Annotated in this window: 111 protein-coding genes (1 of these 111 running past the window's edge); 56 read left to right on the forward strand and 55 right to left on the reverse strand. The window is 62.9% G+C overall.

The window, feature by feature from the left end; genetic code table 11:
* Window positions 1-382 precede the first annotated feature (382 nt).
* Window positions 383-1,555 carry a tyrosine-type recombinase/integrase gene (locus tag ABIE62_RS10685; RefSeq protein WP_354325907.1) on the forward strand — a complete coding sequence of 391 codons (1,173 nt, stop codon included), beginning with the start codon at window positions 383-385 and terminating at the stop codon, window positions 1,553-1,555.
* Window positions 1,556-2,157: 602 nt separating this feature from the next.
* Here ABIE62_RS10685 and ABIE62_RS10690 read toward each other — a convergent pair.
* Window positions 2,158-2,850 carry a hypothetical protein gene (locus ABIE62_RS10690; protein ID WP_354325909.1) on the reverse strand — a complete coding sequence of 231 codons (693 nt, stop codon included), beginning with the start codon at window positions 2,848-2,850 and terminating at the stop codon, window positions 2,158-2,160.
* Between the two features lie 546 nt (window positions 2,851-3,396).
* Here ABIE62_RS10690 and ABIE62_RS10695 point away from each other — a divergent pair.
* Window positions 3,397-4,872 carry a Fic family protein gene (locus ABIE62_RS10695; RefSeq protein ID WP_354325910.1) on the forward strand — a complete coding sequence of 492 codons (1,476 nt, stop codon included), beginning with the start codon at window positions 3,397-3,399 and terminating at the stop codon, window positions 4,870-4,872.
* Between the two features lie 183 nt (window positions 4,873-5,055).
* Here the strand turns inward: ABIE62_RS10695 and ABIE62_RS10700 are convergent, their stop codons facing one another.
* Window positions 5,056-5,268 carry a hypothetical protein gene (locus ABIE62_RS10700; RefSeq protein WP_354325911.1) on the reverse strand — a complete coding sequence of 71 codons (213 nt, stop codon included), beginning with the start codon at window positions 5,266-5,268 and terminating at the stop codon, window positions 5,056-5,058.
* 459 nt (window positions 5,269-5,727) lie between these two features.
* Between ABIE62_RS10700 and ABIE62_RS10705 the strand changes: the two genes are divergently transcribed.
* From ABIE62_RS10705 to ABIE62_RS10720, 4 genes are all read left to right on the forward strand, one after another.
* Complete coding sequence (locus tag ABIE62_RS10705; RefSeq protein WP_354325912.1) at window positions 5,728-7,911, forward strand: type IV secretory system conjugative DNA transfer family protein; 2,184 nt, start codon at window positions 5,728-5,730, stop codon at window positions 7,909-7,911.
* Window positions 7,884-8,882, forward strand: coding sequence for a type I restriction-modification enzyme R subunit C-terminal domain-containing protein (locus ABIE62_RS10710; protein WP_354325913.1), 999 nt, complete (start codon window positions 7,884-7,886; stop codon window positions 8,880-8,882). The genes ABIE62_RS10705 and ABIE62_RS10710 overlap by 28 nt, the downstream gene beginning before the upstream one ends.
* Window positions 8,879-9,529, forward strand: coding sequence for a hypothetical protein (locus tag ABIE62_RS10715; RefSeq protein ID WP_354325915.1), 651 nt, complete (start codon window positions 8,879-8,881; stop codon window positions 9,527-9,529). Before ABIE62_RS10710 ends, ABIE62_RS10715 begins: the two co-directional genes overlap by 4 nt.
* 786 nt (window positions 9,530-10,315) lie before the next feature.
* A complete protein-coding gene (locus ABIE62_RS10720; RefSeq protein ID WP_354325917.1) occupies window positions 10,316-10,957 on the forward strand; it encodes a PilZ domain-containing protein in 642 nt (213 codons plus the stop codon).
* 45 nt (window positions 10,958-11,002) lie between these two features.
* Here the strand turns inward: ABIE62_RS10720 and msrB are convergent, their stop codons facing one another.
* The 4 genes from msrB to ABIE62_RS10740 form a co-directional block, all read right to left on the reverse strand.
* Window positions 11,003-11,500 carry a peptide-methionine (R)-S-oxide reductase MsrB gene (gene msrB, locus ABIE62_RS10725; protein WP_354325918.1) on the reverse strand — a complete coding sequence of 166 codons (498 nt, stop codon included), beginning with the start codon at window positions 11,498-11,500 and terminating at the stop codon, window positions 11,003-11,005.
* A gap of 100 nt (window positions 11,501-11,600) precedes the next feature.
* Window positions 11,601-12,941 carry a cytochrome P450 gene (locus ABIE62_RS10730; protein ID WP_354325920.1) on the reverse strand — a complete coding sequence of 447 codons (1,341 nt, stop codon included), beginning with the start codon at window positions 12,939-12,941 and terminating at the stop codon, window positions 11,601-11,603.
* A 103-nt stretch (window positions 12,942-13,044) separates the two neighbouring features.
* Window positions 13,045-14,328: an ABC transporter permease gene (locus ABIE62_RS10735; RefSeq protein WP_354325922.1), complete on the reverse strand. Its 1,284-nt coding sequence runs from the start codon at window positions 14,326-14,328 to the stop codon at window positions 13,045-13,047.
* Window positions 14,325-15,335, reverse strand: a complete 1,011-nt coding sequence (locus ABIE62_RS10740) for an ABC transporter ATP-binding protein (protein ID WP_354325924.1) — start codon at window positions 15,333-15,335, stop codon at window positions 14,325-14,327. Before ABIE62_RS10740 ends, ABIE62_RS10735 begins: the two co-directional genes overlap by 4 nt.
* A 46-nt stretch (window positions 15,336-15,381) precedes the next feature.
* Between ABIE62_RS10740 and queG the strand changes: the two genes are divergently transcribed.
* The gene (gene queG, locus ABIE62_RS10745; protein WP_354325926.1) at window positions 15,382-16,488 is read left to right on the forward strand and encodes a tRNA epoxyqueuosine(34) reductase QueG; all 1,107 of its coding nucleotides are present in this window, start codon (window positions 15,382-15,384) and stop codon (window positions 16,486-16,488) included.
* A 43-nt stretch (window positions 16,489-16,531) separates the two neighbouring features.
* Here the strand turns inward: queG and ABIE62_RS10750 are convergent, their stop codons facing one another.
* The 5 genes from ABIE62_RS10750 to ABIE62_RS10770 all read right to left on the reverse strand — a co-directional run bounded on the left by ABIE62_RS10750 (window position 16,532) and on the right by ABIE62_RS10770 (window position 25,360).
* Window positions 16,532-17,779 carry an NAD(P)/FAD-dependent oxidoreductase gene (locus tag ABIE62_RS10750; RefSeq protein ID WP_354325927.1) on the reverse strand — a complete coding sequence of 416 codons (1,248 nt, stop codon included), beginning with the start codon at window positions 17,777-17,779 and terminating at the stop codon, window positions 16,532-16,534.
* Window positions 17,780-17,878: 99 nt separating this feature from the next.
* Window positions 17,879-22,603, reverse strand: a complete 4,725-nt coding sequence (locus ABIE62_RS10755; protein ID WP_354326099.1) for an NAD-glutamate dehydrogenase — start codon at window positions 22,601-22,603, stop codon at window positions 17,879-17,881.
* A gap of 127 nt (window positions 22,604-22,730) precedes the next feature.
* Entirely contained in the window at window positions 22,731-23,726 is a 996-nt protein-coding gene (locus ABIE62_RS10760; RefSeq protein ID WP_354325929.1) for an LLM class flavin-dependent oxidoreductase, read from the reverse strand.
* The gene (locus ABIE62_RS10765; RefSeq protein WP_354325931.1) at window positions 23,723-24,601 is read right to left on the reverse strand and encodes a tetratricopeptide repeat protein; all 879 of its coding nucleotides are present in this window, start codon (window positions 24,599-24,601) and stop codon (window positions 23,723-23,725) included. The genes ABIE62_RS10760 and ABIE62_RS10765 overlap by 4 nt, the downstream gene beginning before the upstream one ends.
* Before the next feature lie 9 nt (window positions 24,602-24,610).
* Window positions 24,611-25,360, reverse strand: a complete 750-nt coding sequence (locus ABIE62_RS10770; RefSeq protein ID WP_354325932.1) for an alpha/beta fold hydrolase — start codon at window positions 25,358-25,360, stop codon at window positions 24,611-24,613.
* 50 nt (window positions 25,361-25,410) lie between these two features.
* Between ABIE62_RS10770 and ABIE62_RS10775 the strand changes: the two genes are divergently transcribed.
* Complete coding sequence (locus tag ABIE62_RS10775) at window positions 25,411-27,105, forward strand: alkaline phosphatase D family protein (RefSeq protein ID WP_354325934.1); 1,695 nt, start codon at window positions 25,411-25,413, stop codon at window positions 27,103-27,105.
* Between the two features lie 9 nt (window positions 27,106-27,114).
* On the opposite strand, the gene ABIE62_RS10780 is transcribed toward ABIE62_RS10775, so the two are convergent.
* Genes ABIE62_RS10780 through ABIE62_RS10790 form a run of 3 tightly spaced genes read right to left on the reverse strand, consistent with a single transcriptional unit; the run spans window position 27,115 to window position 27,874 of the window.
* Window positions 27,115-27,306 carry a helix-turn-helix transcriptional regulator gene (locus ABIE62_RS10780; RefSeq protein WP_354325935.1) on the reverse strand — a complete coding sequence of 64 codons (192 nt, stop codon included), beginning with the start codon at window positions 27,304-27,306 and terminating at the stop codon, window positions 27,115-27,117.
* Window positions 27,303-27,701: a hypothetical protein gene (locus tag ABIE62_RS10785; RefSeq protein WP_354325937.1), complete on the reverse strand. Its 399-nt coding sequence runs from the start codon at window positions 27,699-27,701 to the stop codon at window positions 27,303-27,305. The genes ABIE62_RS10780 and ABIE62_RS10785 overlap by 4 nt, the downstream gene beginning before the upstream one ends.
* Window positions 27,698-27,874, reverse strand: a complete 177-nt coding sequence (locus ABIE62_RS10790) for a hypothetical protein (protein WP_354325939.1) — start codon at window positions 27,872-27,874, stop codon at window positions 27,698-27,700. The genes ABIE62_RS10785 and ABIE62_RS10790 overlap by 4 nt, the downstream gene beginning before the upstream one ends.
* Window positions 27,875-28,226: 352 nt before the next feature.
* On the opposite strand from ABIE62_RS10790, the gene thrS reads away from it, so the two are divergent.
* Window positions 28,227-30,212, forward strand: coding sequence for a threonine--tRNA ligase (gene thrS, locus ABIE62_RS10795; RefSeq protein WP_354325941.1), 1,986 nt, complete (start codon window positions 28,227-28,229; stop codon window positions 30,210-30,212).
* A 33-nt stretch (window positions 30,213-30,245) separates the two neighbouring features.
* On the opposite strand, the gene ABIE62_RS10800 is transcribed toward thrS, so the two are convergent.
* From ABIE62_RS10800 to ABIE62_RS10810, 3 genes are read right to left on the reverse strand one after another with little or no spacing between them, the layout of a single operon-like run.
* Window positions 30,246-30,368, reverse strand: a complete 123-nt coding sequence (locus tag ABIE62_RS10800; RefSeq protein ID WP_354325942.1) for a hypothetical protein — start codon at window positions 30,366-30,368, stop codon at window positions 30,246-30,248.
* Window positions 30,369-30,403: 35 nt separating this feature from the next.
* Window positions 30,404-31,405 carry an agmatine deiminase family protein gene (locus ABIE62_RS10805; protein WP_354325943.1) on the reverse strand — a complete coding sequence of 334 codons (1,002 nt, stop codon included), beginning with the start codon at window positions 31,403-31,405 and terminating at the stop codon, window positions 30,404-30,406.
* Window positions 31,406-31,412: 7 nt separating this feature from the next.
* Window positions 31,413-33,113 (reverse strand): M28 family metallopeptidase, encoded by a 1,701-nt coding sequence (locus ABIE62_RS10810; protein ID WP_354326100.1) that lies wholly within the window; start codon window positions 33,111-33,113, stop codon window positions 31,413-31,415.
* A gap of 115 nt (window positions 33,114-33,228) precedes the next feature.
* Here ABIE62_RS10810 and glnE point away from each other — a divergent pair, with 115 nt between their 5' ends.
* The 8 genes from glnE to ABIE62_RS10850 all read left to right on the forward strand — a co-directional run bounded on the left by glnE (window position 33,229) and on the right by ABIE62_RS10850 (window position 43,714).
* Window positions 33,229-35,991, forward strand: a complete 2,763-nt coding sequence (gene glnE, locus ABIE62_RS10815; RefSeq protein ID WP_354325945.1) for a bifunctional [glutamate--ammonia ligase]-adenylyl-L-tyrosine phosphorylase/[glutamate--ammonia-ligase] adenylyltransferase — start codon at window positions 33,229-33,231, stop codon at window positions 35,989-35,991.
* Window positions 35,988-36,461 (forward strand): peroxiredoxin, encoded by a 474-nt coding sequence (locus tag ABIE62_RS10820; protein WP_354325946.1) that lies wholly within the window; start codon window positions 35,988-35,990, stop codon window positions 36,459-36,461. Before glnE ends, ABIE62_RS10820 begins: the two co-directional genes overlap by 4 nt.
* 8 nt (window positions 36,462-36,469) lie before the next feature.
* Window positions 36,470-37,261: a ferritin-like domain-containing protein gene (locus ABIE62_RS10825; protein ID WP_354325947.1), complete on the forward strand. Its 792-nt coding sequence runs from the start codon at window positions 36,470-36,472 to the stop codon at window positions 37,259-37,261.
* Between the two features lie 96 nt (window positions 37,262-37,357).
* Window positions 37,358-38,089 carry a M23 family metallopeptidase gene (locus tag ABIE62_RS10830; protein WP_354325949.1) on the forward strand — a complete coding sequence of 244 codons (732 nt, stop codon included), beginning with the start codon at window positions 37,358-37,360 and terminating at the stop codon, window positions 38,087-38,089.
* A 238-nt stretch (window positions 38,090-38,327) separates the two neighbouring features.
* On the forward strand, window positions 38,328-39,881 hold the full coding sequence (locus ABIE62_RS10835) for an acyl-CoA synthetase (RefSeq protein ID WP_354326102.1): 1,554 nt from the start codon (window positions 38,328-38,330) through the stop codon (window positions 39,879-39,881).
* A complete protein-coding gene (locus ABIE62_RS10840; RefSeq protein ID WP_354325951.1) occupies window positions 39,878-41,170 on the forward strand; it encodes a cytochrome P450 in 1,293 nt (430 codons plus the stop codon). Before ABIE62_RS10835 ends, ABIE62_RS10840 begins: the two co-directional genes overlap by 4 nt.
* 129 nt (window positions 41,171-41,299) lie before the next feature.
* Window positions 41,300-41,929: an OB-fold-containig protein gene (locus ABIE62_RS10845; RefSeq protein ID WP_354325953.1), complete on the forward strand. Its 630-nt coding sequence runs from the start codon at window positions 41,300-41,302 to the stop codon at window positions 41,927-41,929.
* A 12-nt stretch (window positions 41,930-41,941) separates the two neighbouring features.
* A complete protein-coding gene (locus tag ABIE62_RS10850) occupies window positions 41,942-43,714 on the forward strand; it encodes a flotillin family protein (RefSeq protein WP_454184736.1) in 1,773 nt (590 codons plus the stop codon).
* A gap of 209 nt (window positions 43,715-43,923) precedes the next feature.
* On the opposite strand, the gene ABIE62_RS10855 is transcribed toward ABIE62_RS10850, so the two are convergent.
* Window positions 43,924-44,814: a UTP--glucose-1-phosphate uridylyltransferase gene (locus tag ABIE62_RS10855; RefSeq protein ID WP_354325955.1), complete on the reverse strand. Its 891-nt coding sequence runs from the start codon at window positions 44,812-44,814 to the stop codon at window positions 43,924-43,926.
* Window positions 44,815-44,943: 129 nt separating this feature from the next.
* Here ABIE62_RS10855 and murA point away from each other — a divergent pair, with 129 nt between their 5' ends.
* Window positions 44,944-46,224 carry a UDP-N-acetylglucosamine 1-carboxyvinyltransferase gene (gene murA / locus ABIE62_RS10860; RefSeq protein ID WP_354325957.1) on the forward strand — a complete coding sequence of 427 codons (1,281 nt, stop codon included), beginning with the start codon at window positions 44,944-44,946 and terminating at the stop codon, window positions 46,222-46,224.
* Between the two features lie 120 nt (window positions 46,225-46,344).
* Here the strand turns inward: murA and ABIE62_RS10865 are convergent, their stop codons facing one another.
* The 4 genes from ABIE62_RS10865 to ABIE62_RS10880 form a co-directional block, all read right to left on the reverse strand.
* Window positions 46,345-46,578, reverse strand: a complete 234-nt coding sequence (locus tag ABIE62_RS10865; RefSeq protein ID WP_354325958.1) for a ribbon-helix-helix domain-containing protein — start codon at window positions 46,576-46,578, stop codon at window positions 46,345-46,347.
* A gap of 17 nt (window positions 46,579-46,595) precedes the next feature.
* Window positions 46,596-47,108, reverse strand: a complete 513-nt coding sequence (locus ABIE62_RS10870; protein ID WP_354325960.1) for a hypothetical protein — start codon at window positions 47,106-47,108, stop codon at window positions 46,596-46,598.
* Between the two features lie 298 nt (window positions 47,109-47,406).
* On the reverse strand, window positions 47,407-48,390 hold the full coding sequence (gene thiS, locus ABIE62_RS10875; protein WP_354325962.1) for a sulfur carrier protein ThiS: 984 nt from the start codon (window positions 48,388-48,390) through the stop codon (window positions 47,407-47,409).
* 55 nt (window positions 48,391-48,445) lie between these two features.
* On the reverse strand, window positions 48,446-48,835 hold the full coding sequence (locus tag ABIE62_RS10880; protein ID WP_354325963.1) for a MerC domain-containing protein: 390 nt from the start codon (window positions 48,833-48,835) through the stop codon (window positions 48,446-48,448).
* Between the two features lie 136 nt (window positions 48,836-48,971).
* On the opposite strand from ABIE62_RS10880, the gene ABIE62_RS10885 reads away from it, so the two are divergent.
* The 4 genes from ABIE62_RS10885 to ABIE62_RS10900 all read left to right on the forward strand — a co-directional run bounded on the left by ABIE62_RS10885 (window position 48,972) and on the right by ABIE62_RS10900 (window position 51,933).
* Window positions 48,972-50,054, forward strand: coding sequence for a COX15/CtaA family protein (locus ABIE62_RS10885; RefSeq protein ID WP_354325965.1), 1,083 nt, complete (start codon window positions 48,972-48,974; stop codon window positions 50,052-50,054).
* 211 nt (window positions 50,055-50,265) lie between these two features.
* Complete coding sequence (gene rplM, locus ABIE62_RS10890; protein ID WP_354325966.1) at window positions 50,266-50,745, forward strand: 50S ribosomal protein L13; 480 nt, start codon at window positions 50,266-50,268, stop codon at window positions 50,743-50,745.
* Window positions 50,745-51,272: a 30S ribosomal protein S9 gene (gene rpsI / locus ABIE62_RS10895; protein ID WP_354325968.1), complete on the forward strand. Its 528-nt coding sequence runs from the start codon at window positions 50,745-50,747 to the stop codon at window positions 51,270-51,272. Before rplM ends, rpsI begins: the two co-directional genes overlap by 1 nt.
* A gap of 160 nt (window positions 51,273-51,432) precedes the next feature.
* A complete protein-coding gene (locus tag ABIE62_RS10900) occupies window positions 51,433-51,933 on the forward strand; it encodes a PDDEXK-like family protein (RefSeq protein WP_354325970.1) in 501 nt (166 codons plus the stop codon).
* A gap of 404 nt (window positions 51,934-52,337) precedes the next feature.
* On the opposite strand, the gene ABIE62_RS10905 is transcribed toward ABIE62_RS10900, so the two are convergent.
* The 3 genes from ABIE62_RS10905 to ABIE62_RS10915 form a co-directional block, all read right to left on the reverse strand.
* Complete coding sequence (locus tag ABIE62_RS10905) at window positions 52,338-52,535, reverse strand: hypothetical protein (RefSeq protein ID WP_354325972.1); 198 nt, start codon at window positions 52,533-52,535, stop codon at window positions 52,338-52,340.
* A gap of 138 nt (window positions 52,536-52,673) precedes the next feature.
* Complete coding sequence (locus tag ABIE62_RS10910; protein ID WP_354325973.1) at window positions 52,674-53,450, reverse strand: metallophosphoesterase family protein; 777 nt, start codon at window positions 53,448-53,450, stop codon at window positions 52,674-52,676.
* Window positions 53,451-53,460: 10 nt separating this feature from the next.
* On the reverse strand, window positions 53,461-53,733 hold the full coding sequence (locus tag ABIE62_RS10915) for a hypothetical protein (RefSeq protein ID WP_354325975.1): 273 nt from the start codon (window positions 53,731-53,733) through the stop codon (window positions 53,461-53,463).
* Window positions 53,734-53,959: 226 nt separating this feature from the next.
* Between ABIE62_RS10915 and ABIE62_RS10920 the strand changes: the two genes are divergently transcribed.
* Window positions 53,960-54,274, forward strand: coding sequence for a UrcA family protein (locus ABIE62_RS10920; RefSeq protein ID WP_354325976.1), 315 nt, complete (start codon window positions 53,960-53,962; stop codon window positions 54,272-54,274).
* 93 nt (window positions 54,275-54,367) lie between these two features.
* On the opposite strand, the gene ABIE62_RS10925 is transcribed toward ABIE62_RS10920, so the two are convergent.
* The 3 genes from ABIE62_RS10925 to fumC form a co-directional block, all read right to left on the reverse strand.
* The gene (locus ABIE62_RS10925) at window positions 54,368-55,123 is read right to left on the reverse strand and encodes a LytR/AlgR family response regulator transcription factor (RefSeq protein WP_354325977.1); all 756 of its coding nucleotides are present in this window, start codon (window positions 55,121-55,123) and stop codon (window positions 54,368-54,370) included.
* Entirely contained in the window at window positions 55,116-56,396 is a 1,281-nt protein-coding gene (locus ABIE62_RS10930) for a sensor histidine kinase (RefSeq protein ID WP_354325979.1), read from the reverse strand. Before ABIE62_RS10930 ends, ABIE62_RS10925 begins: the two co-directional genes overlap by 8 nt.
* 105 nt (window positions 56,397-56,501) lie before the next feature.
* A complete protein-coding gene (gene fumC, locus ABIE62_RS10935) occupies window positions 56,502-57,917 on the reverse strand; it encodes a class II fumarate hydratase (RefSeq protein WP_354325980.1) in 1,416 nt (471 codons plus the stop codon).
* Between the two features lie 198 nt (window positions 57,918-58,115).
* Between fumC and ABIE62_RS10940 the strand changes: the two genes are divergently transcribed.
* Genes ABIE62_RS10940 through ABIE62_RS10960 form a run of 5 tightly spaced genes read left to right on the forward strand, consistent with a single transcriptional unit; the run spans window position 58,116 to window position 63,332 of the window.
* Window positions 58,116-58,727 carry a protein-L-isoaspartate O-methyltransferase family protein gene (locus ABIE62_RS10940; protein WP_354325981.1) on the forward strand — a complete coding sequence of 204 codons (612 nt, stop codon included), beginning with the start codon at window positions 58,116-58,118 and terminating at the stop codon, window positions 58,725-58,727.
* A gap of 5 nt (window positions 58,728-58,732) precedes the next feature.
* Entirely contained in the window at window positions 58,733-60,202 is a 1,470-nt protein-coding gene (locus ABIE62_RS10945) for a TolC family outer membrane protein (RefSeq protein ID WP_354325983.1), read from the forward strand.
* A gap of 46 nt (window positions 60,203-60,248) precedes the next feature.
* Window positions 60,249-60,740, forward strand: a complete 492-nt coding sequence (locus tag ABIE62_RS10950; RefSeq protein WP_502930314.1) for a DUF2497 domain-containing protein — start codon at window positions 60,249-60,251, stop codon at window positions 60,738-60,740.
* Window positions 60,741-60,780: 40 nt separating this feature from the next.
* Window positions 60,781-62,922, forward strand: coding sequence for a S9 family peptidase (locus ABIE62_RS10955; RefSeq protein WP_354325985.1), 2,142 nt, complete (start codon window positions 60,781-60,783; stop codon window positions 62,920-62,922).
* Window positions 62,919-63,332 carry a (2Fe-2S) ferredoxin domain-containing protein gene (locus ABIE62_RS10960; protein WP_354325986.1) on the forward strand — a complete coding sequence of 138 codons (414 nt, stop codon included), beginning with the start codon at window positions 62,919-62,921 and terminating at the stop codon, window positions 63,330-63,332. The genes ABIE62_RS10955 and ABIE62_RS10960 overlap by 4 nt, the downstream gene beginning before the upstream one ends.
* On the opposite strand, the gene ABIE62_RS10965 is transcribed toward ABIE62_RS10960, so the two are convergent.
* A complete protein-coding gene (locus ABIE62_RS10965) occupies window positions 63,329-63,640 on the reverse strand; it encodes a hypothetical protein (RefSeq protein ID WP_354325988.1) in 312 nt (103 codons plus the stop codon). The two genes, ABIE62_RS10960 and ABIE62_RS10965, sit on opposite strands and share 4 nt — an antisense overlap.
* 146 nt (window positions 63,641-63,786) lie before the next feature.
* On the opposite strand from ABIE62_RS10965, the gene ABIE62_RS10970 reads away from it, so the two are divergent.
* The 3 genes from ABIE62_RS10970 to xth are packed head-to-tail and all read left to right on the forward strand — an operon-like array spanning window position 63,787 to window position 65,426.
* A complete protein-coding gene (locus tag ABIE62_RS10970; protein WP_354325990.1) occupies window positions 63,787-64,218 on the forward strand; it encodes a CBS domain-containing protein in 432 nt (143 codons plus the stop codon).
* A gap of 39 nt (window positions 64,219-64,257) precedes the next feature.
* Window positions 64,258-64,590 carry an iron-sulfur cluster insertion protein ErpA gene (gene erpA, locus ABIE62_RS10975; RefSeq protein ID WP_354325992.1) on the forward strand — a complete coding sequence of 111 codons (333 nt, stop codon included), beginning with the start codon at window positions 64,258-64,260 and terminating at the stop codon, window positions 64,588-64,590.
* A gap of 38 nt (window positions 64,591-64,628) precedes the next feature.
* Window positions 64,629-65,426: an exodeoxyribonuclease III gene (gene xth, locus ABIE62_RS10980; protein ID WP_354325994.1), complete on the forward strand. Its 798-nt coding sequence runs from the start codon at window positions 64,629-64,631 to the stop codon at window positions 65,424-65,426.
* Between the two features lie 18 nt (window positions 65,427-65,444).
* Here xth and ABIE62_RS10985 read toward each other — a convergent pair whose 3' ends face one another.
* The 10 genes from ABIE62_RS10985 to ABIE62_RS11030 form a co-directional block, all read right to left on the reverse strand.
* On the reverse strand, window positions 65,445-66,095 hold the full coding sequence (locus ABIE62_RS10985; RefSeq protein ID WP_354325996.1) for a cell wall hydrolase: 651 nt from the start codon (window positions 66,093-66,095) through the stop codon (window positions 65,445-65,447).
* Window positions 66,096-66,291: 196 nt separating this feature from the next.
* Complete coding sequence (locus tag ABIE62_RS10990) at window positions 66,292-66,627, reverse strand: DUF1491 family protein (RefSeq protein WP_354325997.1); 336 nt, start codon at window positions 66,625-66,627, stop codon at window positions 66,292-66,294.
* Complete coding sequence (locus ABIE62_RS10995) at window positions 66,624-67,130, reverse strand: PaaI family thioesterase (protein WP_354325998.1); 507 nt, start codon at window positions 67,128-67,130, stop codon at window positions 66,624-66,626. Before ABIE62_RS10995 ends, ABIE62_RS10990 begins: the two co-directional genes overlap by 4 nt.
* A gap of 16 nt (window positions 67,131-67,146) precedes the next feature.
* A complete protein-coding gene (locus ABIE62_RS11000; RefSeq protein ID WP_354326000.1) occupies window positions 67,147-67,608 on the reverse strand; it encodes a PTS sugar transporter subunit IIA in 462 nt (153 codons plus the stop codon).
* 129 nt (window positions 67,609-67,737) lie between these two features.
* Window positions 67,738-68,304, reverse strand: a complete 567-nt coding sequence (gene hpf / locus ABIE62_RS11005; RefSeq protein WP_354326002.1) for a ribosome hibernation-promoting factor, HPF/YfiA family — start codon at window positions 68,302-68,304, stop codon at window positions 67,738-67,740.
* Between the two features lie 63 nt (window positions 68,305-68,367).
* On the reverse strand, window positions 68,368-69,084 hold the full coding sequence (dnaQ, locus tag ABIE62_RS11010) for a DNA polymerase III subunit epsilon (RefSeq protein ID WP_354326003.1): 717 nt from the start codon (window positions 69,082-69,084) through the stop codon (window positions 68,368-68,370).
* A 49-nt stretch (window positions 69,085-69,133) separates the two neighbouring features.
* Window positions 69,134-69,718 carry a dephospho-CoA kinase gene (coaE, locus tag ABIE62_RS11015; RefSeq protein WP_354326004.1) on the reverse strand — a complete coding sequence of 195 codons (585 nt, stop codon included), beginning with the start codon at window positions 69,716-69,718 and terminating at the stop codon, window positions 69,134-69,136.
* The gene (locus ABIE62_RS11020; RefSeq protein ID WP_354326005.1) at window positions 69,715-70,572 is read right to left on the reverse strand and encodes a shikimate dehydrogenase family protein; all 858 of its coding nucleotides are present in this window, start codon (window positions 70,570-70,572) and stop codon (window positions 69,715-69,717) included. The genes coaE and ABIE62_RS11020 overlap by 4 nt, the downstream gene beginning before the upstream one ends.
* Entirely contained in the window at window positions 70,569-71,168 is a 600-nt protein-coding gene (locus ABIE62_RS11025) for a Maf family protein (RefSeq protein ID WP_354326006.1), read from the reverse strand. Before ABIE62_RS11025 ends, ABIE62_RS11020 begins: the two co-directional genes overlap by 4 nt.
* Window positions 71,165-72,010 carry a pyruvate, water dikinase regulatory protein gene (locus ABIE62_RS11030; protein WP_354326007.1) on the reverse strand — a complete coding sequence of 282 codons (846 nt, stop codon included), beginning with the start codon at window positions 72,008-72,010 and terminating at the stop codon, window positions 71,165-71,167. Before ABIE62_RS11030 ends, ABIE62_RS11025 begins: the two co-directional genes overlap by 4 nt.
* Before the next feature lie 333 nt (window positions 72,011-72,343).
* Between ABIE62_RS11030 and hemE the strand changes: the two genes are divergently transcribed.
* From hemE to ABIE62_RS11050, 4 genes are all read left to right on the forward strand, one after another.
* Window positions 72,344-73,372: a uroporphyrinogen decarboxylase gene (gene hemE, locus ABIE62_RS11035; RefSeq protein ID WP_354326009.1), complete on the forward strand. Its 1,029-nt coding sequence runs from the start codon at window positions 72,344-72,346 to the stop codon at window positions 73,370-73,372.
* A gap of 3 nt (window positions 73,373-73,375) precedes the next feature.
* Window positions 73,376-73,819 (forward strand): CopD family protein, encoded by a 444-nt coding sequence (locus ABIE62_RS11040; RefSeq protein WP_354326011.1) that lies wholly within the window; start codon window positions 73,376-73,378, stop codon window positions 73,817-73,819.
* Window positions 73,820-74,026: 207 nt separating this feature from the next.
* Entirely contained in the window at window positions 74,027-75,292 is a 1,266-nt protein-coding gene (rho, locus tag ABIE62_RS11045; protein ID WP_354326012.1) for a transcription termination factor Rho, read from the forward strand.
* Window positions 75,293-75,312: 20 nt separating this feature from the next.
* On the forward strand, window positions 75,313-75,834 hold the full coding sequence (locus ABIE62_RS11050) for an AAA family ATPase (protein WP_354326013.1): 522 nt from the start codon (window positions 75,313-75,315) through the stop codon (window positions 75,832-75,834).
* Here the strand turns inward: ABIE62_RS11050 and ABIE62_RS11055 are convergent.
* Both ABIE62_RS11055 and ABIE62_RS11060 read right to left on the reverse strand, forming a co-directional pair.
* On the reverse strand, window positions 75,831-76,226 hold the full coding sequence (locus tag ABIE62_RS11055) for a nuclear transport factor 2 family protein (protein ID WP_354326015.1): 396 nt from the start codon (window positions 76,224-76,226) through the stop codon (window positions 75,831-75,833). The genes ABIE62_RS11050 and ABIE62_RS11055 overlap by 4 nt on opposite strands.
* Window positions 76,223-76,921: a dienelactone hydrolase family protein gene (locus ABIE62_RS11060; RefSeq protein WP_354326017.1), complete on the reverse strand. Its 699-nt coding sequence runs from the start codon at window positions 76,919-76,921 to the stop codon at window positions 76,223-76,225. Before ABIE62_RS11060 ends, ABIE62_RS11055 begins: the two co-directional genes overlap by 4 nt.
* 106 nt (window positions 76,922-77,027) lie before the next feature.
* Here ABIE62_RS11060 and ABIE62_RS11065 point away from each other — a divergent pair, with 106 nt between their 5' ends.
* Window positions 77,028-77,303 carry a DUF6489 family protein gene (locus tag ABIE62_RS11065; RefSeq protein WP_354326018.1) on the forward strand — a complete coding sequence of 92 codons (276 nt, stop codon included), beginning with the start codon at window positions 77,028-77,030 and terminating at the stop codon, window positions 77,301-77,303.
* Window positions 77,304-77,313: 10 nt separating this feature from the next.
* Complete coding sequence (gene mnmE, locus ABIE62_RS11070; protein WP_354326019.1) at window positions 77,314-78,609, forward strand: tRNA uridine-5-carboxymethylaminomethyl(34) synthesis GTPase MnmE; 1,296 nt, start codon at window positions 77,314-77,316, stop codon at window positions 78,607-78,609.
* Between the two features lie 87 nt (window positions 78,610-78,696).
* Here the strand turns inward: mnmE and ABIE62_RS11075 are convergent, their stop codons facing one another.
* A complete protein-coding gene (locus ABIE62_RS11075; protein WP_354326021.1) occupies window positions 78,697-79,671 on the reverse strand; it encodes a hypothetical protein in 975 nt (324 codons plus the stop codon).
* Window positions 79,672-79,884: 213 nt separating this feature from the next.
* Here ABIE62_RS11075 and mnmG point away from each other — a divergent pair, with 213 nt between their 5' ends.
* The 4 genes from mnmG (at window position 79,885) to ABIE62_RS11095 (ending at window position 84,189) form a co-directional block, all read left to right on the forward strand.
* The gene (gene mnmG / locus ABIE62_RS11080; protein ID WP_354326023.1) at window positions 79,885-81,747 is read left to right on the forward strand and encodes a tRNA uridine-5-carboxymethylaminomethyl(34) synthesis enzyme MnmG; all 1,863 of its coding nucleotides are present in this window, start codon (window positions 79,885-79,887) and stop codon (window positions 81,745-81,747) included.
* Complete coding sequence (rsmG, locus tag ABIE62_RS11085) at window positions 81,744-82,370, forward strand: 16S rRNA (guanine(527)-N(7))-methyltransferase RsmG (RefSeq protein WP_354326024.1); 627 nt, start codon at window positions 81,744-81,746, stop codon at window positions 82,368-82,370. Before mnmG ends, rsmG begins: the two co-directional genes overlap by 4 nt.
* 71 nt (window positions 82,371-82,441) lie before the next feature.
* Window positions 82,442-83,218, forward strand: coding sequence for a ParA family protein (locus ABIE62_RS11090; RefSeq protein WP_354326026.1), 777 nt, complete (start codon window positions 82,442-82,444; stop codon window positions 83,216-83,218).
* Window positions 83,215-84,189, forward strand: a complete 975-nt coding sequence (locus ABIE62_RS11095) for a ParB/RepB/Spo0J family partition protein (RefSeq protein WP_354326028.1) — start codon at window positions 83,215-83,217, stop codon at window positions 84,187-84,189. The genes ABIE62_RS11090 and ABIE62_RS11095 overlap by 4 nt, the downstream gene beginning before the upstream one ends.
* A 46-nt stretch (window positions 84,190-84,235) precedes the next feature.
* Here the strand turns inward: ABIE62_RS11095 and ABIE62_RS11100 are convergent, their stop codons facing one another.
* Together ABIE62_RS11100 and msrC are read right to left on the reverse strand one after the other, a co-directional pair.
* Window positions 84,236-85,129: a glycine zipper 2TM domain-containing protein gene (locus tag ABIE62_RS11100; protein ID WP_354326030.1), complete on the reverse strand. Its 894-nt coding sequence runs from the start codon at window positions 85,127-85,129 to the stop codon at window positions 84,236-84,238.
* Window positions 85,130-85,257: 128 nt separating this feature from the next.
* Window positions 85,258-85,758 carry a free L-methionine (R)-S-oxide reductase MsrC gene (msrC, locus tag ABIE62_RS11105; protein ID WP_354326107.1) on the reverse strand — a complete coding sequence of 167 codons (501 nt, stop codon included), beginning with the start codon at window positions 85,756-85,758 and terminating at the stop codon, window positions 85,258-85,260.
* A 63-nt stretch (window positions 85,759-85,821) separates the two neighbouring features.
* On the opposite strand from msrC, the gene ABIE62_RS11110 reads away from it, so the two are divergent.
* Window positions 85,822-87,300, forward strand: coding sequence for a PQQ-dependent sugar dehydrogenase (locus tag ABIE62_RS11110; RefSeq protein ID WP_354326031.1), 1,479 nt, complete (start codon window positions 85,822-85,824; stop codon window positions 87,298-87,300).
* 83 nt (window positions 87,301-87,383) lie between these two features.
* On the opposite strand, the gene ABIE62_RS11115 is transcribed toward ABIE62_RS11110, so the two are convergent.
* Window positions 87,384-88,217, reverse strand: coding sequence for a DUF815 domain-containing protein (locus ABIE62_RS11115; RefSeq protein WP_354326033.1), 834 nt, complete (start codon window positions 88,215-88,217; stop codon window positions 87,384-87,386).
* A 1-nt stretch (window position 88,218) separates the two neighbouring features.
* Window positions 88,219-89,964 carry an acyl-CoA dehydrogenase family protein gene (locus ABIE62_RS11120; protein WP_354326035.1) on the reverse strand — a complete coding sequence of 582 codons (1,746 nt, stop codon included), beginning with the start codon at window positions 89,962-89,964 and terminating at the stop codon, window positions 88,219-88,221.
* A 75-nt stretch (window positions 89,965-90,039) separates the two neighbouring features.
* Here ABIE62_RS11120 and ABIE62_RS11125 point away from each other — a divergent pair, with 75 nt between their 5' ends.
* Window positions 90,040-90,972 (forward strand): L-threonylcarbamoyladenylate synthase, encoded by a 933-nt coding sequence (locus ABIE62_RS11125; RefSeq protein WP_354326037.1) that lies wholly within the window; start codon window positions 90,040-90,042, stop codon window positions 90,970-90,972.
* Here ABIE62_RS11125 and ABIE62_RS11130 read toward each other — a convergent pair.
* From ABIE62_RS11130 to ABIE62_RS11155, 6 genes are all read right to left on the reverse strand, one after another.
* Window positions 90,969-91,298: a hypothetical protein gene (locus ABIE62_RS11130; protein ID WP_354326039.1), complete on the reverse strand. Its 330-nt coding sequence runs from the start codon at window positions 91,296-91,298 to the stop codon at window positions 90,969-90,971. The genes ABIE62_RS11125 and ABIE62_RS11130 overlap by 4 nt on opposite strands.
* A gap of 39 nt (window positions 91,299-91,337) precedes the next feature.
* On the reverse strand, window positions 91,338-92,156 hold the full coding sequence (locus ABIE62_RS11135; protein ID WP_354326040.1) for a head GIN domain-containing protein: 819 nt from the start codon (window positions 92,154-92,156) through the stop codon (window positions 91,338-91,340).
* 139 nt (window positions 92,157-92,295) lie between these two features.
* Window positions 92,296-92,829, reverse strand: a complete 534-nt coding sequence (locus ABIE62_RS11140; protein WP_354326042.1) for a CarD family transcriptional regulator — start codon at window positions 92,827-92,829, stop codon at window positions 92,296-92,298.
* A 282-nt stretch (window positions 92,830-93,111) separates the two neighbouring features.
* Complete coding sequence (gene fdxA, locus ABIE62_RS11145; protein ID WP_354326044.1) at window positions 93,112-93,450, reverse strand: ferredoxin FdxA; 339 nt, start codon at window positions 93,448-93,450, stop codon at window positions 93,112-93,114.
* A gap of 10 nt (window positions 93,451-93,460) precedes the next feature.
* A complete protein-coding gene (locus ABIE62_RS11150; RefSeq protein WP_354326046.1) occupies window positions 93,461-93,844 on the reverse strand; it encodes a S4 domain-containing protein in 384 nt (127 codons plus the stop codon).
* Window positions 93,845-93,855: 11 nt separating this feature from the next.
* Window positions 93,856-96,519, reverse strand: coding sequence for a helicase-related protein (locus ABIE62_RS11155; RefSeq protein WP_354326109.1), 2,664 nt, complete (start codon window positions 96,517-96,519; stop codon window positions 93,856-93,858).
* A 329-nt stretch (window positions 96,520-96,848) separates the two neighbouring features.
* Between ABIE62_RS11155 and ABIE62_RS11160 the strand changes: the two genes are divergently transcribed.
* The 6 genes from ABIE62_RS11160 to ABIE62_RS11185 are packed head-to-tail and all read left to right on the forward strand — an operon-like array spanning window position 96,849 to window position 101,593.
* On the forward strand, window positions 96,849-98,588 hold the full coding sequence (locus ABIE62_RS11160) for a peptidoglycan DD-metalloendopeptidase family protein (protein WP_354326047.1): 1,740 nt from the start codon (window positions 96,849-96,851) through the stop codon (window positions 98,586-98,588).
* A gap of 42 nt (window positions 98,589-98,630) precedes the next feature.
* Window positions 98,631-99,626: a porphobilinogen synthase gene (hemB, locus tag ABIE62_RS11165; RefSeq protein ID WP_354326049.1), complete on the forward strand. Its 996-nt coding sequence runs from the start codon at window positions 98,631-98,633 to the stop codon at window positions 99,624-99,626.
* 1 nt (window position 99,627) lies between these two features.
* The gene (locus ABIE62_RS11170) at window positions 99,628-100,179 is read left to right on the forward strand and encodes a GNAT family N-acetyltransferase (protein ID WP_354326110.1); all 552 of its coding nucleotides are present in this window, start codon (window positions 99,628-99,630) and stop codon (window positions 100,177-100,179) included.
* Window positions 100,176-100,727: a GNAT family N-acetyltransferase gene (locus ABIE62_RS11175; RefSeq protein ID WP_354326051.1), complete on the forward strand. Its 552-nt coding sequence runs from the start codon at window positions 100,176-100,178 to the stop codon at window positions 100,725-100,727. The genes ABIE62_RS11170 and ABIE62_RS11175 overlap by 4 nt, the downstream gene beginning before the upstream one ends.
* A complete protein-coding gene (locus ABIE62_RS11180) occupies window positions 100,724-101,302 on the forward strand; it encodes a gamma carbonic anhydrase family protein (RefSeq protein WP_354326053.1) in 579 nt (192 codons plus the stop codon). The genes ABIE62_RS11175 and ABIE62_RS11180 overlap by 4 nt, the downstream gene beginning before the upstream one ends.
* A 9-nt stretch (window positions 101,303-101,311) precedes the next feature.
* A complete protein-coding gene (locus ABIE62_RS11185) occupies window positions 101,312-101,593 on the forward strand; it encodes a DUF167 domain-containing protein (RefSeq protein WP_354326054.1) in 282 nt (93 codons plus the stop codon).
* A 16-nt stretch (window positions 101,594-101,609) separates the two neighbouring features.
* Here the strand turns inward: ABIE62_RS11185 and ABIE62_RS11190 are convergent, their stop codons facing one another.
* Window positions 101,610-102,872 (reverse strand): SulP family inorganic anion transporter, encoded by a 1,263-nt coding sequence (locus ABIE62_RS11190; RefSeq protein ID WP_354326056.1) that lies wholly within the window; start codon window positions 102,870-102,872, stop codon window positions 101,610-101,612.
* Between the two features lie 196 nt (window positions 102,873-103,068).
* Between ABIE62_RS11190 and ABIE62_RS11195 the strand changes: the two genes are divergently transcribed.
* Window positions 103,069-103,383 carry a hypothetical protein gene (locus tag ABIE62_RS11195; RefSeq protein ID WP_354326057.1) on the forward strand — a complete coding sequence of 105 codons (315 nt, stop codon included), beginning with the start codon at window positions 103,069-103,071 and terminating at the stop codon, window positions 103,381-103,383.
* A gap of 60 nt (window positions 103,384-103,443) precedes the next feature.
* On the opposite strand, the gene clpA is transcribed toward ABIE62_RS11195, so the two are convergent.
* Window positions 103,444-105,798, reverse strand: a complete 2,355-nt coding sequence (clpA, locus tag ABIE62_RS11200; RefSeq protein ID WP_354326059.1) for an ATP-dependent Clp protease ATP-binding subunit ClpA — start codon at window positions 105,796-105,798, stop codon at window positions 103,444-103,446.
* Between the two features lie 133 nt (window positions 105,799-105,931).
* Complete coding sequence (locus tag ABIE62_RS11205) at window positions 105,932-106,135, reverse strand: DUF1192 family protein (protein ID WP_354326061.1); 204 nt, start codon at window positions 106,133-106,135, stop codon at window positions 105,932-105,934.
* A 102-nt stretch (window positions 106,136-106,237) separates the two neighbouring features.
* Here ABIE62_RS11205 and ABIE62_RS11210 point away from each other — a divergent pair, with 102 nt between their 5' ends.
* From ABIE62_RS11210 to ABIE62_RS11235, 6 genes are all read left to right on the forward strand, one after another.
* Window positions 106,238-107,272, forward strand: coding sequence for an NAD(P)H-quinone oxidoreductase (locus ABIE62_RS11210; protein WP_454184735.1), 1,035 nt, complete (start codon window positions 106,238-106,240; stop codon window positions 107,270-107,272).
* Window positions 107,265-107,894: a glutathione S-transferase family protein gene (locus ABIE62_RS11215; protein ID WP_354326062.1), complete on the forward strand. Its 630-nt coding sequence runs from the start codon at window positions 107,265-107,267 to the stop codon at window positions 107,892-107,894. Before ABIE62_RS11210 ends, ABIE62_RS11215 begins: the two co-directional genes overlap by 8 nt.
* A 99-nt stretch (window positions 107,895-107,993) precedes the next feature.
* A complete protein-coding gene (locus ABIE62_RS11220) occupies window positions 107,994-108,905 on the forward strand; it encodes a UDP-2,3-diacylglucosamine diphosphatase (RefSeq protein ID WP_354326064.1) in 912 nt (303 codons plus the stop codon).
* A gap of 5 nt (window positions 108,906-108,910) precedes the next feature.
* Window positions 108,911-110,008, forward strand: coding sequence for a glycosyltransferase family 4 protein (locus ABIE62_RS11225; RefSeq protein WP_354326065.1), 1,098 nt, complete (start codon window positions 108,911-108,913; stop codon window positions 110,006-110,008).
* 101 nt (window positions 110,009-110,109) lie between these two features.
* The gene (locus tag ABIE62_RS11230; RefSeq protein WP_354326066.1) at window positions 110,110-110,853 is read left to right on the forward strand and encodes a DUF1013 domain-containing protein; all 744 of its coding nucleotides are present in this window, start codon (window positions 110,110-110,112) and stop codon (window positions 110,851-110,853) included.
* 122 nt (window positions 110,854-110,975) lie between these two features.
* A protein-coding gene (locus tag ABIE62_RS11235) for an AMP-binding protein (protein ID WP_354326068.1) crosses the window boundary here: on the forward strand, window positions 110,976-111,359 show its start. The gene runs 1,281 nt beyond the window's last position; 384 of the gene's 1,665 nt are visible here — the first part of the coding sequence; it begins with the start codon at window positions 110,976-110,978; its stop codon lies off the right edge, out of view.

A 111,359-nucleotide genomic window follows, 5' to 3' on the forward strand; every position in this document is an offset into this window, starting at 1 on the left:
TGTCACGGGCCGCACATAAAGGCGGGGCGGGTATTAACTACGCTTCGGCGCGCCCCGCACGGGGTAACGGGGGGGGGGGGGCCCATTTTTTCCCCGAAAAACTGGGCCCCCCCGCACACCGCAACTGTGCATCCCATTGTTCAAATTACCCGCCACCGCGCAGCCACGCGCCGGCAGGCTCTGGCATTGCGCAGGCAAGATGTGCCATGAGCCGTCGCGCATCTTGCGGGTGTGGCGGAATGGTAGACGCCGGGGACTTAAAAGCACATAATATCCAACGACTTACAAAATATATGTAGCAAAATCAGTTAGATAGAGGCACAATAGAAGGATGAGCGCCTAGCACATTGCTAGCACAAAACGCTCATATATGGTGCCCACCATGACGACCGCTGATATTACCGCTCGCCACAAGATGCTCGATGGCAAAGTCCAACTCTATATCCGGGCTGGCAGTCCGCATTGGCAATGCTCCTGCACGATCGCAGGACGACAGAAGCGAACGACGACCAAGGAAGAGAGTCTTGCCCGCGCCAAGGACGTTGCGCGGGACTGGTATCTCGGCCTCCTTGGCAAATACCGCCAAGGCGAAATCAGGGAAGGCACACCCTTCACGAAAGCCGCCGACCATTTCCTCGCCGAATACGGTGCGATCATGGAAGGCGAGCGAAACGCCCAATATATCAAGAGTCATGGCATCCGACTCAGAGTCCATCTGATCCCCTTCTTTGGGGACAAGATGGTGGAGGAAATCACCCCCGGACTCGTGCAGGAGTATCGTGCCCACCGGATGAAGACCGGAGTCGCAAGGGATAAGAAGACACCCCAGCGACCGGCGCGAAACACCCTGCATCAAGAAATCATCACGCTACGGCACGTCCTCAAGACAGCCGAGCGGCACGGTTGGCTGGCTTACCTCCCCAACATATCTGCACCCTACAAGGCGTCAGGGAAAATCAGCCACCGCGCATGGTTTTCGCCGGAGGAGTATAAGCAGCTCTATAAGGCGACCGGCGACCGGGCGAAGAACCCTAAGAAGGAGCGGTGGCGGTCGGCTTGCGAAGATCTCCACGACTACATCCTGTTCATGGTGAACAGCGGGCTTCGCCCAGACGAAGCCCGGCGCATCGAGGTGCGCGACGTGGAGATCGCAATCGACGGCCCAGATAAGCAAAAGATTCTTCATATCGCCGTGCGCGGCAAGCGCGGCGTCGGCTATTGCAAGACGATGCCCGGCGCGGTGTTACCGTTCCAGCGCGTCGTGAAGCGGCATGGTCGAAAGGCGACCGATTTGCTTTTCCCGACTATCCAGCGCGAGCTGTTCAACACTATCCTCGACGAACTCGATATGAAGAAGGACCGTGAGGGCAACGCCCGCACGACTTACAGCCTTCGCCATACCTACATCAGCTTCCGGCTCATGGAAGGGGCCGACATCTATCAGGTGGCCAAAAACTGCCGCACCAGCGTCGAAATGATCGAGAAATACTACGCCTCTCACATCAAGGACATGATCGACGCCGGGGCCATCAACACCCGGCGACCGAAAAAATGAGGACAGGAGCCTCCGCGACGGACGCCCCTAAGATTATGGAAGCAGCTTTCCTCTTCCGTCCTTGGCAGCCCGCCACGTTCCGCCTAGACTAAGATGTGGCTTTGCGGGCGTGGCGGAATCGGTAGACGCAACGGACTTAAGCTAAGGAAATGAGTGCCTGGGGGGAAACCCCCAGTGCAGAACTGCTCAAATTCGGGGAAACCTTTCAAATGGCAATCCCGAGCCAAGCCCTCGCAAGAGGGAAGGTGTAGAGACTAGACGGGCAGCGCCTAACCCCCGATCTTCGGGGCAGGGTGAAGGGATAGTCCAGACCACAAACGTCCTTTGGGGCGGCGACGAAAGTCGTAGCTGGTAAGAAAATCCGTCGGGCTTTGCCCGTGCCGGTTCAAGTCCGGCCGCCCGCACCACCTTCGTTTCCGATCAGTCCGCCGAACGGCGGATCGTCTGCCAGTCAAGCCGGAACCGGCGACCTGGCTTCTTATTCGCGAAGGCGCGCCTGAACAGGCGGGCCGTTGGCCCTTCGGTCTTCCGAACGGGAGACGGCCATCGCTTACGCCCCTAGATTGGTCGTGTGTGATCTTGACTGACGACTATACGCCTGATCAAGCGCGCTCAATCAGTACCGCAAAGTAGAAATACATTCCGCTAGGATTTTTGAAGCAACCTTCTCGTCTTCCTCTCATATTAGCGGACGTAATATGATTACCTGTAACATACACTCCGATAAATTTCTGGGTAAAGAAGTCGGGGTCGGGTTCCTGTGGAGCATCGCCAGCAGAAAGTGGGACTCCTACAGCTTTGTTTATTTCTAAGCAAACATCTCGATTTATGTCGCGGAGCGCCAAAAGTAGCTCTGCCGTATTAGGCGGGGTGGGTGTCGGTACATCAATCACTGGGTGCCCGCCATTGTAAGAAAAGTCGTCGCTCAATCTGGCTAAGGCCGGAGCACTCTGTGGAGCTACGCCTCCGCCTACAGGATGAAAAACATGACAGCTAAAATCTGTCGGCGCAGTTGGGTTGTAATAGGTATCGGCAGCAGTTGCTGCGCCATCTCCATTTGTATCTGTCCAGAAGCTAATGGTAGTGTCAGCACAGCCATTTACCAACCGCATTCGTGTAATTGCGGATTGAAGCGCGCCCGCATATTGCGTGATCTCTGCTGCGCTAATGAGGATGTTTTCGCGGTTAGAGTTTGAGCCACCCCGACTTGAAGTGGTGATGGCATAGGACAGCGCCGCAAAGAGTGCGACTGCGATCAATATCAGAAATAAAGCATTGCCTTTTTGTGCATACATGACACGCCATAAGTTATTCAAACTTCATGAAATCTAGCACGTCTTTGCCCCCGTGACCAACAGAAGATTTCAGGTGTCGTCCTCATGAGGTGCGCTGTCGGCCTTCCCATCTCGCGCGAGCTCCGGGATCAAGCTGTTAAGAGCTGCCACCAGATCGCGTGGCAGATGCGACCGGCCTGTCAGCCAGCTCCGCACCGTCAAGACCGCCGAATGACGGTGGCCCCTTTCTCGGTCGCCGGGGTCTGTGCCCTTCAAAAAATGCATCTGGCCTCCCATGAGAACATTAGAGGAACAATCTGCCAGATTCGGTATAGCTGCTACAATCGCCGCGAGACCCATATCCACCCAGCACCGTCGCCTTTTGGATAAGCTTCAGTTTTTCGGATTTTTGCGCTCTTATCTTGATAAAATTCGGATTTGAGCCTGTTAGATGAATGCTTATCCGAGATTCCGCTTCGCCCTCGGCGATCTTAACGTGGTATTTTTCGGAACCCGGCTTCCTTAAGGTAAGAAAATTCGGTATGATGAGGGAGAAAGGCACCCTTAATGTCCGAATTTTCCGCCGCCACCTACCCAGAAGTCTTCGTTTCAAACACGGCCATATCCAAGGCCGTGTATGAGGCTGTCGAGCGAGGCGAGCTGCGCAAGATCGGCTCGCGCCTCTACACCCGCAATCTGACCGAAGATCCGGAACGACTGGTACGTCGCAACTGGTATCACCTGATCACCAGCTATTACCCCGACGCGCTGATCACAGATCGCACCGCGCTTGAAAACAAGCCCGCCGAGGATGGCTCGGTCTTTCTTGTCTCCACCAAGACGACCGAGACACAGCTTCCCGGCCTGACCCTGCGTCCCCGTCAGGGCAAGGGTGCGATCGACACCGATAAGCCCTTTATCGGTGGCGCACGGCTCGCATCAACGCCGCGCGCCTATCTTGAAAACATGAAATCGTCGCGCGCGCGCGGTGGACGTGTGCCGCGCACACTGACGCGCGAAGAACTGGAACAGCGCCTTGATGCGCTTTTGCGCGGTCAGGGTGAAGGTGCCCTCAACAAGCTGCGCGATGACGCGCGCGCTATTGCGCCAAACCTTGAGCTTGAGGCTGAATGCGAAGCACTGAACGACTTGATCGGTGCCTTCCTCGGCACGCGGGAAGCCAAGACCGAAAGCGCCGTCGGCAAAGCACGGGCCGCAGGACATCCCTATGATCCCGACCGGGTTGCGCTGTTTGAGACGCTGTTTGGGGCGCTGCGTGAAGCTATTCCCACCCCGCGCATCGCGTCGGCAGCGGCAGGCGAAGCCGCCACCAATCTGGCCTTCTTCGAGGCCTACTTCTCGAATTTCATTGAGGGCACCGAGTTCAGCGTCGGGGAGGCGCGCGAAATCGTCTTTGAAGGCGCGATCCCCACGGAACGGCCAGAGGATGCCCATGACGTGCTCGGCACGTTCCGCATCGTTTCCGATGCGCAGGACATGAGCACCCTGCCAACGAGCAGCGAGGAATTTGAAGCGCTCCTGCGCCGTCGTCACGCCACGATCATGCAAGCGCGGCCAGACAAGAACCCCGGTGGTTATAAGACCAAGGTCAACCAGGCGGGCAATACCGTTTTTGTCACACCCGAGCTTGTGAACGGGACACTAGAGCGTGGCTTCGAGTTCTATCGTGCCTTGGAAGAACCCTTCCAGCGCGCGGTGTTCATGATGATCATCGTCAGCGAAGTGCATCCTTTCGCAGACGGCAACGGGCGCACCGCCCGGATCATGATGAACGCCGAACTGGTAGCGGCAGGGCAGGAACGCATCATCATCCCCACGGCCTACCGCACCGATTACCTCGGCGCGCTCAAGGCCTTTTCCAAGAACGGCCTCACCACGCCGCTCATCCGTATGCTCGATATCGCACAGAACTACACAGGCATGATTGACTGGAGCACCTTCGAGGGTGCCCGTGCCATGCTGGAGGATACCAATGCCTTTGCGGAAGGCGAAGACGCTAAGCTCAAGTACAATAGAAAATAGATCAGCCTGTTGGGCGTCCCCCTCTCACCGTCGCCAAGGCTTCGGCGGTTCGGGTCGGGCTCTATGGCCTCACGGCCACCAAACCCCCGCGCACCGCGCAAGCCCTTAACGGGCGGGGTTTCGGCCCATCCGGGTGACGATCCCTGACGCGACCGGCGGCAACGCCGCCGACCTTGAGAGCCGTCAGAACTTCGGCCCTGCGGGCGGGCGAAAAACGCTGCGCTGCTTGAGGCGCAGGATTGCAGCTTCGATGTTGCGCAAGGTAGCACCAATATGAGGGCAGCTTTCAGCCGTCTGGCCCATACGGGCAAGGTCTTGCATGATCCGGGCGTAGAGGGTGCGCAGTTCCTGTTCGCTGAGGTGGCTGAGATCAGCTGGGGCGATAAACTGAGACATGGATTTTCTCCCTGTGGCTTGGGCCGCGACCATCGCGGAACCTTCATGCGCAGACAGGGAGCAGCGCGTTCGTTAGGCCGCACCTTGGGCGAAACGCAGTGGAGAAGCCGACAGGCTTGCGGCAGGAAGACGAACCGATGCGAGGATGCTCATAAGAAGGGCCGCTGGACTCGCGGTTGCTTGGGGAGAAATCTGTAGTCCCCATCGCGCCTGATTGAGGTCCGACCGGGCAAACGAAGACTACCCGCTGACAAAATCAACCGTTGCCGGTAAAGACTCGCTTGGGGGCAGCACGAATGCGCTGACAGTGGCGACTTCCTGGCCAGTCCCTTCCGTGAAGCAGGAGGGTCTATTCGTTCTCTGCTGGCCTTTGTCGCTGCGCTTGCAATTGCGCTTGCCGTTCCGGCGGGTGCGACCTTCACGCCGCCAGATGTACCCCAGCGGGAGGCCACTGCTCTGGTGCTCGGGAAGGACGCTGCTCAGATCGGTTACATCGAACGCGAGCGAAGGCGCGCCGATGTACCGGACAATTTCGCGGCTTCGACGCTGAATTTTGCCCGGCAGCGACTGGCCGCTGCCGATCCCGGTATCCGCCAAGAAGCCGAAAGGTATGGCCGCCGCATCCTCCAAGCGGGCACCAGCACCGGCTGGCTGCGGTCATGGCCGGACCCCATGAAGATAAAGGCCGATATTGCCGCACGAAGCCGGGGGGAGAGCGACCTTGTGATCGCCGCTCGACAGGCAGGACACCTGTTGATGTTCAATGCCGCGCTGCCAGATTTTGCGGACACCATCTACGACGCCCGAATGCCGCTTGACGTTCAGGCACGACGCGTCGCCTATCTGACCCACTATCTCGACACCAGAGACCGCCAGACTCCCCGCTTTGAGGACACTTGTCCTGAGCGCGGGCCTTGCAGACGCCGAGAGTTCTTTCAGATTTCGAGTGACTACCGATACGGCCCTGAGGCCGCCACGGAAGCAGCAAATCTCTATCTGCCCGAGAGCCAGCGCGCGCGCTTTATCGACGTGACCGATTCCAGAGGGACACGGAGTCCGGCTCCGGCAGCAAGCCAGCCAACAGTGCCCTCGGCCCCTAGCTCCCTGCCATCCATCATCGTCTCTGCCTTGTTCTTGGCGGGTGCATTGATCGTTGGAAACATCCTGTTTCGGATGATCAGGAACAGGGCCGGTTCGGGTCCATCTACGCGGCACGGCAGCGCGCAATTCGCATCAATGCAGTTCGGGATGCCGGATGACCCAAGAAGCCTCCATCACGGAGTATTCCTCGGGTTCAGCCACCGGCTTGGTGACGCGCGCGCCGTGGTGGGCCGCCCGATCCTAACCACCCAAGAAGCGCATACGTTGATTGTAGCGCCATCAGGCTCAGGCAAAGGCACGCGCGTCATCGTGCCCACGCTCATGCTCTACAAGCCATCGCTTATCGTCTTTGACCCCAAGGGCGAAAACGCGGCGATAACGGCCCGCTATCGCCGCGACGAAATGGGCCACAAGGTGCATATCCTGAACCCGTGGGGAGAACTGGCCGACCTGTTCAAGAGCTACGGTTTCAGTCCTGCTACCCTCAATCCACTCGATGCACTGGACCGCAACGACCCAAACGTCGTCGCCACGGCGCGGGCCATCGCCATCGCAATCTGTATCAGGCCCGATGATAAGAACCCCATCTGGCAGAACTATGCCGCAGGGCTATTGGCCTCGATTCTGCTGTGGGTGACAGACCAACCCGGCGAGAGCAAAACCTTGGGCCGTGTCGCCGATCTTGTCAGCGGCGGTGAAACAGGTGGCGACTTGCGCACCACGCTGCTGCCGCAAATGATTGCCAGTTCTTCATTCAAGGGCGCGATGCGCAAATCTATCGGCCAGCTCCCGCACCTTGCCAACGAAACCTACACCGGCATCATCTTCAATTTGACGGAGGCGCTCCAGTTCCTGGTCGACGACCTGTTGGTAGCGGCGACAGACCACTCCACTTTTGACATTGCCGATCTGACCCGTGCGGACACGACGGTATTCCTCGTCATCCCTACCGAGCAGCTTAAGACACAGTCGGTTTGGGTCCGGCTCCTGTTGGCATCCGTCACCAGCACGTTCAGGCGCCACTCTCCCGCCTCGAAAGGGCGTCGGGGTATGTTCCTGCTCGACGAGTTTCTCGTGCTGGGCCGTGTCGACCAGATCGTAGAAGACCTCACCTTCATGCGCGGATACGGGCTCGACCTTACGATAGTCATTCAGGATCTCGGACGGCTTAGGAAGTTCTATGGCGAGGAAGCCGACACCATCCTGAGCAACTGCGGCTGGAAGTGGTTTTGTAACGTCCAAGACCTCAAGACGGCCCAATACGTCAGCTCGGCCTTGGGCACGACAACGGTCGAAAGCTTTAGCCAGACGACCGGGAGCGGGGGCGGAGGCAGCACCACGATGGGCGAAATGGCTCGTCCCCTCCTGATGCCGGAAGAAGTCATGCAGCTAGGGAAAGGGGTCTACGACATGCAGGCCGATGGCTATTCGCTGGACGACAAGCGCAATGCGCTTTTGTCCGAGGACAAGCTGGGCGTGCTGACGCAAGCACCCTTGGCTACCTCAACCGCGATGTGCGCGCACGCCTGCTCGACGAAGTGAACGGCATGAGCCTCGACAACTTCCTTGTCCGTGCCAAGCGAAAGTCGGTCGAACATTTCCAGCAGCCCGCAGCATGGCAAACCCTTTCAGGCGACGACCGCGAGGCGTTGATTGCCGATGTTGCGGGGCTGCCCTCGGCGCTGGAAGACAATGACACCGCAGCCAAGCAGTTCGATTATATCGTCCTGTCCGGCCAGCTTGCCTTGCTGCGCAACGAGGCAGCGTTCAGCCGTTGCAGGGAGAAAGTGACCGCGCTTGCCGCCAAGCTGGAAACGCTTGGCAACGTGCCAATGGTCGCTGCCGAGATGGCTTTGATCCTTGAGTTGCAGACTGATGAATACTGGCAGGACATTGACGCGTGGTCGCTGGAACAGATGCGTCGCCGCCTGCGCGGCTTGATAAAGCTGATCGAAAGTGACGAACGCCACATCGTCTATACAGACTTCGAAGACGAGATCGGTGCAGGATCGAAAATCGACCTTCCCGACGTTAGCGTGGGAACCGATAAGGCGCGCTTCCAGATGAAAGTGCGCCATTTCCTGAAGCAGCACCTCGATCACATAACCGTTCAGAAGTTGCGCCGCAACGAACAGCTCACCCCGCAGGATTTGTTAGAGCTGGAGCGGATCTTACGCGAAGAAACAGAGGCGAGCGACGCGGACCTAGCAGTTATAACGAGCGAAGGCGGACTAGGATTGTTTGTCCGTTCGCTGATTGGCCTTGATCGTGATGCGGCAAAGGATGCCTTTGCAGAGGTTCTCGCAGGACAGAACCTCAATGCGAACCAGATTGAGTTCATCAACCTGATCATCGACTACCTGACCGAGCGCGGTGCAATGGATCCACGACGTCTTTACGAAAGTCCGTTTACCGACTTCGACGATCAGGGTGTCAGCGGCGTCTTCCCGCAAGCCGACGTGCGGCGGATCGTGCAAGTTCTCAATGACGTTAGCGGGAGGGCGGCTGCGTGAGGAACCCAAATAAAAACTTCTCTGGATCAATATGGCGCAGGTGGGATTTGCATCTTCATGCACCAGGCACCAAACTGTCCAGTGGTTTTGGATCCCCCGACGAAGCGGGCCTTAAAAGATATGTAGACACTCTCGAAAAATCTGACGTCCACGGTTTCGGCATCACAGACTATTTTTCATTCGACAGCTACTTCCTTGTACGAAATGCATATATAACTGCATATCCTGATAGCCAAAAACTTCTAATCCCAAACATAGAATTTCGCCTACTGGAAGCAATTAGTAAGGATGTAAGGCACATCCACGCCCACGTACTTATTGACCCGAACGCCGCCTCTGAGAGCAAGCTCAATACCCTATTGAGCGATTTGCTTACGCACATCACGCGTGATGGTGGCAGAGTAAGGTGCAACGAGCTTTCGACAAAAGCTGACTACGAGCAGGCCACTGTAGGCATCGTTGATTTACGAGACGCTCTAAAAGCTGTCTTTCCAGATCGATCCACTTACATGATTATCCTCGCAGCGAACAACGATGGCTTGAAAGGCGTCGATACAAAATCTCCGAGAAGCCTCTCAATCTCCGATGAGCTCGACAAGGCCAGCAATGGTAAGATAATTGGGCATCAACCTTATACAATAATTTGAGCATCCCCCTTCGGGCCGTGCTCTATCGCTGGCGCGACGAAACCCGCCTCGCGGTTTCCGCCAATTCGGGTGACGATCCCTGACGCTTGAATAGCTGACGGCCTTATGGGCCGAACTATTTCTGTTCTTCGAGGGAAAGATGGCTCTGCCTCTCTCTCCCTGCAAGGCCATGCTTTGGTGGCCGTGGCTCGCCTTCGGCTGCGCCCGCACCACCCACCGGCACCAGACCTTGCCCCCTCTCTCTCCGCTGTTCGCCACGAGGCAGGGTTTCAGAGCGCGACCTGAAACCCAAGCCCAATGGAGCAGAACAATGGAACCGAACCTAACCCTCCCCACGGCTGCCGCCGTGCACCCGCCGCCGCACCCTTTGCAAACGGCGGAAAATCAAACTTCAGACGCATCGGATTTTTGGTGGACAGGGACTCGAGATCGTGGAATTGTAATCTTGAGTTGTTAGCCCGTTTAGCACAAGCTTTAGCACAAAATCACATCATCGGCTAAATGGTCCATTCAATTCAATGGCTTAACCTAGCCCCTATCAGACTTAAAATCCCCTGATCTTTGATCGTGCTGGTTCGAGTCCAGTCACCCGCACCAGTAATCCGCGCTTCAACCCTTTCCGGCGAAAAGGTTGGCCGGATTACTCCCAAGCGCAAGCGACGCACCACCCCTAACCGCGATTAGCTCCGCCTTAACGCCTTACCCCTAATTCTCGCAAAGAATCATGGGGCAACCGCGTCCCGTCAGCGGCCCAGCAGGGTGCGTGGCGGGTTGGGACAACACGGCATGGACAAGGCTGCGAATACAGCAAAGCTGGATCAGCAACCGCCCATCACGGGTGAGGAAATGCGCGCCGCACCGCGCTTTACCTTGCTGATCCGCGCGGCCAAACTGATCTCTGCTCAGGGCGAATTCGTGTGCGTTATCCGCGACGTGTCCGAAACCGGGGTGAGCGTTCGGCTGTTCCATACGCTGCCCGGCTGCAAGAATTTCGCGCTGCACCTGGCTGGGGGCGCGACCTATGAGCTCACCCAGGTCTGGGAGCGCGGCAACGAAGCGGGCTTCACCTTTGTGAACACAGTCGCCGTGCAACAGTTGATCAGCGAATCCGGCGAATATCCCAAGCGCGGCTTGCGACTGGGCCTGTGCTTCCCGGTGACGATCGCCTCGCTTTCTCAGCGGTTGGAGGGCGTGGTCGAAAACCTGTCGCAGCAGGGCGCACGAATTGCCTGCGACGGTTTGCTGGCGATTGATCAGAGCGTGCGAATCGAGGTGCCGACCGTGAACGGCGAAATGCGCGAAGTGCGCGCCAAGGTGCGGTGGCGGCGCGATTCGCACTATGGCGTGGTGTTCGACGACACCTTCGCGCTTGGCGATTTCGCGCGTCTTGCAGCGCGGTTGCAGGCCCCGGCGCTGTTAAGAGAATAATTCGCAGGCCCGTGCCGCGCTTGAGCATTCCCAGCGCGTGATGCGTCAGGCGGGAACGAATGTCAGCGCCACCCCGTTGATGCAGTGGCGTTTGCCCGTGGGTTTCGGCCCATCTCCGAAAATATGCCCCAGATGCCCACCGCAATCGGCGCAGTGCACTTCGGTGCGGGGAAAGCCGATCTTGTAATCGGTGCTGGTGCCAACCGCCCCCTTGTCTATGGCCCGCCAGAAACTCGGCCAGCCGGTGCGGCTGTCGTATTTATGCGCCGAGGCATAAAGCGCGTTGCCGCAACCCGCGCACACGAATGTGCCCGCGCGCTTTTCCTTATCGAGGGGCGAGGTAAAGGCGCGTTCCGTCCCGCCCTGGCGCAGCACATGGAACTGATCTTTCGTCAGAACCCGGCGCCATTCGGCTTCGCTTTTGGCCTTGGGAAAGCTCTTGGCCTCCGCCGGTGCCGCGCCGCAGGACGCCAGAAACGGCAGCGCAGCACCGATCCCGGCAGCGGCGATCACAGTGCGGCGGTGAAGCAGGGGCAGGCGCATCGGGCGATCCTTCGTCATCGGGGGCGGCAACTCACCCTGATGTTACGCGCGAATCGCCGCGATGGTTTCACGCCTGTGCGCTTTGCATTCTCTGGCCGAATCAGAAGGTGGTGATTTCCACCTCCAGCTTGCGGAAGCCGTGGACGAAATTGGCGCGCACGCGCTCAACATCGCCCGCGACGTGCACCCGCATCCGGCGCTTGTGCATTTCTTCGAGCAGCACCTTCAGCTGCAATTCCGCCAGCCGCGCACCAACGCAGCGGTGGATGCCGTAACCGAACGCAAGATGCCGCCGGGCATTTTCGCGCGTGATATCGAGCTTGTCCGGATTATCGAACACCTCTTCGTCGCGATTGGCCGATAGATACCACAGCACCACCTTTTCGCCCTTTTTGATGGTCTGCCCGAACAGTTCGGTGTCTTCGGTGCAGGTGCGGCGCATATGGGCGAGCGGGGTCTGGTAACGCAGGCATTCCTGCACCGCGTTGGGGATCAGTTCGGGCTGTTCTTCGAACAATTTGCGCTGATCGGGAAACTTGTCGAGCGCGTGGATGATGCCGCTCATGGTGTTGCGGGTGGTGTCATTGCCGCCGACGATCAGCAGCACCAGATTGCCCATGAATTCTTCGGGCCGCATCTGGTTCATCGCTTCGGAATGGAGCATCATCGAGATGAGATCATTGCCCGGTTCCTTGTCCATCGTGCGTTCGATCCACAGCGACTGGAAATAGGCCGCCATTTCCTGCAACACGCTCCAGCGCAGTTCGTCCAGCTCGCGCACGGTGGCGAGTTCGGTATCGCCCGACCAGTCCGACCAGAAGGTGAGCAACCGGCGGTCTTCCCACGGGAAGCCGAACAGGATGGCGAGCATCCCGGTGGTCAGTTCGATCGAGACGGTATCGACCCAGTCAAACACCTCCCCGCGCGGCAGCGAATCGAGCAGTTCACCGGTGCGGGCGCGGATTTCCGCTTCCATGTCGGTGATCGCGGTGGGGGTGAATTTGGGCGCGACGGTGCGGCGCTGGCCGGTGTGCTGCGGGCGATCCATCGCAATGAACATCGGCAGTTCGCGAGTCGAAATATTGGCCGCCGCAGCCTCTTCCTCGCTCAGCCGTTCAAGGATAGTGATGCCGCCATATTCCCAGCTGGATGAGAAAGTTTCGGGCAGGGCTTCAATATGTTGAATCGCCTTGTGGCCGACCACTGCCCAATAGGGGCCGAACGGGCTTTCGGGGATGTAATGCAGCGGTCCGGCGGCGCGCATTTCGGCAAAGATCGGCTGCCAGGTGTCATTGAAATAGATGTCCGAGCGGCTGACATCCCACTTGTGCGGGTGCTGCGGGCGTTCTTCGGGATGGGCGGCGAAATGTGCTTTCAGCGCCTCGTATGAGGTCGGTTCGCGGCGCACTTGCGGGCGCTGGGGTGGGGCGATGGTGGCCATTATTCTCTCCCGCCGGGCAGCCGATGGGTTTGCGGCTGCTCTCGTATGAACCGCATCCTGCCGTAACTGACAGGCTTGTCAATAGTGCGTTGCGTTTCAGGACTTATTCGGCGGGTTCAAGCGTGCCTTTCGCGCGCCGTGTGAACCATGCCTTTTTCACCCGTCCGGCTCCGCCCGATTTCATCACCCGCTTGCGGAACAACAGTGATCCGCCCTTGACCAGCGCCAGCACGGCCAGCGCCTGCCACGCCAGCGCCAGCGCGTGAGTCCACAAGGCAGGCTCCATCGCCGCGCGCGCCAGCATCGCGAAGGGCGATGACAGCGGGAAGGCAATCGCCGCCATCTCCATGCCCGAACCGGGATGGTTGATGGTGTAGGCGGCGAGGAAGAACACCATCAATTGCATCATCGTGACCGGCATCGACAGCGTCTGGACTTCGCGCACGGTGTTCGCCATCGCGCCGATGGTCAGGAACAATGCGCCAAGCAGCAGATAGGCCATCGCAAAATAGACCACCCCCAACGCGATAAACAACGGCCAGCCGACCGCAGGCGCGGGCAGGCGGGCAAGGTCAAATCCGGTGGCCTGCGTGATGCCATCGCCGCCCAGCGCCCACAGCCCCCATGCCGCCCCGCCCCATACCGCAATGCCGACAAACGACACGCCCAGCATCGCAAACAGCTTGCCCGTGAACACCGCATCCATCGGGATCGCCGCGGCGAGGATTTCGATGATCTTGTTGGCCTTTTCCTCGACGAGGTTGGACAACACCATCCCCGCCAGCAGCATCGTCAGCAGGAACAGCAGCATCTGCGCGATCTGCGCGGTCTGGATCCGGGTTGATCGTTCCGATGCGGCGCTGGTGGTTACCACCTGCGCGGCGATGTCGGGGAAGCTGGCTGGTTCAACCGACAGCGCATCCGCGGCGATCAGGCCGACCGGGCCTTGCCAACGGGCGATCTGGCCTTCGGTGCCGGTCAGCACGGGCGCGACTGGCGTGCCGGTCATGATCGCAGCGTAATTGCCCCGGCGCGCCTCCATGAAGGCGCGTGCGTCAAACGCGGGGTCGCCCGCCGCCTGGGGCACTTCGCGCAAGGCTGGCAGTGCACCGCCCAATTGCGGGGCGATCCGTTCGCGCGCGGCGATCATCGCGGCATTATCGGCCGCCGACATGGCGAGGCCAACCTCGATGCTCACCGCACCGCGCTGCACCTGCCCGCCGATGCTGCCCGCCAGCCCGCCGACGATCACCGGAAACAGCGGGCCAAGCAGGAAGAACAGGAAGGCACGGCTGAACAACACCGCCACGAAATCGCGCCGGGCGATCACCCACGCTGCTTCAAGCGCGCTGAGGCGTGGGCGGATCGGGGCGGAACCTTCGGTCATGCCTGCACCTCCGCCGAATCGGCTTCGAGCTGGCGAGCGGCGGCCTCACCCGCGATGGCGACGAAGGCATCGTGCAGGCCCGCCCGTTCGATTGACAGCGACAGAATCCCTGCCTCGCCTTCGATCAATTGCCGCAGCAAAGGTTCGATCCCGGTTTCGGGGAGCGGGAACTGGAAGAAATCACCGTTGCGCCTGGCATCCTTGGGCAGCGCGGCCAGCCATGCGCCTTCACGCGCGCGGGTTTCCAGCCGCACCTGCGCCGGGATCCGGTCGCGCGCGGCCTCGACACTGCCGGCATAGGGCACCTTGCCCCCGGCGATGATCGCAACGCCTTCGCACAGCCGTTCGGCATGGTGAATCACATGGGTGGAAAAGATCACCGTCACGCCATCTTCTGCCAGCGCGCGGATCATCACCTCTAGCTTGCCCTGATTGATCGCGTCGAGGCCTGAAAAGGGTTCATCCAGCACCACCAGCCGCGGGCGGTGCACCAGCGTGCCGAGCAATTGCACGGTTTGCGCCATGCCTTTGGACAGCTGCCTGATCTGCCGGTCAGCCGCGTGGCCAAGGCCGTGACGTTCGAGCAACTCAGCTCCGCGCGCGCGGCCTTCTTTCAGTGGCAATCCGCGCAACGCACCCATAAACGCAATCGCCTCAATCGCTTTCATCGCCGGATACAGCCCGCGTTCTTCGGGCAGATAGCCGATCAACCGGCCGATATCGTGCGGGCGATCATGCCCGAACACGCGGCGCACGCCTTCGTCGGGGTCGATAATGCCGAGCAACATTCGTAAGGTCGTGGTCTTGCCCGCGCCATTAGGGCCAAGGATGCCGTATATCGCGCCTTCGGGGACAGAAATATCCACCCCGTCAACCGCGCGGGTGCCGTCAAAGCTTTTGACCAGCCCGCGCGCTTCGATCGCGAGAAGGCGGGCGTCGATTGTCGCCGCAGTCCCGCCTGCTGTGTGATTGCCCGCCCGATGATGTTCGCTTACCGCCATGTCCATGCCTTACGCGGTTAGGCGGCAGGATTAAACGGGAGCCTCTCGAAATATGGTTAACCCCCCGGCAATACCTGATCTGGCGGCGCAGATTGCCGCGCAGGCGGCAGCATTGGGGTTTGCGACCTGCGGGTTTGCCAGCGCGGGCGAAGACCCGCTGCGCTCTGCGCGGCTGGAGACGTGGCTGGGCGAAGGCCGCCATGGCAGCATGGAATGGATGGCAGCGCGGCTTGACCATCGCCGCTCCCCCCAAGGGCTGTGGCTCGCCGCGCGCAGTGTGATTGCCCTGGGCATGAGCTATGCCCCCGCGCATGATCCGCTGGCGCTGGAGGGGTCGTCCCACCATGCGCGGATTTCGGTCTATGCGCAGGGCAAGGACTATCACGATGTGGTCAAGAAGCGGCTAAAGGCGCTCGCGCGGTGGCTGGTGGCAGCCGAACCGGGGTCTGAGGTGAAAGTTTTCGTCGATACCGCCCCGGTGATGGAAAAACCGCTGGGTGAGGCGGCAGGAATCGGCTGGCAGGGCAAGCACACCAATCTGGTCAGCCCCGAACATGGTAGCTGGCTGTTTCTCGGCGCGATCTACACGACGCTGGAATTGCCCCTTGCGCAGCCACACCGCGACCAATGCGGATCGTGCCGCGCCTGTCTGGATGCCTGCCCCACCAATGCCTTTCCCGCGCCCTACAGACTCGATGCGCGGCGCTGCATTTCCTACCTCACCATCGAACACAAGGGCCCGGTGGCCGAGGGGCTGCGCGCAGGTTTGGGCAACCGCATCTATGGCTGCGATGATTGCCTCGCCGTCTGCCCGTGGAACAAGTTTGCCCATCAGGCACAAGGATTGCGCGAATTCCTCCCCCGCGCCGAACTGGTTGCGCCGCGTCTGGGTGAATTGCTGGCGCTGGACGATGCGGGGTTTCGCGCGCTGTTTTCCGGCTCCCCGATCAAGCGCATCGGGCGGGATCGGTTTGTGCGCAATTGCCTCTATGCGGCGGGGAATAGCGGCAATGATGCACTGATCCCGCAGGTGCAGGCGCTAACCGAAGACCCTGACCCGGTGGTGGCCGAGGCCGCCGGATGGGCTTTGCGCCAGCTTATACCAAAGTTCGATGAGCCTGACTCATCGAACTTTGGTATAAGCCCGTGCGGCGCTTGAGCATCTCCAGCGCGTGATGCGTCAGCATCTTAGCGCGCTGGTATTAGAGCAAATCCTTGAGCGGCATTTCAGGGTCGGCGAGCAGCGCCGGATCGACCTTGCCGACCCCGCTTTCGAGCAGTTTGCGGCCCTGCACGTAATCCTTCATCGTGTTCACACAATCGAACGCAATCGGCTTGCCATCGCGCAGATACACCACCGTGAACTTGCGGGTTTCAGGATCGCCGCGCAGCACGGTCTGATCGAAGCCAAGGCTTAATCCGGCGGTCTGCAATTTCAGATCATACTGGTTCGACCAGAACCACGGCAGCGCGTGATAGGGTTCTTTTTCGCCCATGATCGCGCGTGCCACGGTGTTTGCCATGTCATGCGCGTTCTGCACTGATTCCAATCGGATCACCGCGCCATCGGCAAAGGGATTGGCATGGGCGGCGCAGTCTCCGATGGCGTAAATGTCATCCAGAGTGGTGCGGCAGCAGAAATCGACATCGACCCCGTTAGACCCGGCAGCGCCCGCAGCAATCAGCGGCGCGACGGCGGGCACAATGCCGATGCCGGCCACCACCATGTCGCAGGCGATTTCTTCGCCGCTGTCCAGCATCACCCCGGTTACTCGGCCTGCATCCTCACCCAGAACCGCACGCACGCCTTCGCCCAAGCGCACGTCAACGCCCTGACGGCGATGTTCTGCGGCGTAGAAGTCAGACATCTCCGCGCCTGCCACCCGCGCCAGCAGGCGGGGGAGCATTTCCACCAGCGTGACCTCGCAGCCCAGCTTGCGCAGCACAGCGGCCGCTTCCAGCCCGATGTAACCGCCGCCGATCACGACGGCCCGCTTTGCCCCGCCCGCCAGCGCGGCCATCATCGCATCGGCATCACCCTTGTCGCGCACATAGAACACGCCGGGTAGCACTGCACCCGGCACCGGCAGGCGGCGCGGATCGCCCCCGCCCGACCAGATCAGTTTGCGATAGGTGACGCTGCCGCCGTCCGACAGGGTAAGGCGGCGCGCGCGCGCATCAATACCCGTCACCGCCGCGCCCAGCCTGAGCGCAATTTCCTTGTCCGCCCAGAACTTTTCGGGGCGGATCATGATCCGTTCAAACCCCTTGTCCCCGGCAAGGTATTCCTTTGATAGCGGCGGGCGTTCGTAAGGCGGCGCGTGATCGCGCCCGATCATCAGGATCGACCCGTCAAAGCCGTGGTGGCGCAAGGCAATCGCCGCCTGCGCGCCGCCATGGCCCGTGCCGACGATCACGACGTCAGCGTGGTCGATAGTAGATGCTGTCATAGCGTGCCTATGCCCTTCCGGCTGTCTGCGGCCTTTGACTTGCCGCAAATTGCCGAAGGGTCAAGCTGCCAGAAACGGGATAGAGGCGAGACGTGCCGCCTATCTCTCCAGCAGATTGCGCGCCTGACTGGCGATCTGCGCCAGCATTGCTGCGCCCACCGGCGGGCGGGCCTGCGCGCGGGCGATCATGTTGCGGAACTGCGCGACCGATGCGGCATTATACGTCGCCCATTCGGTAACCGCGCCGAGCGGGTCATCCTTGCCGCCCTTGCGCCGCATCAGCCGCCGCAGGAATTCGATCCGCATTTGCTGGAAATCGCGCGCCAGGCCCGATACCAGCAACCGTTCCCACACGTCAGACGGTGACATATGCGCTGCCACCCCCTGCGCCCAGTCCAGCCCCAGCCGCGTGCCGATTCCGGCAAAGGCATGGGTCAGTAGCTTTGCATCGATTTCGCTATCCAGCGCCAACCGCGCAAGGCCCACCGCGCCATCGAAGTCAAACAGGTTGGCAACCCGCGCCGCCAGCGAATCGGGCGCACCGGCGGCGACAAACCCCTGCCGCAGTTCCAGCGAACGCGCGCGTGGTTCGGCGCTGAGCAATTCCTCACGCGCCGCAGTCAGCAATGTGACGCCCTGCGACAATTCGCCAATCATCGCGCCAGCGGAAGCCTTGCCCGCCGCCGTTCGCAACACATCGGACATCAGATTGCCGACCGCCGCTGCCAGCCGATCAAACAGCGCAAGGCGCGCAGCTTCGGGGATCGCCGCCTCGTCCAGTTCGCGCCATAGCGGTTCCAGCGCGAACAGCCGTTCCGCCACCACAAAAGCGCCCGCAACTTCGGCGAGGCCAACGCCTTCTTCTTCGGCGAGCTCAAACGGGTGCACCATGCCCAGCCGGTTGACCATGCGATTGGCAAGGCTGGTCGCGATCATCTCGCGCCGCAGCCGGTGGCCGCGGATTTCGGCGGCATAGGTCTTGCGCATGGCCGAAGGAAAGCGTGCGATCAGCAGCGGTTCCAGCACCGGATCATCGGCCAGTGCGCTCGCTTCGATCGCGGCCTGCAAGGCCAGTTTGGCCGAAGATAGCAACACCGCCAGTTCAGGCCGCGTCAACCCACGCCCGTCAGCGGCGCGGCGCGACAAGGCTTCGCCATCGGCCAACCCTTCGGTGCGGCGGTCGAAATCGCTGACTTCGCCCAGCCGCTCAATCAGGCGGATATAGGCGGGGATGGCCTCCGGCCCGCGGCTTTCCGCGACCGACAGCGCCAGCGCCTGCAGGCGGTTGTCTTCAAGCACAATGGCGGCAACTTCATCGGTCATCGCGGCGAGCAGCGTGTTGCGCTTTTTCGCGGTCAGCTTGCCCGACGCGGTCGCTGCGGCGAGCGCGATCTTGATGTTGACCTCGTTATCCGAACAATCGACCCCGGCGGAATTGTCGATGAAATCGGTGTTGATCCGCCCACCTGCCAGCGAAAAGGCGATGCGTCCGGCCTGCGTGATACCAAGATTGGCGCCTTCGCCGATCACCCGCGCGCGCACCTCGGTGGCGTCGACGCGCAAGCCATCATTGGCCGGATCGCCAACCTGAATGTGGCTTTCCTGCGGAGCTTTGACATAGGTGCCGATCCCGCCGAACCACATCAGATCAACGGGGCTGCGCAGAATCGCGGTAATCAGCGCTTCGGGTTCGATCTCTTTGGCCTGGATGCCAAGCAATTCGCGCGCCTGTTTGGGCAGTTTGATCTGCTTGGCAGCGCGCGAAAACACTCCGCCGCCCTTGGAAATCAGGCTGGCGTTGTAATCCTCCCAGCTTGACCGGGGGAGTTCAAACAGGCGTTTGCGCTCTTTCCAGCTGGCCAGCGGATCGGGCGCAGGGTCGATAAAGATGTGGCGGTGATCAAACGCGGCGACCAGTTTTATCGCCTTGGATAGCAGCATCCCGTTGCCGAACACATCGCCCGACATATCGCCGCAACCCGCCACGGTGATGGAATCCGACTGCACGTCGATCCCCATTTCGCGGAAGTGGCGCTGCACCGAAACCCACGCGCCGCGCGCGGTGATGCCCATTGCCTTGTGGTCATATCCGTTGGAACCACCGCTGGCGAAGGCATCGTCGAGCCAGAAATTGCGGGCCTGCGCGATCCCGTTGGCGATGTCGGAGAAAGTCGCAGTGCCCTTGTCCGCGGCGACCACGAAATAGGGGTCTTCGCCGTCAAGCACCTGCACCGCCTGCGGATGCACAACCTTGCCGCCGACGATATTGTCGGTGATCGACAACAGCGTGCGGATGAAAATTTCGTAAGATGCGCGGCCCTCTGCGGCCCAGGCTTCGCGATCAAGCGCGGGCGAGGGGAGTTGCTTGGGATAGAACCCGCCCTTGGCCCCGGTCGGCACGATCACCGCGTTCTTGACCCGCTGCGCCTTCATCAATCCGAGCACTTCGGTGCGGAAATCGTCGCGCCGGTCAGACCAGCGCAGGCCCCCACGCGCCACCGCACCAGACCGCAGGTGAATGCCTTCGACCCGGCGCGAATAGACGAAAACCTCCCGCCACGGCAGCGGCTTGGGCAGGCCGGGGACAAGCGCGCTGTCGATCTTGAACGCCAACGCCTCACCCGCCACCGGGGCAAAGGCATTGGTGCGCAGCACCGCATCAATCACCGCACGGTAGAGCCTGAGCAGCCGGTCATCGTTGATCGCGCTGACTTTCGCCAGCCCGCGCGTGAATGCAGTTTGCGCAGCGGCAATCGCTTCGCCGCGCCCACCGGCAAAGGCCGGATCGTGGCGCGCAGTGAACAGCGCCGCCATCGCGCGCGTCACCTGCGGCGCACCGACCAGCGCATCGACCACGGTGTAAATCGTGTAGCTCACCCCGGTCTGGCGCAGATAGCGATAAACCGCACGCATCCAGTTTGCCGCCTGCGGGGCCAGCCCGGTCGCCGCTACCAGCCGGTTGAACGGATCATCTTCGGCCAGGCCGTTCAGCACATCGGCCAGTGCATCTTCGATCAATCCAGAGCGTTCGAGCAACGCACCTGCCTCAAGCCCGGCGGGCACGGTCAGGATGAAATCATGGATCGATCCCAACGCCGGGTCGGTCAGGAAGGTCGGCACTTCGGCGGCGACCCGGAAGCCGAAATTCTCCAGCGCGGGAACCGCATCGGACAATTCCAGCGCGCCTTTGAGAACATAGACCTTGAGCCGCAGCGTGTCCGGCCCATCCTCGCCCAGGCGGTAGAGCCGCACCGCGCGGTCGGCGGGATTGGCTTCCGTTTCGGCCAAGGCCAGCGTGCGCAGCTTGGCAATGTCGCGCGCAGCCTCTGCAGCACCGTAGGACAGACGGTATCCCGTGGGGAACGCAGGGGCATAGCGACCAGCCAGCGCAGCGGCGCGGCCTTCCTCTCCGTGGGTGGCCAGATGCGTCGCCACCGCCTCGTTCCAGCCGCGCAGCAGATCCACCAGCAACGCCTCAACCGCGACGTCATCGGGCAGATCATCGCATCCGCGCACATCGATCAGAAACCGCAGCAGCGCCAGCGAGCCGCTTTCAACCTCAAGGCTCCAGTCGAGCAGCGCCGCGCCGGGGGTCGCCAGCAACATCGCCTGAATCTGCAAACGCACATCGGTGGAAAGCTGATCGCGCGGCAACCACACAAACGCAAACACGTGGCGTTCAAGGCTTGATCGCACCATCACCAGTCGCGGGCGTGGGCGGTCAAGCAGCGCCATCTTGGCCGTGACCAGATTGACCACCTTGGCCGGATCGAACGCGGTCAGCAGATCATTGGGAAGCGAGGTGAAGGCGTGCACCAACGCTTTACCATTATGCCCCGCCGGATCATAGCCGAGCGTCGCAGTCAACCGGCCCAGCACATCGCGCAGCACCGGAACTTCGCCCGGTCGCGCAGCCAGCGCCGCGCTCGTCCACAGGCCCGCATGGATGGATAGCGCGGTGACTTTGCCCTGCTCGCGCTGCGGCACAATGAACAGATCCAGCGGGCTGGCGCGGTGCACGCGTGATTGCACGTTGGACTTGATCGCCAGCAGCGCCCGCGGCTTGCCCGCTGCATCGGGATGGTCAAACCATTCGAAGGCACGCTCAAGCGACACTTCGGCCAGCAATTCCCGCGCCGAACCGGTGCAGATGCCAAGCACGGCGGTTTCACTGCCATCGCGGTGGCGTGTAAGGTGGCCGAGCTGCGTCAGCATCCCGCCATTGAGCCAGTCGAGCAGCGCGCCCGCTTCGGCATCAACAGTGTCAACCTGTTCGCGATCCGCCGCCATCGCGGCCTGCATCACGGGCCAATCATTGACCGCCGCGTGCACATCACCAAGCGTGGCCTGCAAGGCTTCGAGCAGCTCGCGCCGCTGGCGGGCATCGACGCGCGGGGTTTCGCAATAAATCAGCGATTCGCGCTTGCCGGACACGGGTTTTTCGCCGGGCTTGCCCAACGCGGTGATCGCACCTGCCGCATCGCGTTCCACCACGATGACCGGGTGCAGCAACAGATCGATACCAAGGCTTTGCGCGGCGATCGTCGCCGCTACTGAATCGACCAGAAACGGCATGTCTTCATTGATAATCGCGATCCGCAGATGGCGCCGTTCGCCGCTGGTGGATTCGATCTGCACCAGCGGCTGCCCCGGCGCGCGATTGCGCGCGGCGGCCAGCAGATACCCTGCCGCCGCCTCAAGCGCGGGCTTGTCTACGGGCCTGTCGCCAGGCAGCTGTGAGGCTCCCAAATGAAGGCTAAGGGCATTGATCAGCGCGCGCTCGTTAGATTTGGGCGTCGCTTCGGTGGTGGTTTTCAGCCCCATCATTGGCTCCCGGCGTCCTGCGATCCAGCATCAATTTCCTGTAATTATATTGTGCCGGATTGTTTTAATCGTGTTGCTGGCGATACGCGCTTACCCCCATCCGGCGCAAGCGCGTTGATTGCGTGTTTTACACCGCCGCCATGGTTTTGCAGGCGTCCAGCGTCAATTCGAGCGAGCGGATGCGCGCGTCCGGATCATAGGTCGCGCCGCACAGCATGATCTCGTCCGCGCCAGTGCGCTGGATGAAGGCGGCGATCCCGTCGCGCACCTGCGAGCGCGTGCCAACCGCCGCCGCCTGCCCGATATGCGCGAGCATCGCCTGTGCGGGAGCGGGCAGAGTGCTGGTGAAATCGGCCACCGGCGGGGGCAGCTTGCCGGGGTTGCCGCTGCGCAGCCGCACAAAGCTCTGCTGCTGGCTGGAGGCGAGCAGGCGCGCCTCGCCTTCGGTTTCAGCGGCGAACACATTCATCGCCACCATCACATGCGGGCGATCGAGCGCGGCAGATGGCTGGAAATCGCGGCGGTACAGCGCCAGCGCCCCATCCAGATGATCGGGCGCGAAATGCGCCGCGAACGCGTAAGGCAGGCCCAGTTTCGCGGCGAGTTGCGCGCCGAACAGGCTTGATCCCAGCATCCACAGCTCAACCTTGGCACCCAGCCCCGGCGTGGCGGTGATCGGCAAGTCGATATCACCGGTCAGCAGCGCGCGCAGTTCAACCACGTCCTGCGGAAAATATTCGGACGCCTGATGCAGGTTCTTGCGCAAAGCGCGCTGCAATTCCGGCCCGGCGCCCGGCGCGCGGCCCAGCCCCAGATCGATCCGCCCCGGAAACAGCGCGTCCAAGGTGCCGAATTGTTCGGCAATCTGGAACGGGGTGTGATTGGGCAGCATGATCCCGCCCGAACCGATGCGGATGCGGTTGGTGGCGTTGCCGATATGGGCGAGCACCACCGACGTCGCGCCGCCCGCGATCCCTTCCATCGCGTGATGTTCGGCCACCCAGAACCTGTCGCACCCCAACGCTTCGGCGGCGCGGGCGAGGTCGGTGGCGGCGGCGAAGGCTTGCGATACAGTGCCGCCTTCGCGCACCGGCACCAGATCGAGCACGGAGAACCGGGTCATGACTGCGGCCCCTGTTCCACTGTCATGGCAGGCCCCGCGTCTGCTTCAGGGGGAAGCTGCGCAAGATAGCCCTGCGCGGTGGCGGCAAACGGGCTTTGGGGCGCAAGATCGATCACCGATTGCCAGCTTTGCCGCGCCGCATCGTCCCGCCCGGAAAGCGCCGCGATTACCCCGGCCTCCAGCCCGATTTCGGGATTTTCGGGAGTGAGCAGTGCTGCCCGTTCAATCGCGGCTTGCGCTTCGTCCAGCCGATCAAGCCGCCGCAGCAAGGTGGCCTTGAGCAGCCAGCCCTCGCTGCGTTCGGGTGCCAGCGTGGTGGCGGCCTCCAGCGCGGTCAGTGCGTCATCGCTGCGCCCCAGCGTCACCAGCGCGCGGGCACTGTCAATCGCGGCCAATGCTGCAAGCACAGCTGCGCCCGCCGCCTGTGCGTCCGTCTGCGCCAACGTCAGCAGATCAAGCGCGCCTGCCGCATCCCCGCCCGCCAGCGCGGCATTGCCCGCCAGCGCCGCAAACCGCGCGCGGGTGCGGACTTCGTCCGGCGGCGTCTCTTCACGCGCGGCGATAAAGGCGGCGCGAGCATCATCCCACAATCCCAACTCGCTCGCGGCGATGCCAAGGCAGTGATTGGCCAGCACCCGATCAACCCCGGTGGTTTCGCTGCGGCGAATTTGCGCGATGCTGTGCGCGCGCGCCGGGTCAGCCGCGAGTTGATCGAGACAGGATGCGTGCCATGCGCTGCTGGCGTTCAATTCGCCCTTCACGGCAGAATCGCGCGGCGGGCGGTCGCGCACCAGATCATCGGTCGGCATTCCCCCGACCATCGGATTGGGGCCAACCTGAAGCAGCATGGCAAGAAACAGGGACGTTAGGGGCACTGGGGCGTTCTATCCGTAAAACTGGGCCACAATGGCCTTGATCAGGGCGATGTCGCATTCGCGCGACAGGCGGTGGTCACCGTCCTCTATCAGGGTGACCTGTACATCGTCCGAACGCAATGCCGCCTTCAAACGCATGGAAATCTCCCACGGCACATCGGCATCGGCCTTGCCGTGGATCAACCGCACCGGGCAGGCCAGGTCGATCGCGCGCTCCAACCGCAGATGGCATTCGGCATCAGCGAAAAAGCGCGCATGGGTGGGGGTAGGGTCGGGGCCATAGGGATTGGGTTCGTAAATCGTCTCGCCCGCCGCCAAGGCGCTACGCTGCGCCTCGGTATAGCCCCAGCGGGTAAAATCGGGCGCAGGCGCGATCCCGATCATCCCGGCCACGCGATCCTTCAGCCGCGCGGCCACCAACAGCATCAGCCACCCGCCCATCGACGATCCTGCCAGCACTACCGGCCCGGCGACATAGCTTGCGATCAGCGCCAGCACCTCGTCGCGCCAGCGCGACAATGTGCCATCAGCAAAATCGCCGCCCATGTCAGGCCCGGCGCTGTGCCCGCAGCCCGAATAATCCATCAGCAGGCAGCTTCGCCCCTGCGCCTCAGCCTCAGCAAACAGCGCGGTCGCCTTGCTGCCTGTCATGTCGGACATATAGCCGGGCAGGAACACCAGCGCCGGGCCGGTTCCCTGCGTCAGGCGAAAGGCAATCCGGCGGCCATCATATAGCGTGTGATGCATGATTGCGCTCATGCACGCTCCATGCCTTGCGCAGCGGGGGAAAGGCAACCATTGTCATCGCAATGACAAGAGAGAGGGTTACGCACACCGCCATGAACATCACCACACCTGCGGGCCAACCCGTCCCTTCCCAAACGGCGCTGACCCGCCGTAATCTGTTCACCCTCGCCGGGGCGTCTGCCGCCTTGGCCGCGACCCCGCTGGCGGCGCGCACATTTGGCAGCGGCTTCACCCATGCGGTGGCAAGCGGCGAACCATCGGCGAACAGCGTGCTGTTGTGGACGCGGTTTGTCGGCGAGGCGGAAACCACGCTGACCTGGCAGGTAAGCGCCACCGAAGATTTCACCCGCACCCTTGCCGAAGGCGAAGTCACCGCTTCGCCCAATCGCGACTGGTGCGCCAAGGGGATCGCCACCGGGCTTGAACCTGACCGCTGGTATTTCTACCGCTTCATCGCACCGGGCGGCGCGACCTCGCCGGTGGGCCGCACGCGCACGCTTCCCGAAGGGCCGACGGCAAAGTTCAAACTCGCGGTGTTTTCCTGCTCGAACTACGGATTTGGCTGGTTCAACGCCTATGGCCACGCGGATGAGGCCAATGATGCCGATCTTGCGGTGCATCTGGGCGATTATATCTACGAATATGGCGCGGGCACCTATCCTGATCCCAACCAGGCCGATCCATCGCGGGTGCTGGCCCCGGCAACCGAGATCATCAGCCTGACCGATTACCGCCTGCGCTATGCCACCTACCGCGCCGACCCTGATTGCCAGCGGCTGCATCAGGTGCTGCCGATGATCGCGGTGTGGGATGATCACGAAACCGCCAATGACAGTTGGAAAGACGGCGCGGAAAACCATCAGCCGGACACCGAGGGCGAATGGGCGGTTCGCAAGGCGGCGGCCAAGCAGGCCTACCGCGAATGGATGCCGGTGTCCGATGAACCCTATGCCGCCTATCAGGTGGGCGATCTTGCCACGCTGTTCCGCCTCGACACCCGGATCGAAGGGCGCGACGAACAGCTTGATCTGGGCAAAGTGCTCGAAGGGCAGAGCGATCCGCAAGCGATGGTGGCGGCGCTGGCCAAGTTCCGCGACGGCGAATGGGCCGATCCCGCGCGGCAATTGTTGGGCGCAGCGCAGGAAGGGTGGCTGGCGCAGGGCCTCGCCGCCTCCACTGCGGGCGGCACCGCGTGGCAGGTGCTGGTGCAACAAGTGCTAATCGGCAACCTCAAAAGCCCCGTCAGTCTGACCAGCCAGCTGGGCGATGATCTGCCCGCCTACATCCGCCAGCGCCTGACTGCCGCAACCATGGCAAGCAAGGTCGGCCTGCCGCTGAATATGGACGCATGGGACGGCTACCCCGCCGCGCGCGAGCGACTGTTCAAGGCCGCGCTGAATGCCAACGCCAACCTCATGGTACTCGCGGGTGACACCCACAATGGCTGGGCGTTTGAACTCGGCCACGAAGGCGCAAATGTCGGGGTGGAGCTGGGCGTATGTGCGGTCAGCTCGCCGGGGTTTGAAAGCTACCTTTCGTCCATCGCGCCCGAAACGCTGGCGGGCGCGCTGGTGGCGGAGAACGAACAGCTCAAATGGGCCGACACGTCGCAGCGCGGTTATATGGTGATCGACCTCACCCCCACCCGCGCCGTGACCGAATATCGCTTTACGGGCGGGGTGAAGCAGCGATCAACCCGGCTGGCGGGGACGAAACGGATCGTGACCGAGGCAGGTTCGGGGATGCTGGGGGTTTAGGGGCAGGGCCTAGTCACGGCTGAAGATCGCTTCGATCGTCAAGCCAAACACATCGGCGATTTTGAACGCGAGCGGAAGCGATGGGTCATAACGGCCCTTCTCGATCGCGTTCACACTCTGGCGGCTGACGCCCAGCCGCTCGGCGAGATCCTGCTGGCTCCAGTCGCGTTCAGCGCGGAGGACTTTGAGGCGGTTGTTCATTCCTGAAGTCCACGCATGCGGTACCAGTAATAGGCCAATATCCATGCCAGCATCGCAATTCCCGTCATGTTCTGTCCGGTCAGTTCGGGTATGGCATAGAATTTGGTTGCCAGAAGCCAAATCACGTTGACAATTGCCATGCAGCCGAGGCCAACCAGCGCCGCATTGGCCATCAACTGGAAGATATATTCTTCGCTGCACCGGCGATCGAATGCGGTTGCCTTGGCGACCAGGAAAACCAGCACAAGCGTGCCAATGCCAAGCAGGCCCGCCTGTTCCCACGACGTAAAGATATGGGAAACCGTCCCCTCCTTGGCCGCCTCGCCGATCATCAGCAGGCTGGCGCCCAATGGCAGGACAAGGAACATGTCTAGCCGTTGTGGTGACAGCTTCATGTTTTTGCCCCCCCGCCGCAGCAGTTACGTCCTTTGAGTGAGGCCACGGCGAGTATGGGAAGCGCAGTGACCAGCACCATGCCCGCCTTATGGGGAAATACGCCACCGCTCGCGGCAAGCGCGACCGCGATGATCAGCATCGCCCAAACAGCAGCTTTCCAGATATTCAACATATGACAAATTTCCTTTCTCTTATGGAAAGGGTGTTTGTCATTGATTCGCAATTTAGTCAAGTGTTCTTTCCATAAAGGGTGGGGTGCTTTCCATTTTTTCGTCTCGCCGCTTTGCTAATGACATCGCAACTCCTGCTCGCTATCTACCTCGCATGGCTCGCCTGCTGACCACGCTCACAACCACCACCACCCGGACTATCCGGGGGCGGGGGGCTGTGCGTTAAGCGCGAGGCCCGCCGCCCGGTTCGGGGCGGCGCGGTGTTCTGCCTCCAACCGTGATTTGTTCAACACCGCTCTTCCGGTGCGCGCCTGCTTGTCCTAAGGCGCGGCCAAACCAGACGGATTTGCGACAATGACCGAACTGCTCAAGATCAGCCTGCCCGATGGATCGGTGCGCGAAGTGGCCCCCGGATCGACCCCGGCGGACATTGCCGCCGCGATTGGCCCCGGCCTTGCCAAGGCGGCGATTGCCGCGCGCGTCAACGGGGAACTGCGCGACCTGACCCGCCCGTTCGAAGGCGATGCCGACCTCGCGCTGGTGACAGCCCGTGACGAGGCCGACGCGCTCGAACTCGCGCGCCACGATTATGCCCACGTGCTCGCCGAAGCGGTGCAGGCATTGTTCCCCGGCACGCAGATCACCTTCGGCCCGGCGACCGACGACGGCTTTTATTACGACGTGAAGGCGCCCGAGGGCCGCGAGCCGTTCAGCATGGACGATCTGCCCGCCATCGAGGATGCGATGCGCGCGATCATCCGCGCTGACAAGCCGCTGCGCCGCGAAGTGTGGAGCCGCGAACAGCTCATCGCCAAATGGGCAGCCGATGGCGAAAGCTTCAAGGCCGAATGGGCGCGCGAACTTCCCGAAAACGAAGAACTCACCGTCTATTGGAGCGGCAACGACTGGCTCGACATGTGCCGCGGCCCGCACCTGCCGTCGACCGGGAAACTCGATCCCGATGCCTTCAAGCTGATGCGTGTCGCGGGCGCATACTGGCGCGGCGATCAGAACAATGCGCAGTTGACGCGGATCTACGGCACCGGCTGGCTCAACAAGAAGCAGTTGAACGCCCACCTCACCCGACTGGAGGAGGCCGCCAAGCGCGATCACCGCAAGCTGGGGCGCGAGATGGACTTGTTCCACTTGGCTGAAGAGGCGCATGGCAGCGTGTTCTGGCACCCCAAGGGCTATCGCATCTGGCGCGAGCTGGAAGCCTATATGCGCCGCAAGATGGACGGCGCGGGCTACCGCGAGATCAAGACCCCGCAGGTGATGAACGCGCGCCAGTGGGAGCAATCGGGCCACTGGGGCAAATATCGCGAAAACATGTTCGTGATTCCCGACGAAGTGCCCAACACCGAGGATGAAGGCCCGGTGATTTCGGGCGAAGCGCAGTGGATGGCGCTGAAACCGATGAACTGCCCGGCGCATGTGCTGGTATTCAAGCAGGGCATCACCTCATACCGCGATTTGCCGATCCGGCTGGGCGAGATGGGCTGCTGCCACCGCAACGAACCCCACGGCGCGCTGCACGGGCTGATGCGGGTGCGCCAGTTCACGCAAGATGATGCGCATATTTTCTGCACCGAAGGCCAGGTGGTGGCCGAAGTGCAGGATTTCATCGCGCTCGCCGATAGCGTCTATGCCGATTTCGGCTTCACCTATGACATCAAGCTGGCGCTGCGCCCCGAACAGCGCTTCGGCAGCGATGCCGATTGGGACAAGGCCGAACAGGAACTGCGCGACGCATTGACGGCGAACGGCCTCGAATGGGAGGAGCTCCCCGGCGAAGGCGCGTTCTATGCGCCCAAGCTCGAATGGCACCTGACCGATGCAATCGGGCGCACCTGGCAGGTTGGCACGATCCAGTCCGACCGGGTGCTGCCCGAACGATTGGATGCGCATTACATCGGTGAGGATGGCGACAAGCACCGCCCGGTGATGCTCCACCGCGCGATCTTCGGTTCGTATGAGCGTTTCATCGGCATCTTGATCGAACATTTTGCCGGGCGGATGCCGGTTTGGCTCGCCCCGGTGCAGGCGGTGGTAGCGACCATCGTGTCTGAAGCCGATGACTACGCCCGCGACGTTTCAGCGCAGTTGCAGGCGGCAGGCCTGCGGGTCGAAACCGACCTGCGCAACGAAAAGATCAACTACAAGGTGCGCGAACACTCGCTGGCCAAGGTTCCGCACCTGTTGGTGGTGGGTAAACGTGAGGCCGACGAAGGCACCGTCGCCATCCGCACGCTGGGCGCAGAGCATCAGCGGGTGATGAGCCTTGCCGATGCCATCGCGCTGATCCGTGCCGAAGCGACCCCGCCCGATCTGCGCGGCTGAACCGATCAGACCGGCAGTGCCCAGGGTCAGACCCTAGCCCGCAAGGATCAGCGCTGCCGCACAGCCGAGCACGATCATGCTGCGCGCAAGATTGAACGGGTCACTCCGCCCAGTGGCAGCGATAAGCGGATGAGCAAGGGCAAGCGCGCGGTTCATTCCGGCGATCATCGCGCCGAACCGCTAACGAATCGTTAAACCGCCGTCGCTGCGGGGGCGGGCGCGGCGGGCATTTGCTGGCTGGCGCAGTGGAACCCGCCGCCACCTGCCAGCACTGCCTCTGCCGCCAGGCCGATCGTGGCGCGGTCGGGAAACAGCGCGGCAATCGCGGCGACGCCCTCGGCATCATGGGGCGAACCGAAGGTCGGCACCACCACCAGATGGGTGGTGATGGCGAAGTTCACATAGCTGGCGGGTTCGATCGCCCCATCGCGCTCGATGCGTCCGGATGAGGGGATGCGCGCCACCTCCACCCCGAAATCAGCGGCGCGCGCGGCGGCATCGGCATAGATGTCCGCGTTGGGATCATCCCGCCCGGTCGCCTCTGGCACCACCAGCCGGTTCGGCCCGACAAACCGCGCAAGGTTATCGACATGGCCATCGGTGTGATCGTTGATCAGCCCATCGCCCAGCCACAGCACGCGGGTGAAACCGAGTTGCGCGGCCAGCTGCGCCTCGATGTCGGCGCGGGTCATCGCCGGGTTGCGATTGGGATTAAGCAGGCATTGCTGCGTGGTGGCGACCAGCCCGGTGCCATCCCCGTCAATCGCCCCGCCTTCGAGGATCATCGGCGACGTGCTGATCGCCAAGCCCGCATCGCGCGCCAGCTGCGCGCCGATTTCCTGATCGCCCGGCATCAGATATTTGCCGCCCCAGCCGTTGAAGCCAAACCGCCGCGCGGTGCGGGTGGAACCGTCAAACACCCCCAGCGGGCCGGTGTCGCGCAGCCAGATATCGCCATAGGTGCGCCGCTCCAGTATCACCTTGGCGCTGACAAGCTGGCGCGCGCGGGCTTCATTGGCGTCATCACGCACCAGCAGCCGCACGTCCTGCCCGCTTTCGGCCACGGCATTGGCGAACGCGGCGATCTGCTCTTGCGCAGGCTCAAGCCAGCCGGGCCATTCCTCCGCCAGATGCGGAAAGCCGATCCACAGCCAGTCCTGCGGCGCCCATTCGGGCGGCATGATCATCGTCATGAACGGATCAGCAGCCCCCATCCGCCGCCGCGCAATCCTCGTCACGCACCGCCTTGAACTCGTCCCCCTCATTCCAGTTGGGCCAGCTCGTGCTCATCGCCATCATCCGGCCGATGCGGAAGAACAGCTGCAAATCGGCCATCACGCCCGACCAGTCCCAGCTTTCGTCGAATTCATCCTTCGGCCCGTGGTAGCGGTTTTCGGTATAGTCCTTCGCCACGGCAGTGCCCGCGTCGATCCCGCCGTCGATCAGATCGACGCCGCCATCAATATACAGCATCGGCACGCCAAGCTTGGCAAAGGCGAAGTGATCCGAGCGGTAATAATACCCGGCCTCCGGCTTGGGATCGGGCGTGATCCTGCGATCGCTGGCTTCGAGCGCGGTGTTGAGGAAGGCGTCAAGCTGCGACTTGCCGGGGCCAACCACCGTCACATCGCGCGCCGGGCCAGCCACCTGGAACGCATCCATGTTGATCCCGCCCACTGTCTTGTCGAGCGGAAACACCGGGTTGGCAGCATAGTAACTTGCACCAAGCAGGCCCGATTCCTCCGCTGTCACCGCGAGAAACACCAGGCTGCGCCGTGCAAGCCCAGCCTTGGCATGGGCTTCGGCCAGCGCCACCAGCGCAGCAGTGCCAGTGGCGTTATCGACCGCGCCGTTGCAGATATCATCGCCATCAGGCGCAGGCGTGCAGCGGCCAAGATGATCCCAATGCGCGGTGTGGAGCACATATTCATCGGGCGCTTCGGTGCCCGGAAGGATGCCGATCACGTTGTGCGATTTGAAACTGCGGAAGGTGCTGGCAAAGCTGGTTGCCGCAGTCAGGCCGAGCGGAACGGGTTTGAACCCCTTCGCCTGCGCCGCGGTGGTCAGCGCGTCGAGATCCTGTCCGGCGGCTTTCAAAACCTTGCGCGCGGCATCTTCGGTGATCCAGCCGTTCATCTGGGTCAGCGGCGGGGCGTTTTCGCCGCGCTGGGCATAGGCTTGTGGGCCGCTCCACGAACTTTCGACCACGTTCCAGCCATAGCTGGCCGGTTCGGTCTGATGCACGATCAGCGCACCGGCCGCGCCCTGCCTTGCGGCTTCTTCATACTTATACGTCCAGCGACCGTAATAGGTCATCGCGCGGCCATTGAACGGGCCGTCAAGGCCATCCGCCTGCCAGTCGGGATCATTGACAAGGATCACCACCGTCTTGCCCTTGACGTCGAGCCCTTCGTAATCGTTCCAGCCGCGTTCGGGCGCGTTGATGCCATAGCCGACAAACACCATTTCGCTGTTCGCCAGCGTGGTCTTGGCTTCTTCGCGGTAGGTCACGCCAACCCAGTCGTTGGCGAAATCGAGCGCGATGTTCGCACCCTTGCCCGCAATCGTCAGCGGGGCGTAATCCTTGCCGGTAATCTCGATCAGCGGGACTTCCTGCACCCACGAACCATTATTGCCCGGCTGCAACCCCGCCGCCTTGAAGCGTTCGGTGAGCAAGGCGATGGTCTTTTCCTCACCCACAGTGCCGGGCATCCGCCCTTCAAATTCGTCGCTCGACAGGATGCGGGTGACGTCTTTCATGGTGGCTTCGGAAATGTCGCCGTCAGCCACTTCGGGAATATCCATCCCGTCGATCCCGCCATTCGGCGCAAGCGCATCGCATCCCGCCAGCGCCAATGCCGCCGCCATTACCGCGCCAAGCGCCCCGATCCGTGGTTTCATCGCCATCGCATCCTTGTGTCTGATCCGTGTCATGGCAGTGCAATTGCAGAGCCAGCGCGGGCGCGCAAGCATCAGGTCTTGCAGCAAGCCTCCCGCAGCGCCAGACAGGCGGGCGATGACCGATGCTGCACACGCCGATTGGGACAGCGCGCTGACCCGCGCCCGCACCCACGCGCCCTTCCTCGCCCGCGCATTGGAACGCCAGCCCGATCTGGCCGCCTTGCTGAGCGCAGGCGAGGGTGACGCGGCGCTGGCATGGGCGCGGGCACAGGGCGAGCATCCTGATGCCGAAGTGGCGCTGCGGCGCGAGCGGTTGGCGCTGGCAGCAGCGCTGGCGGTGGGTGATCTGGCCGGAGCCTTCGCGCTGACGCAGGTGGTGGGCGAACTCACCGCCTTTGCCGACCGCGCATTGGACCGCGCAATCCGCACCGCGATTGCCGAACGCACTGATAGTGACGCAGCTGATGGCTTCATCGCGCTGGCGCTGGGCAAGCAGGGCGCGGGGGAGCTCAACTATTCGTCCGACATTGACCCGATCCTGCTGTTCGACCGTAATCGTCTGACGCGGCGGGCGAGCGATGATCCGGGGGAGGCGGCGCAGCGCTATGCCCGCCGGGTGGTGTCGCTGCTATCGGCCAGCACGGCGGATGGATATGTGTTGCGGGTCGATCTGCGCCTGCGTCCGGCGAGCGAGATCAGCCCGCTGGCTGTGCCGGTCGGTTCGGCAATGGCGCATTATCAGGGCGCGGCGCTGGCGTGGGAACGCGCCGCCTTTGTCCGCGCGCGCGCGGCCGCAGGGGATATTGCGGCGGGTGAGGATTTTCTCACCGCAATCCGGCCGTTCGTATGGCGCGCCCAGCTTGATTTTGGTGCGGTGGAGGAAATCCGCGCGCTCACCTTGCGTATTCGTGAAAGCTACGAAGGCCCGGCCGACCCCGGCCCCGGTTTCGATATCAAGCGCGGGCGCGGCGGTATTCGTGAAATCGAATTCTACGCCCAGACCCATCAGCTGATCCACGGCGGGCGCGATACATCGCTGCGGGTGCGCGGCACGCGCGCCGCGCTCGATGCGCTGGCGGCGGCGGGGTGGATCAGCGCCAGCAACGCCGCCACGCTCGGCGATGCCTATGACCGGCTGCGGATGATCGAACACCGTTTGCAGATGGTGCATGACCGCCAGACCCATGCGCTGCCCGAAGGCGCAGCGCTGGATAATGTCGCGCGGCTTGACGGGTTGGCCGATGGCGCGGCGCTGGTCGCGGAACTCACCGAAATCACAGCACGCAGCGCGCGCATTTACGAAGAGCTGATCGGCGCACCCGAAGCCGCGCCAGTGGCGGTGGCCATGCCGACCAGCGCGCTTACCCATCAGCTTGCCACATGGGGCTTTGCCGAACCGGATGTGGTGGCCGAACGGATCGAAAGCTGGCGCGATGGGCGGCACGCCGCGATCCGTTCGCCACAGGCGGTGGAAGCGTGGGACCGGCTCGCCCCGGCGCTGATCCAGGCGATTGCACACAGCGATGATCCGATGCGCGCGATCACCCGCTGGGAACGGATTATAGAAAGCGTGCCATCAGCGATCACCACTTTCCGCCTGCTCGACGCACGGCCTGATCTGCTGAACCGGCTGGTCGCCGCGCTGACGCTGGCCCCGGCGCTGTCGGATGAGTTAGCGCGCAAGCCCGAATTGCTCGACACGCTGATCGACAAGGATGCGCTCGATCTGCCCGGTGACATTGCCGCGATCATGGCGCGGATGCGCGGCGCGGCGATCCGCGATGATTACGAGGCGCTGCTCGACGCGATCCGGGTGGTGACGGGCGAGATTCGCTTCGCGCTCGGCATTCAGCTGATCGAGGGATTGGCCGATCCGCTCGACATCGCCCACGCGCTGTCACGCACCGCCGAGGCCGCGCTGAACCTCGCCGCCGATGCGGCCGCGCAGGAATTTGCGATCAACCACGGACGCATCGCGGGCAGCGAATTGCTGATTCTCGGGCTTGGGCGGCTGGGCGGCGGGGCGCTCACCCATGCGTCTGATCTTGATATCGTCTATCTGTTCACGGGCGATTTCGCCGCGCAATCGGACGGGCCGCGGCCTTTGGGTGCAACCCGCTATTACAATCGCCTCGCCAGCCGGGTCAGCGCCGCGCTGTCTGTGCCGACCGCGCAGGGAGCCTTATACGAAGTCGACACGCGGCTGCGCCCGCAAGGCAATCAGGGGCCATTGGCGGTCAGTTGCGAGGCGTTCGGCAAGTATCAGCGCGAGGCGGCGTGGACGTGGGAGCACATGGCGCTCACCCGCGCGCGGGTGCTGCATGGCTCACCCGATGCGCGCGCCGCGCTGGAAGCAGTTCTGGCCGAAGTGCTGCACGCCCCGCGCGACAAGTCCGCATTGCGCGATGCGGTGCTTGAGATGCGCGCCGAAATGGCGAAGCACAAACAGCCGGGCGGGCCGCTGGATGCCAAGCTGGCGCGCGGCGGCCTCGTCGACATCGAGTTTGTGATTCACTACCTGCAATTGAAAGGTGAGGCGGCGGATGGCGCGCCGCTGGCCGAAGTCGCGCCGCAAGCGTTCGATCCCGATCTGGCAACCGCGCTGGCGGGACTGATCAGCGCCGGGCTGCTGTCTGACACGCTGATCGAACCGCTGGCGCTGATGCGGCGAATGCTGGTCGCCGGACGCCTGCTGGCACCGGGCGGGCGGGAGCCGCCGCCATCGGGCGCGCGCGTTTTGGCGCGGGCGTGCGGGTTCGAAAGCTATGATGCGCTGGTGCAGGCGTTTGCTACGGCGCGGCACATCGTCGCGGGGGTGTGGAAACAAATTCTGGGCACAGACATTATCGATCCCGACCAACAGGAGCACACAAGATGAGTAATTTCGCAGGCATTGGTGACGCCATCCCCGATATCGCCATGGAAACCCCCGATGGCGACCATGTGAAGCCGTCGGACTTTGCCGGATCAAAGCTGGTGATCTTCTTCTATCCCAAGGACGACACCCCCGGCTGCACCACTGAAAACAAGGATTTCTCCGCCTTGCAGGGCGAATTCGAAGCGGCGGGCACCAAGCTGCTCGGCGTCAGCAAAGACCCGGCCAAAAAGCACCAGAAATTCATCGCCAAACACGGCCTCACCGCCCCGCTCGCCAGCGATGCCGAGGAAGGCGGGCTGTCCGACGCGCTGGGCGTGTGGGCGGAAAAGCAGATGTACGGCAAAACCTATATGGGCATGGTGCGCGCGACCTATCTGGTGGATGCCGACGGCAAAATCGCCCGCATCTGGCCCAAGGTGAAGGTCGCCGGCCATGCCGAGGAAGTGCTGGCGGCGGCCAAGGCGCTCTGACTCTGCCGGTGGAAAGCGTTGCCCATGCCATCCGCGCCGCGCTGCTGACGCCAGATCCGCGCGCCAAATGCTTTGCTGCGCGCCGCGTAGCACGCGATTGGCGCAAGGGCGCGCTGGCTTGGCGGCATGACGTCCCCATGCCCGATCAGCCTGCATGGCCGGATACGCCCGAATTGCTCGCGCCAAGCCAAATGCCCAAGCGCGGCAAGTTCGGTTCCGAGCGAGCGCGCATCGCGCTGTGGCACAGCCTTGCGCATATCGAATTCGTGGCGATTGATCTGGCGCTCGACATGGCCGGGCGCTTTGGGGAGGCAATGGGCGCAGAATTCGTCAGCGATTTTCTCGATGTCGCCGCCGATGAAGCGATGCATTTCGCGCTGCTGGCGCGCAAGCTGGAACAGCTCGGCAGCCATTACGGCGCGCTTCCGGCGCACGCAGGGCTGTGGGAGGCCGCCCATGCCACCCGCCACGATGTCACTGCGCGCCTGGCAGTGGTGCCAATGGTGCTCGAAGCGCGCGGGCTGGATGTGACCCCTGCGATGCTCGAACGGGTGCAGGCGGCGGGCGATACGGGCGGGGCAAAAATCCTTGCGCGCATCCTTGACGACGAAATCCGCCACGTCGGATTCGGCACCAAACACTTTTTGCGATGTGCCGAAATGGCGCAAGCCCGCCCCGAATCCCTGTGGCAGACGCTCGTAAAACAGCACTTTGGCGGGGCCATTAAGCCGCCATTCAACGACTCAGCGCGTCTTGCAGCCGGTTTGTCGCGTGAATTTTACACAGTGATTGCACATTAACGATACCCCCGCATAACCACCCTCCAACAACAGGCGCGCAACAGACGTGCCGGAATTTTCCAACGGCAACAGCCGCAATCGGGAACCGGGTCAGTTATGAAATTTGCCGTGCGCCACCTTATCAAGTTTGCAGCTACGGCCTGCGCTGCGTTTATGGTTTCCGCCGCGTCGCCTGCTTTTGCCAACACTGCCAATGCCAATTCCAGCGCCGATATTATCGAACCCGTGCGCGAAGCGCGGAATGATGATGCCGCCAACAATGATCAGCGCTTCAAATCGCTGTTCGCAGGTTGGACCGCGTTGGAACGCACCACCCCGACGCTGGGCATGGGTGCGGACATAACCGCTTTTTCCTCGCCAATTCCGCAGCGCGCAATTTCGGTGCCGTCGCGGATGCCGCTTGAAGGTGCGCAGCTGACCAGCAATTACGGAATGCGCACCCATCCGGTGCTGGGTGGCCGCCGCAACCACACCGGCATCGATCTGGCCGCGCCAACCGGCACCCCGATCTACGCCACGGCTGATGGCGTGATTGGGCGGGCCGACTGGTATTCGAGCTACGGCCTCTACATCAGCATCAATCACGGCGCGTCGATGGAAACCCGCTATGCGCACCTGTCGCGTCTGGCCGTGGCAGCGGGCGACAATGTCAAGAAGGGCGACCTGATCGGCTATGTCGGATCGACCGGCCGTTCGACCGGGCCGCACCTGCATTACGAAGTCCGTGTTGATGGGCTTGCAGTCAATCCGATTCCGTATATGGTAGAAAGCGAAGCACAGCTCGCCTATGTGCGTGACCAGAAATTGACCGGTCAGGGCGGCGAGTAAGACTACGAAATTGCCCACGATAAGTGGGCCGGACATTGGAGAGGGTGTCCGATCATGGCGGCGGGTTTACCCGCCGCCTTTTTTGTGTGGCGCTGCGGACTGCCCGCTGATGCCCCCTTCCGAAAATGAGTAGCATTTCTCATACTGTTTTTGCTTGCGGGGTCGCCTCGCACAGTTCAATTTCCTCCCCAAGCCAGACAGCGCGCTGCGCTGCGGCAAGGGAGAGAGAACCATGAGTATGCACCCCATCGCGCACGCCGCGACCCGTCCCGATCATCCCGCTGTCATCATGACCGGGTCGGGCAAGCAGATCACCTTTGGCGAATTGGAGGCGGAATCGAACCGCTTTGCGCATCTGCTGCGCGCCCACGGGATCGGTGCCGGCGATGCCTTTGCGGTGCTGCTGGAAAACCGCATCGAATATTTCACGCTGATCTGGGGATCGCAGCGCGCAGGCACGATGATGGTGCCAATCTCCTCGCGCCTGACCGCGCCGGAAGCCGCCTATATCATCCGCGATTCCCAAGCAAAGCTGCTGATCACCTCGGGCTATTTCGCAGACGTGCTGGAGGATATCCGCGCTGAATGTCCGGGCCTGACCGTGCTGGTGATGGACGCTTTAGGGGATGGGGGCGGCGCAGAAGATTTCGCCGCCGCACTCGCCTCACAATCGCCCGCGCCGATTCCCGATCAAAGCGCCGGGATGGTGATGCTTTATTCGAGCGGCACCACCGGTCAGCCCAAGGGCATTCGCCCCGCTCCGCCCGAAGATCCCGATCCGCAAGCCACGGTTCCGCTGGTCGGGTTGGCGGTGATGGGGGCGGGCATGCCCACCGATGGATCGATGGTCTATCTCTCCCCCGCCCCGCTCTATCACGCCGCGCCGATCGGCTGGTGTTCGGTCGTCCACCGCTTGGGCGGCACGGTGGTGATGATGGAGAAGTTCGAGCCCGAAGCCGCGTTGCAGGCAATCGAACGTTACAAGGTGACAGACAGCCAGTGGGTGCCGACGCACTTTGTGCGCTTCCTGAAACTCGATCCGGCAGTGCGCACGCGTTATGATCTGTCGAGCCACCAACGCGCGCTCCACGCCGCTGCGCCGTGCCCGGTGCCGATCAAGCGTGACATGATCGCATGGTGGGGCCCAATCGTGAAAGAGTATTACGCGGGCAGCGAAGGCATCGGCATGACCATGATCGGCAGCGCCGACTGGCTCACCCATCCCGGCAGCGTCGGCAGGGCGATCTATGGCAAACTGCACATCTGCGGCCCTGACGGCGAGGAACTTGGCCCGGACGAGGACGGCCTGATCTATTTCGAAAACGCCTTGCTGCCGACCTATCACAACGACCCGGCCAAAACCGCCGAGGCGATGCATCCCAACGGCTGGATGACGCTGGGTGATATCGGGCATCTCGATAAGGACGGCTTCCTGTTCCTCACCGACCGCAAGAGCCACATGATCATTTCCGGGGGCGTGAACATCTACCCGCAGGAAATCGAGAATCTGCTCGTCACCCACGACAAGGTGATGGACGCCGCAGTAATCGGTGCGCCCTGCCCCGATCTGGGCGAGAAGGTGGTGGCGGTGGTTCAACCGCGCGACATGGCTGAGGCTGGCGACGCGCTGGAAGCAGAACTGCGCTCGTTCCTCGGCGGCAGCCTGTCGAAGATCAAAATGCCCAAGCTGTTCGATTTCCGCCCCGATCTGCCGCGCGAAGCCAATGGCAAGCTCTACAAGCGCGAATTGCGCGATGAATTTGCGGCGAAAGCGAAAGCTGGCGCGGCGTGAGCGCGGAAGCGATCCTCCCCGGCGATCTGGCGCGGCGGGTGATCGATCCGCACGCCTATGCCGAATGGGGCGGGTTGCTCGACACCTTCGATCATATCCGCGAAACCACGCCGGTGGTGCGCGTGCAGCCCGATACGCCGGGGTTGTTCGATCCGTTCTGGCTCATCACCCGCTATGACGATGTGATGCGCATATCGAAGGACAACGCCGCCTTCCTCAACAACCCGCGCCCGGTGGTGTTCAGCTTCAATCAGGCGATCGAATTCAGCCGCGCGGCGACCGGTTCCAATATGCTGGTCGATTCGCTGGTGGTGTTCGATGCGCCGATCCACCCGAAATACCGCAAGCTGACGCAGGAATGGTTCATGCCGAGGAACCTTTCGCAGCTGGAAGGCGAGCTGCGCGCGCTGGCAGCGCGGACAGTCGACCGGATGATCGAACAAGGCCCGGAAGTGGACTTCGTCAAGGAAGTCTCCGGCCCCTATCCTTTACGCGTGGTGATGCAGATCCTTGGTGTGCCGCCAGAGGATGAACCGCGAATGCAGATGCTGACCCAGCAATTGTTCGGCGGGCAGGACAAGGACCTGTCGGGCACCGGGATGGATCAGATGACGCCGGAGCAAGTGGTGCAGATCGTCGCAGGCGCAGTGAAGACCTTCGAGGATTACTTCGCCGGGATCGCCGAAGACCGCCGCAAGCACCCGACCGATGATGTCGCCAGCGTGATCGCCAATGCGCTGGTCGATGGCCAGCCGCTGCCCCCGCGCGACATGGCGGGGTATTACATCATCGTCGCCACCGCCGGGCATGACACCACCAGCGCCAGCACGGCAGGCGCAATGCAGGCGCTGGCGAACGACCCGGCGCAATGGGCGCGGGTCAAGGCTGATCGTTCGCTGCTTCCCGGCATTGTCGAAGAAGCGATCCGCTGGACCTCGCCCGTGCAGCACTTCATGCGCACTGCGGCTGAGGATGTGGAGCTGGGCGGGCAGCAGGTGAAGGCGGGCGACTGGTTGATGATCAATTACGTCGCCGCCAATCACGATCCCGCGCAATTCCCCGATCCGCGCCGGTTTGATGCGGCGCGCAGCCCCAACCGGCACCTCGCGTTCGGCGCGGGCGCGCACCAATGCCTTGGCCTGCATCTGGCGCGGCTGGAGATGAAGATCCTGTTCGAAGCCCTGCTCGACCGGGTCGCGAGCGTCGAACCGGCGGGCGAGGCCAAGCGCGCCAGCAGCACCTTTGTCGGCGGGCTGAAGACCCTGCCGCTGCGGGTGACGGCTGCCTGATAACGCGGCGAATAATCGGACAGGCGCTGTCCGATTCTGCTAGGGTTTCGTCCCCATTTGTCCTAGTTTTCAGCGCATGGGATTTCTTCTTCGCCCAATCCTCTCAGGGGCACAGCGGGGGCTGGCGGTATGAGCCTGCTTGAACCGCATAACCTGCCGTTCCTGATCGCGTTCGGCGCGCTGGCGCTGATCGCGCTGGTGCAGCTTACCGGTGTGTCCGAAGCGGTTGAAGGGGCGGGCGATTTCGATGCGCCCGATGGGCTGGACGCCAGCGGATTTGGCGAAGCGCTGACCACGCTGCTGGGGCTGGGCCGGGTGCCTTTCCTGATCTGGCTGGCGGCGTTGCTGTTCGTGTTTGGCACGGTCGGCGTCATCGGGCAGATGGTATTGGCCAGCACATTGGGCGCACCGCTTTCCGCCGGGTGGGCCGCGCTGCTGGCTGGCGGGGCGGCGCTGCCGCTCACCTCTCTCGCTGCGCGCCCGCTCGCCGCGATCATGCCGAAAGATGAAACCACTGCCGTCACGCTTGATGAACTGGTGCGGCGCGATGCCGAAATCCAGATCGGCACCGCGCGGGCCGGATCGCCCGCCCGCGCCAAGGTGATCGACCGCCACGGCCATCCGCATTTTGTCATGGTTGAACCCCATGATGAAACGATTGAATTGAACGCAGGCGATACCGTCCTGCTCGTCCGCCGCGAAGGTCAGACTTTCTTCGCGATACATTATGAAAGCCCGCTGCTTGGGCTGGATAGCTAAAGGGAAACGCAAATGGCTTTGACCACGACCGGGGATGTAAGCTCATCCGGTGATCTGATGACATATGGTGTTGTCGGCGTGAGCGCGGTGCTCTTCGTCGTCATCTTCTTCGCGTTTCTCATCCGGCTGTATCGCCGCGCGTCGAAGGAAACCGCGTTTGTGCGCACCGGGCTTGGCGGGGAAAAGGTGGTGATGAACGGCGGGGCGCTGGTGTTTCCGGTGTTCCACGAAACCATGCCGGTCAACATGAACACGCTGGTGCTACCGGTGGTGCGGCGCGATAACGAAGCGCTGATCACGCTGGATCGGTTGCGGATTGATGTGAAGGCCGAGTTCTATGTGCGCGTGCGTCCCGATGCTGCGGCCATCGCCATGGCCGCGCAGACACTGGGCCAACGCACGATGCAGCCTGATCTGCTCAAGGACCTGGTCGAAGGCAAATTCGTCGACGCGCTGCGATCGGTCGCGGCGGGGATGACCATGAACGAGCTGCACGAACAGCGCGCCGACTTTGTGCAGAAGGTGCAGCAAGTTTCGTCCAACGATCTGGCCATGAACGGGCTGGAACTGGAATCGGTCTCGCTGACTGGCCTCGACCAGACCAGCATCGAACACTTCAACGCCAACAACGCGTTTGACGCCGAGGGCCTGACGAAGCTGACCGAGCAGATCGAAGCGCGCAAGAAGCTGCGCAATGATATCGAGCAGGACACCCGCGTGCAGATCGAGACCAAGAATCTCGAGGCTAATCAGAAAAGCTTCGAGATCGCGCGCGATCAGGAATATGCGCGGCTGGAACAGGAACGCGAAGTCGAAGTGCGGCGCGCTGCGCAGACCGCCGAAATCGCCCGCGAACAGGCCGAACGCAACCGTGAGGCTGACGCCGCCCGGATTGAGGCCAAGAAGCAGGTCGATGCCCAGCAGATCGAGGCGGATCGCCTGGTCGAGGAAGCCCGCATCGATCAGCAACGCGCGCTCGAAATCGCCCGGCAGGAACAGCAGATCGCGGTGCAGAACAAAAGCCGCGAAGAAAGCCAGGCCAAGGCCGAAGCCGATAATGCCCGCGCCAAAGCGGTCGAGGCCGAGGAAGGCGTCGCTACCGCGCGCGAAAGCGAAATCGCTGAACGTCAGAAGAAGATCGAACTGATCGAAGCGTCGAAGCAGGCCGAACGCGATGCGATCGGGGTGAAGGTGCAGGCCGAAGCGGAGAAAGACGCCGCCACCAACCGCGCCGAAGCGCTCCGATTGGAAGCGCAGGGTGAGGCCGAGGCCGAAAAGCTCCGCGCCGAAGCTGCGCGGGTGCGGTTCGAAGTCGAAGCCGCAGGCCAGCGGGCGATCAACGAGGCGGCGAATATCCTGTCGAACGATCAGATTTCGCTCCAGACCAAGCTGGCGCTGTTAAAAGTGCTGCCCGAAGTCATCCGCGAAAGCGCCAAGCCGATGGAAGCGATCGATTCGATCAAGATCGTGCAGGTCGATGGGCTTACCAATGGTGGGCGCGGGGCTGGCGACGGTAATGGTTCGGGCGGGTCAGGCGGCGGATCAGGCAACCTTGCCAGCGATGCGGTCGCAGCGGCGCTCGCCTACCGCGCGCAGGCACCGGTGCTTGACGGGCTGATGAAGGAACTGGGGCTGGATGGCTCGTCGCTGTCCGGACTGGTCAAGGGCGCAGCGGAGGCGGAGGCGGCACCTGCGCCCGCCCCGGCACCGGCCAAGCCTGCGCCGCAAAAGTCCATCGCGCGCGACAATGACGCGGACGTGTCGGCAGGCGAGGCGACGGAGTAAAACACCAATCCATCAAATCCGTTCGCGGCTACACGCGTGCGTCAGCGCGCTTTCCTACCTGTCCGGGCTCTGCCAGGATCGCGGACATGATCTGTCCTGCCCGCTCCCTTCGCCGCTGCTCGAACACGCGTCAGGGGTAGGCGTTTTTCTGTTCCTGGACAGTGTCACATGTGTCTCCAACACGGGCGGCGTGGGGAGGCGAACCCGGCTTATCCCAGCAACCTTTGCGCAATCGCGCGCACTTCTGCGCCCATGTCGGGCCGTGCCAGCGCAATCGCCAGCGTCGCCTCGACAAAGCCGGTCTTGCTGCCGCAGTCGTAACGCGCGCCATCAAACGTGACTGCGTGGAACGGCTGGGTGCCGATCATCTTGGCCATTGCATCGGTCAGCTGGATTTCCCCGCCCGCGCCTTTGCCCTGATGCTCCAGCACCCGCATCACTTCGGGCTGGAGGATATAGCGGCCCGAGAGAATCTTGTTCGACGGCGCTTCGGCTACGCGCGGTTTTTCCACCAGCCCGCGCACTTCGGTCAGCGTCGCCCCGGAACCGGTAACTTGCGCGCCGGGGTCGATCACGCCGTAGCTGGAAACCTGCTCCATCGGCACTTCAAGCACGCTGATAAGGTTGCCGCCAACCGCGTTATAGGCCTCCACCATCTGCTTCATGCAGCCAGAGCCGCCTTCGCGCGCGACCATCAGTTCATCGGGCAGGAAGATCGCAAAGGGTTCATCCCCCACAATCGCGCGCGCGCACCAGATGGCGTGGCCAAGGCCGAGCGGCACCTGCTGGCGCACCGCGATCACATCGCCCGGCGTGGCGCGCGTGCATTCGAGCACCGACAGATCCTTGCCGCGCTCGGTCATCGTCTGTTCGAGTTCAAACGCGATGTCGAAATGTTCGACAATCCCGGTCTTGCCGCGCCCGGTGACGAAGATCATCTGCTCGATCCCCGCCTCGCGCGCCTCGTCCACCGCATACTGGATCAGCGGACGGTCAACCACGGGGAGCAGTTCCTTGGGCACCACTTTGGTCGCAGGCAGGAACCGCGTGCCGAGCCCGGCGACGGGGAATACGGCCTTACGGATCGGCTTGGGAGGCATCAGCGTATCCTTACTGGCTTGTCATGCGCCTAACCTGATCCGTGCCGCGCTGTTTGCACAAGGTCAATCACTGTTGGCTGTTCTGCGCCACTTGTTGCGCCTAAAGCACTTTTCGCTAAGGCTGACGCAATGGACAAACTCATCATTCGCGGCGGCAACCGCCTTTCCGGCTCGATCCCGATTTCAGGCGCGAAAAACGCGGCGCTGACGCTGATCCCCTGTGCGCTGCTGACCGAGGAGCCGCTGACCCTGCGCAATCTGCCGCGGCTGGCGGATATTGACGGGTTTCAGCACCTGATGAACCAGTTCGGCGTCACCACTTCGATCCAGGGCACGCGCCCCGAGGATTTCGGCCGGGTGATGAGCATGGAGGCGACCCGGATCACCTCCACGATCGCGCCCTATGATCTGGTGCGCAAGATGCGCGCCTCGATCCTCGTGCTCGGCCCGATGCTGGCGCGCAGCGGGGAGGCGACCGTGTCGATGCCCGGCGGCTGCGCGATCGGCAACCGCCCGATTGATCTGCACTTGAAAGCATTGGAGGCCTTCGGCGCGCAGATTGAATTGGCGCAAGGCTATGTTCGCGCGGTGCAGCCCGATGGCGGAATGCCGGGCGGGGATTTCGATTTCCCGGTAGTGTCCGTCGGTGCGACCGAGAACGCGCTGATGGCCGCCGTGCTGGCCAATGGGACAAGCAGATTGTTCAACGCCGCGCGTGAGCCTGAGATTGTCGATCTGTGCAATATGCTGGCGGCGATGGGGGCGGAGATCGAAGGGATCGGCACCTCCAACCTCACCATCCATGGGGTCAGGCGGCTGCACGGGGCGACTTACCGCGTCATGCCCGACCGGATCGAGGCAGGATCCTACGCCTGCGCGGCGGCGATCACCGGGGGCGAGGTGCGGCTGGAAGGCGCCAAGGCCGATGACATGATGGCGACCATCCATGCGCTGCAAGCCATCGGCATCCACGTCGATTGGGACGCCAAGGGTGTGAACGTGCGCGCGAACGGCACACTGAAAGCGACCAATCTCACCACCGCGCCCTATCCGGGACTTGCCACCGATATGCAGGCGCAGCTGATGGCGCTGTTGTGCAAGGCCGAAGGCGCGAGCGTGCTGACCGAAACGATCTTCGAAAACCGCTTCATGCACGTGCCCGAACTGGCGCGCATGGGTGCGGACATCAACACCGAAGGCCGCACCGCGATCGTCAAGGGCGTGGAGCGGCTGACCGGTGCCGAAGTCATGGCGACCGATCTGCGCGCCTCGATGAGCCTCGTCATCGCCGCGCTGGCGGCTGAGGGCCAGACCACCGTGCGGCGCTTGTATCACCTCGACCGCGGCTATGAACGGCTGGAGGAAAAGTTGCAGCTCGTGGGTGCGGATATCGAACGGGTGGATGATTAAGGGCCAGTCGTCATTGCGAGCGCAGCGAAGCAATCCATGGTGAACCGGCTGCGAATCTGCGCGACAGCCGCAATCGAAGTCCATGGATTGCCGCGACCTTCGGCCTCGCCATGACGAAGTCTAGCGGTTCACCACCAGCCACACCCTGATTGCGCTTGCCAGCCCCGGCGGGGTGGGTGACTTGATCCGCTCGGCATCAATCCGGGCGACAAGCGCGGCAATCGCCACGCCTTCGCGCGCAGCAGCCGCGCGCAGCATGTCCCAGAACAGCGGTTCAAGGCTGATCGAGGTCGCATGGCCCGCAATCGAAAGCGAGCGCTTGACCGGCGGGTGATAGGGCGAGGGTGTCTCCATTCCCGCTCCACTAGCACCTAGGCCGCCTCGAAGTCGTCCACATATTCGGGGTAAAAACCGGGTTCACGGTCCGACCAGGCGGGCGCGGTGGCGGCGGCTTCGGACAGCGATTGCAGCAGCAGCTTGCGCCGTTCGGGGCGGATCGAGGGCAGCGCCGCAGCGGCGCAAAAGGCGGCTGGCAGATAGGGGCGCACGCTCGCGCCGAGCATCCGTTCATACAGGAACCGGAAGGCAGAAAAGCATTCCAGCCGTTCCTGCTCCAGATCGAAGGCGGCGATCCGCACCAGCTTGCCAAGGAAGCGTTCAACCTCGTTCGGCGTGCCTTCCTGCGGGATCAGCGCGCGCAGCGCCTTCAAATCCTGATAGGCGACATATTGGCGGCGGATCGCGGTATTTTCCGCTTCGCTGCGACCCCAACGGCGAAACGCATCGGTGCGCGCAAGGCCGATATCGAGGCTGCGTTTGATATAACGCTGCTCGGCAGGGGCGAAGCCTGCAAATTCGCGCATCTCGGCAATCGGCATCATCATGGCGCAGGTCTCCTTCAGACGAGGAGAACGTCGCACGTCATGGTTAATTTAAGGTTAGGTATGGAGATAGTGGCCGGAGTCTTTGTGTTCCGCATCGCGTCCGCGATGCGAAATCCTCGCTCATGCTGGCTACGCCAGCGTCGCTGCGGGCGGCCAGTCGGCCTTGCGGCGCACTGCGTGAGATTTTTGTGTCCGCACGCCTCCGGCGCGCGAAATCCTCGCTTCGCTGCGGGCGGCCAGTCGGCCTTGCGGCGCACTGCGTGCGCCGATTCACCGCCACACGCAAAGTTGGTTGGGTTCAGATCAGACCGGCAAGCGGGCTCGACGGATCGGCATACATCCGCCGCGCCATTCTCCCCGCCAGATAGGCTTCGCGCCCGGCTTCGACCGCGAGTTTCATCGCGCGGGCCATGCGGATCGGGTCTTTGGCTTCGGCAATGGCGGTGTTCATCAGGATACCGTCGCAGCCCAGCTCCATCCCCACCGCCGCGTCCGATGCCGTGCCCACACCCGCATCGACCAGCACCGGCACCTTTGCGCCTTCAACGATCAGGCGGATCATCACCCGGTTCTGGATGCCCAGCCCCGAACCAATCGGCGCGCCCAGCGGCATGATCGCCACCGCGCCCGCGTCCTCAAGCTGCTTCGCCGCAATCGGATCATCGGCGCAGTACACCATCGGCAGGAAACCTTCCTTGGCCAGCACCTCGGTCGCCTTCAGCGTCTCGCGCATGTCGGGGTAGAGCGTGCGCGCCTCACCCAGCACCTCCAGCTTGACCAGATCCCAGCCCCCCGCCTCGCGCGCCAACCGCAGCGTGCGCACCGCGTCCTCACCGGTAAAGCACCCGGCGGTGTTGGGCAGGTAAGTGATTTTCTTGGGGTCGATGTAATCGGTCAGCATCGGCGCCTTGGGATCGCTGACATTCACCCGGCGCACTGCCACGGTGACGATCTCTGCCCCCGAAGCCGCGACCGCCGCCGCATTCTGCTCGAAGTTCTTATACTTGCCCGTGCCGACGATCAGCCGCGAGGTGAAAGTGCGCCCGGCCACCGTCCAGCTATCCGCCGGATGATCGCCGCCGCCGACGAAGTGGACGATTTCCAGCCTGTCGCCATCGGCCAGCGGAGCATCCTCCAAAGTCGAACGTGGCACGATTTCGCCATTGCGTTCAACCGCAACCTTTTCAGGGGCAAGCTCCAGCTCGCGCACCAGATCGGCAATCGTGGCGGCGTGGGTGCGGCGTGGATCGCCGTTCAGCGTGATGGTCTTGGGATCGTTCATGGCGCGAGACATAGGCACTTGCGCCCGCGCTGCAACAGCGAGTTTGCGCAATCGCTCAGCGTACGGCGCGCAGGTTGATCAGGTGCGCGATCGATACCAGCGCCACACCCACCAGCGTCAACAGCAGTTCATCGGTGCCGTGGGGCACCACCAAAGCAGCCCCCATCAACACCAGCCCGACCAGCGCCAGCCCGAACGGCAACATCCGGCGGTGCCGCATCAGGCCCCAGCCGATTGCCACCGCCGCCACACCCAGCGCCAGCGCCAGGCCGATCCGGTGAATATTATCATCAAGCAGGAAATGCCCGCCCAGCCCAAGCGATGAAATCACCACCAGCGTCGTCAGGCAATGCAGCACACACAGCCCGGCAAGCCCGATCCCGATCTGATCGAGGCGGCGGCGCAGCGAGGTGTGATTCGCGGGGGGAAGGGCGTTATGCGTCATCTTCTTTTGGCCCTTATGTTATATTATCACATTGCGCAAGCGGCGATTGTCGCAGACTTGATTGCGCATCCCGCACCTCTGCTTGCACTGAACAGGCTTGCACAAGTCGCCGTCCCGGCACATTTACCGCTGCGCCATGGCCACCTTCGCCTCTGTATCGAACCTGTTTGCAGCGCAACCAAACCCGCGCGGGCGCCCACTGGCACTGGCGCGCTGGCTGGAACTTGTCGCCGCTATGGTGGTCGGAATCGTGCTGGTCGGCGGGATTACCCGGCTGACCGAAAGCGGGCTGTCGATCACCGAATGGAATGTCATTACCGGCATCCTCCCACCCTTGACCGAAGCCGCCTGGCAGGCCGAATTCGCCAAGTATCAGGCCACCCCCGAATACCGGCTCGAAGCGGCCATCGGCGGGATGACCCTGGCTGATTTCCAGTTCATCTATTTCTGGGAATGGGTGCACCGCCTGATCGCGCGGGTGGTCGGCCTGGTTTACGCGGTGCCGCTGGCGTGGTTCTGGTGGCGCGGCGCGATCCCGCAGGGCTACAAGGCGCGGTTGCTGGGCTTGCTGGCGCTCGGCGGGCTGCAAGGCCTGTTTGGCTGGCTGATGGTGCAGTCCGGCCTCGTCGGCGATATGACCGATGTCAGCCATTTCCGCCTGTCGCTCCACTTGCTGACCGCGCTGGCGCTGCTCGCTGGCCTCGTATGGACGGCGCGCGATATGCGGCGGCTGGCGCGGGTGCCCGGTGCGCGCCCTGCCCCGCTGACGCGCGCATCCGCGCTGGTGGCTGGCGTGTTGTTCATCCAATTGCTGCTCGGCGCGTGGGTGGCGGGGCTTAACGCAGGCCATGCCGCCTATGACTGGCCGCTGATGAACGGGCGGCTGGTGCCGGATGTCGACTGGTCGCGCGGGATTGTCTGGACGATCACCCATGATCCGTTCCTGCTGCAATTCCTGCATCGCTGGTGGGCGTGGATCGCGGTCGCGGCGCTGGTGTGGCTGGCCCGCCGGGTGCGCAAGATAGATCGCTTCGCCAGCATCGCGGTGCATAGCGCATTCGGCACGATGGTGCTGCTCGGCATTGCCACGGTAATGAGCGAGGTGTCGCTGTGGATCGCCGCCGCACATCAATTGGTCGGCGCGCTGACCGTGGCGGCGACGGTTTGGGCGATGCACAGCGATGGGACCGCACGGCAGAACAAAGACGGCGGAGCCTGATGCGCGCCAATGCTTGGTGGTGCGCGGAAGGTTCAAAGTGGCGCATTTTGCACTGAGGTATTATTTTACCGCATCAATTTATCCGGCTTTTGCTTGACTTTTGCGGGTTCGGGCGACATTTGCGCGCCTCTTGCCCGCCCGGTCACCAGATCGGAGGGCGATTCTCCGGACATTCTCCTGAGAAACAGTTTCGAACCAAGGACACCATGCCATGAAGGCGCTCAGCAAGCAGACCCAGTCCGTCAAACCGGCCGAGGTCGAAAAGAACTGGCACATCATCGATGCCGATGGCCTCGTCGTCGGCCGTCTCGCCGCGATCATCGCCAACATCCTGCGCGGCAAGACCAAGCCGATCTACACCCCGCACGTTGACTGCGGCGATCACGTGATCGTCATCAACGTCGAAAAGGTGAAGTTCACCGGCAAAAAGATGGGCGACAAGGTCTATTACAAGCACACCGGCCACCCCGGCGGGATCAAGGAAACCACCCCGGCCAAGGTGCTGGGCGGCAAGTTCCCCGAACGCGTGCTGGAAAAAGCGGTTGAACGCATGATCCCGCGCGGCCCGCTTGGCCGTGACCAGATGCGTGCACTGCACCTCTATGTCGGCACCGAGCATCCGCATGACGGTCAAAAGCCGACAGTGCTCGACGTTGCTTCCATGAACCGCAAGAACAAGGTCGTTGCATAATGACTGAAGAAACCACCCCCGAAACGACCACCGTTTCCGATCTCGCCGATCTGAAGGAAATCGCTGGCGACGCGCCTCAGGGCGATGCTGCTGAAATCGCCCGCGTGGCCATGCCGCTGCGCGACCGTGAAATCGATGCGCAGGGCCGTTCCTACGCTACCGGCCGCCGCAAGGATGCCGTTGCCCGCGTATGGGTCAAGCCCGGTACCGGCAAGATCATCGTCAATGGCAAGGATCAGGAAGCCTATTTCGCACGTCCGACGCTGCGTCTGGTCATCAACCAGCCCTTCACGATCACTGACCGCAGCGGTCAGTTTGACGTGGTTGCCACGGTGCGCGGCGGCGGGTTGTCGGGTCAGGCCGGTGCCGTGAAGCACGGCATTGCCCAGGCGCTGACCAAGTACGAGCCGGAGCTGCGCTCCACCGTCAAGGCAGCAGGCTTTCTCACCCGCGACAGCCGCGTGGTGGAACGCAAGAAATACGGCAAGGCCAAGGCCCGCCGCAGCTTCCAGTTCTCAAAGCGTTAAGACAAACAGTCGGTTTTTCCGAACAAAATCAAGGGGCTGCGAGAAATCGCAGCCCCTTTTTTGCGTAGCAGAATGGTAGCAGTTTTCTGGAAACGTTGACGTTTCGGGTTCTCGGAAATAGCAAGTTCGTAGCAGTCAGGGCATCTTTTGGGAGCTGACGATGGCACGAAGCTTCAAGACACAGCTCGCAGGGCAGATCGGTGAAGCTCTCGTCGTGGCAGAGCTAGGACGCAGGGGAATCGTCGCAACGGCGTTCGCTGGCAATGTGCCTGACATTGATCTTCTCGCATACAAGGACGGGCAAACGTGCGCGCTTCAAGTGAAGGCATGGCGCAATGGCTCTGTCAGCTTCGATGCGACGCGTTATCTCAACATCGATATCAGCAATGACATTCAGTCGGTTACGGGATTGAATGACGAGCTTGACCCTGACCTTGTCTTCGTTTTCGTGATGATCGGAGAGAAGCTCGGAGATGATCGCTTCTTCCTGCTTTCACAGCGCAATCTTCAGTTATTGATGGAGCAGGGATACACATCGTTTCTCGCGAAGCACGATGGCAAACGTCCACGAAACGCGCAAACAACCCACAACTCAGTCACGCTTGAGCAGCTTGCACGGTTTGAAGACGACTGGGCTTTGATCGAGAAAAGGTTCTGTTAGATGGCTTATTATGAGAATAAGGTCGAACATCTCGATGGGGATCTGGTTCTCTAACGCGGTCTTCGTGAAAGAGATCGCTGAGGTGAAGCCTGTTTTGGAGACGCTACGAGTAGCAGCACAAAACGGAGAACTGGATTCTGCTATTGAAATGACGCTTAGCAAACTGAGAAATAGGAAGAATTGACTTTTCAGCGCATTAGGCCAGAAATAGCAGATTGGTAGCAAAATAAATTCAGTGTCTCATAATACACTGATATTATATAATAATTTAGAGAGTTCGATTAGCAAAGCGCTAATTTCGCTCCGGCTGGCAGTTCTCGAAGCGTTAAACCGCTTCCAGACGCGAAACACAAAGGGCGGCCCCGCAAGGGAGCCGCCCTTTTGTTTTGCAGCGCTGCCGCGCGTCAGCGTTGCAGCAACATGATCCCCCAGGCGAGACCGCTGCCCGAAAGAAAGATTGGCCACGACCAATACAGCTTGGCCTCGGCCACCGGCACCAGATGAATCGCCAGCGGGCCAGCGCTCACCCCCTGAGACCCGATCACCAGCGCGATCGTTGCAGATAGGATCGCACCCAGCGTCAGCGCTTTGATCATCTCCATCGCACTTACCTTTCGCAATTGAACGGCAAACGGCTTGTCATATCGGCATGAACTGGCAGGCAGGACGCGTTGCGGCGCGGCGGAAACCTGCTGGCGCATTTCACCAACAATTTCTTAACGGCAATACTATGGGAAAGGTTAACGCGCGTCTGAGGGGTTTTCCGCGGCGGCCTCGACCGCTGCCAGACGCAGCTGGGTTTCAATCACTCCGCCAGCTTCGCAAGTAATCTCACGCCACGATGCAGGCGCACCATACCGCAGCCGGGTGGAGAGCGTACCGGTCCCGATCATGCGGGCGCTATGCCCGCCACGCGCGCGCTGCTGATCAAACGGCACGTGCACGTGGCCCGAAATGATCGCGTGCGCGCCCGCTGCGGCGATCTGCGCAAAGGCATTATCCCCGCCGATCGTCGGATTTCGGGTCGCGCCTTCCGGCCCCAGCAGCGGGTGATGCGCAATTACGATGATCGTGCGTGGATCGCCTTTCAATGCCGCCAGCGCGGCCAGCGTTGCTTGTAACGCAGCCGGTTTGATCACCCCGTCCGACCACGGAAAGCGGCGCTGCGCCCGCACGGTCGTGCGCAGCGGCACCAACACCACATCAGACGAAGCGAATGCACAGCTTACCGCCTTCTTCAGGCGATTATAGCGCCGAAACGGGTCGGTGAAGCGTTCCCACGGGTTGTAATAGGGCATATCGTGGTTGCCCGGCTCAAGCACCACCGGCACGCCCAGCGCAGCGAACCATTGTTCCGCCCGAGCATATTCGGAATGCTTGGCGCGCTGGGTCAGGTCGCCGGTGCAGATCACCGCATCGGGGCGCTCTGCCGCCACCGCGCGCGCTACGGCATCGAGCGCGGCGGCATCCTCAACCCCGAAATGCACGTCGCTGATATGGAACAAGCGTGTGGTCATCGCGCAGAACCTATACCCGCCCGCTAAGGATTAGCCATGCCGCAACGGCGTTGAACACGGTGTACCCGCCATAGGCCCAGGCGAACCCCGGCCAGCCTTCGACCGACAGTAGCAGCGCGAAAAACAGCACCACAAATTCGGTTATCAAAGCGGTGCGGCGGCCCAGCATCTGGCTCGACCGCGGCAAGCGCGCGAACAGCGGGTGCCCGCTGTCAAACACCGCGCGATTAAGCGCGAAATTGGCGATCCCCAGCACAAAGATGACAATGGTCGCGGCTCCCATGCCCGCCAATATGGCGATGCGCTGGTCGATTGGAAACCGCCATTTGTCCGGCTTTTCGCGCGATTGGTCATTTGGCGCTGCGCCGGTCGGATCGGTGGAGCGGGTTTATCGAAGCATGAATGTGCGCGCACATGAAGCGGCGTATCAAAGGTGTCAGCAGGGTGTCTGGCAAACCCCGTATCGGGGCCCCGCCCCACCCCAGACCCACTGCAATTGGAGGATGACCATGATGAAACCCCTTACCCAAGCTATCGCCGCATTCGGCCTGATCGGCACCGCGCTCAGCCCCGCCTATGCTGGCGAGCCTGAAAGGATGACGGTGAAAATCGAATTGGCCGACATCAATCTGAACACGCCCGAAGGCCAGCGCGTCCTCGACCGCCGGATTGAGGCAGCGGCGCGCACGGTTTGCCAGGTTAATAGCCCGCAAACCGGAACGCGTATCATCAACAACGACGCACGCGCCTGCATCGTCAAAGCGCGCGCCGAAGTGCGCCAGCACGCCGCAAAGCTCGCCAGAGATCAGCAACGCGGCGGCTGAACCGCGCTTGCGATCCCGCGCCGCAAGCTGCACGGCGCAGGTAATACGGCCCGAACCCTAAACCGGGTTCGGGCCGCCGTTTTACGATTGAAATCAGCGCCCCGCCATCGCCTTGACCCGGCCTAAATACGTCCGCCCGATCCTCAGCGCATCGCCATTGACCAGTTCCGCCGACCACACGCCCAGCCCATCGTGCCGCAACCCGCGGATATTGTCGCGCCTCAGGATGGTGGAGCGGTGGATGCGGATGAATTGTTCAGGATCGAGCCGTTCTTCCAGCCCCGCGATGGTTTGCAGCAGCAGATAGGATCGCTGCGCCTCCGGCCCGCCGACGTGCAGCCGCACATAATCGCGTTCGGCATCGATCTGATGCACTTCGCTGACCGCGATCCGCAGCAGCTCTGACCGATGCGGCACCCACAATTCATCAAGAAACTGGCTGGCGCGCTGACGGCGTTGCCCGCGCCGCGCCACCGCGCGTTCGATCGCACGTTCAAGCCGGTCGGCGGAAACCGGCTTGAGCACGTAATCCACCGCCTCCAGATCGAAGGCTTCCACCGCAAAGTGATCATGCGCTGTAACGAAGATCACTACCGGGGCCTGATCCTGTTCGGCAAGGCATTTGGCAACCCCCAGCCCATCGAGTTCGGGCATGGTCATGTCGAGCAGCACCAGATCAGGGCTGAGTTTCTCCGCCAGTCGCAACGCTGCCGCGCCATCGCTGGCGGTGCCAACCACGCGCACTGCGGGAATTTCGGCGCATATCACCTGCACCCGCTCCACCGCGAGCGGTTCATCATCGACTATCAGCGTGCGCAGAGGGGAATCGTCGCTGTCAGTATCAGGCATGGTGGTCCATCGGGCGGTTCAGCGGTTGCGAAAGGGGAATGCGGATTTCGGTGCGGTAGCCACCTGGCACCGGGCCCGATGTAAAGCCGATATCAGGGCCAAACCGCGCCTCCAGCCGATCACGGACATTGACAAGGCCAATGCCGAGCCCATGGCTGCCGCCTTGCGGCACGCCGGGGCCATCGTCGCTGACGGTGATCACCAGCTGATCAAGCTCCGCGCGCGCGGCCAGCGTGATCGTTACCCGTCGCGAAACCGGCGACACTGCATATTTGACCGAATTTTCGACCAGCGGTTGAAGGATCATTCCCGGCACGCGCGCTTCTTCAAGATCGGCGGGCAGATCGAACACCGTCACCAGACGCGTCGGGAAGCGCACTGCCTCGATATCGAGATAGAGCTTCTGCAGGTCGAATTCGTCCTTCAACGCAACATCGGCGGTGGGTTCCGTGGCAAGGCTGTGGCGATAGAAACGGCTGATCGTCTGGATCATCCGCTCGGCCCGTTCCGCCTTGCCGGTCATCACCAATGCCGACAGTGAATTCAACGTGTTGAACAGGAAATGTGGATTGACCTGATAGCGCAGCGATCGCAGTTCAGCCGCCTTGGCGGCGGTGCGGAACTGTTCTTCGCGCCACTGCGAAGCACGCGCTTGCACCCCTGCAAGCAGCGCGAAATAAGTCGCCGCCCAGGCCAGCAGCAGGAAGTACCGCCCCAATGCAATGTCGAGCAGCTTGCGCCAGAAATCGGCATAGGTTTCCGCTCGCGCGATGATCACTGCTTCGGAATCGACCACATCCTTGTCGTCCTGCTGCGCGCCCTCTGAGTCAGGCCCAGCCGGGCCAACCCGGCGAACCGGCACGTCGACCAGCAAATTTCCGCTTTCATCGCGCCGCAGGTTGATGTTGTATTTCTGCGCATAGGCCTGTTCCTGCGCGGCCTCCATGTCCTTGAACACGAAGTAATTGACCTGCCCGATCCCGATTGCGACCGGCAGCGCCAGCGCGATCGCGGCGGAAATCTTGATCCACAGCGGTTTGCTGTCGAACAGGCGCAGCAACAGCCACAGCACGAGGGTGAACGCCACTCCGATCGCCGTAACCAGCATCCGCCGCCAGCCGAGTTCGAACTGGAGGCCAAAATCCATCACCATCGCGCGGAAAGTGGTGAGGACGAAATAGGTCACCCACAGCACCACCATCGAAAACAGCACCGTGCGGAATGGCACGGTGGCCGATGGCGGGGCGAGGCTCGCTTCGCTGTGTCGGGACATCAACATTATGCCAAAGAGCGATAACGCCCCCGAACGGCAAGCGCCACTATGCGCGGCGCTTGTCGTCGGGCGGGGTCAGGCCTTGGTCGAATGGATGCGCGCCGGTCACGCCCGAGGGCGAATCATCTCCGCCGGCACCACCCATTGCGCGAATTGTTCTTCGGTCAGCAGCCCCAGCGCCAGCGCCGCCGCCTTCAGTGTGGTGCCTTCGGCGTGGGCTTTCTTGGCGATTTTGGCTGCGTTGTCATAACCGATATGCGGGTTGAGCGCGGTCACCAGCATCAGGCTTTCATTGAGCAACTGGTTGATCCGATCCTCGTTCGCTTCGATCCCGACAACGCAATTATCGGTGAAGGCGTGGCTCGCATCGCCCAGCAGCTTGATCGATTGCAGCACGTTGTAGATCATCACCGGCTTGAACACGTTGAGTTCCAGGTGCCCGTGCGTGCCCGCCACCGTCACCGTCATATGGTTGCCGATCACCTGCGCAGCCACCATCGTCATCGCTTCGCACTGGGTCGGGTTGACCTTGCCCGGCATGATTGACGACCCCGGTTCATTGGCGGGCAGGCTGAGTTCGCCAAGGCCCGAACGCGGGCCGGAGCCGAGCAGGCGGATGTCATTGGCAATTTTCATCAGGCTGACCGCAAGCACATTGAGCGCGCCCGAAATCTCCACCATCGCATCATGCGCGGCCAAGGCTTCAAACTTGTTGGGGGCGGTGACGAACGGATGGCCGGTTTCAGCCGCGACCTGAGCGGCAAACTCTTCGGCAAAGCCAACCTTGGCGTTGATCCCGGTGCCCACCGCCGTTCCGCCCTGCGCCAGTTCGAGCACGCGCGGCAATGTCGCTTCGACGCGGGCGATGCCGTATTCGATCTGCTTGGCATAACCGGAAAATTCCTGCCCCAGCGTCATCGGAGTGGCATCCTGCAAGTGCGTGCGGCCGATCTTGACGATATCGGCGAAGGCCTTGGCCTTGGCGTCAAGCGCACCGTGCAGCTTCTTTAGCGCCGGGATCAGGTGTTCGATCGCCTCGCTCGCCGCAGCGATATGCATCGCGGTGGGAAAGGTGTCGTTCGACGACTGGCCCATGTTGCAGTGATCATTGGGGTGCACCGGATCCTTGCCCCCCATTTTGCCGGTAAGTATCTGATTGGCGCGGCTGGCGATCACTTCGTTGGCGTTCATGTTCGACTGGGTGCCCGATCCGGTCTGCCACACCACCAGCGGGAACTGATCAGCCAGCGTCCCATCAATCACTTCGCGCGCTGCGGCGACAATCGCTTCGCCAAGCCGGGTATCGAGCACGCCAAGCGCCATATTGGCCTTGGCCGCCGAGAGTTTTTGCAGGCCGAGCGCGCGGACCAAGGCCGGCGGCATCCGTTCGCCGCCGATGGGGAAGTTGACGATACTGCGCTGGGTCTGCGCGCCCCAGTGAACATGCGCCGGGACCGCTACTTCGCCCAGCGAATCGGTTTCGATCCGCACATTGTCGTCTCTGCTCGTCATGTCACTCATCGAAGCCATCCCTGCTTAAGTCGAATACAGTCCCGAAGGTCTGCGCGCTCCCCTAAGCACTGTCCGCTTGCGAGGTCAAAGGCCTTGGAACACTGGCGCGGCAAGTCTAAAGGCGCGTCAGAATATAATCGGCCGCAGCAAGGCTTGACGGACTGTGTTGTGCGTATAATACAGCTTGCCGGAGTAAAGATGAGCGACATGACCACCACCTTACACCATGCGCCAAGCGCGACCGCGCGTCGGGCGATGATTGACAGCCAGCTGCGCACCAGCGGCGTCAACGAGGAATATGTGCTGGCGCGGATGCTGGCTGTCCCGCGTGAAGACTTCCTGCCAGCCGACAAGGCATCGGTAGCCTATATTGACCGGGCCGTGGCGCTTGGCGAAGGCGGGCACCTTGCTGCGCCGCTGTTTTATGGCAAACTGCTGGTCGAAGCCGCGCCTGCGCGCGATGACCGGGTGCTGGTGGTGGACGGCGGCACCGACTACCTGCCCACGCTGCTGCGCCCGTTGGTAGCGGAATTGACCGCCATCAGCGCCGCCGACGCCGCGACCAACGCGGCTGCCACCGGGGTTGGGGGCACCTATTCGCTGATCGTGATCGATGGCGCAATTGAACAATTGCCCGATACGCTGGCGGCGCTGCTGGCCGAAAATGGCCGCATCGTCACCGGCCTTGTGCTGCGGCAGGTTACGCGGCTGGCGTCGGGCCGCAAGGTCGGGGGGCGGGTCAACCTTCAACCGATCGAGGATCTCGGCATTCCGGTGCTGCGCGCCTTTGCTGCGCCCAAGGGTTGGACCTTCGCGTGACCGAAATGACTGCCGTTCTGCTGCGGCTGACCGGGTCGGCAAGCCTGCTGGCACTAACCGGTCTGGCCGCGCCCGCGCAGGCCGATACTTTGCGCGATGCGCTGGCGGCGGCCTATGATAACAACCCGACACTCGAAAGCGCCCGCGCCAATCTACGCGCTACCGATGAAGGTGTGCCAATCCAGCGTGCGCAGGGGCTGCCATCTGCCGACCTCACGGCCACCCATATTGAGTTTGTCCGCCGATCAGCCAACTCCTTTACCGCGCCCGAACGGAACCTTGGTGTCAATGCCCAGCTTTTGGTTCCGGTCTATTCTGGCGGCGCAATCCGCAACGGCATCAACGCCGCCAAACAGCGGATCGACGCCGGGCAGGCCGATCTGCGCAATACCGAGGCGACCGTCTTCAGCCAGGTGGTCGCGGCCTATATGGATGTACTGCGGACCGAGGCGCTGGCCGCGCTCTCCGCCAATAATGTTGCGGTGCTGCGCACCAATCTTGAAGCCACAAGTGATCGGTTCCAGATTGGTGACGTCACCATCACCGATGTCGCACAGTCGCGTTCGCGGTTGGCGGTGGCCGAAGGCGATTTTCAACAAGCCGAAGCCAACCTGATTTCCGCGCGCGAAACCTATGCGCGGCTGGTTGGCCGCGCGCCGGGCGAGCTGGAGGCCCCGCCGCCACTGCCCGGCCTGCCCGACGCGGTGGGTGAGGCAATCGTCACCGCGCTCGAAAACAACCCCAACCTGATCGCCGCCAAACAGCGCGCCGAAGCCGCCGGGTTCGATACCAAGGTGGCTGGCGCTGGCCGCCTGCCCACCATCAGCATGTTCGCAAACGTCGATTACACCAATTTTTTCGGAACCTTGGGCGGGCCAGTCGCTGCCAATTTTCTGCAAAATGAAACAACCGCCAATGCCGGGGTGCGGCTGACCATCCCGGTGTTTCAGGGCGGGCTGCCCGCCGCGCGCCAACGCCAGGCCGGAGCACGCGAATCCGCCGCGCTGGAAGACGTGATCGCATCAGAACGGCAGGTCATTGCCGAAGCCCGTTCCACCTTTTCCAACTGGCAGGCGGCCAACGCCGTGATCCGCAGCTCTCAGGCCGCGGTCGACGCCGCTGAACTCAGCCTCGAAGGCGTGCGCGCGGAAAATTCGATTGGCAATCGCACTATCCTTGATGTGCTCAATGCCGAACAGGAATTGCTCAACGCGCGCGCGCAATTGGTGACCGCGCGGCGCAATGCCTATGTCGCCGGGTTCAATCTGCTGGCGCTGATGGGCCGCGCCGAAGCGCGCGATCTCAACCTTGATACCAGCGGCGTGATGTATGACCCCACGATCAACGCCAAGCGGGTGAATACCAAGTACTGGGATTGGGATCGTGACCCCGAACCGAGAGCGAAATCGACCAGCACCGTTGACATTCCTGCCGCTGACGCAATGATCGGGCCGCAATTGCTGCCCGGCGAGTGATTGCTTTCCCGATTCGGGACAGGTCGGGCGCGTGGAAATGGGGCATATGATGGCGCAAGATGGCGAAGCTTCGGTCGAGGAAATCCTCGAATCGATCAAGAAAGTGATCGCACGCGACAATCGCACCGGAGCGATCGAAGCACGCCGCCGGCTTGAACATGAATCTGATCAGGCTGCGGCTGAAAGCACCGAATCGGAGCGCCCACACATCGTGCGCGACGAGGACGAAGTGCTCGATCTGGCGGAGATGGAGTGCCTGCCCGAAGCAGCGGCGAAAACCACTGGCGAAACCGAAGATGCACCTCTGATCGCGTCAACAGTGCGTGACGCGATGCAGGAAAACCTTGCCGCGCTGGCGATGCTGGCCGAACCGGGCGCGCGGCCGCAGATCGTCCGGTCGGGCGAAACCTCCTTGGAAGGGTTGACCCGCGAATTGCTGCGCCCGATGCTGGCCGAATGGCTGGAGGCGAACCTGCCCGCGATGGTAGAAAAGCTGGTGCAGGCGGAAATCGCCCGGATCGTCGGCAAACGTCCGTAAGTTCTGGCGCCGCGCGGCGTGGCGGGCTAATCCCGCGCTCATGAGACATTTTACTGTAGCCGGCGCGTTGATCGCCGCCGCGCTGATCGCCTCGCCGCTTGCTGCACAAGACGGGCAGCCTGCCGCTCCGATGAGCGCGCATGACCTTGTCACCATGCCGCGTCTGGGCGCGCCCACGGTGAACGCGGCGGGCACGCTGGCGGTTTATGGCGTGACCACCACCGATCCGGAAAGCCTGGCGCGCAGCACTGCGTTTTTTCTTCTGGATCTCGGCACACCGGGGGCTGCACCGGTCGCGCTCGATTTCGGGCTGAAAGCCTCGTCCCCCGCGTTTGGGCCGGACGGGCAGCTCTATTTCCTCAGCAGCGCAGCCCCGCAAGATGGGGCCGAAGCGCGCAGCCGCGTGTGGCGCATCGCCATTGGCAAGGATGGCCGCAGCAGCGCGGCGCAAGTGGTGGCGGATTTCCCCGGCGCTGACATCGCCGGGTTCAAACTCGCCCCCAACGGCAAGGCCATCGCGATGTGGGCCGCAATCCCGCGCGATTGTCCGCAGTTCGGCTGCCCGGATGCCAAGCCAAAACACCTGCCCGGCCCCGGAACCGGACGCCTGTATGATGGCGCAGATGGATTTGTGCGCCACTGGGATCAGTGGGAGACTCCCGGCGTCCACAACCGCGTGTTCGTCTTCCCGATCGAAGGCGGCAAAGCGGTGGGTGACGGCGCGCCGGTTGACGGGCGCGATCCCGCCACCGGCCTCACTGCCGACACCCCGACCATGCCGTTCGGCGGCGGCGAAGAAATCGCCTTTGCGCCCGATGGCAGCGCGCTCTATTTCACCGCGCGGGTGGCTGATGGGGCCGAACCGACGTCGACCAATCTCGATATCTACATATCCGACCTGTCGGGTGCCGCCCCGATCCTGCTCACCGCAGGCAATGCCGCAACCGACACCACCCCCGCCCCATCGCCCGATGGTCGCTACCTCGCATGGCTGGCAATGGAACGCCCGACCTATGAGGCGGACAAGCTGGCGGTGCAGTTGCTCGATCTCAAGACCGGAAAGCTGCGCAATCTGACCGCGAAGACCGACCTCAGCTTTGGCTCACTGACGTGGAGCGCGGATGGCAAGACGCTGATCGCCACCGCGCAAAAGGTGCTTGATACCCCGGCCTTCCGCATTGATCCAAACACAGGCTCGGTGACCGAGCTTAATCTGATGGCGGGGAACGAGGCGCATATCGCCAACCTCACCCCGCTGCCCGGCGGGCGGATATTGTTCACCCGTGATTCGCTGGGCAATCCGGCGGAACTCTACCTGTCGGACGGAATGGCGCAGGCCCGCCCGCTGACCGATGTGGCCACCACCCGGATGGGCGGGATGGCCAGTATCGTCACCCGCCGGTTCAGCTTTGCGGGCGCTGGCGGCGATACGGTGTGGGGGCAGATCACGCGGCTGGCCGATCAGGACGGGCCGATCCCGGTGATTCTTTATATCCACGGCGGGCCGCAGGGCAGCTTCAACGATGGCTGGTCAACCCGCTGGAACCCGCGCGTGGTCGCCAGCCAAGGCTATGCGGTGATCTCGGTCGATTTTCACGGCAGCACCGGATACGGGCAGGCCTTTACCGATGCGATCAACCGCGATTGGGGCGGCAAACCGCTGGAAGACCTGCAAAAAGGCCTTGGCGCCGCATTGGCGCTCGACCCGCAGATCGACGGCACCCGCGCCTGCGCCATGGGGGCGAGTTACGGCGGATACATGGTCAACTGGATCGCCGGTCAATGGCCCGAGCGGTTCAAGTGCCTCGTCCAGCATGATGGCCTGTTCGATATGCGCAGTTTCTACTATTCCACCGAGGAATTGTGGTTCCCGCGCTGGGATTTCGGCGGCTCCTATGAACAGGCGCGCGATGTTTACGAAAAGTGGAACCCGGCAAACCACGTCGACAAGTGGCAAACCCCGATGCTGGTGGTGACGGGTGAGCAGGATTTCCGTGTGCCTTACACTCAAGGGCTGCAAAGCTTCACCGCCTTGCAGGAGCGCGGGATTCCGTCGCAATTGCTGGTGTTCCCGGATGAAAACCACTGGGTGCTCAGCCCCAAAAACTCGCTGCAATGGCACAATACCGTATTCGCGTGGTTGAATCGCTGGTTGCAGACGGAGCCTGAGGCGGACGAATGAACCGCAAGGAACTGCTGTCCGCCCAGACATCGCTGGCCAAGCATTACGGCGACCCGGCCAAGGGCACCGCCATCACCCGCCACATCATGCTGTGCGCGCTATCGGACAAGCAGAACTGCTGTTCGCGCGAAGCAGGCGAGGAAAGCTGGCAGTTCCTGAAAGCTCGGCTGAAGGAGCGCGGCCTCGTCGGCCCGAAACGGGGCGATGACAGCCCGCGCGGGCCGGGCGGTGGGGTGCAGCGCAGCAAGGTCGATTGCCTGCAAATCTGCGCCGCGGGCCCGGTTGCGGTCGTGTGGCCTGACGGGGTGTGGTATCATTCATGCAGCCCGGCAGCGCTCGACCGGATCATCGAGGAACATCTTGTCGGCGGCGTGCCGGTGGAAGAGTTTAGGCTGCTGCCGCCTTCCTAATCATCCTTGGGCGACCAGAATTCGTCGGACGAAGGCAGCTTATTATCGACCGATTCGTCATGCCCGGTGCCGTTGGACAGGAACACCAGCCCCATCAATGCGCCGCCCAGCAGCATCGTCAGGCTGATCCCCATCGCCACAGCAATGTAAAAATGCACGGAAATCATTCCGTTATACGCAAACAGAATGGCTATCGCGATCCCCACGGTTAACGTGGTGGCGGCCATCAGCCACTTCATGATCTGGCGATAACGTGCCCAAGCATGGGCGGCGTTCACAGGGTCATCAAGCGGAGATTTGCGGGTCATGGCCTGCGACATGGCGCGCACTTTGCCGCAATGCAACGCGAAAGCACGCAACCGGCGGTTCATGTCGTGCAACGCCCCGCCTGCGCAGATTCGCCTTTTCGCGGCAAACATGGCACTTTCACAGGTGAGAGGGAGGGAATCGGTCCATGACTATCGCCAGAATCATTGCCCAACGCGCATCTTCCGACATTATTGCCTGCGACGTGTCCACCTTGGTGGCCGAAGCAGTCGAAATCCTTGCCACCCGGCGGATCGGCGCACTGCCGGTGCTGCGCGATGGCAAGGTGGCGGGCATCGTGTCCGAACGCGACGTGATCTATCGCCTCGCCGAACACGGCGACGCGTGCCTTGGGCTGCCGGTTGAAAAAATCATGACCTCGCCCGCTATCACGGTCGAACCTGCGACGACTATAGACGATGCGCTGGCGATGATGACCCGTCGCCGGTTTAGGCATTTCCCGGTGGTCGAAGCTGGCGCACTGGTTGGCTTCATCTCGATCGGCGACCTTGTGAAGCACAAGATCGACGAAGTGCAACACGAAGCCGAGGCGCTGCGCACCTATATTCAATCGGCGTGAAGGCTTGAGGAACCAGCCTGCGCACCTTAGATCACTGTCATGACCGCACAGCCGCTAACCCTCACCCCCGCCGCCGCCAAGCGGATCGCGTGGATCGCTGACAAGCAATCACGCCCGGCGATCCTGCGGCTATCGGTCGAAGGCGGGGGGTGTTCGGGCTTTCAATACAAATTCGACCTCGCCGATGCGCCCGACAGCGACGACAGCGTGAGCGAAACCGACGGGGTGCAGCTGGTGGTTGACCCCATGAGCCTTGATTTGATCGCTGGCAGCGTGGTCGATTTCGTCGAATCGCTCGGCGGCGCAGCATTCAAGGTTGAAAACCCGCAGGCCGCTGCCGGGTGCGGGTGCGGTTCGAGTTTCGGGATTTGAGTTAGACCCGCGCGCAGCTTTGGGGCATCACGGCCCGCATGAAAATCGCCACCTACAACATCAACGGGATCAAGGCGCGGCTGCCGCGTCTTACCGAATGGCTCGCCGAAACGCGCCCCAGCGTTGCCTGCCTGCAGGAAATCAAATCGCAGGACGAAGGCGTCCCCGCCGCCGAGATCGAGGCGCTGGGTTACACAGCGATCTGGCACGGGCAGAAAGCCTTCAACGGGGTCGCGATTCTGGTGGATGCGCAGGCCGGATACACAATCACCGAAGTGCAACGCGGTCTGGGAGTTGATGGCCCCAAAGACGGCGAGGGCGAACAGGCGCGCTATCTTGAAGCCGATGTCAGCGGAGTGCGCATCGCCTGTCTCTATCTGCCCAACGGCAACCCGCATCCGGGGCCGAAATTCGATTACAAGCTGGCATGGATGGAAGCCCTGCGCGCGCGCATGGCCGCGATCTGGGCCGAGGAAGTGCCCGCCGTGGTGACGGGCGATTTCAACGTCATTCCGGAAGACAATGACACTTGGTCGGTCAAGGCGATGCAGGACGATGCGTTGATGCAGCCTGAATCGCGTGCTGCCTATGCGCGGATGCTTGGCGATGGCTGGTGCGATGCGGTGCGCACACTGAACCCGCGCGGCGGGGTGTGGACCTATTGGGATTATCAGGCGGGCGCGTGGCAACGCGACCACGGCTTCCGCATCGATCACATCCTGCTGTCACCCGAATGCGCCGACCGGCTGGAGGCCGTCGGCGTCGACAAGGATCACCGCGGCCGCGAAAAAGCCAGCGATCATGCGCCTGTTTGGGTAAAGTTGCGGGGGGATTAAGCCCCGCAACCTACTATCTCACCGATAGAAAATATGCGTGTCGATCTGCGCCAACCGCGTCTTGCGGTGGCTCCAGCTGGGGCGGACATATTTGGCGTGGAAGAACACCGCGTCGCCCGCTTCGGATTCCCACAGGCCCTTGTCGGCGATTTCAGCAATCGCCACCGCGCGTGACCATGCCGTGGTTCCGGTGCGGATCGCAGGCATCCGGCTACCGCGCATGAAGGAAAACTGCCCCGGCTGCGCCACCACGCCGCAATAGCTGCGCGGGAAGCGGTTGTCTTCGGAACGGTTGATGATCACCTGCGCCACCGCCAATTGCCCGGCCAGGGGTTCACCGCGCGCTTCGAAATAGACCGCGCCGGCGAGGCAGCGCATCTCTTCGGTCAAAGCGGTGTCGGCATCAACCATGCCAACCAGATCAGCGAGCGAACCGGCTTCGGTCAGCACGGCCTGGGCAGGCGCGGCGGAAAGTGGCTGGACCACTTCCTGCGAAACAAAGGTGATGGGTTGGTCTGGCACCAGCTCGACAGCGTCAACCACTGGGGTTGGTGTGAACTGGTTATTGGCCGACTGGGCCAGCGCGAGGGCGTCATTGCCGCTCGGAAACATCGAGGTTGCAACCGCCACAGCGGCAATCGCGATAATTGAAACACTCTTGCGAGTCATGCAAACTACAAATTGGGCGGTGAGCGCGCTCCGACGCAGGCGGGAACCTTGCTTCAATCATCGCTGATTGTGGTGGGTTCGAAAAAGCCTGCCGGCCGCCCCCCGTCTGCGTGCTGACCGGACAGCCGAAATGCCGCCCCATCAGCCTGCGCTGGGAAGTGCGGCGGCAAATAGGCTCAAAGGGTCAGGGGTCAAGTTAATCGGGCAAATTCGCGATGAAGCGTTCAGGATCAGCGATATTAACCTCGATTAACCACAAATCGTCATCTTGTTGTCGCCTGCGATCAAGATAGTCGGAAAATTCTCGCTTGTTTTCAGCGTTTTCTCGTTTCGTCGCAACAAAAGAACGTGAATCGTCCAGCCCCGGCATTCTTTCGTAAAGCACTGCCCCAGCACCGCGACACAGGGTTACAATCAGGATCGTGCCGGCATCACGTTCACCCTTGGCGAGCACCGTGGCATAGCCGCCTTGCGATTCGGCAAGCCGGATAATCGCACTGGCCTCAAGATGGGCGGGCAGCCGGGCGCTCATTCCATGGCCCCGGCAGCCCCATCCGCCGCGTAGCCGGGCAGGCTCGACAAGGCCATGCGCGAACGCATGAAGGTGCCCGTGCCGCGCCCGATTTCATCGCCCTCCCCGTCCACCAGCCGCGCTTCGGCCACGAATACCCGCCGCTTGCCCGTAACCCAGCGCCCTTCGGCGATCACCGTCCCGACGCGCACCGGCTTGGTAAAGTGGAGGTTGAAGCTGGTGGTCAGCAAAAATCGGTCGGTCGCCAGCGTGTTTGCGGCATAGAAGGCCGCATCATCGAGCATCTTGAAATAGATCGTCCCGTGCGCCGCCCCCGCCGCGTGGTAATCTTCAGGCGTCACGGTAAAGCGCAACTGCGACAATCCCTCACCCGGAATGTGCAGTGATGAAGCAAACTTGCGGTTGATCGGGGCCGAGGCATAAAGCCGTTCAAGCGCCCGGTAATGCTGCTGAGCCCCCGTGTCCGGCCCAGTCGTGAGAGGTTGGTCGGGACGTTCGGGCATCACGTGTTCTATCGGATCAGGCGGCATCGCGCAGGAATTGGTTGGTCAGCAGCGCATAGACCGCTTCGGTCGTGGGCGCATCGGCCATCATCTGCAGCATCGTTTCATCGCGTGTCAGCCGCGAAATCGCCGCCAGCGCGTGCAGATGCGTAGCCCCGGCATTCTCGGGCGAGACAAGGCCGCACACCAGGGCAACCGGAAGCGCATCGGCAGCAGCGTAATCGATCGGCGCCTCCAGCCGGATCAGCGCCAGTGACGGGCGGCGGATAGTCTTGCTGCGGCAATGCGGGATCGCCACACCGCGCCCGAAGCCGGTGCTGCCAAGTGCCTCACGCGCTTCGAGGCCTTCGAGCACTTCGCCCACATCGAGCCCGTAGGCGTCGGCGAGCAGATGCGCGATCTTCGAAAGCACCTTGGGCTTGCTATCAAGCCGAGCAAACGCAATCGCTTGCGGTGAAAGAGCCAGATTGACGTCCATGTTGTTGCGAATCCCGATTGAAAGTGCCTGCAAGTAGCGAATATCCGCCGCAGCGCAGGCGCTCCTGCTACCGCCGCCTGCGCAGTTGGAAAATCGCCTTTTCCCTTACGGCAAGCGCGTATCGCACTGCTATTTCGGCTCAACCCATCCGATCGAGCCATCGGCGCGGCGGTAAACCATATTATGCCGCCCGGTGCCAGCATTTTTGAAAAACAGCGCGGGGGTATGGCGCAAATCCATCATCATCACCGCGTCGGCAACGCTGGCGGTGGGGATGTCGACCCGGGTTTCAGCAATCACCAGCGGGGCATCGGCAGTAACCTCATCCTCGACATCCTCCTCAACCGCGAAGATGGTATAGGCGGCGTCATCTTCGGCGCGCGAATAGCTGGTCTGTTCGTGGCGATCGGTCAGGCGGCGCTTGTAGCGGCGCAGCTGCTTGTCGATCTTGGCCACGGCATCATCCAGCGCGATATGCGCATCGGGCGCTGATCCTTGTGCTTTCAGGATCAGGCCCTGCATCACATGGGTGACGATATCGCAGGTAAAGGCTCCGGCGGGGGCTTTGCCAAAGGTGATGTGGGAGGATAGCGCGCGGTCGAAATATTTCTCGACGATTGCGCCCAACCGTTCAGCCGCGTGTTCCTGCAACGCGGTGCCGGTTTCCATCTGGTGGCCTGAAATCCGAATATCCATGGTCGTGTAGACCTCCCGTTTGTGATGCGGTTACTGTAAACTATCGCGGCCCGCACGCGCCGATCAGCGCGTCCAGATCGCCTTGTCGATTCCGGCAATGAAGGCGCGGTGGCGTTCCAGCTCCTCCGGGCTGGCAACATGGGGGCGAGGTTCGCGCCGAGGGCGGTCGCTGGTCGGGCGATGCCATGATGCATTGGGGGGCGCATTGGGGGTATTGGTGGCGGCAGGCCCCGCGCGGTTTTCGCTGCCCGTCAGGCCCAGCCCGATCTGCCGCCCGCCATTCAATTCAACATAGACCTGCGCGAGCAATTCGGCATCGAGCAGCGCGCCGTGTTTGACCCGGTGGCTGCGATCAATCCCGTAACGCGTGCACAGCGCATCGAGTGACAATTTAGCACCCGGGTGCCGCTTGCGCGCGATCGCCACGGTGTCGATCATGCGTTCAAGGCTGATCGGGGCGCGACCAGTGATTTCAAGCTCGTTGTTGAGGAACCCGAAATCGAACCCGGCATTATGCGCCACCAGCGGCGCATCACCCAGAAAGGCAAGCAATTCGTCCGCTACTTCGGCAAAGCGCGGCTTGGTTGCGAGGAATGCGGCGCTGAGGCCGTGAACCCGCTCTGCCTCCGGCGGCATATCGCGATCAGGGTTAAAGAAGGCGTGAAAGGTGCTGCCGGTTTCGACCCGGCCAACCATTTCGATGCAGCCGATTTCCACCATGCGATCCCCGGTCTTGGGGTCGAGTCCGGTGGTTTCGGTGTCGAAAATGATTTCCCGCATTGGCGGCACTATCCTCCCATGCCGCGCCGGTTGCAAGGGGTGCTTGCAATCAAAGTGACGCAATCAGAGCCGTCACCTGCGCGCGGGTGTTTTCGGGCGTGGTGCCGGTATCGATTACGTGATCGGCGCGCGTGCGCTTGTGCGTATCATGCAGTTGCAGGTTGAAAATGTGATCGAATTTCTGCTTGGTCATGCCGGGGCGGGCAAGCACGCGGGCGCGCTGCACATCCTCCGGCGCGGACACGACGACGATGATGTCCACCGCCTCATGCCCGCCGCGTTCGAACAAGAGCGGGATGTCAAACACCACGGCGGGCTTATCGTGATGCTGTTCGAGAAACGCTGCGCGCCGCTCCGCCACCGCCGGGTGGACGATGGCTTCCAATCGCGCGAGCGCATCCTTGTCAGCAAACACCTGATGGCCAAGCCGGTCACGATCGACCCCGTCCGGCCCGGTCGATCCGGGGAAGGCGGCTTCGATGGCGGGGACCAGTTCGCCGCCGCGCCCCTGCATCGCGCGCACTTCGGCATCGGCGTCAAACACGGGGATTCCTGCGTCTGCAAACATCGCGGCGACGGTCGATTTGCCCATCCCGATTGATCCGGTGAGGCCGATGATTTTCGGGCGGTTCATTGGGTAAGGATCCGGCGCAATTCGGCGTCGTGTTCACGCGGGGGCGCTTCGCCGAAGAAGCGTTCGAACGCGGCCGCCGCCTGACCAATCAGCATCGACAGCCCGTCAATGGTGCGATGGCCCTTCGCCCGCGCGCCTTGCAGTAACGCGGTATCGAGCGGCGCGGTGACGATGTCATAGGCAATGCTGCCCGGCGGGGCATGGCTCCAGTCGAAGGCGAGCGGGGGTTGCCCCTGCATTCCCAAGGATGAGGCATTGATCACCAGATCAAGGCAGGCCTCACGATCGTCAAAGGCGAAATCGGTCGGGTCGGTAAAGTGGGCGATGTCGATGGCGTGATGCTCCCCCTTGGGCGCGAGTTCATCGAGCAGCGCGCGCGCCTTATCCGGATCGCGCCCGGCCACCACCAGCGTGAACCCGTGGCCCGCCAGCGCGGTGATGATCGCCCGCGCCGCGCCGCCGGTGCCGATGATCCGCGCCATGCGGAAATAATGCGTCTGCGCCAGATCGGCGGCGAGGGGTTCGAGAAACCCTGCTGCATCGGTGTTGGTGCCCGTTAGACCGCTCTTGCCCAGCGGTAGAATGGTGTTGACCGCGCCAATCGCATCGGCAGGCGGCTCCACACTGTAAAGCAGCGGCATCACCGCCTGTTTGTGCGGCATGGTGACATTGCACCCGCGCCACAACGGATCCCCCTGACGCGCGGCGAAGTAATCCGCCAGCTCCCCAGGCCGCACGTGGCAGGCGCGGTATTCAGCATCGATCCCCAGCTTGCCGAGCCAGAAATTGTGGATCGCGGGCGATTTCGACTGCGCAATCGGATCGCCGATCACCTCTGCATATGCGCGGGTCATGCCAGCAGCACCCCCGCCTCGCGCAGCGCGCCCAGCAGCGGCAGCAGCGGCATGCCGAGCACGGTGAACTGATCGCCCTCGATGCTGTCGAACAATTGCACTCCCGGCCCTTCAATCCGAAAGGCTCCGACGGTGTGGCGAATCGCGGGCCATTCGAGGCTGAGATAATACGCGATGAAATCCTCTGACAATGCGCGCACATGCAGCCGTGCGATGCTCGCATGGCTCCATTCGCACCCCCCATCGCGCACCAAGGCAGCCGCGCTGTGCAATTCCATCACCCGCCCCGAAAAGAACCGCAGATGTTCAGCGGCTTCTTCAACCGAACGCGGCTTATCAAACCGGCGGCCCCCTGCCACCACCAGCGAATCGCTCCCCAGCACCAACGTGCCGGGATGCTGCGCAGCGACAGCCGCCGCCTTGGCAACACTCAGCGCCTCTGCCACTTCGCCGGGGGTGGCGCCCGCCAGCCCCGCCTCAACGCCGCGCTCATCGAGATCGGCAGGGACTGCCTCATACGCCACCCCCGCCGCATCGAGCATCGCCCGGCGCGAGGCGGATTTGCTAGCGAGGATCAGGCGTGCCGGATCGCTCATATCGGTTGGCCCACCCCGCCTTCGCTGGCAGGCTTGCGCCCGCGTTCCTGCGCCAACCGGATGATCGCGGCCGCGGTTTCCTCGATCGAGCGGCGGGTAACGTCGATCACCGGCCAGCCATTATCGCCAAACATCCGCCGGGCAAATTGCAGCTCGGCTTTCACCCGGTCATTATCAACATAAGCCGTCTCGGTCGCCTCGTTCAGCGATAACAGCCGGTTGCGACGGATCTGCACCAGCCGTTCGGGCGAGGTCGTCAACCCCACCACCAAGGGGTGCCGCAGCCGGTAGAGTTCTGAAGGCGGCGGGCTTTCCACCACCAGCGGGATATTGGCGACCTTGTACCCGCGATTGGCGAGATAGATGCTGGTCGGGGTCTTGGAGGAACGCGAGACGCCCACCAGCAGGATATCGGCTTGCTCCCAATCCTCATGCGCCAGGCCATCATCATGCGCGATGGTGAACTGGATCGCCTCAACCCGCTTGAAATAGGTTTCATCCATCATGTGCTGGCGGCCCGGACGGCCATGGGCTTCCTGTCCCAACTGCGCTTCGAGCGCGGCGGTCACCTGATCGAGCACCGGCACCGCGGGCAGGCCCAGATGGCGGCAATGCTCCTCCAGCCGCTTGCGGGTTTCAGGATTGACCAGCGTAAACAGCACCAGACCGGGATGCGCGGCAAGATCGGGGACGATCCGGTCAAGATGCTGGAGCGAGCGCACCATTGGCCAGAAATGGCGATTGACCATCGGATCATCGAACTGCGCCAGCGCCGCCTTGGCAATCATTTCCAGCGTTTCACCGGTTGAATCCGATACCAGATGCAGATTGAGTCGGTTCATGACGATTCGCGCTCGCAGGCAGTCAGGGGCTGTGGATAGACCATGGCATAAACCACGGGAGGGGAAGGCTAACAAGCGGGGGAGCAATTTTCCTGCCCACTAGCAGGCTTTTTGTCGGGGTGTTTGTCGACATGGGACAAGTGTTGTGAACAGGCTGGCAAGTGTGGGGATAAAGGCTGCTTGACGTCTCATCTCTGCGGATTCGGCAAGGGGTAATTGGGTTGATGCCTGCTGGGGGTAAGCACAAAAGGGCTGGTAATTCCCGGTTTCCACAGGGCCAACAACCTCCATCAATCCTTTTATAAATTGATTTGTTTTGTTTAAAGGAACCCTATGCCTGGTCCATTGCTCGATACGCTCAAAGGTGTCCGTCAGGACGTTGCCCCCGTCTGGCTGATGCGTCAGGCCGGGCGCTATCTACCTGAATATCGGGAACTTCGAGCGGAAAAGGGCGGGTTTCTCGAACTGGTTTACGACAGCGAAGCGGCGGCTGAAATCACCGTGCAGCCGATCCGGCGGTTCGGGTTTGATGGCGCGATCCTGTTTTCCGATATCCTGATTGTGCCGCACGCCATGGGGCAGGGGCTGACCTTTGCCGCTGGCGAAGGGCCGCATCTGGCGCCGACGCTGCTCGAAGCGGGGCTAGACTCATTCACTCCGGCGTTTGAACGGTTCGATCCGGTGTATGAAACCGTGCGCCGCACCCGCGCGATGATCGGGCCGGATGTTACCATGCTTGGCTTTGCGGGCAGCCCGTGGACAGTCGCGACCTACATGATCGCTGGCGAAGGGTCGAAGGATCAAGGCGCCGCACGGCTGCTGGCTTACCGTGATCCGGCGCATCTGCAGGCGATCATCGATGCGATTATCGCGGTGTCAGTCACCTATCTGCGCGGCCAGATCGATGCTGGGGCCGAAGCGGTGCAGCTGTTCGATAGCTGGGCGGGCAGCCTTGCCCCCGATCAGTTTGAAAAGTGGGTGATCGCGCCCAATGCCGCAATCACCGCGCAGCTCAAGCAATCGCACCCCGGCACCCCGGTGATCGGATTTCCCAAGGGTGCTGGCGCGAAATTGCCAGCCTATGCCCGCGAAACGGGTGTGGACGCTGTGGGTCTGGACGAAACCCTCGATCCCGCTTGGGCGCACGCCAGCTTGCCTGCGGGCATGCCAGTGCAGGGCAATCTTGACCCGTTGCTGCTCGAAGCTGGCGGCCCGGCTGTGGCGCAGCGGGTGCGTACGATCATCGCGGCATTTGAGGATCGCCCGCACATCTTCAACCTTGGCCACGGGATCGGGCAATTCACTCCGATCGCCCACGTCGAACAATTGCTTGCCGCCCTGAGAGGCGAGGTGAGGAGCTAACCCATGCAAAGCGTGCTGCTATCGATTTACCCCTTCCTCAAGGCCGGGCACGTGATTTTCATGGTGTTCTGGCTGGCGGGGCTGTTCATGCTGCCGCGCCAGTGCATTTACATGCTCGATCACGCGCCGGGATCCGAAGGGGAGGCCAAGTGGGCGACCCGGATGGGCAAGCTGCGCAAAATCATCCTCACCCCCAGCTTGATCATCGTTTGGGTGCTGGGGTTGAGCATGGCCTATGCAGGCGGCCATTTCGCGTTCGGATGGCTCCATGCCAAGCTGCTGCTGGTGTTGCTGCTGACCGGCTATCACGGCTGGCTGGTGGGGCAGACCAAAATGATGGCGCTGGGGCAACGTCCACTGACAGAAGCCCGCTTGCGCATGATTGGTGAAGTGCCAGGGTTGCTGCTGGTGCTGATCGCGGTGCTGGTTTACGTGCGACCGTTCTGACCCTGCAAAGCGCGCATTTTTCGCGATTGACCTTGCGCGCTGGCGCTCCTATTTCGCTTTCACCTTACCGGTAACCGGGGCGATACCCGCTCCGTCAGGTCTGCTTTCTCCAAGCCCAGTCTTGCAAGCCATCACGGCACGACGCAAGACGCCTTCGCCCTGCGGAGGTACTGACCATCCGGCCACTCCTGCTTTCGGAAAATTACAATGCATCTCAAAGACCTCAAGCGAAAGACCCCGGCCGAACTGGTCGCGATGGCCGAAGAACTGGGCGTTGAAGGCGCCTCGACCATGCGCCGTCAGGATCTGCTGTTCAGTATCCTGCGCGAACTGGCCGAGGATGAGGAATATGACGACAAGATCATGGGCATCGGCACGATTGAGGTGCTGCAGGACGGTTTCGGCTTCCTGCGCTCGCCCGAGGCGAATTACCTCGCCGGGCCGGATGATATCTACGTCTCGCCCAACCAGGTGCGCAAATGGGGCCTGCGGACGGGCGATACCGTCGAAGGCGAAATCCGCGCCCCGCGCGATGGCGAACGCTATTTTGCGCTCACCAGCCTTGCCAAGGTCAATTTTGACGATCCTGACGCGGTACGACTGCGCACCAATTTCGACAATCTCACCCCGCTTTACCCCGAACAGAAGTTGACGCTCGACAGCCTTGATCCGACGGTCAAGGACAAGAGCGCGCGGGTGATCGACATCATCGCGCCGCAGGGCAAGGGGCAGCGCGCACTGATCGTCGCCCCGCCGCGCACCGGGAAAACCGTGCTGTTGCAGAACATCGCCAAGGCGATCACCGATAATCACCCCGAAGTGTTCCTGATCGTGCTGCTGGTCGATGAACGGCCCGAAGAAGTCACCGATATGCAGCGTTCGGTAAAGGGTGAGGTGATCTCCTCGACCTTCGATGAACCCGCCAATCGCCACGTACAGGTGGCTGAAATGGTGATCGAAAAGGCCAAGCGACTGGTTGAACACAAGAAGGATGTGGTGATCCTGCTCGATTCGATCACGCGTCTGGGCCGTGCTTACAACACCGTGGTGCCATCATCGGGCAAGGTGCTGACCGGCGGTGTCGATGCCAATGCATTGCAACGGCCCAAGCGGTTCTTTGGCGCGGCGCGCAATATCGAGGAAGGCGGCAGCCTATCGATCATCGCCACCGCGCTGATCGATACCGGCAGCCGCATGGACGAAGTGATCTTCGAAGAGTTCAAGGGCACCGGCAACAGCGAAATTGTGCTCGACCGCAAGGTTTCGGACAAGCGCATCTTCCCGGCGCTGGATGTCGGCAAATCCGGCACCCGCAAGGAAGAACTGCTGGTGGACAAGGACAAGATGTCCAAGATGTGGGTGCTGCGCCGCATCCTGATGCAGATGGGCACTGTCGACGCGATGGAATTCCTGCTCGACAAGATGAAGGATTCCAAGACAAACGACGATTTCTTCGACACCATGAACCAGTAAAACTGCGGCGGGGGCGGGCCATGGTTCGGCACGTGGTTCTGACGGGCGGGCCGGGTGCGGGGAAAACCGCACTGCTTCTTGAAGCAGAGCGGGCGGGCTTAACCACTTCGCCTGAAGTTGCCCGCGCACTGCTCAAGCAACCCGGTGGAATGGCGCTGCGGGCAAATGACCCGCTCGGCTTTGCCGATGCGATGCTGTCCGCGCATCTTGCTGAATATGAACGATTTCAGGAGGTTCAGGCCCCAGTGGTATTCGACCGGGGCTTTCCTGATGTGGTGGGCTTTCTGGAGGTATCCGGCCTCGCAGTGCCGAATGAAATTGATAGGGTCTGCCGGATGGTGCGCTATCACGGCCCGGTATTAAGGGCTCCGGCATGGCGCGAGATTTATCGTTCGGATTCCGAAAGAACGCAGGATTGGGATCAGGCGGCAGAGAGCGACCGGGCGGTTACGGCTGCGTGGCGACATTACGGGTATGGTGTCGAAGACTTGCCGCTTGCCAGTGTTTCTGACAGGCTCGCATTTCTGCGGGACCGGCTCTAACCCTTCGCCGCTGCAAGCTGCGCGGCCATCATCTCCCACACCGCGTTGATCGCTTTCAAGGGGCGCACCATCACCTTGAAATCGCTGACCCTCCCGTCTGCGTTCCAGCGGATGATATCAACCCCGTTGACCGTGACACCGTTTAATTCGGTAACGAATTCGAGCATCATTTCGTCCCCGTCGACCAGCTCGCGGACATAGCGGAAACTTGCGTTCCCCAGCACGTGGCTGGCCGCGACGAGATAGGCCATCACCACGGGCTTACCCACCTGCGGAGTGTGCACTACCGGCGAATGGAACACCGCATCATCGGCGAGCAGCGCCGACAGCGCGTCAGGATCGCTCCCGCTGTCGATATAGGCGTGCCAGCGCGCGAGATTATCGCCGCTCATGCCAGAGCTTCCGCAAAGAACGCGGCGGTGCGGCTATCAGCAAGGGTCGCGGCCTCTTCATGGCGGCGTTTGCCGTGTTCGGTGGCGAATCCGTGGTCGAGGCCATCATAATCGAACAGTGTCACGCGCGGATGATCGTCCAGCCCGGCGTGCATCGCGGCCTGTGTTTCACGTGGAACAAACCCGTCATTGGTGGGGATGTGAAGCAGCAGCGGGTTAGCAATCGCCTCCTTCTCGCCCAGCAGGCCATCGATCCCGACCCCGTAATAGCCCACGCTCGCGTCGATGCTGGTGCGCGCGGCGGTCATGTAAGCGAGCCGCCCACCAAGGCAGTATCCAACGCAGCCGACTTTGGCGGTGCCCTCAGAACCGCGCAGGTAATCAATCGCCGCCTGAATATCGCGGATCCCTGCGTCCTGATTGAACTTGCCCATCAGATCGAGCGCGGTCGTAAACTCGCTTTCGACATCGGGATCGAGCGAGATTTCGGGTTGCAAGCGCCAGAACAGGTCGGGGGCGAGCGCGATATAGCCTTCCGCCGCCAGCTTGTCGCATTTTTGGCGGATGCCGGGGTTCACCCCGAAAATCTCCTGAATGACGATAATCGCCGCCTTGGGTGTGCCTTGGGGGCGGGCGATATAGGCGCCGAACTGCGCGTCACCTTCCAATGTCGGGATTCTGGCATTCAGGGTCATTGCGGGTCTCTCTCTGGTTGATGCGGCGCAGCAACCCTATCTATTGCCTTGCCCGCTTGCCAAGCCCAAATAAGGGAGGAGCGAGCGGGACAGGAGACGCGACCCCATGAAGATCAATGTCGAAATCGAATGCACCCCCGAAGAAGCGCGCAGCTTCCTGGGCCTGCCCGATGTCAGCGCGGCCAATAATGTCTATATCGACAACATCACCAAGGCGATGAAAGGCGTGTCAAATCCTGAACAATTACAGGAATATGCCTCCGCTCTGGCACCGATGGGGCAGGTCGGGCTGAAGCTGTTTCAAAGCTTTGTCGAAAGCGGGATGAAGGCCGCAAGCGGCGCTGGTGGTCGCGGGAGTGATGGGCCGAAGGGTTCCGAATAATTCCCCCTGCATGACCGCTGGTTCCACCATCTTTGCGCTTTCGAGCGGCGCTGCGCCTTCGGCCATCGGCGTGGTGCGGGTGTCCGGGCCGCAGGCGGGCGCTGCGCTGACGGCGCTGGCAGGGCGGCTGCCGCAGCCGCGCCGGGCTTCGCTGGCACGCCTGCGCGATGGCGCGGGGACGATGCTTGATCAGGCGCTGGTGCTGTGGTTTCCGGGGCCGAATACCGCGACGGGTGAGGATCTGGCCGAGCTCCATTGCCACGGCGGGCGGGCGGTGATTGCGGCGGTGGAGGCAGCGCTGGCGGCGCTCCCCGGCCTGCGCCGAGCCGAGCCGGGCGAGTTTACCCGCCGTGCCTTTGCCAATGGCCGGATCGACCTGGCCGAGGCGGAAGGGCTGGCCGATCTGCTCTCTGCCGAAACCGAGTGGCAACGCGCCGCCGCGCTTGCCAATGCCGGGGGCGCTTTGTCGCGGCAGGTCGAGGATTGGCGGTCACGGGTGCTGGTGCTGTCCGCCGAGGTTGAGGCTGTGCTCGATTTCTCCGATGAGGAAGACGCCGCTGGCCTGCCCGAATGTTTCACGTGGAACATCGGCGCGCTGGCGCAGGAACTGGCCGATTGGCTCACCCGCCCGCGTTCCGAACGGCTGGGGGAGGGGTTCCGCGTGGTGCTTGCCGGGCCGCCCAATGCGGGCAAATCGACCCTGTTCAACGCTCTGATCGAGAGCGAGGCGGCGATCACCTCATCGATTGCCGGGACCACCCGCGACGTGATCGAACGCTCGGTCGCGATTGGCGGGGCGGCGTTCACCTTTGTCGATACGGCCGGGCTACGGGGGGTCGAGGAGGCAGCAAGCGCCGACCAGATCGAGGCGATCGGAATTGGCCGCGCGCGCGGCGAATTGGCGCGGGCTGATCTGGTGCTGTGGCTCGGCGCGCAAGGCGAAGCGCCAGCGGGCGCATGGGAAATCGCCGCGCAGGCTGACCGCGAGGGGTTTGTGCCTAAACCGGCAGCGCGGTTTACGGTGTCGGCGGTGACGGGAGCGGGGCTGAGCAATCTCCAGCTGGCACTGGTCGATGCCGCCCGCGCACGCCTGCCCAAGCCGGGGGAGGCGGCACTCAATGCCCGCCAGCACGCGCGGCTGACCGAGGCGGCGGAGGCTTTGACGGCGGCGCGCAGCCTGGCCGACCCGCTGCTGGTCGCCGAAGAACTACGCCGCGCCCGGCTCGCCTTCGACCGCCTGATCGGACGCGCCACCACCGAAGACATGCTCGACACGCTGTTTGGACGGTTCTGCATCGGGAAGTAAGGCGGCAGCACAAACCCGCGCAAAATGTTTCACGTGAAACATTGGTATTGGATTTGAAACCTAAATCATCCTAGTGGTTGCCTGACCTTAGTCAGCGAGCGTCGAACTAAGCATAGTCTCAAGAACCAAATTGTCGGCCCTGAAATTGGCGTCTATAGCTCGGATCCTAGAATTAACTTCTCCATTAGAACGCCAACCAATGATGTAAGCGCTATCGGTTCGGCACCATTCTGTCGAAGTAGAATCTATTTTATAAAAGGCGCTAACAACAAATATACCATAAACTTCACCGTGTGAGTTGAATGCACTTTCTGACAACAATGCATTCGACCAATAGGAAAATAACACCTCATCTTTAGGTATCACGGTTTTGCGAGTTTTGGATGTTCCCGGATCAAATTTCTTTAACGCCCTCTCAATATCTGCGAAATCGCCTTGTTTAGACCAAATAAGTTTAAACCTTAATTGGTAATAAACAGCAGGCATGACCCCAAGATTGGCAGTTATAATGTCTATTTTAACACTAACAGAGGCTGCGCCGCCAACACGCTTCACACTTAATTTCGCGGGAATACAGCGAATAGCGAGCCATGGCCGCTGCGATCTCTCAGAAATTTCGTTTTGTCTAATCATCGCTCGAGTGGCTTGACCAGTATCTTCTAGTGCCTCCCGAGTTGCAACCAGAGTTCCGCGAACATAAACGAGCGCCCAAAGTGTAAGGAAAGCCGTGAGCGCGCTTATTATGAACACTGCAAGCGCCCAGAGTGACATATCTCTTTGGGCTTCCAGATCGCGCTCGGATTGGTAGACGCTTTTGGTAATCTGCTCTTGCTCTATGCGGCATTGAGCGAGAAGGTTGCCTTCGAGTCCGGCACAAAAGATGCTCTGCCGATGATCGGCATATTTCTGGTATTCAATAGCTCTCTCGCTATCGCGTTCGCTCGCGCGCCCCCATGAGAACGACAAAATTCCGACGATCAGACAGCACAGAATGATCGCGGCAATTACAGCAAACCCTTGGCCTAAAGGCGTGTCTTTGAAGCCTCGATTGCTGTCAGACATTGAAAGAAGATCACCGTTGAAAGTTTGCCCTTGCTGAGCTTATTCTGATATTTGGGCCAGAGTCCACAAGTCCTTGATCGAGAGCAACACCACAAACTCGCGCAAAATGTTTCACGTGAAACATTGGTAGCCCATTTGAAACCTATCTCACCCCTCAGCGCCTCACTCAAATCCGCTTTGACGATTCGCCGCCCGCGTCCTATCGCGCGCATCATGCATTCCTTTGATGTCATCGTCATCGGCGGCGGTCACGCCGGGGTTGAGGCTGCCTGTGGTGCGGCGCGGATGGGTGCGCGCGCGGCGTTGGTGAGTTTTGACCTCGATGCCATCGGCGCGATGAGCTGCAATCCAGCCATCGGCGGCTTGGGCAAGGGCCATCTGGTGCGCGAAGTCGATGCGCTTGACGGCGTGATTGGCCGCGCGGCGGACGCAGGCGCGATCCATTACCGGATGCTCAACCGCTCGAAAGGCAGCGCGGTGTGGGGGCCGCGCGTGCAGGCTGACCGGGTGCGGTTCAAGGCAGCGGTGCAGCAGATCGTCCGCGCACAGGAGAACCTGACGCTGATCGAGGGCGAGGCGGCGGCGCTCATTCTGACAGGCGGCAGAGTCGCCGGGCTGGAACTGGCTGACGGCACAGTGTTTCACGTGGAACGTATCGTGCTGTGCACCGGCACCTTCCTCGGCGGGGTGCTGTTCCGGGGCGAGGAACGGTTTGAGGGCGGGCGCATCGGGGAAAACGCCGCGAAGCGTCTGGCCGGGCAGCTGCGCGGTGCTGAACTGCCGATGGCGCGGCTCAAGACCGGCACGCCGCCGCGTATCGACGGGCGCACCATCGATTGGGCGGCGCTGGAAGAACAGCCCTCCGACGGGGAGGCGTGGACGATGTCGCCGCTCACCCTGCGGCGGCTCAACCCGCAGATTTTCTGCGCGATCACCCGCACAACGCAGGCGGGGCACGACGCGATCCGTGCCAATCTCCACCGTTCACCGCTGTTTTCGGGCGCGATTGCGGCGGCAGGCCCGCGTTACTGCCCGTCAATCGAGGACAAGATCCACCGCTTTGGTGATCGCGGCGGGCATCAGGTGTTCCTTGAGCCGGAGGGGCTGACCACGCATCTGGTCTATCCCAACGGGATCAGCACTTCGCTGCCCACCGATGTGCAGGAAGTGGTGGTGCGCACCATGCCGGGCTGCGCGCGCGCGCAGATTGTGCAGCCGGGTTATGCGGTCGAATATGATCACATTGATCCGCGCGCGCTGACCCCTGATTTGCAGCTGCGCGCGATCCCCGGCCTCTATTGCGCCGGGCAGATCAATGGCACCACCGGATACGAGGAAGCCGCCGCGCAGGGGCTGGTCGCGGGGCTGGAGGCGGCGGCAGCGGCGCTCGGCACAGCCGCGCCCGCGCTCGACCGCGCCAATTCCTATATCGCGGTGATGGTCGATGATCTGACCTTGCAGGGGGTGTCCGAACCCTATCGGATGCTGACCGCGCGCGCCGAATACCGGCTGCGTCTGCGCGCCAATAATGCGGCGACGCGGCTGACCGGGTTGGGGATAGCCGCAGGCTGCGTGGGAGAGGCTCGCCGCGCGTGGTGGGAACGGCGCGAAGACACCCGCAAAATGTTTCACGTGAAACATTCGCATCCCGTCCACGCGCGTGACCTCGCCGATGCGGGCCTGCCGGTGCGGCGCGATGTCGGTGAAAAGCCGATTGCTGAATGGCTGCGCTACGATGGGGTGACGCTCGATGCGCTGGCCCCCTGGCTCGGCGATGCGACCGCGCGCGATCCGCTGCTGGCCGCAGAAATGGCCGAGGATGCCGCCTATGCGCCTTACCTGACGCGGCAGGACAGCGAATTGCGCGACCTGCGCGCGAGCGAGGCGCTGCCGCTGACCCCGGATTTTCCCTATGGCGCGGTTCCCGGCCTGTCGAACGAGATGATCGAGCGCTTGACCAAGGCCGCGCCGGGAACGCTGGCGGCGGCGGGGCGGGTGGCGGGCGTCACCCCGGCGGCGCTGTCAGCCTTGCTGGTGCACGCGCGGCGGATCGCCAACGGGAGCCGCGCGGCGTGATCAGCAACGAAGCCGAAGCCCGCGCCTATGTGGCGGGATTGACCGATGCCGAGGGATTGGCGCGGATCGAGACCTTTGCCGCGCTGGTGCTTGAGGAAAACCAGCGCCAGAATCTGATCGCCAAACCCACCGAACCGCACATCTGGCAGCGCCACATTGCGGATTCGGCGCAGCTCATCGAAAATGTTTCACGTGAAACATTCGGGGCGAATGCCGGCGGGGCGTGGCTCGATCTGGGGAGCGGGCCGGGGTTTCCGGGGCTGGTGATCGCCGCGCTTCATCCCAATATGCCGGTGGTACTGGTCGAATCGCGTAGCCGACGGGCGGAGTTTCTGAGCCGCTGCATCGCCGCGCTCGATCTGCCCAAATGCCGGGTGGAAGCGCAACGGCTGGAACGGGTTGCACCATTTCCCGCCCGCGCCATTTCGGCACGCGCCTTTGCTCCGCTGCCCAAGCTGCTGACCTTATCCGCACCCTTCTCCACAAGCGCCACCCGCTATGTCTTGCCCAAAGGGCGATCAGCGGCGCAGGAATTGGAAGCGTTGAAACCAGCGATTCGAGCAATGTTTCACGTGAAACATTCCTTGACCGATCCCGAGGCCGGGATCATCGTGAAGGCCTGACACGCGAAAACCGCGACGATTCAAGGCGAATTGGCGCGCTGGAAGGACGGGAACACCATGTTGACCCCATCATGCTGACAATCGCGATCGCCAATCAGAAAGGCGGCGTGGGCAAAACCACCACCGCGATCAACATCGCCACCGCGATGGCGGCAACCGGGTGGCGCACGCTGCTGATCGATCTCGACCCGCAAGGTAATGCTTCGACCGGGCTGGGCGTTCACGCCGCCGCGCGTGAGGTTTCGAGCTATGATCTGATCGTCGATGAAGTGCCGCTGGATAGCGCCATCGTGCCGACCAGCATCCCCCGGCTCGACATTATCCCTGCCACGGTCGATTTGAGCGGGGCTGAGGTGGAGCTGGTTGCAGTCGAAGGCCGCACCCACCGCCTGCAGCGCGCCTTGGCGAATTACACCGGGCACGACATCTGCTTCATTGATTGCCCGCCGTCACTGGGCCTGCTGACGCTCAACGCGCTGTGCGCCGCCGATACGCTGCTGGTGCCGCTGCAATGCGAATTTTTCGCGCTGGAGGGGCTGAGCCAGCTGCTTCAAACGGTCGATCAGGTGCAGCAACGGTTCAACCCCAGTCTCGGCATCATCGGGGTGGCGCTGACGATGTTTGATCGCCGCAACCGGCTGACCGATCAGGTGTCCGATGATGTGCGCGATTGCCTGGGCAAGCTGGTGTTTGAAACGGTGATCCCGCGCAATGTGCGCCTGTCCGAAGCGCCGAGCCACGGCCTGCCCGCGCTGATTTACGATCAGCACTGCACTGGCAGCCGTGCCTATATGGCGTTGGCGCGTGAATTGATCGGGCGATTTCCCGCAGAAAGACAAGCCGCATGAGCGATGAAGTAGGCCAACCCATTGATATTGCTGCGACTTCGCGCGGCCCCGCGGAAAAACCGCGGCGGCTGGGCAAGGGGTTGGGCGCGCTGTTGGGGGAAACCCGGCGCGAAGAACCGCTGGTGCGGCGCGATGATGTGGCAGAGGGCGGGGCGGCGGTGGGCACCTCCACATCGCTGCGGATGCTGTCGCTGGCGCAGATCAAGCCGTTGCCCGGCAACCCGCGGAAGCATTTCGATGAAACCACGCTCGATGAACTCGCCGCGTCGATTGCAGCGCGCGGGGTGATCCAGCCGATTATCGTGCGCCCGCATCCGCAGGGCGAAGGCTATCAACTCGTCGCAGGCGAACGCCGCTGGCGCGCGGCGCAAAGGGCGCGGCTGCACGAGATTCCGGCGCTGGTGCGCACGCTGACCGACCGCGAAGTGATGGCGCTGGCGCTGATCGAGAACCTGCAGCGCGAGGATCTCAACCCGGTCGAAGAAGCGCGCGCCTATCACCGTCTGTCTGTTGAAGAGGGCATGACTCAGGTCGACGTCGCCAAGATGGTCGAGAAATCGCGCAGTCATATCGCCAATATGCAGCGGTTGATGAGCCTGCCCGAACCGGTGCTGGTGCTGGTTGAACAGGGCAAGCTTTCAACCGGCCATGTCCGCGCACTGATCGGGCGCGATGATGCGGTGCAGATTGCCGAAATCGCGGTCCAAGAAGGGCTTTCGGTGCGCGAGGTGGAACTGCTCACGCGCAAGGCGAGCAGGCCAGAACCAGCCCCTGCTGCGCCCAGGCGCTATAATCACTCATCTGAAAACGCCGATATTATCGCGGTGCAACAGCACCTTGAGGAGTTTCTCGGCCTGGCGGTGAAGATCAAGCCTGAGGGCGATCCGCGCAAGGGCACGATCACCATTCGCTACACCACGCTCGATCAGCTTGATCTGCTGTGTCAGCGGCTGACCGGCGGCGAGTTCTGATACCCGCCGCCAGAGTTGCGCGGCGCGACTCCGGCGGGGGCGCGGCTTAGCGGCCGCCCTTGATCATCTTTGCTGTGGGCGCCGGAGCCGGGATCACCCGCACCGCGCCGGGGACGGTATAAGTCTCCTCGCGCACGGTTTCGCGCACTACCACCTGTTGCTGCACCTCGCTGCGCACCGGCACCATCACCATCTGCGGCGGCGGGGCGTAGGCATAGCCGGTATTCGCGGGGTAGCCGTAGCCGTAACCATAGGCCGGAGCCGCCTGATAAGGAGCATAGGCGATCTCGCGCGCCGCCACCCGCGCACCCGGCGCGCCATATTGCGACAGGTAGCCGTCCAGCGCTGCCTCACAATCGTAGCGGTCTTTCTTCTTGCCGCCACCGATCAGGCTGCCGAGCAACCCGCCGATCAGCCCGCCGCCCCCTGCGCCGACCACAGCGCCAAGCGTACGGTCGCCGACCTTGGCGATTTCATGACCCACCACGCCGCCCGCAATCGCGCCGAGCAGCCCGCCGATGATCAGCCCGGTTTCGTCATTATCGCGACCCGCCGTGCGGCGGCGGCATTCATCGAGCCACTGTTCGCGCTCAAACACCACCGGCGCGGGGGTGTAGGCCACCGGCGCATGGCTGTGATTGGGATAGGCTTGCTGCGGATAGCTCTGGGGCGCAGCGCTGGACACAAGCTGGCGGCGCGGCGCTTCGATCCAGCGGGTGCGGATGATGGTTTCCACCCCGTCTTTCGCGGTCACGGTTTCGGTGATTCGGCTCATCACCGGCGCGGTGCGATATTCGGGCGGCAGGCTGCGCACCGCCGCTTCATCCACCGGGGTAAGCGGTGGCAGGTCGCTGTAATCCTGCGCGCTGGCCATCGCGGGCAGCGCGAGCGCGGGCAGAATTACACCAAGGCTGGTCGGGTTGCGGAGCGGCAGGCGCATCAAAAAATCCCCCGGATGGCCGCGCACGGCGGCGGATGGTTAGCGCCCACTTAACACCGCCCAGCCCGCGCGCCCAAGCCGTGCTGTGGCCGCTGTCCCGTTTCGGGCCGATTAGGTGGCAAAATCTGTCAGATACGCGTTGCCAGCAGCGCGGCGAGTGCCTCAATACCCTCGGCATCGGCCTGCGTGAACCGGGCGGGGGAGGGGCTGTCGCAATCGATCACCGCGATCACCTGCCCATCGCGCAGCACCGGCACCACCAGTTCGGATCGGCTCGCCGCGTCGCAGGCGATGTGGCCGGGGAAGGCGTGGACATTGGCGACCAGCTGCGTCGTTCCGCTCTGCGCCGCCGCGCCGCAGACGCCGCTGCCCAACGGGATGCGGATGCAGGCCGGGCGGCCAACGAACGGCCCCAACACCAGTTCACTTGCGTTTTCGCGCTTTGCCGGGGCGATGCGGTAGAACCCGGCCCAGTTCAGATCGGGCAGAAACTCCCGCAATAGCGCGGCAACATTGGCCATATTGGCGACCGCATCGGGCTCATCCGCCGTCAAGGCGTCAGCCGCGCCGAGCAATTCGCGGTAGCGTTCCGCCGGAGCCTGCGCCGCATCGGGCCTGAAATCATACATCGGACGCGCCTTTTCGTTTGTTGCCAGTTGCCGCCCGCGCGGCCCGGCTCTATCGGATGTCACATGGCTATTATTCGCAAAATCGCAATCACCCTTGGTGTCCTTGTCCTGCTGCTCGCTGCGGCGTTCTGGTTTCTCAGCCGGGGCGATACCGCCGATCTTTCGGTTGATGATGTCGCGGGCACCGATCCGGTGTTGCAGGAAGGCGATCCGGAAACCTTCCCGACGGTGAAGATTGCAGAGCCGGTGGGCTGGCAGGCCGATGAACTGCCAGTTCCGGCCGAGGGGCTGGAAGTGGTGCGGTTTGCCGAAGGGCTCGATCACCCGCGTGTGCTTTACACCCTGCCCAATGGCGATGTGCTGGTGGCACTGACCCGTGCGCCTGCCAGCGACAAGAGCGGCGGCGGGATCATGGATGCGATCTATGGCTGGATTGCCAACCGGCTGATGACCAAGGCCGGGGCGACGGGCGAATCCGCCAACCAGATCGTGTTGCTGCGCGATGCCGATGGCAATGGCACGGCGGAAACCAAGACCGTGATTCTTGAAGAAGGGCTCGATTCGCCTTCGGGCATGAGCTGGCAGGATGGCACGCTTTATGTCGCCAACCACAACGCGGTGCTGGCGTTTCCCTATGCCTTGGGCAGCGACAAGGTGACGGCTTCCCCGCGCAAGCTGATGGACCTGCCCGGCGGCGGCGGGCACTGGATGCGCAATATGGAACTCTCACCCGACGGCAAAAGCCTTTACGTTGCGGTCGGTTCGGTCAGCAATATCGGCGAAGCGGGCATGGCGGTTGAGGAAGGCCGCGCAATGATCTGGGAATATGATCTGGCCGCCGGACGCCAGCGCCCGTTTGCGGTGGGTCTGCGCAATCCCAACGGGCTCGATTTCAGCCCGTGGACCGGCGAGTTGTGGACGACGGTGAATGAACGCGACATGCTGGGGTCGGATCTGGTGCCCGATTACCTCACCAATGTCCCGGTCGGCGCACAATATGGCTGGCCGTGGATCTATTACAAAACCAATATTGATCGCCGGGTCGAAGCGCCGATGCCGCGCTTCCTGCTCGAATATACCCGCAATCCCGAATATGCGCTCGGCCCGCACGTGGCTGCGCTGGGGCTGGTGTTCAACAGGCAAGGCCATGTGATGGGCGATAAATTCGCCAGCGGGGCGTTTATTGCGCGGCACGGATCGTGGAACCGCAAGCCGCCTTCGGGTTATGACGTGGTCTATGTTGCGTTTGATGCGCGCGGCAATCCGGTTGGCAAGCCGGTGCCGGTGCTGACCGGGTTTCTCAAGGATGACGGCACCACCCGCGGGCGGCCCACCTGGGTCGAATGGGGCGGAGACGGTGCGCTGCTGGTATCGGATGACACCGCCGGGATCATCTGGCGGGTGCGTGCGCCCGGTGCCAGCCCCGCGCCTGCGATTGCCGCGCTGCAAAGCGAAAAGCTGCCCCCCCGCCAATTGACCGACCCGCGCGCCGCGTTCGAGGAGGATTACCTGCGCGAACAGGCGGGGAAAAAGGCGAATTAGAGCATCGTGCTGAAAAGTGGGATCCGGTTTTCAGCTTTTTACGATGCGACAACAAAGATTAGAGCGGGCGACGTGCGTCAGATTTAACGCAGCCCGCTCTGGAGCCGCACCCCCGCGCGCCCCGCCAGTTCGGTCGCGAATTGCAGCGCGGTGCGGCCTGAACGGTTGCCGCGCTGGATCGCAAAGGCGAGCGCTTCCTCAGCGTCAAAAATGAGGCCGAGCGGGGCGGTGTAGCCTTCAAGAATGGCCAGGTAGGTGTCCTTGTCCGCCGGGTGAAAGCCGAGGCTCAGCCCGAACCGGTCTGCCAGCGCCAGCGCATCATCGCGCTCATCACGTTCATGGATGGCGGCGCTGGTGTCTGCGCGTTCCACAATCGCGCGGCGGTTGGCGGTCACGGCCAGGCGGATATGCGGCGGGCGCGGGGCAACCCCGCCGTCGAGCAGGCTCCTGAGCGCCAGCATCGCCGCGCGCCCATCCGCGCCAAAGCCCAGATCATCGATAAACAGCACGAAGGCGCGGGGCTGCTCTGCAAGCTGCGCGATCAGCGTGGGGAAGCTCGGCAGCGTCCCGGGGGCAAGCTGCACCAGCGCCAGCGCGCCGTGCGCTTGCCCCTGCACATCAGCCACCGCCGCGCGCACCAGCGCCGATTTGCCCATCCCGCGCGCGCCCCATAACAACGCATCATGCGCCGCAGCGCCCGCAGCCAACCGGGCGAAGTTGGCCCGCAGCGCGGCTTTTTGCGCGTCGATCCCGTGCAAGTTGTCGAGCGGTAGCGCATCGAGCGCCGGCACGGCCCGCGCGCGTTCGCCCTCCCACACATAGGCGGGCGCGCTCAGCCAATCGGTCGGCGGCGCGGGCGGCGGGGCAAGCCGTTCGAGCGCGGCGGCGATGCGCTCCAGCGGGTCGCGCCGATCCATGTCAGCCCACCAGCGCGGCGGCGGGCAGGGTGTAGAGCCCGGCGGCCCCGGCGGTCGCCCCGGCGCGCAGACCGGCGGCTTCGGGCACGATCCGGTCGAGGAAGAACCGCACCGTCACCGGCTTGGTCGCGGCGAGCGATGGTGCTGCGCCTGCGGCCACCGCGTGCGCCTGCTTCATCAGCTGCCACCCGGCGACCGCCACTGCCGCCATCGTGCCAAACGGGACACTGCCTGCGAGCCGATCATCAAGGCTCGCCTCGTCACGCATCCAGCGCGCGATGGCGGCGCAATCCTGCGCCAGCGCTGCAAGGCTCGCTTCCCCGGCGGTGGTATCGCGCGCGATGCTATCGAACAGCGCGATCATCGCCTCCCCGCCGTCCAGCCCCAGTTTGCGGGTGACAAGATCGGCGGCCTGAATCCCGTTGGTGCCTTCGTAAATCGGCGCAATCCGCGCATCGCGCCAGTGCTGCGCCGCGCCGGTTTCCTCGATAAAGCCCATCCCGCCGTGAATCTGGATGCCGAGGCCCGCCACTTCCACCCCGATATCCGTGCCCCACGCCTTGATCAGCGGGACGATGATCTCGGAGCGGTTCTTTGCCGCGTCATCGCCCAGATTGCCGCGATCGACCTGACCGGCGCAGTAATAGAGCAGCGCGCGAACCGCCTCGGTCAGCGCCTTCATCCGCAGGATCATGCGGCGCACATCGGGATGCTCGATAATCGCCACCGGGGTCTTGTCGGGTGAGCCTGCGCGCGCCGATTGCACCCGGTCACACGCATAGGCGAGCGCCTGCTGGGTCGCGCGTTCGGCGATCTGCGCGCCCTGGTTGCCGACATTGATACGGGCGTTGTTCATCATCGTGAACATCGCCGCCAGCCCCTTGTTTTCATGCCCGACCAGTTCGCCGATGCATTCCCCGTTGTCGCCGTAGCTCATAACGCAGGTGGGCGAGGCATTGATGCCGAGCTTGTGTTCAAGGCTGACGCAGCGCAGATCGTTGCGCGCGCCCAGCGTCCCATCATGGTTGACATGATATTTGGGCACCACGAACAGGCTGATCCCGCGCGATCCATCAGGCGCACCCGGCAGGCGTGCCAGCACGAGATGGATGATGTTGTCCGCCAGATCATGTTCACCCCAGGTGATGTAGATCTTCTGGCCGGTGATGCGGTATTTGCCCGCGTGCGGCCCATCGGTGATCGGAACCGCGGTGCTGCGCAGCGCGCCGACATCGCTGCCCGCGGCAGGCTCGGTCAGGTTCATCGTGCCCGACCACTTTCCGCTGACGAGATTGGGCAGGTATTTGGCCTGCTGATCCGCGCTGCCGTGATGTTCCAGCGCCTCGATCGCGCCGACCGACAGCATGGGGAGCAGATTGAACGCCATATTCGCCGCGCCGAGGTTTTCGAGCACGTTGCACGACAGCGTGAACGGCAACCCCTGCCCGCCGAACTCGGCCGGAGAGGCAATCGCGTTCCAGCCTTGTTCGACATAGGCGCGGTAGGCCGCGTCAAACCCGTCCGGCAGCCGCACAACGCCGTTCTCCAGCCGCGCGCCTTCCAGATCGCCAATGCGGTTCAAGGGCGCGAATTCCCCGGCGGCGAACTGCCCCACGCCTTCGACGATGGCTTCGACCAGATCGGCTTCGGCATGGGCGAAGCGGGCGGTCTGGGCCAGTTCCTCGATCCCGGCATTGACGCGAATGGCGAGCAATTGGTCAGCGGTCGGCGGGGTATAGGGGGTCACGGCGGGGTGCGTCCTTTGGCATGGGAAGTGGGCCTTGCACTTGGCAGGGCGAGGGTTTGAATATAGCGCCGGGGCATGAGCGGCAAGAACGTTACGGAAGTGGTGCTGGCCAACGCCGCAGGGGTCGCCCGCGCGGCGCAGATCCTCGAATCGGGCGGCCTGGTCGCGGTGCCGACCGAGACGGTCTATGGCCTCGCCGCGCGGGCTGACAGCGCCGAGGCGGTGGCGCGGATTTACGCCGCCAAGGGCCGGCCCGATTTCAACCCGCTGATCGTCCATGTGCGGGATATGGAGCAGGCGGTGCGGTTCGGCGAATTCTCACCCCCTGCACTGGCGCTGGCCGCTGCACATTGGCCCGGCCCGTTGACACTGGTGGTGCCGCGCCGCGTTGACGCCGGACTGGCTGACGCGGTGACCGCAGGCCTGCCCACCATCGCCCTGCGCGCCCCCGCCCATCCGGTGATGCGCGCGCTGCTTGAGGTGGTGGCATTCCCGCTCGCCGCGCCATCGGCCAATCGCAGCGGGTTTATCAGCCCGACCACGCCCACCCACGTGCTCGCCTCGCTTGATGGGCGGATCGATCTGGTGCTCGATGGCGGGGCGTGCAGCGCGGGGGTGGAATCCACGATTGTCGCGGTGCGCGCGGATGGCAGCATCGCAGAACTGCGCCCCGGCCCCCTGCAAATATGCGCGCAGGCTGCCTCAGAGGGGAGCGAAGCGCGGATTGAAGCCCCCGGCCAGCTCGCCAGCCACTATGCGCCGGGAAAGCCGGTGCGATTGAATGCGACTCACGCCGAAGCGGACGAATTCTGGATCGGATTTGGCGCGGTGCAGGGTGATTGCACACTGTCAGTGGGCGGTGACGTCAGCGAAGCAGCGGCGCGGCTCTACGCCTGCCTTCACGAAGCCGCCAACGCCCCTCACCCGCGCATCGCCATCGCGCCGGTGTCGGAAATGGGCGTGGGCCGCGCAATCAATGACCGGCTGCGCAGGGCAGCGGCAGACTAACGCTCAGGCTCCACCGGCACACCCCGCATCAGCGCGTTCATCTCGGCGCGGATTGCCTGCGCCTTGTCACAAGCTGCATCATCGCCGTCTCCGCAGCGTTCCATCTGCCTGTCGTAATCACGTTCGAGCGCGCCCAGCCGTTCTTCGCGCTTGCGGATTTCCCGCCCGCGTTTCTCGTCGGCTTCGGACTGGCTGGTGGTCGCCGCATCCACCCCTGCGCTCGCGGCCTTCACCGGCAGGGTGACAACATCCACCGCCGCACGGGCGAGGCACCCTTGCAGGGCAAGGGCAGCGAGCATCAGGACGACGAGATAAGCGGCGCGCATGGGGCAACTTTTCACCCGCCGCGCGCTGTAATGCAAATATTATTCGGCAGGCTTGGGCGCAATCGGGGTGGTTGGAGCGGTCGGGGTAACCGGAACCGCGCCTGTTGCCGGGACAGCGGCGGTCGCGGTGCTTTTCGATGCGCAGGTGAGCGTGCCCGATCCGAAGGTGTTGACGGTGCATTTGGCGCTGCCCGCGACGGTCACATCGCCGGAACCTGCTATATTGGCTTCAACCTCACCGTCTGAGGCAAAGGCAACGTCACCCGCTCCGCCGATTGACACTTCGGCGCGATCGGCTTTCAGTCCGGCAAGTTCGACATCGCCGCTGCCGCCGATATTGATCTCAAGCCGCTTGGCCGTGCCCGCACCTCTCACCGTTCCGCTGCCGCCGATGTTCACGTCGAGCTTGTCTGCCGCGACGCTGGCGAAAGTGACCGTGCCCGATCCGCCGATCGAGATTTCAGCAGTGCTGGCAAGCGATTGCGCCTGCACCGTGCCGCTGCCCGCGATCACCACTTCGCTGGGCGGGGGCATGGTGATGCGGATGGTGGCGCTCTGGTTGCCGCTCCACCCATCCGTGCGGGTGATGCCGATCACTTCGGAATCGCGCACAAACCGCAAGCTATCGGTGTTCTGCCCTTCGACCTTGAGCGCGAAGACATCGCCTTCGGTAAGGATCACGGTGTCGCCCGAAGACAGCACCAGTTCGGATGGCGGGGGGCCGGCGATCTCAACCTCGGCGAGCGGCACGCCCTCCTTGCCATTGATCGAAACATCAGCGCCATCACACCCCGCCAAGGGGGCGGCGAACGCCAGCACCGCAAGCGGCGCCGAAGATTTGATGAGGGGTTGGATCATGCTTTGCTCTCCCGTCAGGCCGAATGGCGTATTACTTATATAATACACCTCGGCCAACGGCACAAGCACAGCCGTAAACAAAAAGGGCCGCCCCGGCGGGGGCAGCCCTTGATGGTTGCTCAGTTGCCTGAGGAACGAATTACGCTTCTTCGGCGCTTTCGTAATATTGCGGCGCGTGTTCGCGCAGCACGTCAAGAATCTTGTTCAGCGCAGCCGGTTCATCGGTTTCCTCCATCGCCGCGAGTTCGCGAGCGAGGCGGCTGGATGCGGCTTCGAAAATCTGGCGTTCCGAATAGCTCTGTTCGGGCTGATCTTCGGGGCGGAACAGATCGCGGGTCACTTCGGCAATCGATACGAGGTCGCCCGAGTTGATCTTGGCTTCGTATTCCTGCGCGCGGCGCGACCACATGGTGCGCTTGACCTTGGGCTTGCCCTTCAGGGTTTCCATCGCCTGTTTCAGGGTCTTGTCGGAGGACAGCTTGCGCATTCCGATCGCTTCGACCTTGCCCACCGGAACGCGCAGCGTCATGCGTTCCTTTTCGAACCGCAGGACATAAAGTTCGAGCTGCATTCCGGCGATTTCCTCGCTCTGCAGTTCAATTACACGGCCCACGCCGTGCTTGGGGTAAACAACATAATCGCCGACCGTGAATGCGTTTGCGGTGCTTGCCATGCAAGTTCCTTTCTGTGCGCCGTCTTGCCAGCAGGAGAGCGGAGAATCATCCCTGCGGCGGCTAACCCAACCGAGGTGAGAACCTCGTTTAAGGTAAAGCGCCGTGAGCGGATCATCCGGTAAGGGGGGGTGCTGGTGTCGGGCCTTCCTGGTTTTTTATCGCCTGCGCTGGCCTCAACCCTGCGCGGTGCAGGCATTATATAGCACACCCGCAACAAAATTGCGAGTCGGCGATTGCTTGTGCCCCTGCACCGCGATTCGGGCGCAACTTTGCTGGCGAAATCAGTCGCCTTCGCCGGGCGCTTCGCTGAAATATTTCTCGAACTTGCCCGGCTCGCCCTTGTGCTCGTCGGCATCTTCGGGCGGGGATTTCTGGCTGGTGATATTGGGCCATTCGGCGGAATACTTGGTGTTCAGCTCCAGCCACTTTTCCAGCCCGTCTTCGGTATCGGGCAGGATCGCTTCGGCCGGGCATTCGGGTTCGCACACGCCGCAATCGATGCATTCGCTGGGGTTGATCACCAGCATATTTTCGCCTTCGTAGAAGCAATCCACCGGGCACACTTCCACACAATCGGTGTATTTGCACTTGATGCAGTCTTCGGTGACGACGTAAGTCATTGAGGGTCTTTCAAAAGCGCTTTTCGGGTAGGTCAGGCGGGTTGTCCGCCACAAGCGGCGACGCTGCTATGGGCATTTGCCCTTTACGGTCAAGTTCGGCCTCGTCAACCTCGCGGAACTGGCCAACCTCTCGATAATGCGAACGGGCGCTGGCAGGCGGGCCGCGTCGGTCGGGGATCGTCAGCAGTTCGATCACCCGCACGCTATCGCCCAGCGCGATGGTCAACACGTCACCAATATACGCTTGCTCCGATGGCCGCAGCACATGTTTTCTGTTGCGGCGTAAAGCGTGGGCTTCGATCAGCGCGACCGCCGCCGAGCGGGTGCGGGCGAAGCGGAGATAGACCAGCAGCCGGTCGATCCTGATGGATGGGGAGCGGATTGAACCTTCCACACCGCCCGCCATTACCGCTTGAGCAGGTCTGCCAGCTTGTCGAACGCGCCGCTGGCACGGGCCGGGCCGGTGTCGCCAAAGGGTTTGGGCGCGAGCTTGGGCGCGGGTCTGGATGCGCTCTGGGCGGGGCGAGGGGGGCGCTGGGCGGCATCGCGATCAGGTCTGGCCTTGGCGGGTTTGCCCTTGGCGCGTGGCTGGCCCGAATCGGCGCGCGCGGCACTGCGCACAGGCCGTCGTTCTTCGCGTTCACCGGCGCGGCGCGGGCGCCAGTGCCAGCGGTCGTGTGCGGGTGGGCCGAACGCGCCTTCGGGCAGAGGCCGCGCACGGTCACAGCGGAAACCCGCGCTGCCCAGCAGGCGGCGGGCGTTCTCCGCTTCAAGCCCGATTGACACGGGCAGTGCCAGATCAATCCGGAAGGTGAGGTTGCGCTGCTTGGGCTTGGCGGCAGTAACAACAGCGCGCGCTTCAAACGCGGCGCGCAGGATTTTCTCCGCCAGATCAACCCGGATCGCCTGCGACCCTGCGTAACGATAGCCCGCAGGCAACCGCCCCTGCGCCCAGCTTCCTTCGGCCAGCACCGGCAGCATCGCTGGCTCCAGCGGCCGAAGATCGAGGCCCAACGCGTGCAGCAAGTGGCGCGGCGCGGGTTTGAGCAAGGCGGGCGCGAAAATATCGAGCGCGCCGAACGTCACCCCCAGCTTGCGCAGGAACGGGCGCATTTCCTTGGGCAGATGTTCCAGCCCGGCGTCTTCGCGGCTGATCACCCCGCGCGCGTCGATCAGCGTGATCAGCAGCGCGCGCGCCTGCGACCCGGCTGCGGGATCGCGTGCGGCCTCGGCCAGTTTGCGCAACGGGGCCAGCGGCTCCAATTGCTTATCGAGCCATGCGGCAAGCCCTGCCTCCAGTTGCGCGCGCGAAGCCTCGGCCAGCAACCCCAGATCGCGGGTCAGCGCGAGGCGGGCGTTGCCGAAATTGCCTGCACCGACATGACCCGGAAAGGTGATCTCCGCCAGCGCGCGGCCTTGCCCTTGCCCCCCACCTTGCCCCTGCCAACGGATCGCGCCGCCAGCGATTTCCAGCTCGCCAATGCCGCCGGCCAGCAGCCATTCGGCGCGGCTGGCGAGCAGCGCGGGCAGCGCCTTTTCCCCCGCCGCCAGCAGCATCCGCCGATCATGCGCGCCCGCCGCAGGATCGACATGGAAACGGAATCCTTCAAGCCGCCCGATGGTTTCCCCCTCGACCGTCAGATGCCCATCGGGTTCCAATGTGACCGGCAGCGCGCCTGCGTCCTGCCCCAGCGATTTCATCAAAAGTGTCGTCCTCCGGTTGACGAAGCGTTCGGTCAGCCGCGCGTGCAGCGCATCCGAAAGCTTCGCCTCGACCGCGCGAGCCCGCGCCGCCATTTCGTCTCGTGCCAGCACCCAATCGGGGCGCTGGCAAATGTAAGCCCAGCTGCGAATCGCTGCGATCCGCCCTTGCAGCGTGTCGATGTCGCCCTGCATCCGGTCAAGTTCCGCGATGCGCGCGGCGACGAAATCCGCGCCGATATAGCCTTGGCCCAGATCCTGCCACAGCCGTGCGACAAACCGCGCGTGCTGTTCCACTCCAAGGTTGCGGAAATCGGGGAGCGAGCACGCCTCCCAGAACCGCCGGACGCTGCCTGCCCCGCGCACGGATTGGGCGATGCTGTCTTCCGAAAGCCGCCGCAGCACCGCCATGTCGACCGCCTCGGGCGCAGCGCGCAGCACCGCATCATCGGGCCGCGCTTCCAGATCGGCGATCAGCGTGGGGAGCGTATCGAACCGCGGCTCCGCCTCGCGCCAGAACAGGTGGGTCAGCGGCGCGAACCGGTGTTCTTCAATCGCGTAGATTTCTTCATCGGTGAAGGCGAGCGGCTCGCCGCTATCCACCTTTCCCATCCCCGACAGCGTGCCGAACGTCCCATCGCGCTGGTGCCGCCCCGCCCGCCCGGCAATCTGCGCCATTTCCGAAGGGGTCAGCCGCCGTTTGCGTTGCCCGTCGAACTTGCTGAGCGCGGCAAAGGCCACATGATCGAGATCGAGGTTCAACCCCATGCCAATCGCATCGGTGGCGACGATGTAATCGACCTCGCCCGATTGAAACATCGCCACTTGTTTGTTGCGGGTTTCGGGTGAGAGCGCGCCCATCACCACCGCCGCGCCGCCTCTGAAGCGCCGCAATGCTTCGGCCATCGCGTAAACCTGCTCGATCGAAAACGCGACCACGGCGCTGCGTTTGGGCAGGCGCGACAATTTGCACACCCCGGCGTGCGACAGCGTGGAGAAACGCGGGCGGGTGGTGATGTCCGCGCGCGGGATCAGCGCCTTGATGATCGGTTGCAGGGTGGAGGAACCGAGGATCATCGTCTCCTCGCGCCCGCGTGCGTGCAGCAGCCGGTCAGTGAAAATATGCCCGCGTGCAGGGTCAGCGCCCAATTGCGCTTCGTCGATGGCGACAAAGGCGTGCTGCCCCGCCGTGCGCGGCATGGCTTCGGCGGTGCAGAGGAAATAGCGTGCGTCGGGCGGCTCGATCCGTTCCTCGCCGGTGATCAGCGCCACCTGCTTATCGCCCTTGATGCTGCGTACCCGGTCATACACCTCGCGCGCCAGCAGCCGCAGGGGGAAACCCATCATCCCGGACGAATGGCCGCACATCCGTTCAATCGCCAGATGGGTCTTGCCGGTGTTGGTCGGGCCGAGCACCGCGCGCACGCTGTCATCGCGAAAGGCAGCGCCGCGCGAGGCGACGGAATGATCGCTGAGGGGAAAGGTCACAGTGACACGGCTTGTGTCAGGCTTGGCAGGGTGGGGCAAGGGCGCGCACCCATCACCATTCGGCCTACGCACAACACCTTGTCGCATCTGCGATACGGCTGGTCGCTGGTTAATGCGGGATTTACTTTGTTGTGGCAGGAAAATGCGACAAAGGAGCGGTTGGGATAGAGGCAAGCTTGCCCCGTCAGGGCGCCGCTTTCAGGGCACAGATGTTGGATCATGCGCGCAATCTGAACGATCCGCCCGAGCCGGAGCACGGCCCGGAAGCGGATCTGCGCGCCGTATCCGCATCAGCCGGGCCTGCCCCGATCGATCCTGAAACCGCGCGCGAATTGCTGCCCTATTTCCGCAATGCCAAGGCGCTGGCCCCGCCAACCGCAGCGCAGCAGGCCGGGCGCACGGTGCTGGCGCGGGTCAATGGTGTGTCCGAACGTTACGACGAATGGCGTCTTGCCGCCTCGCGCTGGTTCGACAGCCTCGATCTTGCGCCTGACCTGGCCGAAAACATTGGCAGCCGCCGGTGGTTTCGCGGGCTGGGCACGATGGTCGGCCTTGGCGTGGTGGCGCTGGCCTTGTGGCCCGATCTGACCCCATTGGAAGCGCGGCCCGCGATGCCGCATGGTGACGCGGTGACCAGCGAATTGCGCAGCCAGATGATCCTGCCGCTGGCGCTGGGCGCGGATAGCGGGCGGCGGATGGGGCCGACGCAGGCGGTCATCCCGCTCAAAAGCGCGCCCGAACGCCCGCAGATCCAGATGGTGGTGACATTGACGCCGGGGGACAGCTTTGCCGCGATGCTGCGCCGCGCCGGGGTTGCGGCAGACGATATTGATCGCGCCGCCGCGCTGGTCGATCAGGCGCTGCCTTTGGGGGAGATTGCTTCGGGAACGCAGATGGACGTGCTGCTCGGCCGCCGCCCCGCACCCGGCCAGCCGCGCCCGCTTGATAGCCTCGCCTTCCGCGCGCGGTTCGATCTGGAGCTGCAACTGACGCGGCCCGGCGTGGGTGAGATTACCGCCGATGGCATGCCGGTGATACCCAACGGGCCGCTGGCCTTGAAACGCAACATCATCCGCGTCGACGATACGCCGCTGCGGGTGCGCGGCCCGGTGGGGTCGAGCCTTTATCGTTCGATGCGGCAGGCCGGTGTCCCGGCCAGCGCGGTGCAGGAATATCTCAAAGCGCTCGATGCGCAGATCGACCTTGACCGCGAAGTGCGCTCGACCGACGAATTCGACATCATCATCTCCTATCGCCGCGCCGCGACGGGCGAACGTCAGGCGGGGCAGTTGCTCTATGCCGGGGTCGACCGCGCCGGAAAGCCGCGCACCCAGTTGATGCGGTGGGGCAAGGACGGGCGGTTCTTCGAAGCGTCGGGCGTGGGTGAGCAGCGTCGTGGCCTCTTGGCGCCAGTGCCGGGCGCGATTTCATCGGGCTTCGGGATGCGGCGCCACCCGATCCTTGGTTATCGGCGGATGCACGAAGGTATGGATTTCAAGGCGCGTTATGGCACCGCGATTGTCGCTGTCAGCGATGGCCGGGTCAGTTCTGCGGGCCGCGCGGGCGGCTGCGGCATCGCGGTGCGGCTGGATCATGGCAGCGGGCTGGCCACGCGCTATTGCCATATGAGCCGGATGGCGGTGAGTTCCGGGCAGCAGGTGCGGCGCGGGCAGGTGATCGGCTATGTCGGATCGACCGGGCTATCGACCGGCCCGCACCTGCATTACGAAATGTATCGCAGCGGGCGGGTGATCAATCCGGCGAGCGTGCAATTCGTCAACCGCGCCGAACTTTCGGGCACCGAACTGATCGATTTCCGCCGCCAACTGATTCAGATGAAAGATATCGAGGTCGGCGCTGCGCTGCAGGATCTCGAACCGCTGCCGAGCGAGGTCAAGGAACCGCTGCGCGAGATCGAGAAGGTCGAGATCGCGCAGCCGGTGCGCTGAACGACTTGTCCCAACGCCCGGATTGCGCCTAAACCCGCGCGCATGACCGCCAGCTATCCCAACACTCGATTGCGCCGCACCCGCGCCCACGCATGGAGCCGCGCGCTTCACCGCGAATCGATCCTCACCCCCGCCGACCTGATCTGGCCGCTGTTCGTGACTTCGGGAACAGGGGTGGAGGAGCCGGTTGCCAGCCTGCCCGGCGTATCGCGCTGGTCGGTCGATGGGATCGTGGCGCGCGCGAAAGAGGCGGCGGCGCTCGGCATTCCGGTGGTGGCGCTGTTTCCCAATACGCCGCATGATCTGCGCAGCGATGACGGGGCCGAAGCGCATAATCCCGATAACCTGATGTGCCAGGCGATCCGCGCGATCAAGGATGCCTGCGGGGATGATATCGGCGTGCTGACCGACGTGGCGCTCGATCCCTATACCGCCCACGGGCAGGATGGGCTGGTCGATGCGGCGGGCTATGTCGTGAACGACGATACGGTGGCCGCGCTGGTCGATCAGGCGATCAATCAGGCCAATGCGGGCGCGGACATCATCGCCCCGTCCGACATGATGGACGGCCGCATCCGTGCGATCCGCATGGCGCTGGAAATGAACGGGCACGCCAACGTGCAGATCATGTCCTACGCCGCCAAATATGCCAGCGCGTTCTACGGCCCGTTCCGCGATGCGGTGGGCAGCGGCGGATTGCTCAAAGGTGACAAGAAAACCTACCAGATGGACCCGGCCAACGGCGACGAGGCGCTGCGCGAGGTGGCGATGGACATTGCCGAGGGCGCGGATTCGGTGATGGTCAAGCCCGGCCTCGCCTATCTCGACATCGTGCGCCGAGTGAAGGAGCGATTCGATGTGCCGGTGTTCGCCTATCAGGTGAGCGGCGAATACGCGATGATTGAGGCTGCGGCACGGGCCGGAGCGGGGAATCGCGATGCGCTGGTGCTGGAAACCCTGATCGCGTTCAAACGCGCCGGTGCAAGCGGCATCCTGACCTACCACGCCGCCCACGCCGCCCGCCTGCTGAATGGCTGACATGGCCGGGTTCCGCTGCGAAACCGAACGGCTGATCCTGCGCGACTGGCGCGAGGCGGATTGGCCCACGTTCTGGCAGGCGACCAACACCCCGGCGGTGATGCGCTGGCTGGGCGGGGTGGCGGATGATGCGGCGCGGGCCGCTGCGCAAGAACGCCTGCTCGGCTATCAGCGCGATCATCGCCACACCTTCTGGGTGGTGGAACGCAAGAGCGACGCCGCGCTGCTCGGCTTTTGCGGGTTGAAGCGTTCCAATCAGGCTGGCGGGCCGCAGGGGATGATGGAAGTCGGCTGGCGGCTGCGTGAGGATGCCTGGGGGCAAGGCTACGCCAAAGAGGCTGCCGCCGCCGCGCTGGCCCTTGCGTTTGATCGCTTCGCTGCGGATGAGGTGATCGCGCTGACGGTGCAGGGCAATACCGCCAGTTGGGGTCTGATGCTGCGTCTGGGGATGGAACGGCGCGCGGATCTCGATTTTGACAGCGGCGATTTCGATCCCGAAAATCCGGTCATTATTGTCCATTCAATCACCCGCGCGGTCTGGCAAGCGGGATGATGGCTGCGGTGCTGACGACTCCCCGGCTGGCGCTGCGCGCAATCGCTGTTGACGACCTCGACCCGCACATGGCGTTGCTCAACACGCCTGCGGTGATGCAGTATCTGGGCGGCGTGCAGACGCGCGAGGTTATCGCGGCCAAGCACGCCGCATCGCGGGCCAGTTTTGCCGCCGAAGGGTTCGGCTTCATGATGATGGAGGAGCGGGCGACCGGCGACATTGTCGGCCATTGCGGGTTGCGCCGCGTCGCCCACCCGCTCGCCCCCAACCCGCACGACTTCGAAATCGGCTGGCTGGTGCGTGAAGATCGCTGGCGGCGCGGCTATGCTCTGGAAGCGATGCACGCGGTGGTCGATTGGGGCTTTGGCGTTATTGGTGCGCCGCAGATCGTCGCCTTGACCTGCGCGGCCAATGTGGGAAGCTGGCGATTGATGGAAAAGCTTGGGATGGAACGGCGCGAAGACCTCGATTTTGCCGATCCGGGTGAGCCTGAACCGATTATCCAGTATGCAATCACGCGAGCGCAATGGGAGGCGCACAGACTATGACTTATCGGCCCCCCGAACGACCGGGCGTCACCATCATCCCGATCCACGGCAAGACCCCGCGCATCCACGATACCGCTTTTATCGCGCCCGGTTGCACGATCATCGGCGATGTCGAAATCGGGGCGGGATCGTCGATCTGGTATAATTGCGTGCTGCGCGCCGATGTCAGCCGGATCGTGATTGGTGAACGCAGCAATGTGCAGGATGGATCGGTGCTCCACTGCGACCCGCCGCGCCCGGGCGATCCGGAGGGATCACCGTTGATCATCGGTGACGATGTGCTGATCGGCCACATGGCGATGGTGCACGGCTGCACGATCGAAAGCCGCGGGTTCGTTGGCCTTGGCGCGATTGCGATGAACAAGGCGGTGATCGGTGCGGACGCGATGCTGGCAGCGGGCGCGATGCTGACCGAAGGCAAGGTGATGGCCCCGCGTGAGCTGTGGGGCGGCCGCCCGGCGCGCAAGATGCGCGATCTGGATGAAGCGGCGATCATGGGAATGCGGATCGGCACCGCTCATTACGCCGAAAATGCAAAACACCACGCCAAAGCGGTGGCGGCGGCGCTGACGTAAGCGGGGATCATGGCGCGGCCCAAGCCCGATTTCCCGCCCGCCGCGGCGCTGTTGGCGCTGGCCGATGATCGGCGGCGATTGGCGTTGAGGGTTACGCCGGGCGCGCGCAGCGAACAGATTGCGCTGGGCGATGGCGCGGTGCTGATCAAGGTTCGGGCCAAGGCGCATGATGGTGAGGCCAACGCTGCGGTGCTGGCGATGTTGGCGCGTGCGCTGGGCATCCCCCCGTCAAAACTGCACCTGCTGCGCGGCGCGACCGGGCGCGATAAGCTAGTGCAGATCGACGCTTGATATCAGCGCGCTGGTATTAACGCTCTGGCCCGCTCCACGCGCCCGGTTTTGCACCCGCATCGCGCAGCCGCAGCGCAAGCCCCAGCACCACCCCGACCCCGATGGCAATGGTAAGATCAGCCACCACGGTCAGCACCATGGTCAGCACCAGCAACCCGCGTTCGGCCAGCGGCGTTGCCCAATATCCGCGCCACTTGTGCGGCTCGCTCATGTTCCACGCGGTGATCAGCAGCAGCGCGGCCAGCGCGGGCATCACCAGATAACCCGCCAGCGGGGCGGCCACCACCATGATGATCAGGATGATGATGGCGTGCAGCACGCCCGCAACCGGGGTCTTGCCCCCGGCGCGCACGTTGGTGGCGGTGCGCGCAATCGCTCCGGTGGCGGGCATCCCGCCGAACAGGCCGGAACCCAGATTGGCCCAGCCTTGCGCGGAAACCTCGGCATTGGGGCGATGCCGCCCGCCCATCATGCGATCCGCCACCGTCGCCGAAAGCAGCGATTCAATCGCGGCGAGGAACGCGATCACCATTGCCGATGGCAGTAGCTCGATCAGCCGCGCCGCACTGATATCGGGCAGGCTGGGGAACGGCAGGCCGCTGGGTAATGCACCATAACGCGATCCGATGCTATCGACCGGCCACTGCGCCAGCGCCGCGATTGCAGAAATCGCCGCGATGGCGACGATCAGGCCGGGCAGGCGCGGGAACTTCCAGCGCAGCACAATAATCAACCCCAACGCCCCCGCACCGGCGGCCAGCGCATAGGGGTTCAACAGTCCGCGCGCCGCCCACAGGGCAGGAATTTTTTCGAGGAAATCGGCGGGTATCGCAGTCAGGCCAAGGCCAAAGAAATCGTTGATCTGGCTGGCGGCGATGATGATCGCGATACCGATGGTGAAGCCGTTGATCACCGCTTCGGGCACATAGGCGATCAGATTGCCAATCCGCAGCCAGCCCGCCGCGATCAGGATAATGCCCGCCATCATCGTGGCCAGCACCAGCCCATCATACCCATGTTCGGCAATCACCCCGAACACCACCACGATGAACGCGCCGGTCGGCCCGCCAATCTGCACCCGGCTGCCGCCCAGCAGCGAAATCAGCAGCCCGCCGATGACAGCGGTAATCAGCCCCTTGGCCGGATCAGCGCCCGATGCGATCGCGATGGCGATGCTGAGCGGCAGCGCGACCATCGCGACAGTCACGCCCGCGATCAGATCGGCGAGGAACAACGAAGGGCTGTATTCCTTCATTGTGGTCAGAATTTTCGGTTGCATGAACGCAGCCGCTACGCCGTGATTGGCGACGACGCAATCCAAGAGGTGGGGAAATGGCGCTGCGCCCAGAAGTTGCGCGGCGCGACTTGTGCGCCGAACACCAGCCTGCGCCATATTCATTGCAATGCCATATGTTTGCGGTAAATCCACCGCACGGCGCGCTGGTTATCAGTCGCGCCAACAAGGAACCGCTTTTATGAAGTTCATTCCGCTGGCCGCGCTCGGCCTTGCTGCCGCTGCCCTGACCGCCCCGGCCTTCGCCGCTGAAGATGATGCGGCCACCACCACTGCTGCTGCTGCTGCGTTCACGGTCGATATGCCGATCGAAGCGCTGATGGCTGATGAGCGCGCCAAGGCGGCGGTGCTCACGACCTTGCCCGATCTCGATCAGCATCCGGCCTATGAACAGTTCAAGGCGATGAGCCTGACCGCGGTCGCGCCGTTCTCGCAAGGGATGATTACCGAGGAAGTGCTGGCGAAAATCGCCGCTGACCTCGCCGCCATTCAGTAAGCCGACTGCTGCCCCCCCCTTTTCTTTTTCAAAGAAGGGAGGCGGTTGTGCGGTCGGGCCTCAGCCCTCTCCCGCCTCAGACGCGGGCTTTTTCGCGGGGGCCTTTTTCTTCTCAGCGGGCTTTCTGACTGCTTTCACCTTCGGCGGGGCCGGGGTGATTTCAAAGGTCGGCTTGCCGTCCTTGACGCTGACCTGCACCTCACCGCCGTCTGACAGCTTGCCGAACAGCAGTTCTTCGGCGAGCGGTTGTTTGATCTTGTCCTGGATCAACCGGCTCATCGGGCGGGCGCCGTACAGCTTGTCATAGCCCTTGTCGCCCAGCCAGCTGCGCGCTTCGCTATCAAACTGGATGTGGACGTTCTGTTCGGCCAGCTGCAATTCCAGCTCGAGGATGAACTTGTCCACCACTCGCGCCACGGTTGACCGGCCAAGGTAGGCAAACGGCACAATCGCATCAAGCCGGTTGCGGAATTCAGGCGTGAACATCTTGTTCACCGCCTCGGTTCCGGCGTCTTCTTTCGACACGTCGCCGAACCCGATCCCGCTGCGCGCCATGTCGGACGCGCCGGCGTTGGTGGTCATGATCAGCACGACATTGCGGAAATCCACGGTCTTGCCGTGATGATCGGTCAGGCGGCCATTATCCATCACCTGCAACAGGATGTTGAACAGATCGGGGTGCGCTTTTTCGATTTCGTCGAGCAGCAGCACGCAATGCGGGTTCTGGTCGATCGCATCGGTCAAAAGGCCGCCCTGATCATAACCGACATAGCCCGGAGGCGCGCCGATCAGGCGGGAAACGCTATGGCGTTCCATATATTCGGACATATCGAAGCGTTTCAGCTCGATCCCCATGATGCTGGCAAGCTGACGCGCAACTTCGGTCTTGCCCACCCCGGTGGGGCCGGAAAACAGGAAGCTGCCAATCGGCTTGTCCGGATCGCGCAGCCCTGCGCGGCTCAGCTTCATCGCGGTCGACAGCCGCTTGATCGCTTCGTCCTGCCCGAACACCACGTGTTTCAGATCGCGTTCGAGGTTTTCGAGCGCTTTCTTGTCGTCCTTGCTCACCGATTTGGGCGGGATGCGCGCCATGGTCGCGATCACCGCTTCGATTTCCTTGGCGGTGATGGTCTTCTTGCGGCGGCTGGGGGGCACCAGCATCTGCATCGCGCCGACTTCATCGATCACGTCGATCGCCTTGTCGGGCAATTTGCGGTCATTGATGTAGCGTGCTGACAGTTCCACCGCGGTCTTGATCGCGTCGGGGGTGTATTTCACCTTGTGGTGTTCTTCGAAGGCGCTGCGAAGGCCTTTCAGAATCTTGATCGTATCCTCAACCGTCGGCTCGTTCACGTCGATCTTCTGGAACCGGCGCAGCAGCGCGCGATCCTTTTCGAAGTGGTTGCGAAACTCCTTGTAGGTGGTCGATCCGATGCAGCGGATTGCGCCGCTCGACAATGCAGGCTTCAACAGGTTGGACGCATCCATCGCCCCGCCGCTGGTCGCCCCTGCGCCGATCACGGTGTGAATCTCGTCAATGAACAACACCGCGTGCGGCATCGCTTCCAGTTCGTTGACGACCTGTTTCAGCCGTTCCTCGAAATCGCCGCGATAACGCGTGCCCGCCAGCAATGCGCCCATGTCGAGCGAGTAGATCACCGCTTCGTTCAGCACTTCGGGCACGTCGCCTTCAACGATCTTGCGCGCCAGCCCTTCGGCAATCGCGGTTTTGCCGACGCCGGGATCGCCGACATAGAGCGGGTTGTTCTTTGACCGGCGGCAGAGAATCTGGATCGTGCGGTCAACCTCCGGCCCGCGCCCGATCAGCGGATCGATCTTGCCGGCCTCAGCCCGCGCGTTGAGGTTGACGGTGAACTGGTCGAGCGCGGTTTCTTTCTTGTTGCCGCCTTCTTTTGTCTGCGCCGGTTCGTCGGGCTTGTCAGTGCCCTGCGCGGTCTTGGGTTCGATCTGGCGGCCACCCTTGCCGATGCCGTGGCTGATATAGCTGACCGCATCCAGCCGGCTCATATCCTGCTGCTGGAGGAAATAGACCGCATAGCTATCGCGTTCGGAAAATAGCGCGACCAGCACGTTGGCACCCGTGACGGTATCCTTGCCCGAAGATTGCACGTGCAGGATCGCGCGCTGGATCACCCGCTGGAACCCGGCAGTGGGCTGCGGATCGGCCCCATCTTCTGTTTTAAGCGACTGATATTCCTGATCAAGATACTGCTTCACCACTTCACCCAGCTCGGCCAGATCGACCCCGCAGGCGGCCATCACCTGGGCGGCATCCTCATCATCGATCAACGCCAGCAGCAGGTGTTCGAGCGTGGCATATTCGTGCCGCCGGTCAGACGCATTGCCGAGCGCGTTGTGCAGCGTGCGTTCAAGGTTCTGGGCGAAGCTGGGCATGGGAGCGGCCTTTTTCAGCGGGCGGTAAGTGCTCGTGGCGAACGAGCGGGGAAAGCCATTTGCGCATCATATGGGATCGCGCGATAAAATTGCGAATCCGTTACCATCAAGGCGAGGGAGGGCGCGCGGCAGATCATCCGCCGCCCTTTGCGAACAGCGCATCGGCGGCGGCGCGGTGCGCGGCGGCTTTGTCGCGGTGGGCGATCACGCGCGCTATTTCCGCTTCGAGCTGCGCGATACGGGTCGCCAATTCAGCCTGGGAATAGGGCGCAAGATCCTCCGCCGCGAGGCGGGCGGCCGCGTCTCCTTTGGGTCTTGGCAGATCGGGTTCTTCCATCAGGATGCAGCATCGCAAGCCAAGCGGGTTGCTGTCAATCCGAGACACGGTTATTGGCGCGCATCAAGTGGTTAACGAAGCTGGATCAGGGGGATTTTGGTAATGATCGCAGGCAATGGCGCGGAACTGCCCGAAAACATGGCTGCGATCGGGTTCGATGCGCCCGGCGGGCCGGATGTGCTGCGGATCGAAACCGCCCCCCTGCCGCGCCTGCGCCCCAATGATGTGCTGATCCGGGTCGCCTATGCCGGGGTCAACCGCCCCGATTGCCTGCAACGCGCCGGTGCCTATCCGCCGCCGCCGGGGGCATCGCCGCTGCTGGGGCTTGAGGTCGCGGGCGAAGTGGTGGCGGTCGGCTCCGAAGCTCCGCGCGAAATGATCGGGCAATATGTCGCCGCGTTGACGCCGGGCGGGGGCTACGCCGAATATTGCGCCGCGCATTGGCAGCACTGCCTGCCCGTGCCTGAAGGGATGCTGCTGGCCGAAGCCGCGGCGCTGCCCGAAACGCTGTTCACCGTGTGGCACAACCTGTTTGAACGCGGGCTGGCGCGCGATGGTGAGCGGGTGCTGGTGCATGGCGGCACTTCGGGCATCGGGACAATGGCGATCATGCTGGCCAAGGCGTTCGGCATGGAGGTGATCGTGACCTGCGGCGATGAAGCCAAATGCGCCGCCGCCCGCCGGATCGGGGCCGACCTCGCGATCAATTACCGCGAGACGGATTTTGTCGAGGCCATCGCCGCGCATACGGGGGGCAAGGGCGTCAACATCGTGCTCGACATGGTGTCGGGCGATTATGTCGCGCGCAACCTCAAATGCCTCACCGAAGACGGCCGCCACGTTACCATCGCGCTGCTGGGCGGGGCCAAGGCCGATCTCAATATGGCGACGGTGATGATGCGGCGGCTGACGCTGACCGGATCGACGCTGCGCCCGCGTTCCGACGCTTTCAAAGCCGCGCTGGCGGATGAAATCGCCGACAATGCCTGGCCGCTGTTCGCGAGCGGAGAGCTTTCTCCGGTAATGGACATGACCTTCCCCCTCGCCGAAGCCGCCGCCGCCCATGCGCGGATGGAAGCAGGCGCGCATATCGGCAAGATCGTGCTGGAAGTGGCCAAGGGCACGGACAATGGCTGAGGCGCTGACCCTCCACGAAGACCCGCGCAGCGGGAACTGCTACAAGATCAAGCTGACCGCCGCGCTGCTCGGCCTGCCGCTGGAAACGCGCGCCTATGATATCATGAAGGGCGAAACCCGGACGCCCGAATTTCTTGCCCGCGTCAACGCCAATGGGCGCATCCCGGTGCTTGAGATCGGCGCGGGTGCGCAGGCGCGTTTCCTGCCCGAAAGCAACGCCGCCTGCTGGTATCTTGCGCATGGCAGTGCCCTGATCCCGGCAGACCGCTTTGCGCAGGCTGACGTGCTGCGCTGGATGTTCTTTGAACAGTATAATCACGAACCCAACATCGCGACGCTGCGGTTCTGGCTGCGCTTTGTGGGCGAGAAGAACCTTACCGCCGAACAGCGCGCGCAGGTGATGGCGAAGCGGATGGCGGGCTGTGCTGCGCTCGATCTGATGAACCGCCATCTGACGGATCACACCTTCTTCTGCGGCCCCACGGTGACGCTCGCCGATATTGCGCTGTTCGCTTATACCCATGTCGCGGAAGAAGGCGGTTTCGGTCTTGGCGATTATCCGCATATCCTCGCCTGGATTGCGCGGATCGAGGCGCTGCCTGGCTTTATCGCGATGGATTGACTGGGGTTTGACTCCAAACCGTCACGCGTCTGCGCGACGCTTGTAACATTCCGCTGTTATGTCCGCGTCTGAACACGACGTGACACGCAGGGAATTACCATGACCGGTGCCGATCTGTCCGATCTGATCAGCGACAACATTACCAGCCTGCCGCTGTCCGCTCCGCGCACGCCGGAACCCGCCAATGGCGAGCGGCGCAGCTTCCGCACCATCTGGATCAGCGACGTGCATCTCGGCACCAAGGGCTGCAATGCCGATATGCTGATCGACTTCCTCGACAATACCGACAGCGATCTGATGTATCTGGTCGGCGACATCATCGATGGCTGGCGGCTGAAGAAAAAATTCTACTGGCCCGCTGCGCATAATGACATCGTCTGGCGCATTCTGAAACGGGCCAAGCGCGATACCCGCATCATCTACATCCCCGGCAATCATGACGAAATGTTCCGGCAGTTCACCGGGTTGAACTTTGGCGGGATCGAAATTCGCCGCGCCGCCTTTCACGATACCGCCGATGGGCGGCGGCTGATGGTGCTGCACGGCGATGAATTCGATGCGGTGATGCTATCGCACCGCTGGCTCGCGTTCGTTGGTGATAATGCCTACCACCTGATGATGAGGCTGAATGTCGCGGTCAACGCGGTGCGGCGCTGGCTGGGCAAGCCCTATTGGTCGCTGTCCAAAGCGGCCAAGCACAAGGTCAAGAACGCGGTCGAGTTCATCGGCAAATACGAAGAAGTCGTCGCCCGCGCCGCCGGGGAACGCGGGGTTGACGGGGTCGTGTGCGGCCATATCCACACCGCCGAATTTCGCACGTTCGATCACGATGGCCGCCAGATCGAATACTGGAATGATGGCGATTGGGTGGAAGGCTGCAACGCGCTGGTCGAACATCACGATGGACGGATGGAAATCCTCCACTGGCCTGATGAGATCAAACGCCGCGAGGCCGAGCAGGTTCCGGCCGCGCCCGCCGATCCGGCCCGTGCGACGCGCGAGGCGGCGTGAACCGGTTGACCACCATCACCCCTGATACCGCGGCCCTCGCCCCGGCCCCGGCCACACCCGCTTCGATCGCGATTATCACTGATGCGTGGCACCCGCAGACCAACGGGGTGGTGCGCACCTTGTCGACCACTTGCGATGTGCTGCGCCGCTGGGGGCATCAGGTGACGGTGATCTCGCCCGAAGGCTACCCTTCGATGCCTGCGCCGACCTATCCCGAAATCCGGCTGGCGCTGACCGCGCCCGGCGCGGTGGGGCGGCAATTGGCGAAAATCGCGCCTGATGCGGTGCATATCGCCACCGAAGGGCCATTGGGCTTTGCCGCGCGGCGATATTGCGTCCGCCGCAAGGTGCCGTTCACCACCGCTTACCACACCCAGTTTCCCGATTACCTTGCACGCCGCACTGGCCTGCCCGCGCGCTTTTTCTGGCCCTATATCCGCTGGTTCCACCGTCCGGCGGAAACGATCATGGTGGCGACCGAGACGATCCGCGCGCAGCTGCGCGAACAGGGGTTGACCCAGCTTACCCATTGGAGCCGGGGGGTTGATCTCGCCTGCTTTTCCCCCACCGCGCCGCCGCCGCCTGAATATGCCGGTCTGGAAGGCCCGATCCTGCTCTATGTCGGGCGGGTCGCGGTGGAAAAGAACATCGAAGCCTTCCTCGCCTGCGATTACCCCGGCACCAAGGTGGTGGTCGGCGATGGTCCGGCGCGCGGCGCGTTGGCGGCGAAGTTTCCCGATGCGCTGTTTCTGGGCAAGCGCATGGGCGCGGAGCTCGCGGGTTGTTATGCCGGGGCCGACGTGTTCGTGTTCCCCAGCCGCACCGATACATTCGGCCTCGTGATGATCGAGGCGCTGGCCTGCGGAACCCCGGTTGCGGCTTTCCCGGTGCCCGGCCCGATTGATATCGTCACCGACGCGGTTGGTGCGCTTTCCGAAGACCTGACCCGCGCGATTGACGCGGCGCGCTATTGCGACGGAACCGAATGCGCTGCCTATGCGGCGGGCTTCAGCTGGGAGGCGGCGACACGCCAGTTTTTGGCGGGACTGGCGGCGTTGAAGGAAGAACACACCGTCTCGCTTGCAGCCGCACCTGCGTTCTGAATCAAGGTTTGCTTGCCGTCGGCGGAGGCTTGGCCTATAAGGGCTAGCAATGTGGCCGCTCCGAAAGGGGCGGCCCTTCTATTTTCAACGGAGATTCCCCCATGGCCATCAAGGATCAGCCCAAGCCGCTGATGCCGCACGCCACCGCAACCTGGCTGGTGGACAACACCGCGCTGTCATTCGAACAGATCGCCGAATTCTGCGGGATACACATCCTAGAAGTCCAGGCGATGGCCGATGATCTGGCGGGCAGCAAATATACCGGTCGCGATCCGCTGCACTCGGGCGAGCTTACGCAGGGCGAGATTGAGCTGGGTCAGGCTGACCCGACCTATTCGCTCAAGATGCACAAGGCCCCGGCCGAAGCGACCCGCACCAAGGGCCCGCGTTATACCCCGGTGTCCCGGCGGCAGGACAAGCCCGATGGCATCGCGTGGATCCTGCGCAGCCATCCCGAAGTGTCGGATGCGCAGATCGGCAAGCTGATCGGCACCACCCGCAACACCATCGGCGCGATTCGCGACCGCAGCCACTGGAACATCCAGAACATCACGCCGAAAGACCCGGTGACGCTGGGCCTGTGTTCACAGCGTGAGCTTGATGCGATGGTGGCCAAGGCCGCCAAGCGCGCCGGGATCACCGAAGACGCCGATGCTCCGGTCAGGTCCGAGCGCAATGATCGCGAAAAGCTGATCGAAGAATTGCGCGCCGAACGCGATGCCAACGTCAAGGCTGCCGGTGCCGCCGCGCAGGAAGCCGAGGCGCAAAGCTGGCTCGCCGCCCGCCGCGCTGCCGAAGCCGCCGAAGAAAAGATCGACCCCGAAAGCGGGTTCATCCAGAACTGATCGGGCGTGCCGAGGTGCTGCACCAGCACCTCGGCAAAGCCACGCGCGAATTTGCATGAAAGCGACATTGCATCAGCGAGTTTCGCTTGTGCGCCAGCGTGATGTCAGTCACCATCGCTGCCATGACTGTCAATAACGCTGCCTATCACCACCCGACCCCGCCCGACACACAGTTTGCGGCGATCAGCCTGCCAGCGCTGTTTGAACGCACCACCGGGGAGGCCCCCGACGCGCCGTTCCTGCATTTCCTCGGGCGCACCTATTCCTATCGAGAAATTCGCGCAGAGGCGCAGTGCTTTGCTGCGGGGCTTCAGGCGATGGGGATTGCCAAGGGCGACCGGGTCGGCCTGTTCCTGCCCAATGTCCCGATCTACGCCGCCGCCTATTACGGGGCGATGATGGCGGGTGCGATTGTCGTCAATTTCTCGCCGCTCTATTCGGTTGAGGAGCTGAGCTGGCAGGTCGAAGACAGCGGCACGCGGGTGCTGGTGACGCTGGATGTGCCC

Source organism: Porphyrobacter sp. MBR-155 (assembly GCF_040547625.1).
In the GTDB taxonomy this organism is placed as follows: Bacteria; Pseudomonadota; Alphaproteobacteria; order Sphingomonadales; family Sphingomonadaceae; genus Erythrobacter.

Excerpts from the sequence above, each read along its gene's own strand:
- ABIE62_RS10685 (WP_354325907.1), top strand. The coding sequence starts at position 383 with ATGACGACCGCTGATATTACCGCTCGCCACAAGATGCTCGATGGCAAA.
- ABIE62_RS10690 (WP_354325909.1), bottom strand. The coding sequence starts at position 2,850 with ATGTATGCACAAAAAGGCAATGCTTTATTTCTGATATTGATCGCAGTC.
- ABIE62_RS10695 (WP_354325910.1), top strand. The coding sequence starts at position 3,397 with ATGTCCGAATTTTCCGCCGCCACCTACCCAGAAGTCTTCGTTTCAAAC.
- ABIE62_RS10700 (WP_354325911.1), bottom strand. The coding sequence starts at position 5,268 with ATGTCTCAGTTTATCGCCCCAGCTGATCTCAGCCACCTCAGCGAACAG.
- ABIE62_RS10720 (WP_354325917.1), top strand. The coding sequence starts at position 10,316 with ATGGACAAGGCTGCGAATACAGCAAAGCTGGATCAGCAACCGCCCATC.
- msrB (WP_354325918.1), bottom strand. The coding sequence starts at position 11,500 with ATGCGCCTGCCCCTGCTTCACCGCCGCACTGTGATCGCCGCTGCCGGG.
- ABIE62_RS10730 (WP_354325920.1), bottom strand. The coding sequence starts at position 12,941 with ATGGCCACCATCGCCCCACCCCAGCGCCCGCAAGTGCGCCGCGAACCG.
- ABIE62_RS10735 (WP_354325922.1), bottom strand. The coding sequence starts at position 14,328 with ATGACCGAAGGTTCCGCCCCGATCCGCCCACGCCTCAGCGCGCTTGAA.
- ABIE62_RS10740 (WP_354325924.1), bottom strand. The coding sequence starts at position 15,335 with ATGGACATGGCGGTAAGCGAACATCATCGGGCGGGCAATCACACAGCA.
- queG (WP_354325926.1), top strand. The coding sequence starts at position 15,382 with ATGGTTAACCCCCCGGCAATACCTGATCTGGCGGCGCAGATTGCCGCG.
- ABIE62_RS10750 (WP_354325927.1), bottom strand. The coding sequence starts at position 17,779 with ATGACAGCATCTACTATCGACCACGCTGACGTCGTGATCGTCGGCACG.
- ABIE62_RS10755 (WP_354326099.1), bottom strand. The coding sequence starts at position 22,603 with ATGGGGCTGAAAACCACCACCGAAGCGACGCCCAAATCTAACGAGCGC.
- ABIE62_RS10760 (WP_354325929.1), bottom strand. The coding sequence starts at position 23,726 with ATGACCCGGTTCTCCGTGCTCGATCTGGTGCCGGTGCGCGAAGGCGGC.
- ABIE62_RS10770 (WP_354325932.1), bottom strand. The coding sequence starts at position 25,360 with ATGAGCGCAATCATGCATCACACGCTATATGATGGCCGCCGGATTGCC.
- ABIE62_RS10775 (WP_354325934.1), top strand. The coding sequence starts at position 25,411 with ATGACAAGAGAGAGGGTTACGCACACCGCCATGAACATCACCACACCT.
- ABIE62_RS10780 (WP_354325935.1), bottom strand. The coding sequence starts at position 27,306 with ATGAACAACCGCCTCAAAGTCCTCCGCGCTGAACGCGACTGGAGCCAG.
- ABIE62_RS10785 (WP_354325937.1), bottom strand. The coding sequence starts at position 27,701 with ATGAAGCTGTCACCACAACGGCTAGACATGTTCCTTGTCCTGCCATTG.
- ABIE62_RS10790 (WP_354325939.1), bottom strand. The coding sequence starts at position 27,874 with ATGTTGAATATCTGGAAAGCTGCTGTTTGGGCGATGCTGATCATCGCG.
- thrS (WP_354325941.1), top strand. The coding sequence starts at position 28,227 with ATGACCGAACTGCTCAAGATCAGCCTGCCCGATGGATCGGTGCGCGAA.
- ABIE62_RS10800 (WP_354325942.1), bottom strand. The coding sequence starts at position 30,368 with ATGAACCGCGCGCTTGCCCTTGCTCATCCGCTTATCGCTGCCACTGGG.
- ABIE62_RS10805 (WP_354325943.1), bottom strand. The coding sequence starts at position 31,405 with ATGACGATGATCATGCCGCCCGAATGGGCGCCGCAGGACTGGCTGTGG.
- ABIE62_RS10810 (WP_354326100.1), bottom strand. The coding sequence starts at position 33,113 with ATGAAACCACGGATCGGGGCGCTTGGCGCGGTAATGGCGGCGGCATTG.
- glnE (WP_354325945.1), top strand. The coding sequence starts at position 33,229 with ATGACCGATGCTGCACACGCCGATTGGGACAGCGCGCTGACCCGCGCC.
- ABIE62_RS10820 (WP_354325946.1), top strand. The coding sequence starts at position 35,988 with ATGAGTAATTTCGCAGGCATTGGTGACGCCATCCCCGATATCGCCATG.
- ABIE62_RS10830 (WP_354325949.1), top strand. The coding sequence starts at position 37,358 with ATGAAATTTGCCGTGCGCCACCTTATCAAGTTTGCAGCTACGGCCTGC.
- ABIE62_RS10835 (WP_354326102.1), top strand. The coding sequence starts at position 38,328 with ATGCACCCCATCGCGCACGCCGCGACCCGTCCCGATCATCCCGCTGTC.
- ABIE62_RS10845 (WP_354325953.1), top strand. The coding sequence starts at position 41,300 with ATGAGCCTGCTTGAACCGCATAACCTGCCGTTCCTGATCGCGTTCGGC.
- ABIE62_RS10850 (WP_454184736.1), top strand. The coding sequence starts at position 41,942 with ATGGCTTTGACCACGACCGGGGATGTAAGCTCATCCGGTGATCTGATG.
- ABIE62_RS10855 (WP_354325955.1), bottom strand. The coding sequence starts at position 44,814 with ATGCCTCCCAAGCCGATCCGTAAGGCCGTATTCCCCGTCGCCGGGCTC.
- murA (WP_354325957.1), top strand. The coding sequence starts at position 44,944 with ATGGACAAACTCATCATTCGCGGCGGCAACCGCCTTTCCGGCTCGATC.
- ABIE62_RS10865 (WP_354325958.1), bottom strand. The coding sequence starts at position 46,578 with ATGGAGACACCCTCGCCCTATCACCCGCCGGTCAAGCGCTCGCTTTCG.
- ABIE62_RS10870 (WP_354325960.1), bottom strand. The coding sequence starts at position 47,108 with ATGATGATGCCGATTGCCGAGATGCGCGAATTTGCAGGCTTCGCCCCT.
- thiS (WP_354325962.1), bottom strand. The coding sequence starts at position 48,390 with ATGAACGATCCCAAGACCATCACGCTGAACGGCGATCCACGCCGCACC.
- ABIE62_RS10880 (WP_354325963.1), bottom strand. The coding sequence starts at position 48,835 with ATGACGCATAACGCCCTTCCCCCCGCGAATCACACCTCGCTGCGCCGC.
- ABIE62_RS10885 (WP_354325965.1), top strand. The coding sequence starts at position 48,972 with ATGGCCACCTTCGCCTCTGTATCGAACCTGTTTGCAGCGCAACCAAAC.
- rplM (WP_354325966.1), top strand. The coding sequence starts at position 50,266 with ATGAAGGCGCTCAGCAAGCAGACCCAGTCCGTCAAACCGGCCGAGGTC.
- rpsI (WP_354325968.1), top strand. The coding sequence starts at position 50,745 with ATGACTGAAGAAACCACCCCCGAAACGACCACCGTTTCCGATCTCGCC.
- ABIE62_RS10900 (WP_354325970.1), top strand. The coding sequence starts at position 51,433 with ATGGCACGAAGCTTCAAGACACAGCTCGCAGGGCAGATCGGTGAAGCT.
- ABIE62_RS10905 (WP_354325972.1), bottom strand. The coding sequence starts at position 52,535 with ATGGAGATGATCAAAGCGCTGACGCTGGGTGCGATCCTATCTGCAACG.
- ABIE62_RS10910 (WP_354325973.1), bottom strand. The coding sequence starts at position 53,450 with ATGACCACACGCTTGTTCCATATCAGCGACGTGCATTTCGGGGTTGAG.
- ABIE62_RS10915 (WP_354325975.1), bottom strand. The coding sequence starts at position 53,733 with ATGGGAGCCGCGACCATTGTCATCTTTGTGCTGGGGATCGCCAATTTC.
- ABIE62_RS10920 (WP_354325976.1), top strand. The coding sequence starts at position 53,960 with ATGATGAAACCCCTTACCCAAGCTATCGCCGCATTCGGCCTGATCGGC.
- ABIE62_RS10925 (WP_354325977.1), bottom strand. The coding sequence starts at position 55,123 with ATGCCTGATACTGACAGCGACGATTCCCCTCTGCGCACGCTGATAGTC.
- ABIE62_RS10930 (WP_354325979.1), bottom strand. The coding sequence starts at position 56,396 with ATGTCCCGACACAGCGAAGCGAGCCTCGCCCCGCCATCGGCCACCGTG.
- fumC (WP_354325980.1), bottom strand. The coding sequence starts at position 57,917 with ATGAGTGACATGACGAGCAGAGACGACAATGTGCGGATCGAAACCGAT.
- ABIE62_RS10940 (WP_354325981.1), top strand. The coding sequence starts at position 58,116 with ATGACCACCACCTTACACCATGCGCCAAGCGCGACCGCGCGTCGGGCG.
- ABIE62_RS10945 (WP_354325983.1), top strand. The coding sequence starts at position 58,733 with ATGACTGCCGTTCTGCTGCGGCTGACCGGGTCGGCAAGCCTGCTGGCA.
- ABIE62_RS10950 (WP_502930314.1), top strand. The coding sequence starts at position 60,249 with ATGATGGCGCAAGATGGCGAAGCTTCGGTCGAGGAAATCCTCGAATCG.
- ABIE62_RS10955 (WP_354325985.1), top strand. The coding sequence starts at position 60,781 with ATGAGACATTTTACTGTAGCCGGCGCGTTGATCGCCGCCGCGCTGATC.
- ABIE62_RS10960 (WP_354325986.1), top strand. The coding sequence starts at position 62,919 with ATGAACCGCAAGGAACTGCTGTCCGCCCAGACATCGCTGGCCAAGCAT.
- ABIE62_RS10965 (WP_354325988.1), bottom strand. The coding sequence starts at position 63,640 with ATGACCCGCAAATCTCCGCTTGATGACCCTGTGAACGCCGCCCATGCT.
- ABIE62_RS10970 (WP_354325990.1), top strand. The coding sequence starts at position 63,787 with ATGACTATCGCCAGAATCATTGCCCAACGCGCATCTTCCGACATTATT.
- erpA (WP_354325992.1), top strand. The coding sequence starts at position 64,258 with ATGACCGCACAGCCGCTAACCCTCACCCCCGCCGCCGCCAAGCGGATC.
- xth (WP_354325994.1), top strand. The coding sequence starts at position 64,629 with ATGAAAATCGCCACCTACAACATCAACGGGATCAAGGCGCGGCTGCCG.
- ABIE62_RS10985 (WP_354325996.1), bottom strand. The coding sequence starts at position 66,095 with ATGACTCGCAAGAGTGTTTCAATTATCGCGATTGCCGCTGTGGCGGTT.
- ABIE62_RS10990 (WP_354325997.1), bottom strand. The coding sequence starts at position 66,627 with ATGAGCGCCCGGCTGCCCGCCCATCTTGAGGCCAGTGCGATTATCCGG.
- ABIE62_RS10995 (WP_354325998.1), bottom strand. The coding sequence starts at position 67,130 with ATGCCCGAACGTCCCGACCAACCTCTCACGACTGGGCCGGACACGGGG.
- ABIE62_RS11000 (WP_354326000.1), bottom strand. The coding sequence starts at position 67,608 with ATGGACGTCAATCTGGCTCTTTCACCGCAAGCGATTGCGTTTGCTCGG.
- hpf (WP_354326002.1), bottom strand. The coding sequence starts at position 68,304 with ATGGATATTCGGATTTCAGGCCACCAGATGGAAACCGGCACCGCGTTG.
- dnaQ (WP_354326003.1), bottom strand. The coding sequence starts at position 69,084 with ATGCGGGAAATCATTTTCGACACCGAAACCACCGGACTCGACCCCAAG.
- coaE (WP_354326004.1), bottom strand. The coding sequence starts at position 69,718 with ATGAACCGCCCGAAAATCATCGGCCTCACCGGATCAATCGGGATGGGC.
- ABIE62_RS11020 (WP_354326005.1), bottom strand. The coding sequence starts at position 70,572 with ATGACCCGCGCATATGCAGAGGTGATCGGCGATCCGATTGCGCAGTCG.
- ABIE62_RS11025 (WP_354326006.1), bottom strand. The coding sequence starts at position 71,168 with ATGAGCGATCCGGCACGCCTGATCCTCGCTAGCAAATCCGCCTCGCGC.
- ABIE62_RS11030 (WP_354326007.1), bottom strand. The coding sequence starts at position 72,010 with ATGAACCGACTCAATCTGCATCTGGTATCGGATTCAACCGGTGAAACG.
- hemE (WP_354326009.1), top strand. The coding sequence starts at position 72,344 with ATGCCTGGTCCATTGCTCGATACGCTCAAAGGTGTCCGTCAGGACGTT.
- ABIE62_RS11040 (WP_354326011.1), top strand. The coding sequence starts at position 73,376 with ATGCAAAGCGTGCTGCTATCGATTTACCCCTTCCTCAAGGCCGGGCAC.
- rho (WP_354326012.1), top strand. The coding sequence starts at position 74,027 with ATGCATCTCAAAGACCTCAAGCGAAAGACCCCGGCCGAACTGGTCGCG.
- ABIE62_RS11050 (WP_354326013.1), top strand. The coding sequence starts at position 75,313 with ATGGTTCGGCACGTGGTTCTGACGGGCGGGCCGGGTGCGGGGAAAACC.
- ABIE62_RS11055 (WP_354326015.1), bottom strand. The coding sequence starts at position 76,226 with ATGAGCGGCGATAATCTCGCGCGCTGGCACGCCTATATCGACAGCGGG.
- ABIE62_RS11060 (WP_354326017.1), bottom strand. The coding sequence starts at position 76,921 with ATGACCCTGAATGCCAGAATCCCGACATTGGAAGGTGACGCGCAGTTC.
- ABIE62_RS11065 (WP_354326018.1), top strand. The coding sequence starts at position 77,028 with ATGAAGATCAATGTCGAAATCGAATGCACCCCCGAAGAAGCGCGCAGC.
- mnmE (WP_354326019.1), top strand. The coding sequence starts at position 77,314 with ATGACCGCTGGTTCCACCATCTTTGCGCTTTCGAGCGGCGCTGCGCCT.
- ABIE62_RS11075 (WP_354326021.1), bottom strand. The coding sequence starts at position 79,671 with ATGTCTGACAGCAATCGAGGCTTCAAAGACACGCCTTTAGGCCAAGGG.
- mnmG (WP_354326023.1), top strand. The coding sequence starts at position 79,885 with ATGCATTCCTTTGATGTCATCGTCATCGGCGGCGGTCACGCCGGGGTT.
- ABIE62_RS11090 (WP_354326026.1), top strand. The coding sequence starts at position 82,442 with ATGCTGACAATCGCGATCGCCAATCAGAAAGGCGGCGTGGGCAAAACC.
- ABIE62_RS11095 (WP_354326028.1), top strand. The coding sequence starts at position 83,215 with ATGAGCGATGAAGTAGGCCAACCCATTGATATTGCTGCGACTTCGCGC.
- ABIE62_RS11100 (WP_354326030.1), bottom strand. The coding sequence starts at position 85,129 with ATGCGCCTGCCGCTCCGCAACCCGACCAGCCTTGGTGTAATTCTGCCC.
- msrC (WP_354326107.1), bottom strand. The coding sequence starts at position 85,758 with ATGTATGATTTCAGGCCCGATGCGGCGCAGGCTCCGGCGGAACGCTAC.
- ABIE62_RS11110 (WP_354326031.1), top strand. The coding sequence starts at position 85,822 with ATGGCTATTATTCGCAAAATCGCAATCACCCTTGGTGTCCTTGTCCTG.
- ABIE62_RS11115 (WP_354326033.1), bottom strand. The coding sequence starts at position 88,217 with ATGGATCGGCGCGACCCGCTGGAGCGCATCGCCGCCGCGCTCGAACGG.
- ABIE62_RS11125 (WP_354326037.1), top strand. The coding sequence starts at position 90,040 with ATGAGCGGCAAGAACGTTACGGAAGTGGTGCTGGCCAACGCCGCAGGG.
- ABIE62_RS11130 (WP_354326039.1), bottom strand. The coding sequence starts at position 91,298 with ATGCGCGCCGCTTATCTCGTCGTCCTGATGCTCGCTGCCCTTGCCCTG.
- ABIE62_RS11135 (WP_354326040.1), bottom strand. The coding sequence starts at position 92,156 with ATGATCCAACCCCTCATCAAATCTTCGGCGCCGCTTGCGGTGCTGGCG.
- ABIE62_RS11140 (WP_354326042.1), bottom strand. The coding sequence starts at position 92,829 with ATGGCAAGCACCGCAAACGCATTCACGGTCGGCGATTATGTTGTTTAC.
- fdxA (WP_354326044.1), bottom strand. The coding sequence starts at position 93,450 with ATGACTTACGTCGTCACCGAAGACTGCATCAAGTGCAAATACACCGAT.
- ABIE62_RS11155 (WP_354326109.1), bottom strand. The coding sequence starts at position 96,519 with ATGTGCGGCCATTCGTCCGGGATGATGGGTTTCCCCCTGCGGCTGCTG.
- ABIE62_RS11160 (WP_354326047.1), top strand. The coding sequence starts at position 96,849 with ATGTTGGATCATGCGCGCAATCTGAACGATCCGCCCGAGCCGGAGCAC.
- hemB (WP_354326049.1), top strand. The coding sequence starts at position 98,631 with ATGACCGCCAGCTATCCCAACACTCGATTGCGCCGCACCCGCGCCCAC.
- ABIE62_RS11170 (WP_354326110.1), top strand. The coding sequence starts at position 99,628 with ATGGCCGGGTTCCGCTGCGAAACCGAACGGCTGATCCTGCGCGACTGG.
- ABIE62_RS11175 (WP_354326051.1), top strand. The coding sequence starts at position 100,176 with ATGATGGCTGCGGTGCTGACGACTCCCCGGCTGGCGCTGCGCGCAATC.
- ABIE62_RS11180 (WP_354326053.1), top strand. The coding sequence starts at position 100,724 with ATGACTTATCGGCCCCCCGAACGACCGGGCGTCACCATCATCCCGATC.
- ABIE62_RS11185 (WP_354326054.1), top strand. The coding sequence starts at position 101,312 with ATGGCGCGGCCCAAGCCCGATTTCCCGCCCGCCGCGGCGCTGTTGGCG.
- ABIE62_RS11190 (WP_354326056.1), bottom strand. The coding sequence starts at position 102,872 with ATGCAACCGAAAATTCTGACCACAATGAAGGAATACAGCCCTTCGTTG.
- ABIE62_RS11195 (WP_354326057.1), top strand. The coding sequence starts at position 103,069 with ATGAAGTTCATTCCGCTGGCCGCGCTCGGCCTTGCTGCCGCTGCCCTG.
- clpA (WP_354326059.1), bottom strand. The coding sequence starts at position 105,798 with ATGCCCAGCTTCGCCCAGAACCTTGAACGCACGCTGCACAACGCGCTC.
- ABIE62_RS11205 (WP_354326061.1), bottom strand. The coding sequence starts at position 106,135 with ATGGAAGAACCCGATCTGCCAAGACCCAAAGGAGACGCGGCCGCCCGC.
- ABIE62_RS11210 (WP_454184735.1), top strand. The coding sequence starts at position 106,238 with ATGATCGCAGGCAATGGCGCGGAACTGCCCGAAAACATGGCTGCGATC.
- ABIE62_RS11215 (WP_354326062.1), top strand. The coding sequence starts at position 107,265 with ATGGCTGAGGCGCTGACCCTCCACGAAGACCCGCGCAGCGGGAACTGC.
- ABIE62_RS11220 (WP_354326064.1), top strand. The coding sequence starts at position 107,994 with ATGACCGGTGCCGATCTGTCCGATCTGATCAGCGACAACATTACCAGC.
- ABIE62_RS11230 (WP_354326066.1), top strand. The coding sequence starts at position 110,110 with ATGGCCATCAAGGATCAGCCCAAGCCGCTGATGCCGCACGCCACCGCA.